This is a genomic window from Serratia sp. NA_112.1, assembly GCF_052691715.1.
This window is the reverse complement of record NZ_JBQZFO010000006.1, coordinates 115,343-228,269: the sequence shown is the minus strand read 5'-3', so window position 1 is coordinate 228,269 and position 112,927 is coordinate 115,343. Positions and strand designations below refer to the sequence as shown.

The window sequence follows — 112,927 nt, the reverse complement described above, 5'->3', positions numbered from 1 at the left end:
TCGTCCCATTTTTAGCATGGCCATCGGGATCACCACCCCCATCAGTGCGGCAACCAGCAGGTTGAGGATCATCGCCAGCGTCATTACTCCGCCCATCGCCCAGTCGCCATACAACAACCAGGTGACTATGCCCATGATACCGCCCCAGACCACGCCGTTGATGATGGCGACCCCCAGCTCCCTGAACATCAGGCGGGAGATATTGCCGACTTCGATTTGATGCAGTGCCAACGCGCGGACGATCATGGTGATGGTCTGGTTACCGGTGTTGCCGCCGATACCGGCGACGATCGGCATCAATGCCGCCAGCGCCACCAGTTGCGAAATAGTGTGTTCAAACAGGCCGATTACGCGTGAAGCGATAAATGCGGTACACAGGTTGATAGCCAGCCAGGCCCAGCGGGTTTTCACCGCTTTGCTGACCGGGGCAAACACGTCTTCTTCCGGGCTTAAGCCCCCCATGCGGCGCAGGTTGCTGTCACTTTCCTCGTTGACCACGTCGACGATTTCTTCAATGGTTAAACGCCCCATCAGCTTGCCTTTGGCATCGACCACCGGGGCGCTGATCAGGTCATAACGTTCGAACGCACTGGCCGCAGCCTCGGCTTTCTCTTCCGGCAGAAAACGGGTGGGATCGCTGTCCATCACCGCCTGTACCAGAGTTTCCGGGTCATTGAGCAGCACCGCAGTGAGCGGCAACTCACCGAGCAGGGTATTTTTACGATCGGTGACAAAGAGTTTATCGGTGGCCGCCGGTATGGTTTTGCGCAGGCGCAGGAAGCGATGCACCGCACCGAGGGTGACGTCCGGGCGCACCGTGACCAGTTCAAAATCCATCATCCAGCCGACGGTGTCTTTGCCGTAGTGGATCATCTCGCGTACCTGAGCGCGCTGCTCCGGCTCCATCGAGGTCAGCAGGCGGCCCATCAGGTTACGCGGCAGGTATTGCGCCAGATAGGCCTGTTCATCAACGTCCAGCGTTTTGATCGCTTTGAGCAGGTCTTTATCGCTCATTTCTTCGATCAGGCTGTCCCACACCGGTTCGGCGACTTCTACCAGTGCCTGGCCGCGCTTGGCGTTACCCACCAGCCGCCACAACGCCAGACGTTCGTCCTGCGGCAGCGCTTCGAGCAAGTCAGCCAAATCGGCGGCATGCATATCGTCCAACAGACCGGTAATTTCGGCGGTCTGGTTGAGCAGTTCGCTTTTGCTAAGGGCGTTTTCGTCCCCCGGTCGGCCGAGAATGCCGTCGACCAGATCTTTGTTATTTAACAGCAGAGAAAGAATGCGCTGGCGGTGCTCAGCGACTTTTTTAACATTATGCGTTGCGGCTGACATGATATTCCTTACTGGCACTCAGGGGTCCTTGCAGACAAGCTCTGAACAACAGAGAGCTTAGTGAATGCAGACGTCATTTTTATGAAATGGCAGCAGAAGCTGAGGAATAAGTAAGGGGCCTGGCATGCCAAAACATCGGCAGGCTGCTTAACTATTCGCAAGCTCTGCAGAGCAGCTTGGGTCTTTGAAGTCAGGGAGAAGTGCCCTGGTTTTCGCCGCCTGTTTCGGTGGTCGTTTGATAAGGGGCTAGCTTTTTTTCCTGATGATGGGGCACTGCGACCACCGCTGCATACAGCAGACGGCCAACCAAAATGATAAAGCTGACAAACAGCACTATTTTTGTCATCTGTCCGGTGGTTTTTTTACGCATATCTCACCCGGCATGCCGGTTTCCTGTATCATTCAACGGCGGTGAAAGCCGATAAATTGTAAACGGAATTTTAGCTATCGATGACAAATATTGTCCATTTATTTCCAGTTGGTACCGTCGATATTTCACTTATGTTTAGTAAGAGTTTTAGTTTATTTGTTAGATCATAGACTTAAGATAATACCAAAAATAGGCTTACACATTTTTACCTAACTTTTCCTTCTTGATTGATCGCAGTCAAACCCTTGCTGGCCCTGGCGTATAAAATCCCACCCCATTCTACTGTCGCATATGTTACTTTCACTTTGCCTCATGAATGGATAGAGGTACGTAAAGGAACCTACCTTATTACCTGAACGCGCGAATGGAATTGCGCTCTGATGGACTCGTTATTTTTATGGTTAAGCCAATATTCTGGAAGCATTTACGCGAGCGCTGGTGGGGTTATCCCCTCATCTGGAGCTTGTTGTTGATTCCGTTCGCCGGTTGGTTGTCACCGCGCATTATGCTGCCCGAGGCTAAAGTCTACCTGCTTTATCTGCCACTGGCCGCCTGCATTGCGTTGTTGATGGTTTACGACTGGCGGGCACTGCCGGGCATTACCCTGGCCATCATGTTTCGATACGCGAGCCGACTGGGGCTGGAGATCGGCATATTGGTCACCTTGCTGTACCTGTTTTGCCTGATCCTGTGCTGGTTGGGGTATCGCAACCAGACTCAGCGTCGTTGGTGTGCGGCTCCCGGCGTACCGACCTTGGTCAAAGCGAGGTTGATCTGGTTGGTGGTACTGCCGGCGTTGCTGTTTGTTTTAGGTCTGAAACTGATGGTCGGTCTGGCACAAGTGCCTGACGAACTGGGGATGATGCCTGGCGATAGTGACTATTTGTTGGCTTTGGTCAATTTTCAGGCGTTGCTGCTGGGCTGCCTGTCCGCTATGCCGCTGTTCTACTTTATGTTGCGTCTGTTGAACAAGCCCAGGTTCGCACTGACGCTGTGGCGACGTTTTGGCCGTGAAATGGCACCCACTGCCGATAAAAAAGAGTTGTCTCTGTGGTTGCTGGTGCTGATCAGCATGGTGGCCTTGCTGTCCTACTACGCTAAATACGCCAATCCCCTGTTGCTGGGGGGCTATGGCCTGATCTTATTGCTGCCGGTGATGCTGTATGGTGCGATGCGCTTTGGCTATCAATTTAACTGTATTATCTGGTCTTCTACGCTGCTGGTGCTGTTTTTCCATTATCCCGGTTATGCGCAACGCGACAATTTATTGCATAACCTGGCGGTCATCTCTTCGATGATGGTAGTGTTTACCCTGTGCATCTACTTGATGTCGGCGCTCAATACCCGCCAGCGATTAAGTCATGCCAGAGCGCAAAGCGCTGCGCTGCAGGATCCGGTGATTGGCTTGGCTAACCTGCGGGCCCTCAAGCGCGATCTGACTCAGTCATTACCTTCAACGCTGTGTTTCCTGCGCGTTAGCGAGCTGGATTTGCTGAGCCGCAACTACGGTATGCAATTGCGTATCCGTTTCAAACAGCAATTGGCGGCACTGCTGCATCAGGTACTGGCACCCGGCGAGGGCGTTTATCATCTGCCGGGTTATGATCTGTTGCTGCGGGTGGATGGCGAAGACAGTGAAGAAAAGGTTTTGCAGATTTACCGCGTGCTGGAGAAATTCCGTCTTGTATGGAATGGCTTGCCACTCCATCCCCCGTTGGGATTAGGCTACTGCAGCGTGGATGCCGATTTCGAACATCTCTACGTTTTGCTGGGGGAACTTAGCTCGTTGGCTGAAGTATCATTGACCAGCGGCAAACCGGAGAGTGTGCAAAACGGTGGCCAAGGGGTGCAGGAGGAGATCAAGCGCAAGGTTGCGCTACTTCATGGCGTACAGCATTCGCTGGATAACGATGGGTTCATTCTAATGGCGCAGCCGATCGTGGGCCTGCGTGGTGACCGATATCATGAAATTCTGCTGCGCATGCGCGACGCGTGCGGAGAGATCATATCGCCTAATGATTTCCTGCCGGTGGCACATGAATTCGGCCTAGCCTATCGGCTGGATCTGTGGGTATTGCGCAATACGCTGAAATTTATGGATCAGCACCGCGTCGAACTGCCCAGCGCGCGCTTTGCGGTTAATCTGTCACCTTCTTCGCTGTGTCGGCCGATGTTACGCCACGATGTTAACAGCCTGCTGGAGCAGTACCAGATAGAGCCATACCAACTAACGCTGGAAGTTACTGAATCGCACCTGTTGCAGGATACGGCCTACGCCGGGACCAACTTGAAGGCACTGCGTGAGATGGGGTGTCGTATTGCGCTGGATGATTTCGGGACCGGCTATGCCAGCTATGACCGGCTGAAGATGTTGCCGGTCGACATGTTGAAAATCGACGGCAGTTTCGTGCGTGACATGCTGACCAATCCGGTGGATTTCCAGGTGATTACGTCTATCTGCAAGGTTGCGCGCATGAAGCGGCTGACGATAGTGGCGGAATATGTGGAAAGCATGGAGCAGTTGGTCGCGCTGAAAGGGGTTGGCGTGGACTATATGCAGGGCTACTTCATCGGCAAGCCACAGCCTTTGCTGACGCTGTTACCGACACCGCGTTGAGTGTTGCCCCCCGACAGGCAGGGGGCGACAGACTCAGGCAGAGCGTTGCTCGTTTTGGGTATCTTCTTCTTCGCAAATCAGCTTCCAGCCGACGACGTCATTCCAGTAGGCCTGTTCACGTTCGAGATCCAGTTGCACCAGGTTGTTTAACGCCAGATAACCGGCCGGGAAACGCAGCGTCCAGTGATTATCGTCGGTACTCAGGCGCAGCGTCTCGGGGGTGGTGGTCGACTGACGCTGGTTGTTGAGCAGGGTGCTCAAACGCAGCAGTTGGATCAGCGGCAGGTAATGCTTTTTCTTGAACAGGTTCAGCCGCGGCAGTTCTTCCAGCTTGATCCCCTTGCGGTGGAAACGTACCAGCGCTGCCAGCAGCAACTGCTGCTCCTGATTAAAGCCAGGCAGGTTGGTGTTTTGCAGAATATAGGCCGAATGGCGATGCATGCCGCTGTGATTGATGCTCAAGCCCACCTCATGCAGCATGGCGGCCCATTTCAACAGCGCTTCCAACTGCGGATTTGCCAGCTTGGTGTTTTGCGCCATCCACTGGGCGTACAGCAGTTCGGTGGTTTCCAGCACCCGCTTGGCCTGCTCACGATCGATATTGTAGTGATCGGCCAGACTTTTGGCGGTACGGCTGCGGATATCCTGATGGCGGAAACGGCCCTCCATCTCGTACAGCACGCCTTCGCGTAGTGCACCGTCGGAAAGGCGCAGATCGCGGATTGCCAGTGCGTCGAACACGCCGCACAAGATGGCCAGACCCGGTACAAACACCGACTGACGGTCTTCCGACAGCCCCGGCAGGCTGAGCGAACTGAAGCTTTTAAACTGCAATACCTGTTCTGCCAGCATTTCCAGGCGTTCCAGGGTGATCAGGCCATCTTTTTCGCCCATCTCCACCAGCACTTCGTGCGCGGCCTTGATGGTGCCGGAGGCACCCAATGCGTATTGCCAGCCCTGAATACGATACTGCCAGGCCAGGGTTTCCAGCTTCTGTGCCGCTGCTAGGCGCGCACGTTTGAAATTGTTTTTGCTGATTTCACCGCCTGGGAAAAACTGCTGAGCAAAGCTGACGCAGCCCATGCGGCGGCTTTCCGCCAGCAGCGGCTCAAAGTCTTCACCGATCACCAGCTCAGTGGAACCTCCACCGATATCGATCACCAGCTTACGGCCTTTTTCCGGCTGGGTGTGTTCCACGCCCATGAAGATCAGACGCGCTTCTTCCTGCCCGGCGATGATTTCAATCGGGTAGGGGATCACTTTGGCTGCACGTTTGAGAAACACTTCCGCGTTAACGGCCTGACGCAGGGTGTGAGTACCGACGATGGTGACGTTATCCGCCGGGAAGCCCTGCAGCCGTTCGGCAAACAGCGCCAGGCAGGCCAGTCCACGTTCTATTGCCTCTTCACTGAGCACATTGTTGCTGTCCAATCCATCGGCGAGGTGGACCCGTTGTTTTAAACGGCCCAATACCTGTAAAGCGCCGTTAACGACGCGGGCAATCACCATATGGAAGCTGTTCGACCCGAGGTCGATGGCAGCAATTTCCTGCGGTTTGTTTGTTGCAGTGCTTTTTAGCGGCATAGTTGCTGGCCTACTGTCCTGGTTGTTCCAGAGCTTTTAAATACTCGTAAATGGCAACCTGAGAACGGACTTTACGGCGGTTGCCGCGCGGTACGTACTGGTTACTCAGTTCTTTATCGAGGTAACGTGCCTTGACCGTGTCGCTGAACAGGATTTCCAGAATATCCAGAACCCGTTGTTTCAGCGTTGGATCAAGCAGCGAGACCGCGACTTCGATGCGGTAATCTATGTTACGGGTCATCCAGTCGGCAGAGGACAGATAAACCAGTTTGTCACCTTTGTTTTCGAAAACGTAAACCCGGTCGTGTTCCAGATAGCGGTCGACGATGCTGATTACTTGAATATTGTCACTGATCCCCGGCAGGTTGGGAATCAAAGAACACATCCCTCGCACCAACAGGCGGATTTTTACACCGGCGCCGGATGCGGTATATAACCTATCTACTAGCCCTTTATCCACCAGATTGTTGATTTTCAGCATAATGCCGGCGGGAAGCCCGGCCTCGGCATTGGCAATTTCCCGGTCGATCAACTCATACAGCTTCAGACGCGAGTTCTGCGGCGACACCATCAGATTGTCGAAGGTAACCGGCCGGTACGGGTTTTCGATAAAGTTAAACACCCGACGCACTTCGTTGGTGATGCGTGAGTCGGCGGTTAGCAATGAATAGTCGGTATAAATACGCGCGGTTTTCTCGTTAAAGTTGCCGGTACCGATATGAGCATAGCGCACAATCTCGCCGCCTTCACGGCGTGAGATCAGGAACAGTTTGGCGTGGATTTTCAGGCCCGGAGCAGAGAAGATTACGTGCACGCCGGCTTCTGTCAGGCGCTTGGCCCAGTGGATGTTGGCCTCTTCATCAAAACGTGCCTGCAGCTCTACCACTACCGTGACTTTCTTGCCGTTGTGGGCGGCGTGGATCATCGATTCGATAATGCGCGAGTCTTTCGCCACGCGGTAAATATTGATTTTTATCGCCAGCACGCTGGGGTCAAACGACGCCTGACGCACCAGTTCCAGCACGTGTTCAAAGGTGTGGTACGGGTAGTAAAGCAGCACGTCCTGTTCGCGGATGGCGTCAAAACCGTTGCGGAACTTTTCGAACCAGGTATGGCGCAGGCGCGGCAGCGGCTTGTTGACCAGATTGGCCTTGCCGACGTTCGGGAAGCTGATAAAGTCTTTAAAGTTATGATAGCGGCCACCGGCGATCACCGAGTCGTAGTTGGAGATACCCAGCTTACCGCGCAGCAATTCCACCATTTCATTCGGCATGTCACGCTGATAAACAAAACGCACCGGTTCGGCGGTCAAGCGCTGCTTCAGGCTGGAGGACATCAGTTCCAGCAGGCTCGATTCCATCTCGGTGACCAGATCGTATTCCGCGTCGCGAGTCATTTTCATCGAATAGGCATTGAGCGCGTCGTAGTCGAAGAAGCCCTTGAAAATATCGTCCAGGCAGTAGCGCAGAATGTTGTCCAGCAGGATCATTGGTTTGCGACGGCGCGGGGCTTCCGGCGGCAGGTTGACGAAGCGCGGTACCTTATCGGACGGGATCTCCAGCAGCGCGTACTCGATATGAACTCCACGGATAATCTCCACCGCCAGATAGGTGTAATCGTCCTTCAGGAACTGCACCAGGTTGGTTTCGTGATTGATCAGGATGGGTGTGATGTGCTGGCGCAGATGCTGCTTGAAGTATTGTCGCAGCCAGATTTGCTGGTTCTCCGACACCTGACGTTCGTTGATCAGGAAGATCTGATTACGCGCCATTTCCAGCAGCAAATCGTTATACAGGCTGTCGAATTCTTGATCGGTTTTTAATACCTTGGCCTGGATCTTTTTCAGCAGATGGCGTGATGCGCCGCCAGAGCCTTGTTCTTCGCTGATCAGAATGCGTCGTTTGAGATCGGCAAAGCGGACCTTATAGAACTCGTCAAGGTTATTGGAGTAAATGCCCAGAAAACGCATGCGCTCAATCAGGGGATTGCTCTTATCTGCGGCTTCCTGCAATACGCGTTCATTAAAGGATAACCAGCTTAGTTCTTTTTCGATGTAGAGCTTTTCCTGACCCATTGCCACTCCAGTTCAATTTTAGAAAAGGATCCGGGACGCAGCCCGGATGCCGCTTCAGTGTCCTTCATCATTATTGCGAGAGATTGACAGGAAAGTCCAACATATCCATTACCCTGGCTCGAGGCATTTTAAGGCGTAAAAATATTTTCTGCGGCGTTGGCATCCTGTGCCATTACCAACTGGCATAAAATGGCGAATTTCATGCTTTCTTTTTATAGATGTGAAAGGGTTTATCATCATTTTTCAGCAATATATGTGATTAATAATGCTTATTTGTAGCCGAAAGTTCGCCGCACTCGGCGGGCAACTTTGTCATGCAAACGTCATAAAACTGACATAAGATGCCCGGTTATTCTATGGCGCAAGCCTGCTTACATCAGCGACAGCGAGAGACATGGCACAGACTACGGTAAACCAACATCCCCGGGATCGGCTGCGTGCACGCATCGACCGTAGCGTGCAGGCGGCCGTGACCGTTAGCGGGCTGCTGGTGCTGATGACGTTAATGCTGATCTTCGTTTACTTGCTGTTTGCGGTGCTGCCGCTGTTTAAACCGGCGGCGATGGGGCAGGCAAAGCCGTTACCGATTAGCGCCACCGCGCCTGCGCTGGCACTGGGCATGGATGTGCAGCAACGGATCGGCTATCGCATTGATACGCAGGGTCTAGGGCAGTTTTACTCCCTGACGCAGCAGGGCTCCGCCGGGGCCGGCTCACCGCTGACGCAGCAGCCATTGCTGACCAATCCGACGTTACTGACCCAGGCGGCTGGGGAACGTGACCTGTTTGCCTTGGCGCAGGCCGATGGTCGCTTTATCGTTACCAGTGTGGATTTTGCCGCCGCGAGCGCCTCTGCACCCCGGTGGCTGTTCCCACTGGGGCAACGACCATTGGCGCTGGATAAACAGGGGCGCCCCCTGACGTTGTTGGCACTGTCTGAAGCGCGGCACGGTCAGTATTTGCTGGCCGGGGTTACCGAAGACCGGCGTTTGGTGTTTGGCCGTTTTGGCGGCAACCAGGCGCCGCAACTGAGTGAAAGCTCGCTGGAGAGCGCGGTGCAGCAGTTGGTGCTGACGCCGGACGGCCGTCAGTTGTATCTGCTGTCGGGTAACCGACTGGCGCGCTATCAAATTAACGACACCCAGTTACAGCTTAAAGAAACGCGTATCCTTGGCAATCGCACTCCCTATCAACTGACGGCCTTGCCCGGCGGCAGCGCGTTATTGATCGAAGCGGCTGACGGTAGCCTGCGTGAGTGGTTTGATGTCAAAAAAGATCGGCGCTGGCAACTGACGCCGGTGCAGCATTTCGACCATCAGTCCGAACCACGGGATTTGCTGGTGGCCGAACCTTATCGTCGGGTGTTCGCTACCCTGAGACCCGACGGTGGCTTCTCGCTGTTTTCCAGCATTCAGCCGCAGCCATTGTTGAATGGCAGGTTGAGCACTGGCGTACAACAAATGGCGTTTGCTCCGCGTGGTGACGGCCTGTTGCTGGAAACGGCGCAGGGCTGGCAGCATTATCCAATCGATAACCCTTATCCCGACGTCACCTGGCGCTCACTGTGGCACAAGGTGTGGTATGAGAATTACCCCGAACCTGCCTATGTTTGGCAATCCACTTCTGGTGAGGACAGCTATCAGGCCAAGTTCAGCCTGATGCCGGTCATTTTTGGCACCTTTAAGGCGGCAGCCTATGCCATGCTGTTTGCCATTCCGCTGGCGTTGGCCGGGGCTATTTATACCGCCTATTTCATGTCGGCCGGACTGCGGCGGGTGATCAAGCCGGCTATTGAGGTAATGGGCGCGCTGCCAACTGTGGTGATTGGGCTGGTGGCCGGTATCTGGCTGGCGCCGGTGATTGAACATTATCTTTTGGCGGTGTTATCGCTGCCGCTGTTGTTGGCGGCGGTGGTGCTGGCCTGCGGCGCTCTGGTGAACAAGCTGGCCCCGCGCCGCTTGCCGCCGGGTATGGATCTGCTGATCCTGCTGCCGCTGATAATACTGACCGTCTGGCTGGCGTTCAACGTGGGGCCGTGGCTGGAGGTAAAACTGTTTGGTGAGCCGCTGCATTTCTGGCTGGGCGATGATTACGACCAGCGCAATGCACTGGTGGTGGGTGTGGCAATGGGCTTTGCACTGGTGCCGATCATCTTCTCACTGGCGGAAGACGCCTTGTTCAGCGTACCGGCTACTCTGAGCCAGGGATCGCTGGCGTTGGGTGCGACCCAGTGGCAAACCGTGATGCGGGTGGTGTTGCCTTCGGCCAGCGCCGGTATTTTTTCGGCGCTGATGATCGGCTTTGGCCGTGCTGTAGGTGAAACCATGATTGTACTGATGGCGACCGGCAACACGCCGGTGATTGACGGTAGCCTGTTCCAGGGCTTGCGCGCCCTGGCGGCCAATATCGCCATCGAAATGCCGGAGGGGGTGGCCGACAGCAGCCATTACCGGGTGCTGTTCCTGACCGCACTGGTGCTGTTTATTTTCACCTTTGTCTTCAACACGCTGGCGGAGGCTGTCCGTCTGCGTCTGCGTAAACGCTATACCCTGAATCAGGAGGCGCCATGAGGCTTTGGGCCAAGAGCGGTTCGCCGTGGATCTGGCTGACCGCCGGATCGGTGGCCGTCAGCCTGCTGGCGTTGATCGGCATTATGCTGTTGCTGGCCGGGCAGGGGATGCGCTATTTCTGGCCTAGCCCGGTTTACCTGTTTGAACTCAATCAGAGCGCAGCAGGACCGGTGACCATGATTGGCGAACTGTACCAACGGCAGAGCATTCCGCGCCGTCAATTGCAGGAGTCCGGCGTGGCCTTGCCGCCAGGAGATGCGCAGAGTTTTGAGCGCTATCTGATCAAAGTGGGCAATCGTGACAGTGAAGGGCAGGACTTCCGCACGCTGCTGGCCAGCGATATTCTGCGGCAGAGCACGCCGCGCGATCTGCTGGTGCTGGAGCGCAACAGCAACGGCACCGCTTATGGCTATTTGGCGGGGATGCTGGAAGACGGCCAGCCTTTGACCGGGCGCAATATCAACCAGGCACTGCAGCAGCGTTTGCCGCAGATTGCCGCGCTTTCGCGGCAGGCGCACGACATTCAATTTCGCGATATGGCGCGTATCAACCAACAGTTTGACGCGTTGCGGCTGCGGGAGAAAAGCCTGCTACATGGCGACAAGCTCGACGCCCGTGCTCAGGCCTCCATCAACGCTGAGAGGCTGGAGCTGCAACGTCAGTATCGGTTGCTGTCGGATCGACTGGAAGGTTTGAACCGCGATCGTCACCGTGATGCGCTGTTGCTGCGAGACATGCACGGGCAGGTTCATACCATTGCGCTCAGCCAGGTGCGTGATGCCTGGTATCCCAATGCAATGAACACCACCCAGAAGCTGGTGCACTGGGCCGAGCAGGTGAAGAAATTCCTCAGCGACAGCCCGCGTGAGGCCAATACCGAAGGCGGCGTGTTCCCGGCGATTTTCGGCACCGTGCTGATGGTGATCCTGATGTCGATGGTGGTGATGCCGTTTGGCGTAATCGCTGCCGTTTACTTGCACGAGTACGCCGGCAATAATCTGCTGACACGGCTGATCCGTATTGCGGTGGTGAATCTGGCTGGCGTACCGTCGATTGTCTACGGAGTGTTTGGTCTGGGCTTCTTTGTTTATATGATTGGCGGCACGCTCGATCAACTGTTCTTCCCTGAATCGTTGCCTAACCCGACTTTTGGCACGCCGGGCGTGTTGTGGGCGGCATTGACGCTGGCGCTGCTGACGCTGCCGGTAGTGATTGTCGCCACCGAAGAGGGGCTGTCGCGTATTCCTGCCTCTCTGCGTCAGGGGTCGTTGGCCTTGGGGGCCAGCCGGGCGGAAACGCTGTGGCGCATTGTGTTACCCATGGCAGCACCCGCGATGATGACTGGCTTGATCCTGGCGGTAGCGCGCGCCGCTGGAGAGACCGCGCCGCTGATGCTGGTGGGCGTGGTGAAATCCGTGCCGGTGCTGCCGGTAGATGATATTTTCCCGTATCTGCATCTGGAGCGGAAGTTTATGCACCTGAGCTTCCAGATTTACGATATGGCCTTCCAGAGCCCGAGCGTAGAAGCCGCCCGGCCACTGGTGTTTGCCACCGCCTTCCTGTTGGTGGCGATTGTGGTGGGATTGAATCTGGCGGCGATGGGGATCCGCCATTCGCTAAGGGAGCGGTACAAAGCATGGTCGCAGTAACAATAAAGCTCTTGCTGGAGAGTGCCCAATGGGTTTGATGACGCCAGGCAGTTTGCCCCGGCTGGATGTCCAGCATCTTGGTGATGAAGATACCGCGTTGGCGGTAAAGGATCTCAAGTTGTTTTATGGTGAGAAGCAGGTACTGCACGATATTTCACTGCGTATCCCGAAACACAGGGTGACGGCGCTGATCGGCCCCTCCGGCTGCGGTAAATCGACGCTGCTGCGCTGTTTCAACCGCATGAATGATTTGGTGGACAACTGCCGGATCGAAGGCGATTTGCAACTGAACGGTCAAAGCATTGGTGGCGCGCAAATCGACGTTGCGGCGTTAAGACGGCGGGTCGGCATGGTGTTCCAGCGTCCGAATCCCTTCCCGAAGTCAATCTATGAAAACGTGGTTTATGGCCTGCGGCTACAGGGCGTGCGCGATCGACGCATCCTTGATGAAGCGGTGGAGCGTTCGCTGCGTGCTGCGGCGTTGTGGCACGAGGTAAAAGACCGGCTGCGCGAGAACGCGTTTCGCCTTTCCAGCGGCCAGCAACAGAGATTGGTGATTGCGCGGGCGATCGCCATTGAACCGGAAGTGCTGCTGCTCGATGAACCGACCTCGGCACTGGATCCGATCTCCACGCTAACCATTGAAGAGCTGATTTCCGCGCTGAAGCAGCATTACAGCGTGGTGTTGGTGACGCACAACATGCAGCAGGCGGCACGCGTCTCGGATTACACGGCGTTTATTCACCAGGGCCGATTGGTGGAATACAACGACACCGACGACATCTTTACTTCACCGCGCCAGCGCCGCACCGAGGATTATATTACCGGGCGTTACGGTTGAACTATCCTGCGCAAATGAATAAGGGGCGTATTCCTTTTATTGTCAGCCCTAAACCACCTCCTGGGGAGGTGGTGATTGTCCCTGTGAGGCTCTAGCCTGAAGGAAGCCCATGCCAGAAAATTCCAGCTTACTCACCACAAGTAAGAAGGAAATCACTGACATGAACAGTTATAGAAGTTCAGCACATGTGTTCTGGCGTTGCAAATATCACTTGGTTTGGACGCCAAAGCATCGTTATAAAATCTTAACAGGGGCAGTAGGGAAAGAGCTTTACCGTTCAATTTACATACCGTGCAATATGAAAGATTGCGAGATATTGGAATTGAATGTGCAGTCAGATCACGTCCATCTGGTTGTGATGATGCCACCTAAACTCTCGCTCTCCACGTTAATGGGCGTCCTGAAAGGACGCAGCGCTATCCGTCTTTACAATAAATTCCCGCATATACGAAAGAAGCTGTGGGGGAATCACTTTTGGGCAAGGGGTTACTTTGCAGATACTGTTGGAGTGAACGAAGAAATTATCAGGCGTTATGTGAGGTATCAGGATAAGAAGGACCAAGAATACGAACAGCAAATGGAGTTGTTACAGGATTAAAACGGACAATGCTCCCTTCTAGGGAGCCCCATTTAAAGCCACCTCTTCAAGAGGTGGATTTTTGCTCACTTAACCAAAGGTTTATCGCTGGCCGGGGTTTTAAACTTCGCCAGATACTGCGGCTGGAAGATGCACATGCGCAGCACGGTGCGGTATTCGCCGTTGACGAAGAATTCGTCAATCAGTTCGCCTTCGACTTCGAAGCCCAGCTTGCTGTAGATGTGGATCGCCTTCGGGTTTTCTTTGTCGACGATCAGATACAGCTTGTACAGGTTCAGCACCGAGAAGCCGTAATCCATCGCCAGCTTGGCGGCGGTGCTGGCGTAGCCTTTGCCCTGATGGGCCGGATCGATGATGATCTGGAATTCTGCGCGGCGGTGGATGTGGTCGATCTCCACCAGTTCCACCAGCCCGACCTTGGCACCTTCGTGGGCGATGATAAAACGCCGTTCGCTCTGATCGTGAATGTGTTTGTCGTAGAGATCGGAAAGCTCGACAAAGGCTTCGTAAGGTTCTTCAAACCAATAGCGCATCACGCTGGCGTTGTTGTCCATCTGGTGGACGAACGCCAGATCATCCCGTTCCAATGGACGTAGCCTGACGCTGGTAGTGCTGGACATGTTTATTCCTCTATGTCGTGAAATTGCGCAAAGTATAACTTCAGGGCCGGCATTGCGGCGAAAAAAAACGGCGCCGTGAGAGGCGCCGTTTAGCGGGGGGGTTCAGGTTGCGCCATCAGTCGGCGGCGTGCCCCTGTTCGGGCAGGCGCTTGCCATCGAGCCAGGCCCCGTCATCACGCATCGCCAGCCGACCTTCGACGAACCAGTTCACCACCAGCGGATAAATCAGGTGTTCCTGTGTTTGCACTCGCTCAACCACCTCGTCTTCCTCGTCGCCGGGGAAGATCGGCACCTTGGCTTGCAAAATCACCGGGCCGCCGTCGAGCTGTTCGGTCACGAAGTGCACCGAGGTGCCGTGTTCGCTGTCACCGTTGTCGATGGCTTGCCGGTGGGTGTGCAACCCAGGGTATTTCGGCAGTAGGGAAGGGTGGATGTTCAGCATACGTCCGGCAAAGTGTTGCACGAATTGCGGGCTGAGAATGCGCATATAGCCGGCCAGCACCACCAAATCCGGTTGATACTGGTCAATGGCTTCTGCCAGTGCGACGTCAAACGCCGCGCGGTCGGCAAAGGCCTTGGCATCCAGCGCATGGGCGGCAATGCCTGCCGCTTCTGCGCGTTGCAGGCCGTAAGCCTGAGCCTTGTTGCTGAACACCGCCACAATCTCGGCGGCAATCCGGCCCTGCTGGCAGGCGTCAATCAGTGCCTGGAGATTGCTCCCCTGGCCGGAGACCAACACCACGATCTTTTTCATCAGTTGATGACCACTTGTTGTTCGTCGGAAGAAGCGGTCAGTTTACCGATTTTCCACGCTTTTTCACCGGCTGCGGTCAACAATGCGATGGCTTGCTCAACGGATTCTTCCGGCAGTGCGATCACCATGCCCACACCACAGTTAAAGGTGCGGTACATTTCGTGGCGGCTGACGTTACCGGCCTGCTGCAGCCAGTTGAAGACGGCCGGCCACTGCCAGCTGGATTCGTCGATCACCGCCTGCATGCCTTCCGGCAGTACGCGTGGGATGTTTTCCCAGAAGCCGCCGCCGGTCAGGTGAGCGATAGCGTGTACGTCGATTTTCTCGATCAGTTCCAGTATCGATTTCACGTAAATCTTGGTCGGCTCCAGCAGGTGGTCAGCCAGCGGTTTGCCTGAAAGTAAGGTGGTGGTTGGATCGGTGTTGCTGACTTCCAGGATTTTGCGCACCAGCGAGTAGCCGTTGGAGTGCGGGCCGGAAGCGCCCAGCGCGATCAATGCGTCACCGGACTGCACCTTGCTGCCGTCGATGATTTCGGATTTCTCGACCACGCCGACGCAAAAGCCGGCCACATCGTAATCTTCGCCGTGGTACATACCCGGCATTTCGGCGGTTTCACCGCCCACCAACGCACAACCGGACTGCTTGCAGCCTTCGGCGATGCCGGTGATGACGCTGGCCGCAGTGTCCACGTCCAGTTTGCCGGTGGCAAAGTAATCCAGGAAGAACAGCGGCTCAGCGCCCTGTACCACCAGGTCGTTCACACACATTGCAACCAGATCGATGCCGATGGTGTCGTGGCGTTTCAGGTCCATCGCCAGACGCAGCTTGGTGCCTACGCCGTCGGTACCGGAAACCAGGATCGGCTCGCGGTATTTCTGCGGCAACGCACACAGGGCGCCAAAACCGCCCAGACCACCCATCACTTCCGGGCGGCGGGTCTGTTTAACTACACCTTTGATGCGGTCTACCAATGCATTGCCAGCATCGATATCGACACCTGCGTCTTTATAGCTGAGAGAGGTTTTGTCGGTCACTGCGCGATCCCCACGACGGTTTGCGGTTTGAAAACTGTGCATCCGGCATTGATTCCGGACTAAGGCGCGGCAATTCTAACAGCGCAGGCAAACGTTTGCGAGTGGCTTGTGAACCAGCTCCGCTTTTTCGTCATCTATACTGTTATTCAATCTTTTGTTGATCCCGATAGGGCTATTGTGGGTGGCGCAGTCGGCAAAAGGAGGTATAATCCGGCGATTTTTTTGGCCGTTAACCACCTTAATAGGAGAAAAATGATGAAGATCGTTGAGGTGAAACACCCGCTGGTGAAACACAAGCTTGGCCTGATGCGTGAAAATGACATCAGCACCAAACGCTTCCGTGAGCTGGCCTCTGAAGTGGGTAGTTTGCTGACCTATGAAGCGACCGCCGATCTGGAGACGGAAAAAGTCACCATCGAAGGTTGGTGTGGGCCGGTTGAAATAGACCAGATTAAAGGGAAAAAAATTACCGTTGTGCCGATCCTGCGTGCAGGTCTGGGCATGATGGAAGGGGTGCTGGAGCACGTCCCGAGCGCGCGTATCAGCGTGGTTGGCGTTTACCGTGACGAAGAAACCCTGGAGCCGGTGCCGTATTTCCAAAAGTTGGTTTCCAACATCGAAGAGCGTCTGGCGCTGGTGGTTGACCCGATGCTGGCGACCGGTGGCTCGATGATCGCCACTATCGATCTGCTGAAGAAAGCCGGCTGCAACAGCATCAAGGTGCTGGTACTGGTCGCAGCACCGGAAGGTATCGCTGCGCTGGAGAAAGCGCATCCGGACGTCGAACTGTACACCGCCTCCATCGACCAATGTCTGAACGAGAAAGGGTACATCGTGCCAGGCTTGGGTGATGCCGGCGACAAGATATTTGGTACCAAGTAAGAAATTTAGCCGACTTATGAGTCGGCTTTTTTATGCTCTTTGTCTTCCAGGATACGGCGTTGTTAGTTTGCCGCCTGGCTGCAATTTGAAATCCATCGGGTAAAAATTAGAGGATAATCCCATGACACGTCGCGTCATCGGCGTCAGTGAACGCCCGCCGCTACTGCAGACCATTCCGCTCAGCTTCCAGCATCTGTTCGCCATGTTTGGCGCTACCGTGCTGGTGCCAATCCTGTTCAAGATCAATCCGGCGACGGTGTTGCTGTTTAACGGCATCGGCACGCTGCTGTATTTGTTTATCTGCAAGGGCAAGATACCGGCCTATCTCGGTTCCAGCTTTGCCTTTATCTCCCCGGTATTGTTGTTGCTGCCATTGGGTTATGAAGTGGCGTTGGGTGGTTTCATCATGTGCGGGGTGCTGTTCTGCCTGGTGGGGCTGCTGGTCAAAAAAGCCGGTACCGGCTGGCTGGACGTGATATTCCCACCGGCGGCGATGGGGGCGATTGTCGCGGTGATAGGTCTGGAACTGGCGGGTGTGGCGGCCAATATGGCGGGCCTGCTGCCAGCCGACGGCGTTAGCGCGGATACCACGACCATAACCATTTCGCTGGTGACGCTGGGCGTGACCATCCTGGGCTCCGTGCTGTTCCGCGGTTTTCTGGCGATTATCCCGATCCTGATTGGCGTGCTGGTGGGCTATGCGCTGTCGTTCTTTATGGGCGTGGTGGATTTAACTCCGATCCGTGAAGCGCACTGGTTTGCTCTGCCGACTTTCTACACGCCACGTTTTGAATGGTTTGCCATCTTTACCATCCTGCCCGCGGCGCTGGTAGTGATCGCCGAGCATGTCGGTCATCTGGTGGTGACGGCCAATATCGTGAAAAAAGACCTGCTGCGTGACCCTGGTTTGCACCGTTCCATGTTTGCCAACGGCATCTCGACGGTGATCTCCGGCTTCTTCGGATCAACGCCCAACACCACCTACGGTGAGAATATCGGCGTGATGGCCATCACCAAGGTTTACAGCACCTGGGTGATCGGTGGTGCGGCGGTTCTGGCGATCCTGCTTTCCTGCGTTGGCAAGTTGGCGGCGGCCATTCAGGCGGTGCCGGTGCCGGTTATGGGCGGTGTATCCCTGCTGTTGTATGGGGTGATTGGTGCGTCCGGTATTCGCGTGTTGATTGAATCCAAGGTGGATTACAACAAGGCACAGAACCTGATCCTGACTTCGGTGATCCTGATTATCGGTGTCAGCGGGGCTAAAGTTCATATCGGGGCCGCCGAGCTGAAAGGCATGGCGCTGGCGACCATTGTTGGTATCGGTCTTAGCCTGCTGTTTAAGGTGATCGGCCTGTACCGCAAGGAAGAGGTCGTGATAGAAGAGCCGGATGAACCCGCCGAACAGAAATAATGAATGAAAAACGGGCAGTCCATGGACTGCCCGTTAGGTTACTGACAAAGCAGGAAAAAGCGTGGTTTTTCCTGCTTTGTGGTGATCAGCCGAAAATCAATAAATTGATTTTCCTGATTTTTATTTATCGGCCTCTACTCGCTCTGGGCAGGAATGCGGTTTGTCATCAGTCTGACGGGCAGTCCATGGACTGCCCGTTTTGTTAATACGCAAGAAATTAGCTGCGGATTTTGCGGTAAACAAACAGCACCACGATGGCGCCAATTACGGCGACCACGAAGCTACCGAAGTTGAAACCGTCAACCTTGCCGTAGCCGAAGAAGGTGCTGATATAGCCCCCCACCACAGCGCCGACGATCCCTAATACGATGGTCAGAATAAAACCACCGCCGTCTTTGCCCGGCATAATCCACTTGGCTAAAATGCCGGCGATCAGGCCGAAGATAATCCAGGAAATAATCCCCATTTACCGCTCCTTTGTTGGCTATTTACTGATTACTATTGCTTTGCCGGCGGGGTATTGTTGGTCCCTGCTGCATCGACATCACTTTTTAATTCTTCCGCTTTATTCTCTGCGCTGTTTTTAATCGCTTCGGTTTTCGCTTGGGCTTGTTCTGTCAGGTCGTTGGCACCATTAATGGCGTCGTTCTTAATGGTTTTAGCCTGATCGACCAACTGCTGGCTTTGTTTGCTGGCATCTTCTTTGATGGCATCGGCCTTGGCTTTGGCATCATTGGTGATAGCATCGGCCTGCTTGCTGGCATCGTCTTTAATCGCCGAGGCCTTGTCTTTAAGCTGGTCCGCCTGAGTGGTAGCCTCTTTCTTGATGTCCTTGGCCACGGCTGCGGCTTTATCGGTCAGATCGTCCGCTTTTTTCTGGGCGGCGTCTTTCATTTGCTCTGCACTGTCTTTGGCTTTTTCAAGATTGGCGTCGACTTTGGATGAGTCATCACAACCGGCAAGCACTAGCCCAATGAGTGAGGCCAAAAGCACTTTATTCCGTACTTTCATCGTCAATATCCTTGTAGAAACCTTGTTTATGGTAACTGCATTTCGCCTTTCTATACTAGGATAAGTCTTGGATAAAATACAAATTTCACCCACTCTGTCCGGGCGGAATTTGGTTTTCTCAGGCGCCGTTGTTCACTATTGCGGCATAAAATCCAGCCGGTTCAACAGCACCCATTTTCTGTGGTAGACTGACCGCGTTTTCCTGCCAGTTTTGGTTGAGGTGCTTTTCTGAATACGCCGGCACAGCTTTCACTGCCACTTTATCTTCCCGATGATGAAACTTTTGCCAGTTTTTATCCGGGGGAGAACCCATCCCTATTGAGCGCGATCCAGTCTGCCGTTCGTCAGGAACATGGCAGCTATATTTATTTCTGGTCACGTGAGGGCGGTGGGCGCAGCCACCTGTTGCATGCGTCCTGCGCGGAGCTTTCGCTGCGTGGCGAGGCCGTAGGCTATGTGCCACTGGATAAGCGAGCCTATTTCGTTCCTGAAGTCCTGGACGGTATGGAGCAGCTGGCCTTGGTGTGTATCGATAATATCGAATGCATTGCCGGTGATGAAGAATGGGAAATGGCCATATTCAATCTCTACAACCGCATTCTGGAAACCGGCCGTACGCGCCTGTTTATTACCGGCGATCGTCCGCCACGCCAATTGAATCTCCATCTGCCTGATTTGGCTTCACGCCTGGACTGGGGGCAGATCTACAAATTACAGCCGCTGTCGGATGAAGAGAAACTGCTGGCTTTGCAACTACGCGGCAAGCTGCGTGGTTTTGAATTGCCGGAGGACGTGGGGCGTTTCCTGCTGAAGCGGTTGGATCGCGAAATGCGCACGCTGTTTATGACATTAGACCAACTCGATCACGCTTCGATCACCGCACAGCGCAAGCTGACTATCCCGTTTGTGAAAGAGATCTTGGGGCTGTAACCGGTTCATTTCTATCATTTGGGGCACCATAATCAGTGCCCACTATCACGTTTACAGAATTTCCAGCACCTGCTCTGGCGGCCGGCCGATACGTGCCTTGTTGCCGTTGACCACAATGGGGCGTTCGATCAGCTTCGGATTCGCCACCATCGCCGCTAACAACTGGGCCTCGCTCAGGCCTTCATCCGCCAGCTTCAATTCCTTGTACAGATCTTCTTTTTTGCGCATCAGCTCGCGCGCTGAGGTGAACCCCAACTCCTTCAGCAGTTTTTTCAACTGCTCCACCGACGGTGGTGTCTCCAGGTACAGCACCACTTCAGGGGTTACGCCATGCTGTTCCAGCAGTGTCAGGGTTTCGCGGCTCTTGGAGCAGCGCGGGTTGTGGTAAATAGTGACGTTTTTCAATTAACTCATCCTTTTCAAAATCAGCTACGCTGGTACTGGCGGAAACGCTCCTGCAATTGGCGCAACTGGTCGATGCGCGCATCATAACGCGCCTGTTTCAGACTGCCGAGTTTTTGCAATGAGCTGGCATTGCTGAGCAGACCTATGGCCTGATCGAGACGGCCGGTTAGCGCCAGGCTTTCAGCGCGGGCGGAAAGTTCTTCATCGCGCAACCCCTGCGCGGCGCTGGCCTGGGCCAGTAGATCCCAGGCATTGGGATCATCAGGGTGGGCGAAGGTATAACGGTTAAGAATTTTCGCTGCCTGAGCCGGCTGGTTGCCTTCAACATAGGCGTTAGCCAGGTTGAGCTGCAGCACCGGATTGTTGCTTTGGGCCGCATTTGCGGCCTGCAGACGGGCGATGGCCTGCGGCGCACGTTTCTGGCCGAGGTCGATGTCGGTCATCAGGTCGAGCAGCCAGACGTTTTTTGGATCTTGCGTCAGCAGCGGCTGAATGATGTTACGGGCGTCGTCATATTTTTTCGCCTCATAGAACAAAATGGCGCGGCCATACTTGGCGGCAGCCTGTTCACGGATATTGCCTTTGCTGTAGGTATCGAGCAGTTCTTCGCGCAGGCCGTAACCTTCGGAGCTGTACATCCCCAGAGAACGCACTTTGGCCATCAGGTAATCCTGGGTGGACTGCACCAGATGCTTGGGCATCTGGTTGGCGCGGTTGCGTGCGTCAGACAGGCGGCTGTCAGGCAATGGGTGGGTCAGCAGCATTTCCGGTGGTTTTGATGCGTAGCGCGACTGGTCAGACAGTTTTTGCAAGAAGTCAGGCATCGCCTCTGGATCAAATCCGGCACGTTGCAATACCTGAATGCCGATGCGGTCGGCTTCCTGCTCGTTTGACTGGGTAAAACTGATCATGCCCTGTTGGGTACCTGCCAGGGTACCGCTGAGCGCCGCCATGCCCATGGTAGGGTTCGCCATCGCCAACAGGATTGAACCGAGGGCGCCGACCCAGGTCAGCGGCGCGTTGCGTTGCTGGTCTTCCATCGCCCGCGCCAGGTGGCGTTGGGTCACGTGTGAGATTTCATGCGCCAGCACCGAAGCCAGCTGGCTTTCGTTGTCGGTTTCGCGGAACAGGGCGGAATGCAGCACTACGTTGCCGCCGAAGAAGGCGAAGGCGTTGATTTCGTCGTTACGTACCAGAGAGAAATGGAATGGCGTACGCACCGAATAAGCGCTTGCCACCAGCCGATTACCCAACTGGTTAATATATTGAGTCAGCAACGGGTCATTGATCAGCGGTGCGCTGGCGCGAAGCTGACGCACGTAGAAATCCCCCATCGCCATTTCCTGGCCAATGCTTAGGGTACCGCCCGCAGAGGTGCCCATATCCGGCAGTTGATCCTGGCTTTCCGCCAGTACCGGCGCCGTGGCGTTGAGCGTGCCAAGTAACAGTACTGCAATCGCTGTTTTGGTCAACCGGGTGGTCATAGTCAGGCGTTTCCCCTTAAAGAGTCATTTCTAAGACGTCAGCATCACCTAAGAGTTCTTGTTCCCTGCCGGACTCGCCAAAGCAATCAGTGCGAAAGTGTGTTGGCTCACAAAAATGCATGCGTTGCGGCGGCCAGTTGGCAGCTAACATCATAGTCAGCTGGATGCGACAATGAAACTTCTGTTCGGCAATATTCGACCAGAAATGCTTTATTTTTCATTTCTCAATATTGCCATTCGGGTCGTCAAGATAAAACAAAGACAATATTTGTCCGTGTTTTAATTGACAGGATAAACGTGGACTAATATAGTCTGTGTTATTGAATTCATAGGTGCACCTCAAACCCAATATGGCTTACATCACTACCAGCGTTGAATATGGCATCCACTGTCTGCTTTGGTTAGTCGGCGATAATCAGCGCGCGCTCAGCAGCCGTGAACTTGCCGAACTGCAGGGGATCTCACCGAGTTTCCTGGCCAAAATTTTCCCCAAGCTGGAGAAAGCGGGGATCGTCACTGCGAGCGAAGGCGTGCGCGGTGGCTATCGGCTGGCCCGCCCGGCGGATGAGATCACTTTCCTGGAGGTCATTGATGCCATTGAAGGGCACAAGCCATTGTTCGATTGCCAGGAGGTACGCGGCCGTTGCGCGGTTTTTGACGACAGCCCGCCAGACTGGGCGGTGTCCGGCAAGTGTGCGATCCATGCCGTGATGCTGCAGGCCGAAAAGGCCATGCGTGATGCACTGGCGGTACAAACTCTGGGGGCGGTCGCCACGCGTTTCGGGCGCAAGGCGCCAGAGGGATTCTTTGGTGAGGTCAACCTGTGGATGGATGAACGCATGAGCGAACGTACCACCCGCAGCGGCAAAGCGGCCCGCACCAAGCCTAAATAATTTCTCAGCAGTTTCTCTGATTCTTTTTTCCCGCCTGTGTGCCATAGGCGGTAGCCCTTCTGCACCCTTTTGACAGGTGGCGGAACGGCGCCACTCGCCCGGAAAATAGTACGGGCATCTGATTAAACCTGTAGGAAGGAGTTATTCCATGACACAAAAAATAGTGATCGCCGGTTCTGGTTTTGCTGGTTTTTGGGCTGCAGTTTCCGCCATGCGAGCGATAGCACTGGCTGGTAAGGAGGGGGAGATTGAAGTGACGATGGTTTCGCCGACACCGAATGTCACCATTCGCCCAAGGTTGTATGAAGCGGTGCTGGAGAACATGAGCCCGGATATTTCGGCGCAGCTTGCCGCTATTGGTGTTCACCATTTGGCCGGTTTGGTTGAGCAGATAAACAGTGAAAACCAGACGCTAGTGGTTGCCAGCGCTACGGGGCAGAAGCTCCGGTTGGATTATGACCGGCTGGTGTTGGCGACCGGCAGCCAGCTTTCTGTTCCTCCGGTTGCCGGCTTCGCCGAACACGGGTTCAATGTGGATACGCTGCAAAGCGCGCAGCGACTGGATGTTCATTTGAAGGCATTGGCAGCACAACCGGAAACGCCGGCGCGTAATACCGTGGTAGTGGTAGGCGGCGGGCTCACCGGGTTGGAAAGCGCGTCCGAAATGCCAATGCGCCTGCGTGCGATTCTGGGCAGTGAAGCGGACATCCGCGTGGTGATTGTCGATACTGCAGCAGAAGTAGGGGCGGGTATGGGGGCCGAACCTGGCATCGTGATCCGCCAGGCGTTGGAAGAATGTGGTGTTGAATCAAGGGCCGGGATGCGCGTTACGGCGATCGATGCCGACAGCGTTACTTTGTCGAATGGTGAGCGTATTGCCGCCAACACGGTGATATTGGCTGCCGGTGTACGGGCAAATCCATTGGTCGAGCAAATTCCGGGCGAGCGTGACGGCTCCGGACGCATTGTCGGCGACGCCTTCTTGCATGCTCCGGCGGCGAATGGCGTTTTCGTTACCGGCGATACGGTCAAGGCAGCGAGCGACGCGTTGGGTAACCATAACCTGATGACCTGCCAGCATGCGATGAGCCTGGGGCGCGTCGCCGGGCACAATGCCGCAGCGGAACTGGTGGGGCTGCCGCTGCACCCTTACAGTCAACCCAAGTACGTGACTTGCCTCGATCTCGGGGCCTGGGGAGCGCTCTACACCGAAGGTTGGGATCGCCAGGTGCTATTCACGCGCGCAGAGGGCAAAAAGATCAAACAGGAAATCAACACCCAGTGGATCTACCCACCGGCAGCGGATCGCGAGGCGCTGTTTGCCGTCGCCAATCCAGATTTTGTGATTGTCCCTTAAGCCTTAAGTATCCAACGGGAGCGGAAACGCTCCCGTTGTTATGTCCCCAGAGGTAAAAAGGAGCGCTCAGGCACCACGGTTTTCATTACCAGCGTGGAACTGAGGCGCTGAACGCCAGGCAGGGCGGAGAGCTTCTCGTCATACAGCTGCTGGAAAGCGGGCAGATCGCGGGAGATCACATGCAGCAGGTAATCGGGGTCACCGAACAGCCTTTGCGCCTGCACCACCTGAGGAATATCGATCATTGCATCCTCAAAGGTGGCTACGGCGTGGCGATCGCCTTCTCTCATGGTGACGAAAACCAATGCGGAAAAGTTAAACCCCAGGCTGGTGGGTTCAAGCTGGGCGCGATAGCCCCTGATCACCCCTGATTCTTCCAGAGCCTTCACCCGGCGGTGGCAGGGCGAAACGCTAAGACCGACACGTTCGGCCAGCTCGGTGACAGAAAGTCGCCCATCCGCTTGTAGTTCAGCAAGAATTTTGCGGTCTATCTTATCCATTTAGAAAAATTTCCCCGAATTTGTAGTTTTCAGGCAAGTAATTGGCAGCACATTTTAACGCCCTAAAGATATTCTTTCCAATAATTAAGTGGCCGGGGCCGATCGCACTTAACGCGGTTTGCAGGCCCCTATGATGAGGAAAGTCAGGTGAAAATACGTGCAGCAGAGCAACCTCGTCAGTGGAGCAATCTGTCATGACGCCGGCCATTTTTGCCGCCTTCTGGGCAGTTTCGATTCTGTTTGTCATCACGCCGGGCATGGATTGGGCATACGTGATATCGGCGGGCATACGCGGCAGGGTGGTAGTGCCGGCAGTCGCCGGATTATTGTTCGGGCATCTGCTGGCCATTGCGGTAGTGGCGGCCGGTGTCGGCGTGTTGGTTACCGGTAACCCGCTGATCCTGACGGTACTCACCGTCGTGGGGGCATCCTACCTGCTGTGGATCGGTATCAATCTGCTGTTAAATCCTCCGGTTCCCAATGCTGCGGAGAAACAGAGTTCAGATTCATGGATGCGCTGGGCGGGCAAAGGGGTTTGCATCAGTGGCATGAATCCAAAGGTCTTTCTGTTATTTCTGGCTCTGTTGCCGCAATTCACCGATCCGCATGCCCTGTGGTCGATTCCGACGCAGATCCTGGCCCTTGGCCTGCTGCATCTGGTCAGTTGTGGGCTGGTTTATCTGCTGGTGGGTTATGGCTCGCAGTCAGTATTGCAGACGCGCCCACAGGCGGCACGGGTGGTCAGCCGCATCTCCGGTGTCGCGATGACCCTCATCGCCGTTGTCTTGTTAGCTGAACAGGTGCTTAAATGAGGGCGAATATTTAGAACGATTCGACAGTGATAGCTGGATGGCAAATGGCCAGCATGGTACAACGATACGCTTGAACCCCGGTTCGTACCGGGGAGCAATAAGTTAAAAATATCCCACCACAGGAACCGCAATGCCTGCCAGTCAAACCTCTAGGAGCACTCTCTGATGCTGGAGATGTTATTACAGTGGTACCGTCGTCGTTTTACCGATCCGCAAGCCATCGCGCTGTTGGTGATCCTGGTTGCCGGCTTCCTCATCCTCTATTTTCTGCATGGCATTCTGACCCCGCTGTTGGTGGCGATAGTGCTGGCGTACCTGCTGGAGTGGCCGACCGCACGCCTGCAGCGTATCGGTTGTTCGCGTAGCTGGGCGGCGAGCATGGTGATGATCATGTTTGCCGGCATCGCGATGCTGTTGGTATTTGTGGTGGCACCCACCGCGTGGCAGCAGGGCATCAACCTGATGACCGATCTGCCGGGTATGCTTAATCAGTTTTATAACTTTGCCGCGACGCTGCCGAAGCGTTATCCGGCGCTGGTGGATGCTGGCATCATCGATATGATGGCGGAAAACCTGCGTGGACGCCTGTCGGGGATGGGCGAGTCGGTAGTGAAATTCTCCCTGGCTTCCCTGGTCGGGCTGCTGACGCTGGCGATTTATCTGATCCTGGTGCCGATGATGATGTTCTTCCTGCTAAAGGACAAAGAGCAAATGCTCAACGCGGTGCGCCGTGTGTTGCCGCGTAATCGCGGGCTGGCCGGGCAGGTGTGGATCGAGATGAATCAGCAGATCACCAACTATATTCGCGGCAAGGTACTGGAGATGGTGATCGTCGGCATAGCGACCTATCTGGTGTTCGTTGTGCTGGATATGCGCTATTCGCTGCTGCTGGCGGTGCTGGTCGGTGTCTCGGTGCTGATCCCCTATATCGGTGCGGTGCTGGTGACCATTCCGGTGGTGGTAGTGGCGATGTTTCAATGGGGTATCGGTGCCGACTTCTGGACGCTGATCGTCGCCTATCTGGTGGTGCAGGGGCTGGATGGCAATCTGCTGGTGCCGATTCTGTTCTCGGAGGCGGTTAATCTGCATCCGCTGGTGATTATTTTGTCGGTGATCATTTTCGGCGGATTGTGGGGTTTCTGGGGCGTGTTCTTTGCTATCCCGCTGGCGACCCTGGTGAAGGCTGTCATTCACGCCTGGCCGGACGAACTGCGGGTGGAAACGGAAGTGGAATAAGCGGGAAAACCGAAGCGCAGCAGGTCGCTGCGCTTCGGTTCAATTATTGCTGAAGATAGCTCAGAACGATGTCGTGATGATTGGTGGTCTTGAAATCATCAAACACTTTTTCAACCTTGCCTTTGCCGTCGAGCAGGAAGCTGATGCGGTGAATACCATCATAGGTTTTGCCCATAAAGGTTTTCTCACCCCAAACACCGAACTGCTGTGCTACCTGATGATCCTCATCAGATAACAACGTGAAGTTTAACAACTCTTTCTCGGCAAAACGCGACAGCTTCTCTGGTTTATCCGTGCTGATGCCCAGAACTTCGACACCTGCTTTTTTCAGTTCATCCATGTTATCCCGCAAACCGCAGGCCTGTACGGTACAGCCCGGCGTCATCGCCTTGGGATAAAAATAAACCAGTACTCGTTGTCCCTGGAAGTCGGCCAGATTAATTTCCTCACCGTCCTGGTCAGGTAAACTAAAGTTTGGCGCTGTGTCACCGGCTTTCAATGGGGTCATCACTACTCTCCATCTTTCTCATCATGCTGTGGATAGTTCACAACGCTAATACTGCCTTGTGCTTTCAATTCTGTACATAGGCGATGAAAGGCTTGCTCAATATTTGATGCATCGGCGTTGCCAGGGCTGTGTGCGGTGATCTGGATATGAAGCTGGGGGGGCAGGTCGCTTTCAGCCGGTTGGGTGCGCGACACCAGCTCGGCAATGTTCATCTGGCTGGAGTGGAACAGATCGGTAAAACGCTCAATGATATGCGGGGAATCTTTCACCTCCACCTGCACCCACACCGTAGCCGGCATCGGCGGCCTCTCGTGCGAGTTGGTGCGCTTCATCACAATCAGCAGTTCCAGCTCCGCCCCTTTTTGCGGCAGGGTAGATTCAATCAGGGTAATGGCGTTCCAGCTACCGGAAAGCAGCATGATGAACGTGAACTCCTCACCCAGCATGGCCAGACGGCTATCTTCGATATTGCATCCGCAACTGCTGACGTGGCGGGTGATGGCATTGACGATCCCTGGGCGGTCGGTACCGAGCGCGGTAATCACGAGATAGTGTTCATCTGGCTTAGGCAAAATGGAGCTTCCTGTCGTGCACAATGGGGTTACCATGGTAAACATAAAAAAAACCGCCTGCCAAGCGCTTACAACGCCGTTGTTTGCTTGCTTTTGGATAGGCAGCAAAAGTACCATGAGTGACTTGTTTGCGGAGGGGACGGTCAATGTTTACGGGAAGTATAGTTGCACTGGTTACGCCGATGGACGACACAGGTGCTGTCGATCGCGCGAGCCTAAAAAAATTGATTGATTATCATGTAGCCAGTGGAACTGCGGCCATCGTTTCCGTAGGGACTACCGGCGAGTCTGCAACGCTTGCCCATGACGAGCACGTTGACGTGGTATTGCAGACGCTGGAACTGGCCGCAGGCCGTATTCCGGTAATTGCCGGTACTGGCGCCAACGCCACCGCTGAAGCCATTTCGCTGACCCAGCGCTTCGAAAATAGCGGCGTAGTGGGTTGCCTGACGGTCACGCCTTACTACAATAAACCGACTCAGGAAGGGCTGTATCAGCACTTCAAGGCCATTGCCGAAAGCACCGCGCTGCCACAAATCCTCTATAACGTGCCTTCTCGCACCGGGTGTGACATGCTGCCGCCGACGATTGCGCGCTTGGCAAAAATCAAGAATATTGTTGCTGTTAAAGAGGCAACAGGGAACTTAAGTCGTGTAAGTCAGATCCAAGTGCTGGTTGATGATGAAGATTTCATTTTGCTGAGCGGCGATGACGCCAGCGGTCTGGATTTCATGCAACTGGGTGGCAAGGGTGTGATTTCCGTGACGGCCAATGTGGCTGCACGTGAAATGGCGCAACTTTGCGCGCTGGCAGCACAGGGCAACTTTGCTGAGGCACGCCGTTTAAATCAACGCTTGATGCCGTTGCATCAGGACTTGTTTGTAGAAGCAAACCCAATTCCGGTGAAATGGGCCTGTAAGGCATTGGGATTGATAGCAACCGATACGATGCGTCTGCCTATGACGCCGTTGACCGACGCTGCCCGTCCGATCGTTGAACGCGCGTTGAAAAGCGCCGGTTTGCTGTAACTCTAAGGGAAATTTGATGGTTTATTCATTGCAAAAGTCGACGGTAGCAAAAGTCGTAGGTATTTCGCTGGTTATGATGCTGGTCGGTTGTACCACCGACCAACGCTACAAACGCCAGGTTAGCGGCGATGAGTCTTACCTCGATGCGTCGGTGCTCAAGCCACTGAACGCACCCGCAGGTATGATCCTGCCGGTGCAAAGCGGTAATTATGATGTTCCGGCCACCACGCTGAAAGGCGGCGTCGGCAAGCAACTGGATATTCGTCCGCCGGTACAGCCACTGGCATTGCTGAGCGGCTCACGCGCGCAATATGCAGGCGACAGCGGTACGTTACTGTTGGAAAACAGCCCGCAGAACCAGAACCTGTGGTCACGCGTGGTCAGCATGATGCAAGCGAAGAACATAGCGATAGCCTCACGTCAGGACGCCGGTCAAACGCTGACCACCGACTGGGTGAAGTGGACCCGTCTGGATGAAGACAACCAGTACGAAGGCCGCTACCAGATCAGCGTACAGCAGCAGGGTTACCAGCAGGCGCTGGTGGTGAAAACCGTCGGCCTGCAGCAGCAGGGCAAAACCGATCCGGTGACCGACCCATCCGAAGTGCAGCGCTACAACGGTATGATGATGAACACCATCGTCGAAGGCCTGGACAAGCAGGACAACCTGGCGAGCAACCAGTCAGCCAACCGTTTCGGTGCGCTTGACGTGCAGAGCGGCGCGGATGATACCGGCCTGCCAATGTTGGTCGTGCGTGGTCCGTATACCGTGGTGTGGGATCGCCTGCCAGCGACATTGGAAAAACTGGGGATGAAAGTGGGTGACCGCAGCCGTCCGCAGGGCACCGTCGCCGTGACCTACAAATCCCTGAACAGCAGTGACTGGGATGCGTTGGGCGTCAAGGATCCTGAACTGAAAGAAGGCGATTACAAACTGCAGGTAGGTGATTTGAACAACCGTACCAGCCTGCAATTTATCGATCCTAAAGGGAAGCCATTGACCCAGTCGCAAAACGACGGCCTGGTTGCGGCATTCCAGTCAGCATTCAGTAAAACCAGCGTTAAATAATCGAAAAGGGGCTACGGCCCCTTTTAGGTTGCTGACAAAGCAGGAAAAAGCGTGGTTTTTCCTGCTTTGTGGTGAGCAGCCGAAAATCAATAAATTGATTTTCCTGATTTTTGTTTATCGGCCTCTACTCGCTCTGGGCAGGAATGAGGTTTGTCATCAGTCTGAAAGGGGCTACGGCCCCTTTTTTCTTTAATGGTTACGGTATCGTTTGCGTCGCAGATTTGGCACAATATACCCATCATTCTTGAAGCTACAGCTGTGTTGGCTGCGTGCACTCACCCCGGTCACTTACTTGAGTAAGTGACCGGGGACTCCTGCCCTTGCCGCCTTGCTGTAACTCCAATTATTTTGGGTATATCACGCCTGTGTGTTTAAGCGTTTTTAAAATTTTTTTTGGAGTAAGTGAGATGCAAAAAATAGCTGAGCTGTATCGCGGAAAGGCAAAAACCGTCTATACCACTGAAAATCCTGATCTGCTGGTGTTGGAATTCCGCAACGATACGTCAGCACTGGATGGTCAGCGCATTGAGCAGTTTGATCGCAAAGGCATGGTGAACAACAAGTTCAACCATTTCATCATGAGCAAACTGGAAGAGGCCGGCATCCCGACGCAAATGGAACGCCTGCTGTCAGACAATGAAGTGCTGGTGAAGAAGTTGGACATGGTGCCGGTAGAGTGTGTGATCCGCAACCGTGCCGCCGGTTCACTGGTGAAGCGTCTGGGCATTGAAGAAGGCCTGGTACTGAACCCACCGCTGTTTGACCTGTTCCTGAAAAACGATGAAATGCACGATCCCATGGTCAACGAATCCTATTGCGAAACCTTTGGTTGGGTGAGCAAAGAGCACCTGGCGCGCATGCGTGAGCTGAGCTACCAGGCCAACGACGTGTTGAGCAAGCTATTTGACGACGCAGGCCTGATCCTGGTCGACTTCAAGCTGGAGTTTGGCTTGTTCAACGGCGAAGTGGTACTGGGTGATGAATTCTCGCCGGATGGTAGCCGCCTGTGGGACAAAAACACCCTGGACAAGATGGACAAGGACCGCTTCCGCCAGAGCCTGGGTGGCCTGATCGAAGCCTACGAAGAAGTCGCTCGCCGCATCGGCGTCAAACTCGACTAAGCGTTTTCTCGCTATACGGGGTCTCTCCGGCCCCGTCTATTATCTTTACTTTCCCCGCCGTCTATTCCCGTTTGCCTGCATTTCCAGAAAAATTCTACATTTCCTTTGCCGCTGAGCATTTATAATGATCTACGTAACATGACAAAAACCTAATCTGGAGTTTACTTATGCGTTGGCAAGGGCGTCGGGAAAGTGACAATGTTGAGGATCGTCGCGGGCAGTCTTCAGGTCTGGGTGGCGGTGGCGGCGGTTTCCGCGTGCCTCGCGGCAAAGGCGGTATCGTTATTCTGGTGGTAGTGTTGGTGGCCGGCTATTACGGCGTCGATCTTTCACCGCTGTTGAACGGCGGGGATGTGAGCCCGCAAACTCAGCAACAGAGCGCCAGCATCAGTCCAAAAGACGATGAACTGGCCAAATTTACCTCGGTGGTGCTGGCTTCTACCGAAGATAACTGGAAAGAAGTTTTCCAGCGCATGGGTAAAACCTATCAGCCACCCAAGTTGGTGATGTATCGCGGCGTAACGCGTACCAGCTGCGGCACCGGTCAGGCGGCGATGGGGCCATTTTATTGCCCGGGCGACAAAACGGTATATATCGACCTGTCGTTCTATCAGGATATGAAAACCAAACTGGGTGCCGGCGGTGACTTCGCCCAGGCCTATGTGGTGGCGCACGAGGTAGGCCACCATGTGCAAAACCTGCTGGGCATTGAGCCTAAAGTGCGTCAAATGCAGCAGGGTGCCAGCCAGGTAGAAGTGAATCGTCTGTCGGTGAAAATGGAACTGCAGGCAGACTGCTTTGCCGGCGTTTGGGGCAAATATGCCGAGAAACAGCAAATGCTGGAAGAGGGCGACCTGCAGGCGGCATTAAACGCTGCGCAGGCGATCGGCGACGACCGTTTGCAGCAACAAGGTCAGGGGCGCGTGGTACCGGACAGCTTTACCCACGGGACCTCACAGCAGCGCTACACTTGGTTTAAGCAGGGCTTCGACAGCGGTGACCCTAACACCTGCAATACCTTCGCATCCCGTTAACATGCATGCCGGAGCCTGACTCCGGCATGATGTTGTTGATAAAGTGGGGAAAGCGTGGTTTTTCCTCACTTTGTGGCTATCAGCCGAAAATCAATAAATTGATTTTCCTGGGTTTTTAGTTTGTGAATACTGACATTCCAACTTTCCGTTGGGGGTGTCAGCGGTCTGGGCACTTTTTTAGCTCTGGGTCTGGATACTGATGTTACATGCAATGCAACAACTTATGCAGCAGCAGGGCATCAGACGCCTGCTGGTGCTCAGTGGCGAGCCGCAATGGTGCCGCCAGCAAGCACACTGGTTGGCGACAACCCTGCCGGGCGACTGGCCTTGGGTGGGGGAAAACCCGCCCAGTGGCATGCAGTCGCTGGCCAGTGGTGCGGTACGGACATTGCTGGGGCAGGAGCGATGGCATGCAGTGTATGACGCGACCGATGGTTTGGATGTTGAAGCGCTGGCCGCGCTGGCCGGTACGCTGCGAGCCGGCAGTTGGTTGTTGCTGTTAACGCCACCCTGGCAGTCCTGGCAGCAACAGCCGGATAGCGACAGCCTGCGCTGGAGCGATTGCCCCCAGCCGATCACTACCCCGAATTTCATTCACCATCTGCAGCAACACTTGGCAGCGGACAGCGAAGTCACGCTCTGGCGACAGGATGAACCGCTAACGTTGGCACCCTTGCCAGTACGCCCGCAGTGGCAAGCACCCAATGGCCAACCGACTTGCGAGCAGCAAGCGTTGTTGACGCAATTACTCGACGCCGAGCCAGGCGTTTGGGTGCTGACCGCCGCCCGTGGGCGCGGCAAGTCAACGCTGGCGGGGATGCTGGTGGCCAACACGCCGCTCACCTGCTGGCTCACCGGGCCCAGCCGAGCGGCTACCGAGGTTGCTGATGAATGGGCGCAGGGCCGCGCGCAATTCTGGGCACCGGACGCGCTGCTGGCCCATTGTCGCGAACATGATGTCAGCGACGTGGATTGGCTGTTGGTGGACGAGGCGGCGGCGATCCCCGGCCCGTTATTACAGCAGTTGGTTAACCATTTCCCCCGCATTCTGCTGACGACCACGGTACAGGGCTATGAAGGCACCGGCCGGGGTTTCTTGCTCAAGTTTTGCGCCGGGTTGCCTGAGTTTCAGCCGCTGGAGCTGCAGCAGCCCATGCGTTGGGCGCCGGGTGATGCGCTGGAGCGTGTCATTGATAACGCGCTGCTGTTCAACGAACTGCCGCCGTGGCAGGCGATGAATCAGCCCGTCAGTATCACTGGGGCGGAACAAAGGGCGCTGTGTGCCGATCCCCAACGATTAATGCGGTTTTACGCCCTGTTGAGCAGCGCCCACTACCGGACTTCACCGCTTGATTTGCGGCGCTTGATGGATGCACCGGGTATGCATTTTGGCCTGGCGCAGGTTGAAGAAGAGGTCGTTGGCGCGCTGTGGCTGGTAGAAGAAGGCGGCCTGAGTGTCGAACTGGCACATGAAGTCTGGGCCGGCAGGCGACGACCACGTGGCAACCTGGTGGCCCAATCGCTGGCAGCGCACGGTGGCCAGTGGTGGGCACCGACGCTGCGTTCGCGGCGCATTACCCGCATTGCGGTATTACCCGTTATGCGTCAGCAGGGCATCGCCCGCCGCCTGATTGAGCAGCAGCGTCAGCAGGCACAAGGGTTGGATTACCTTTCAGTCAGCTTTGGTTACACCGAGCCGCTGTGGCGCTTTTGGCAGTCCTGTGGTTTTGAGCTGGCACGCATCGGCAGCAAGATCGAGGCCAGCAGCGGTTGCTACAGCGTCATGGCCATTTTGCCCTTGAGCGAGCAGGGTGAGGCGCTGCGTCATGCGGCGCATAAGCATCTGGCGCGTGATTGGCGCTGGTTGCAGCCGCGCATCGATCTGCAACTGGAAATCATCGGTGACGACGGCGACACCCGGCTGGGTGAAGACGACTGGCGTGAACTGGCCGGTTTTGCCTTCGCTCACCGGCCGTTGGAGGCCAGTCTGGGGGCGCTGCAACGTTTACTGTTAGCCAGCCCTATGCCACTGCCCGCACTGCGGCTGCATCTGCAACAGCAAACGACGGCGGCAGGTTGCGTGGAACTACTTGGCTTCAGCGGCCAGAAAGCCTTGCTGCGTCGCTGGCGACAAGAGACGGGAATGGCGCTTGAACAGCTCGATGCGCAGCATTGCCTGCGCTGGCACAACTGGTCGCAATCGTTGGAATAAATTGAAGGTGTTGCTCAATAAAACCCGATTTTCCTGAATTCTCAGCGGCGTATAGTAGCTGACAGGAACCCGGGCAGCAGGCGCCGGGCAGAATTTGATCAACACGAGGAGTCACCGATGAAACATGAGCATTTTGTTGTACAGAGCCCGGCAACCCCGGCTGCGCAGCTGATCCTGCTGTTTCACGGTGTTGGCGATACCCCGGTGGCGATGGGCGAGATTGGCAGTTATTTCGCCAAAGACTTCCCGCAGGCGCAGGTAGTCAGCATTGGTGGCCCTTTTGCCTTCGGTAACGGTGGCGGTCGTCAGTGGTTTTCGGTGCAGGGCGTGACCGAAGAAAACCGTGCAGGGCGCATTGCTGAAGTGATGCCGAAGTTTATAGAAACCGTGCGTTACTGGCAGCAACAAAGTGGCGTGAATGATGCAGGTACCGCGCTGGTCGGTTTTTCCCAGGGCTCAATCATGGCGCTGGAAGCCTTGAAAGTTGAACCCAGACTGGCCGGCCGCATCGTGGCTTTCAGCGGGCGCTTTGCCGGTTTGCCTGATAAAGCGTTCGGTGACAGCGTGGTGCATTTGATCCACGGCGAGCAGGACGGGGTGATTGCGGTGCAACATGCCAGGGCGGCGGCGGAGCGGCTGCAGGCTATCGGCGTCGATTTCACGCTGGACGTGGAAGAAGACGTGGGGCATGCCATCAATCAGGGCATGATGAATGACGCTCTCGAGCGGCTGCATTACTACGTCCCGCAACGCTACTGGGACGAAGCGATGTTTGGCAAGCGCGGCGATTTGGTCGCCTTTAAATAAACTTCAGGGCGCTTAATGCGCCCTGAAATCATTTTTTCTTCGGCCAGTCGTCGTCGGCATCCCACTCGGCGTTGTTATCGCGGTGCGGTGGCAGCTCCGGCTTATCGGCCAGATAGCGTTTTACGTCAACGCGGCGTAGCTCTTTGATCCCACTGATAATCATCCCGACCAGAATCAGCAGGATAATCCACCAATAATCTGCTAACCATTCCATCTTCACTCCTTCCCTTCAGGGCGTATAAAACGCGAAAATATCGATGGCAAATGCTCTTCAAGCCATTGGGCACCGGCGACGTCCTTATTTTTCCAGACCCTAAGCAGCAGCTCTGGCGTCAGCAGATGCTCGGCTTCAAGCGCCAGCGGACGGTAACTCAGATGCCAGGGCTCTACCGCCACGCCGTCACCCTCTTCGGTGAACGGACGGTAAAAACCAAATTCGGCCATATGTTCCGTCATCCACTGATTGAGTGGATAAAAATAGCCGCCTTGCTCGTATTCCCAAGGCTCCAGTTGCAGCTTTTGCCCGGCAGGCAAGAGCGAAGGGTCGTAGACATCCAGGTCACTGCCCCAGTGATGGCGACTGGCGCCCGGCAAGGCCGACCAGCGCAGGATCGCTTCGCAACGTTCGCCAGTGGACAGCAGCGCGATGTCGATTGGCTGACTGTCTTTATCTAATACTGGGCGCTCGCCGCAGAATTTTCCATTCCAGATCGCCTGTTGCCGGCCAAAATCACGAAATGTGCTGGCGGGCTGCAGATCAAACCCGGCCTCCAGTGCCGCCTGCTGCATGGCGAGGAACGCAGCCACCGCGGCGGGCTGCAGCCGGTGGTTACCGCTCAGCGGTGCCAGATGCTCGGTTGAGCACCCGGTCAACATTTCTGGCGTGATCATGCGACCAATTGCTCCATGATGCGTTGGTACATACGGCTCAGCAGTTGCAAATCGGCCGCGTGCACGCATTCGTTGACCTTATGGATAGTCGCGTTGACTGGCCCCAGCTCAACCACCTGCGCCCCCATCTGGGCGATAAAGCGGCCGTCTGAGGTGCCCCCGGTGGTCAGCAACTGCGGCGTCAGCTCAGAGTAGTGTTCGACGGCGTTAACTACGGCATCCACCAGCGCACCACGTGCAGTCAGGAAAGGCTGGCCCGACAAACGCCATTCGATGCTGTAGTTCAACTGATGGCGCTCAAGCAGTTCTTCTACGCGCTGTTTGATCGTCGCATCGGTCGATTCGGTACTAAAGCGGAAGTTGAACTGAACGAACATCTCGCCAGGGATCACGTTGTTGCTGCCGGTACCGGCCTGCACGTTAGCAATCTGCATGCTGGTCGGCGGGAAGAATTCATTGCCGTGGTCCCACTCGATCGCCACCAGCTCATTGAGGGCCGGCATGGCGCGGTGCACCGGGTTCTCCGCCAGATGCGGATAGGCAACGTGGCCCTGAATGCCGTGGATGTGCAGGTTGGCGGTGATCGAGCCGCGACGCCCGTTCTTCACCACGTCGCCGACGCGTTCGGTACTGGACGGCTCGCCGACCAGGCAATAATCCAGGCGCTCGTTGCGCGCCATCAGCGCTTCCACCACTTTCACCGTGCCATGGGTCGCGCTGGCTTCTTCATCGGAGGTGATCAGGAATGCCAAACGGCCCTGATGATGCGGGTTGGCCGCGACGAAACGTTCGGCTGCCACGACCATTGCCGCCAGCGAGCCTTTCATGTCTGCCGCGCCACGGCCATACAGCATGCCGTCGCGGATGGTCGGCTCAAACGGCGGGTTGTCCCAGCGTTTTTCGTCGCCGGTCGGCACTACGTCGGTGTGGCCGGCAAACGCCAGGGTTTGGCCTTCGCCACGCCAGGCCCAGAAATTCAGGGTATCGCCGAAAGGCATCGGCTCAACGGTAAAACCAATGGCTTTCAGACGTTCGATCATCAGTGCCTGACAGCCTTCATCGTGCGGGCTGAGCGATGGGCGCCTGATCAATTGTTGAGCCAGTTCGATAACCGGGCAAATCATGCTGCCACCTCGGAAATAAATTGCTGGTAGCCTTCGGCACTGAAGCCGAGCAGGGCGTGCCCATTGCCGTCGTCCAGCAATGGGCGTTTGATGATTGCCGGCTGTGCCAGCATCAGCGCGATGGCGGCATCTGCATTATTGCAGGCGGTGCGCTGCGCTTCATCCAGCTTGCGCCAGGTGGTACCGCGGGTATTGAGCAGCGGTTCCCAACCGAGACGTTCGACAAAGCCGCGCAGTTGCTGTTCGTCCAGCCCGTCGGCGCGGTAGTCGTGAAATTGATAAGCCACACCCTGTTCTTCCAGCCAGCGGCGTGCTTTTTTGATGGTGTCACAATTTTTGATGCCGTAGAGCTTAAGCAAACTTTTTTGAGCATTGTCTTTCATAAAAAAATGTTACCTCTATATCAGGGTAAGTTCAGAGCAACAGGTATCCGGCGATGGCCTAAACTGTCAGGAATCACTGCTCATCAAGTATTTTGAAGATAATGCCCCAGTGCAGGATTTCGATCCAGACTACGAGCTAATTATCGATGAAGGGCGTTCAGCATTCAAAGCCGAACATTTGCATGAAAGTGCAGGGTTAGGACGATTTTTCAAGCGTGTTAATGATGGTGACATAGCGAAAGGCTCGGTACTCATCGTTGAAAGTCTCGATCGGTTCTCTCGCGAAAACCCTTTCAAGTGTGTGGAATACATTTCTCAATTAGATCGTGCTCAAATCGAACTGCATGGGAAATGGCGTGCTTACGGCAGAGTTCACGGGCGGATACCCCGGCTTCAGCCTCGCGGAGAATACTGATGATCTGTTCGTCGGAAAAACGCTTCTTCATGGGGATGTCCTCATGTGGTTTATGAAGACATTACTAACATCGCGGTGTGTTAATCAACGGGGGGGCAGGTCAGGTTGACTTTATCGTTTCGAAATTTTTTTACCGCTTTTTGTGCTTGATTAATGCCTATTGATTGTTGTAGTACTGGAATACCAGCAAGTAAAGTAAGGGAAATAAGCCTATGGATACGGTAGAAGAACTTCACGGAACGTACTTCTATGATGGCTCATCTAATCTCAGTGCGGGTGAGCTATTTTTTGGATCATGGTTGATGAAACCCTCGATCACTTTGGTATCACAGATATAGCAGCAGTAGCAGGGATTTACCTTGGCTCAAACAGTGTCACTGTTGCGGGTAAATTAGCTGGGGCAACCCCTGGAACCTCGGTAGCGTCTATCTACTCCAGGAGGTTATTCCGAGGGCGAATGATGCCAGTAAGATTACCAACATGGATAGGTTTCCCTCCTAACGTTAAAAGAGCCATGACTCAGAGATTGGGAACCTTCGTCGGTAGAAGCATACCATTAGTTGGCTGGGTAATTTTAGCGGCTGACGTGTCTATTATTTCCTTCAAAGCAGTGAACAAATACAACACAATCGCACATCCTTCTGACCGTCTGTGGTAGGCACTGAATGAACAATTCAGACAACATAGAACAAGAGGTCATGAACTGGTACAACAAAAACTGGAATGGGCGTGTTTTCCCATTGTTCAGGAAACCAGTTTTGACACTGGAAACGAGTCTCTCCACTGGTAAGTATCCATGGGCAGATGAAGATGCGATAGAAATACTTAATGATTACTTTACAAAATTCGAAGTAGACCGGAAAAATTTCACTTTTGGAAAGTACTGGCCCAATGAAGAAGCAGTTCTACCGTTGAATTTTTTACGTTCGAAAGATAATAAATGGGAATGGATTGAACCGGAACCATTAACCCTGAAAATGCTTGTTGAATCAGCCAAGGCTGGTCACTGGCTTTACGATTAAAAGGACTGGTAATCTCCCCATTTTTAACGGGGGTCATAAGTAGAATCGGTCATGCGTTGAATATGCGGCATTGGCGTAAAACCATTCAGTGCCATATTCGGGCGCTCGTGATTATAAAACCATTGCCACTGCGTGGCATAGTCCTGCAATTCGTTCAGCGATGAAAACAGGCGCTGCCCCAGCCAGTCATAACGTCCTGTCCGGTTATATCGTTCAATATAAGCATTCTGCTGAGGTTTGCCGGGCTGAATAAACCGAAGTGTTATATTCTGCCGGGACACCCATGACATCAGTATTTTGCCTGTATATTCTGGCCCGTTATCACACCGGATAGCCGTTGGCCTTCCCTTCCATTCAATGAGTTGTTCCAGTGTCCTGACTACCCGGCTTGCCGGCAGAGAAAAATCCACCTCAATGGCCAGAGCTTCACGATTAAAGTCATCGATGACATTCAGCAAACGGACGGAACGACCATCTGATAGCTGAGCATGCATAAAGTCCATCGACCAGCATTCATTTTTCGGGGGGATTACCCCTGATCCTGGGACCAATGTTTCATTTCTTCGCTGATAAAATAGTTGACCAGATCGCGATACATTTTTTCTATCACCTCTGGGCTTAAACCTTGCTCATCGGCCCAGACTCGTCTTTGCAGCAGCATGGCCTCAAAGCGCTCTTTGGCGCGTACCGCATCGGGGCTGGTCTTGAATTTGGCCGCAGCCTTTACGTAGGCGAAGCGTTGGGCGATCAGCTTTATGATGTTTTCGTCCATCATGTCTATTTCCGCGCGAATATCATTCATATCCGCACAGTCCTGCGGAGACAGCCGATTTTCAATGAGCAATGGGAGGTTCCTTTAAGGTTTTTTCAGCGGATATAGCCGTTTTGCTGCAGGCGCGCCAATGCCGTGCTATCGGCATAGACCATGCCGGTGGTCAGCTCACGGAAGTGGTATTTTTTGTAGAACTCCAGCTTGTCGGGCACCGAGTAGATAAACACTTTGCCGAGCGGGGCCAGATCCTGCATCACCCGATCCATCAATTGACGTCCCAATCCCCGGCCCTGAAAATCCGGATGCAGGGCTACGTCGGCAAGATAGGCAACCGAGGTCATGTCGCTAATGGCGTGGGCGGTGGCGATCAGCCGGCCATCCAGGTAGCCCCAGTAGCAAAATTGGCTGTGTTGATAAACGCGCTGCAATACCTGCGGATCGCGTTGGCCCAATCCGGCGGTTTCCAGTAGCTCGGCCAATTGCAGCCAGTCGACGCCGTAGCGGTTCGGGTCGGTCACTATTTCCATATCAGCCTCGCTTAGCCAATCCGAGCCAGATCGGCGGCGTATTGACGGATCGCACGCTGGTAGCTGCTGATGTCACTATGCGAGGAAGTTTCCGCCAGCAGTAACAGCAAATCTGCGACCGCCTGTTTGGTTTCGCCCAGGTTGTACAGCGTCATGGCGCGGAACAGCGTGAGCTCTTTAGCCTGCGGGAACTCGTTCAACCCGTCGTCGAAGGCGGCCAGTGATTGTTGGTACAGGCCGAGCGCCCGGTAGGTACTGCCCAGGCCAAGCCAGGCTTCCTGCCGCTGCGTCGCCGGCAAATTGTGCGCCAGCGCCGCGAGGTAGCAGGGAATGGCCTGTTGCTCAAATCCCTGTACGTCATACAGGCAAGCCAATTGGTAGTGTAGCCCGGCGGCTTCCGGTTGTTGCAGTAACTGTTGTTGCGCCAGTTCGGTCGCTTCCTGATAGCGGCCCAACTCTTTCAATTGTTCGATGGTCAGCGTAGGGGACATTACATGGCCTTGGGTGAGTAGGGTTTTTGTACCTTTTGCACGCTACTACGGAAGAATTCATCGCACAAGGGATAAGGCATTACAGAGGGAGGGTTGGCCCCGTGGTCCGGGGCCGTTTTACTGCGGGCGATCAGAACTCGTGTTTAAGCGTCAGCATGAAGTTACGCGGTTCGCCATAGTTACGGGTACTGTAGAAATTAACCTGCGAGTAGTATTTCTGGTCGAAAACGTTGTTCAGGTTGAGTTGCACCGAGGTCTGCGGCGTCAGCCTGTAACGTGCCATCGCGTCGACCAGAACGTAAGAACCTTGTTCGGCTTTACGATTGACCATTTCACCGTTATCGGCCCCACTTACGTTGGCGTAAACCTTGCTCTGCCAGCGTGCGCCGCCGCCCAGCGTCAGGTCGCGCAAAGTACCCGTCAGTTGGTAAGTGGTGAACAGATTGATGCGCGTGCGCGGCTGCTCGGTGTTGAGATCGACCTTATCCTTGTCCTTCAGTGAGAAGTGCGTGATGCCAAACTGCGCGTTCCAGCCGTGGGCCAGTTCGCCGTTCAGTTCGAACTCGATGCCCTTGCTGGTGGCACCCTGGCTCTCATGATAGGTCTGCTGCAGCCAGTCCAGATTGGCGGTGTCTTCGTCCAGCACGCCCAGCTTGTCCTGCGTGATGCGGAATGCCGACAGTGACAGATTGAGCCGGTCATTGAGCAACGCAGCTTTAATGCCCACTTCCTTATTCACCCCTTCGATCGGCGCCAGGTAGTGACCGCTGCTGTCGAGCAGGTTCTGATCCTTGAAGATGTCGGTGTAGCTGGCATAGGCAGAGACCTGATCGGTTAACTTGTAGACCGTGCCGACGAATGGCGTGACTTTGTTGGCTGTGGTGGTAGTGGTGTTTTTAAAGCTGTTGAAGCGGGCACCGAGCACCAGATCCAGCCGGTCGGTTAGCGAAAAGTCAGCGCTGCTGTAGAAGCCGATTTGCCGCGTACGGTAATCCATCTGTGGCATTTTGTCCGACCACTCGGGTTCGCCCAGGCCACCGTTCCAGTCCAGTAAGCTGCCGCTAAACAATGGTGAGGCGCTGGCGCTACGATAAGTGCTGTAACTGTGCTGCCAGGCGGAAGAACTGCCCACCACAAATTTGTGGTTGCGGCCCAGCAGGCTGAAATCACCGTTCAGTTTCAGATCTACCGCATGTTGATCGCGGTAACCCTCATAACGCCCGGCATAAGGGCTTGAAGGTTTCACCGTCCAGGTATCGGGATCGATCAGTCCGCCAAGGCTCATCGCCATTTTGGCATCGAAAGCCTGACGGCTATGAGTGTAGTTGGCCACGCTTTTCCAGCCGTTATCGAAATGGTGCTCCAGCGTCGCAAACTGGGTGCTGAGCGTGGTATCCCAGCTCGACCAGTCAGAGGCACCGCTGTAGTGGCGATCCCAATTGATCTCGCTGCCATCGCTGAACCAGCCGGTCGGCAGGGCACCGCCCCAGGTGGAGGCTTTAGGCCGGTTCTGTTGATAATCGGCCCCCAGCCGCAGCAGGGTATCGCGGGTCAGATCGGCTTCCAGCGTGCCATAGAGAGTGCTTTTGCGTTCCTGATGCCTGTCCATAAACGAGTGGCTGCGCTCGCCGGCGGCTGCGATGCGCACCCTGACGGTACCTTCGTCATTGAGCGGTGTGCCTACATCGACCGTGGTGCGGTAATGATCCCAGGAACCGGCGGAGAGTTCGACGCGGGCAAAAGGCGAAAGGCTGGAGGCTTTCTTTCTCACCAGGTTGATGGCAGCCCCCGGATTACCGACGCCGTTCAGCAAACCGGCGGCACCTCTGACGATTTCGACATGATCGAGGGTGATCGAGTCAATTTCTGACTCACCGCCGGAATAGCCGGAATCAAAGAAGGTGGGAACGCCGTCATATTGATAATTATCGACGCTAAAACCGCGGTAATTGAACGAAGAGCGTTCGCTATCGTAGTTACTCTCGCTGACGCCGGTGGACCAGCGCAGAATATCTTTCAACGAATAAGCGTTGATATCGTCAATCTGCTGACGAGTGATGACCGAAACCGACTGCGGCGTATTTTTGATGCTCAGCGGCAAGCCGGTCGCGGTGCTCATTTGGCTGGTGGTGTAAGAACCGGTGTTTTCGGTGCTGCCGTCATCGCTCAGTGGCGAAGCGACCACCTCCAGCGTTTCTTCTTTCTGTGGGCGGGGAGCCTGCTCGGTGCCCGCAGCCTGCGCTACCATGACCGGTAGGCACAGCAGTACCCCACCGGAAAGGCGAGTCATAAAACTAGCCATTGCCTGCCTCACAGTCCGCTAAGGTTAATCTTGAGCAGATAGTCCTGCTTTTTCTCCATCTCTTCCTTGGACTGCTTGATGCTGGCAAAGAGGGTATTGCCGTCCGCAGAAAGGGCCAGGCTGTTGGGCAGTGCGGTGGTGGTGATGCTGTTTTTGACCTGATAGCTGTTGCTGTCCACGATGCTGATGCGTTTGGCCTCGCGGTGCGTGATGTAGATTTCGCTGCGGGCCGGGTTGAACAGCACCGCCAGTGAGTTGATCACCTCAATCTGGTGCAGGATTTTGCCGCTGTTGATATCGACAACCAGCACTTTCGGCAGGTCAGGATCGGTGAGGAAGGCACGGCCGGTTTTGCTGTCCAGGCTGATGTTCAGGAAAAAGTGTTTCTTGGCGGGTTCCACGACCAGGCGCTTGAGGATTTTGTGGCTGCCGATATCAAGGGTAATGAGTTCACCGCCGCCATTAACGCAGTAGATATGGCCACGTTCGCTGTCCAGAGCAAGACCGGTGGGGTATTCGCCGACGTTGCTGATGGTGGCAATCTTTTCCCGTTTGGCGGTGTCGATCACCCATAGTACGCCTTGCTTCGCAGTGCCAGAGACATACAAACGCTGATTTTTCTTATCAAGCACCATTTCACGCGTTGGGGTGAACTGGTCCTCTTTCATGCTTTCGCTAAGCCCAATGGTGGCGAGTTCTTTACCGCTCCGGGTATCAATCAGGGTTACGGAACCGTCGACGGTATTACCGATGTACAGAACGTGGCGTTCTTCATCCAGCGCGGTGGCGAAGGCGCGGCGTTGGGTAACGATCTTCCCCTCAGTGGCCAGCGTAGCTGGGTTGATACGGTAGACAATCCCGCTGTTCTTGTCTTTGGCGAATGAGGGGGAAGAGGCGGCAAACAGGGTGTTGTTTTGGCCATCAAATGCCAGTTCATACAGGCCGTATCCCACCGGTTTGGTTTGGAAATAGCTTTCTGGTAGCTCAGCGGCCAGCGTTGAGCAAGACAGCAGCATGGCGGAGGTCAGGGTGCTGAAAGAGAAACCTTTGCCTGGAGTGAACAGGTGTAACTTCATATACATTCCTTTACATCAATTTACGTTTTGAGAATCGTAATGATATTGATATTAATTATCAATATCATTTTATAATCATATGAAGTTATTGATGCCGACCTTGGCTGAGCGGTTGGTTGCCAGGGGAATGGCCCACAGCGGCAGATTTAGATCTTTTAGGTGTGTTGTTTGATGGATTAATAACGGAAGGGAATAGTCGGGATTAACCATTGTTCAGATAAATACGAAAATGTGCACTATCCCCGGTTTTCGTGGGTGGCATCGTTCCCGAATCTCTTCACTTGCTCAAAAAACAGGCGTAGAATTCGCTTCGTCTATTAATTGAGGTTGTAAATTATTATGGTTGATCGTGAGTTGGGAAACTGGAAAGACTTCATCGAAGAGATGTTAGGTAACTGACACTGCGCTGGGGTTGATAACAAGGTTGGTTTATTTGTTCGTGATTAAAGCACCCTGGGAACGAGACGCTCGTTCGAGATAAAGCAGCATCGGTTTCCCGATGCTGCTTTTTTTTGCCTGCTATTGCGCGCTGTCTTGCGCTTTGGCGGTGGCTGCCGATTTGCCTGGGAAGCGGCGGCGTACCAGCACAAAGAACAGCGGTACGAAGTAAATTGCCAACAGGGTGGCGGAAATCATACCGCCCATCACCCCGGTACCCACCGCATGCTGGCTGCCTGAGCCGGCTCCACTGCTGATGGTCATCGGCAGTACGCCGAAGATAAAGGCTAGCGAGGTCATCAGGATCGGCCGCAGACGCATACGTGAGGCTTCCAGGGTGGCCGACATCAAATCCTGGCCTTTATGGTTTAGCTCGTTGGCGAACTCGACGATCAGTATGGCGTTTTTCGCCGACAGCCCGATGATGGTCAGCATCCCCACCTGGAAGTAAACGTCATTCTCCAGCCCGCGTAGCCAGGTTGCGGCAACGGCACCAATCAGGCCCAGCGGCACCACCAGCATCACCGAGAACGGAATCGACCAGCTCTCATACAGCGCCGCCAGACACAGGAACACCACCAACAGCGAAATAGCATACAGCGCCGGTGCCTGCGAGCCGGACAGGCGTTCCTGGTAGGACATGGCGGTCCATTCCAGACCGAAGCCGGTCGGTAACTGGCTGACAATCTTTTCCATTTCGGCCATGGCGGTACCGCTGCTAACGCCTTCTGCCGCTTCGCCCACAATTTCCAGCGCTGAACTGCCGTTATAGCGCTCCAGACGTGGAGAGCCATATTCCCAATGGGAGGTGGCAAAGGCGCTGAACGGCACCATGCCCCCCGCGCTGTTGCGCACGAACCATTTATCGATGTCGCCAGGCAGCATGCGGAACGGTGCGGCGGCCTGCACATAGACTTTTTTCACCCGACCGCGGTCAACGAAGTCGTTAACGTAGGTTGAGCCCCAGGCGGTCGACAGCGTGTTGTTGATGTCATCGATTGAAACACCCAGCGCCTGGGCTTTGCGTTGGTCAATATCAATCTGCAACTGCGGGCTGTCATCCAGGCCATTGTGGCGCACGCGGGACAGCAGCGGGTTAGCGGCGGCCAGCTGCAGCAGTTGATTGCGTGCTGCCATCAGTTGGTCGTGCCCCAGACCGGCATGGTCTTCGAGTTCCATATTGAAGCCGGAAGAATTGCCCAGGCCGGTAATCGCCGGTGGACTGCTGGCAATCACCCGCGCCTCGATAATCTGGTTAAATTCCTTGGTGGCGCGATCGATGATATCGAATGAGCTGTTGTCGCCGGAGGTACGCAAATCCCAGTCTTTCAAGCGAATAAACATGCGTGCCACGTTCTGCCCATTGCCGCCGGGACCGGCACCAATGGTGGAGAACACGGACAGCACGTCCTGTTTTTCTTTGGTCAGAAAATAGTGTTCAACTTTTTCCACCACTTTGGTGGTTTGCTGCAGGGTCGAACCCGGCGGTAACTGTACCTGGACGGTGAATACCCCGCGGTCTTCCTGCGGCAGGAAGGAGGTCGGCAACTTGATAAACAGTAATGCCATGCCGCCAAGCAGCAACAGGTAAATCACCAGATAACGGCTACTTGCGTGCAGCACCCGCGCCACACCGCGCTCGTAGCGGTCGGCGTTGCGGTTGAACATACGGTTGAACCAGCCGAAGAAGCCGCGCTTGCCGTGATGGTGACCTTTGGCAATCGGTTTGAGCAAGGTGGCGCACAGGGCTGGGGTCAGGATCATCGCCACCAGCACCGACAGCACCATGGCCGAAACGATGGTGATCGAGAACTGGCGGTAAATGGCACCGGTGGTACCGCCGAAGAACGCCATCGGGATAAACACCGCCGACAACACCATGGTGATGCCGACCAGCGCACTCTGGATCTGCCCCATGGATTTGCGTGTGGCATCCCTGGGTGACAGGCCTTCTTCGCTCATCACGCGTTCGACGTTTTCCACCACCACGATGGCGTCATCCACCAATAGCCCGATGGCTAGCACCATGGCGAACATGGTCAGGGTGTTAATACTGAATCCGCAGGCCGAAAGAATGGCGAAGGTGCCCATCAACACTACCGGCACGGCGATGGTCGGGATTAGGGTGGCGCGGAAGTTCTGCAGGAACAGGTACATTACCAGGAACACCAGCACAATGGCTTCCAGCAGGGTTTTTACCACGTCTTTGATTGAGGCCTTAACGAACGGGGTGGTTTCATAGGCGACCTTCGCCTCCAGCCCGTGTGGGAAATACTGCGACAGCTCGGCGATTTTATCCTTTACCAACCGATCGGTTTGCAACTCGTTGGCACCGGAGGCCAGCTTGATGTTCATGCCGGCGGCCTGCATGCCGTTATAGCGGCTGAGATAGTCATAGTTTTCGCCACCGAGTTCGATGGTGGCAACATCGCCAAGCGTGACTAATGAACCGTCCTGGTTGACTCGCAGGGTAATTTTTCGGAACTGCTCAGGCGTTTGCAACTGCGACTGCGCGTTGATGGTGGCGTTAAGCGCCTGTTTATCGACGGAGGGCGTACCGCCGAGCTGGCCGACCGCGACCTGGGCGTTCTGCGATTTGATCGCGCTAACAATGTCCTGGGTGGTGAGTTGGTAACTGTTAAGTTTGTTGGGATCGAGCCAGATACGCATCGCGTATTGCGAGCCATAAACGTCCATGCTCCCTACGCCGTTGATGCGGCTGAGCGGATCCTGCAGGTTGGAAACGATGTAATCGGCAATGTCCTGCTTGTCCATGCTGCCGTCGGTGGAGACAAAGGCCACCATCATCAGCGTGGTATCACCGGATTTCGATACCGTTACGCCCTGGGTCTGCACGGCCTGCGGCAGTCGTTTAATCGCCGCCTGCAGTTGGTTTTGTACCTGCTGCATCGCCTCGTTAGGATCGGTACCGGCCTCAAAGGTCAGCGTTACTGTGGCTCGCCCGGTATTGGTGCTCTGCGACGACATATACATCATGTTGTCCAGACCCGTCATGTTCTGTTCGATAATCTGGGTGACGGTGTTTTCCAGCGTCTGTGCCGAAGCACCTGGGTAGGTAGCGCTAATGCGAACGTTTGGCGGCGCCAGATTCGGATATTGTTCCACCGGTAAGGAAAAAATCGCCAAAGCGCCGGTCAGGCAAAGAATAATTGCCAGGACCCAGGCGAAAATCGGGCGATCAATAAAAAAATTGGCCATGCAGCGCGAACCTCGTTATGACTTGTTCTATCTTTAAGACGCATCGGAATTGCGTTTTCTCAGTAGCTGGGAAGGATTCCGGCACTTATGCACTTTACGCGTGAAGGGGAGGGGAAGCGTGGAGAAAAAAAGGAGATAATGTAAATAACGGTAGAAGAAACCCCTAATTACGCCGTCATTACCTTTAACGTTGCGATTAAGACAATTTAATGACAATCAAGGGCCTGAACACTCGGCGTTGTCAAAAAATAATCAGGGCTCACTTTAATGCAGGAGCAAGGCATGGAAATTAACCCGGTATTTGCCCGTCGTCTTTATCTGTGCTGGCTGATCAGCCACAGCGAACGGCCAAACGTCCCGCGTCTGATGGAGCTGACCGGCTGGCCGCGCCGAACCCTGCAAGACGTGTTGAAAGCCTTGCCCGGTCTGGGGGTAGAATTGCAGTTTATTCAGCAGGGCGTGCGCAATAACGACGGTTTCTATCAGTTGGAAAACTGGGGGCCGATCAACAAGGGCTGGGTTAATCAGCATCATCAGACGCTGCTCGCCGCCATCGAATAAAACCTCCCCGGCACGCCGGGGAAGGATTATTGACTCTTGTGCTCCAGGTACATCACCGTTGCCGCCACGCGTGAACGTACATCCAGTTTGCGCAACATATTGCGAATATGTACTTTCACTGTCTCTTCAGAAATGTGCAGTTGGGCCGCTACCTGCTTATTGGACAGGCCACGCGCCACTTCCTGCAGCACGTCCAGCTCGCGTTCGGTCAGTTCGGCAAAGGGATCGTGTTGTTCACGACGGGATGAGAGATAGTCCGCTACCGCGTCGCTAATCACGTTCTGGCCTTCCGCCGCCGCGCGAATATGCTCCAGCAATTGTTCCGGTTCACTGTCTTTCAGCAGGTAGCCGTCGGCACCGGCGTCGATCAACGCGTACACGTCGTTGCGTGAGTCCGATACCGTCAGTACGATAATACGGGCATCCACGCCTTCATTGCGCAGCGCTTTCAGCGTGTCCAGACCGGACAAACCTTTCATGTTCAGATCGAGCAGGATCACGTCCGGCGTGTGCTGCAGCGCGAGCGCAATGGCTTCGTTGCCACTGCTGGCTTCGGCCAGCACGCTAAACAGCGGATCCAGCCCCAGCAATTGTTTGATGCCGCGGCGCATCAGCGGGTGGTCGTCGACGATCATTACTCGGTAATTCTTGATCACCATGAAATATGCTCCCTGTAGCGAGTAAAGCCACTCAAACGTGCCGTGCAGCACGCTTCACAGTGGGACAGATTCTTATAAAATAGTGGCAATTGGTGCCACGAACATCCTGAAATAGACTGTTAGACTCAGCTAAACCGTAACGAAGGGTTAACAGCCTTGATTTTATGGCGGGAATGTCAGGCGGACTTCCGTGCCGTCCGGCTCACCCCGCTGGATGCGCAGCGTTCCTCCCAGTCGCGCAGCGCGCTCGCTCATGATGGTCAGACCATAGTGACCTTCAGGTTCATTCAGGCTGGCGATGCCGCAACCGTCGTCAGCGATGCTGATGCTGTTATCACCCTCGGCCGTCATTTCGCAGCGAATCACGATTTCCTGTGCTTCGGCATGTTTGATGGCGTTAAGCACCGCTTCGCGCACAATCTGTAGCGCATGCACCTGCTGTTGGGCATTGAGCGCCTGGGAAGAAAGCCGACAGTGTAACTGAATCCGTGCGCCGGTAAGAACCTTTAATGGCGCCAGCAACTGGTGCAGTGCGGTGTTCAAATCGGCCTCCTGAATGTTCAGGCGGAAGGTGGTCAGCAGTTCGCGCAGTTGGCGATAGGCGTCGGCCAGCGCCTGGTCAAAATCGGTAATAATCTCTTGTGCTTCAGGGGCGCTATCCGCCAGCGTATGCTTGAGCAGGGTTAGCTGAATACGCAAAAACGACAGCGCCTGTGCCAGAGAATCGTGCAGCTCGCGGGCGATGGTGGCACGTTCTTCCATCAGCAAAAATTGCATATGTTGTTTTTGTGCGCGGTTAAAATAGATCCCCCGGCTTAACATATTGGCCACGCTCTGCATCAGGTGCGGATGGGGTGGCTGTTCTTTTTGCTGCCAACTCAGTTCCTCCAGGGTTTTATCGCCCTGGACGATGGCTAGCGATTGCCACGCCAGCGTTGCCGAAGGGCTGCCGCTATGTAATTGCCATTCGCTGAGGCTGTCTGCCACCTTTAGCCGGATACAGTGCAAATCTTCGCTTTGGCGCACAATATGCAGGATTTGTTCGAATGCCTGCTGGTCTATCTGCCGCACGCTCAGCGCTTGCGAACAGGTATACAGGACTTCCAGCGTCTTGTTCGCCTGCTGCAGACGCTGGGTTTTCTCTCGCACTTTCTGCTCCAGCGATTGATATAATTTGGCCAGGTCGCCCGACATGGCGGTAAAGGCCTGCGACAAGACGCCCAGCTCATTCGGCAGGGCGATATCCAGCGGCGGATGGTTAAAGTCCCGCTGTTGCACGCGCTGGCTGGCATCCACCAGGTGCTTTAGCGGCGCTACCACCTGACGGCGCATAAAACGGATGCAAAACAGCACCAGGCCGATGATGGCGATAAAGCCCAGCACGCTGATGGCCGCCACAATGGTCAGTTTCAGCTCGGAATAACGTTGTAGCGCCAACACAAAATGGTCAATCTGGTTAACATAGCCGGCGATATTGGCCTGATAGTTAGCTGACTGTCCGGCCCGAATCTGCTGCGCCAGGGGCTGCCAGGCATGCTGCAGAGACAGATACTTTTCCCGCACCTCCGCAGGTACGTAAAAACGGTCCAACTTCTGCAACGCCGGGGCCTGCAGGGATTGCTGATACTGCAACAGATGCTGTTCCAGCTCCGGAGCCGGGCGAGTGAGATTGTAGGCCAGCCGGTAGCTCTGCATACGCAGCGAGCCAGCAATGTTGACCGCTTCGGCGTCGCGCAGGCTGTCAACCACGGTGGTCAGCGCCAGCCCGGTGGAGAGCACGGACAAAATCACAATGCAAAACAGCGCCTTGGCCAGGCTGCTGGTCACTGAACGTTTAACAAGCAATCATGCATCCTTTTCTTGCGGGCGATGAACATCGCCGGGTTTCATTCGAAAGCAAAATTATAAGTTTTGCAACTAAAATGCGTAGCGTTTTGCATTAAATTGGCCGCCACCCTCACAAGAGCTTAGCGTTATATAATCAAATAGATATCGATGGACGAAAATCCCAGGGCTAAAATTACGCCCCCGTCGGTAATTGATTGATCTGGCGCAAACTACCCCTGCATTTACCCCTTTAGGGTGATTATATACCCCCCGAACTCATCTTATCTTACCCCCGCGCTTATCAAGGTTTAAGCCCGTCGCCTTTTACATCATGCCGGCGACTGGCAATTTCTTAGCAACGACTACAATAACAATACAAAACAGGTTCTATTTATTACGCGCGGTGGCGTGTTTGCAATGTCGAGGAAAACAGCATGGCCGTATTGTCACGGCGTAACCTGCTTGGTGGACAATGGCGTCAACCAGTCGCGGCGATCCGCCCCCCGTGGTCGCTGCAAGAATCCCTTTTTATTACCGGTTGCACTCGCTGCCAGGCCTGCGTTCGCGCCTGCGAAACCGGAGTGCTGATTAGCGGCAGCGGCGGTTTTCCCGAAATTGATTTTCAACGAGCGGAATGCACTTTCTGCGAGCGCTGCGTGCAGGCCTGCGAAGAGCCGCTATTTCGCCCGTTGGCAGAAACCCCCTGGCGACAACATGCGGTATTCGGAACCAACTGCCTGGCGCAGCGGGGCGTGGAATGCCGCAGTTGCCAGGATAGCTGCGAGACTCAGGCGATCCGCTTTCGGCCCCGTCTGGGCGAAATGGCTCAACCCGTGCTGGAGGTCGCGGCCTGCACGGGCTGTGGCGCCTGCGTCGCCGGTTGCCCGGCCGGTGCTGTCACCCTAACCCAGAGCGAAAATAATGATGAATAACGAATGGCACGTTAGCGGGCTGGTGGTGCAGGCTCGGCCAGAGAAATTTCCACGGCTGGTTGCCGATTTGCTGGCGATAGCGGACACGGAAATTCCGGCTCAGGACCAGCCGAACGGCAAGCTGGTGGTGGTAATGCAGGCAGCTTGTTCCCATCAGCTGCTGGAGAAAATTGAGTCGGTACGCAATTTGGATGGCGTGCTGGCGGTATCGCTGGTTTATCACCAGCAGGACACTCAAGGTGAGGTAACGCCATGAAACTCAGTCGTCGAGACTTCATGAAAGCAAACGCCGCGGTCGCCGCTGCGGCAGCCGCCGGGCTGACTATTCCTACGGTGGCGCAGGCGGTGGCAGGCAGCGCCGACTCTATCAAATGGGACAAAGCACCCTGCCGTTTCTGCGGCACAGGTTGTGGCGTGCTGGTCGGTACCCAGAACGGCCGCATTATTGCCTCACAGGGCGATCCGGAAGCGGCGGTCAACCGTGGGTTGAGCTGCATCAAAGGCTATTTCCTGCCAAAGATCATGTACGGCAAAGATCGTCTGACTCAGCCACTGCTGCGCATGAAGGACGGTCAGTACCACAAGGAAGGCGAGTTCACACCGGTCAGTTGGCAGCAAGCTTTCGACATTATGGCCGAAAAGTTCAAGCAGGCCTTGAAAGAGAAAGGCCCGGAGGCCGTTGGCATGTTCGGTTCCGGTCAGTGGACGGTGTGGGAAGGCTATGCCGCCGCCAAATTGCTCAAAGCCGGTCTGCGCTCCAATAACCTGGATCCGAACGCCCGTCACTGTATGGCGTCAGCGGTCGTGGGCTTTATGCGCACCTTCGGCATGGATGAGCCTATGGGCTGCTATGACGATATCGAGCAGGCTGATGCCTTTGTGCTGTGGGGCTCCAACATGGCGGAGATGCACCCGATCCTGTGGTCGCGCATCACCGACCGTCGCCTGAGCAATGAGAAGGTCAACGTATCGGTGTTGTCGACCTTTGAACACCGCAGCTTCGAACTGGCGGACAACGGCATGGTATTCACGCCGCAGACCGATCTGGCGATCATGAACTACATCGCCAATTACATCATTCAAAACAACGCGGTGGATCAGGACTTCCTGAATCGGCACGTCAACTTCCGCCGTGGGGCGACGGATATCGGTTACGGCCTGCGTCCAACCGATCCGCTGGAAAAAGCGGCTAAAAATCCGGGCAGCGACGCTTCGGATCCGATGAGCTTCGAGGAATACAAAACCTTCGTAGCGGACTACACGCTGGAAAAAACGGCCAAAATGAGCGGCGTGCCGGAAGACCAATTGGAAGCGCTGGCAAAACTGTATGCCGATCCGAACATCAAGGTGGTGTCGTACTGGACCATGGGCTTTAACCAGCATACGCGCGGCGTGTGGGCCAATAACCTGTGCTACAACCTGCATCTGTTGACCGGCAAAATCTCCAAACCGGGCTGTGGGCCATTCTCACTGACCGGCCAGCCTTCCGCCTGTGGCACCGCCCGTGAAGTGGGCACCTTTGCCCACCGTCTGCCGGCCGACATGGTGGTCACCAACGAAAAACATCGGCAGACGGCTGAGCAGAAGTGGCAACTGCCGGCCGGCACCATTCCAGCCAAAGTCGGGTTGCATGCGGTAGCGCAGGATCGCGCGCTGAAAGACGGTACGCTGAACGCTTACTGGGTGATGTGTAACAACAACATGCAGGCCGGGCCGAACATCAATGAAGACCGGATGCCGGGGTGGCGCGATGCGCGCAACTTTGTGGTGGTATCTGATCCTTACCCGACTGTCAGCGCCCTGGCTGCCGACCTGATCCTGCCGACCGCCATGTGGGTGGAGAAAGAGGGGGCTTACGGTAATGCGGAGCGTCGCACTCAGTTCTGGCGTCAGCAGGTGAAAGCGCCGGGTGAGGCCAAATCCGATCTGTGGCAACTGGTGGAGTTCTCCAAACGCTTTACGGTGGAAGAAGTGTGGCCGGCCGAACTGCTGGCGCAGAAACCGGAATATCGCGGCAAAACGCTGTACGACGTGCTATTTGCCAATGGTGAGGTTAACAAATACCCGCTGACGGAGATCCCGGCGGATCAGCTTAACGATGAGGCACGCGACTTCGGCTTCTATCTGCAAAAAGGGCTGTTTGAAGAATATGCCGGTTTTGGTCGCGGTCATGGCCACGATCTGGCACCGTTCGATAGCTACCATCAGGCTCGCGGTCTGCGCTGGCCGGTGGTGGAGGGCAAAGAGACGCTATGGCGCTATCGCGAAGGGACTGACCCCTACGTTAAAGCTGGGGAAGAAGTGCGTTTCTATGGCAAACCGGACGGCAAGGCGGTGATCTTCGCGCTGCCGTTCGAACCGGCGGCGGAAAGCCCGGACAAAGACTATGACCTTTGGTTATCCACCGGACGGGTGCTGGAACATTGGCATACCGGTTCGATGACCCGCCGGGTACCCGAGCTGCACCGTGCCTTCCCGCAGGCGGTGGTGTTTATCCATCCGCTGGATGCCAAAAGCCGCAACCTGCGCCGTGGCGAAAAGGTCAGGGTGCTGTCGCGCCGTGGCGAATTGATCAGCACGGTCGAAACCCGCGGCCGTAACCGTCCGCCAAGGGGACTGGTATATATGCCGTTCTTTGATGCGGCGCAGCTGGTCAACAACCTGACGCTGGACGCCACTGATCCGCTTTCCAAAGAGGTCGACTTCAAGAAATGCGCGGTGAAGGTGGAGAAGGTGTGAGGGTGACGAATTGTGCGATGAACACCTTATTTAATGACCCGGGAGCCAAATAAAAATGAAAAGCCCTGTTGTGAAAAAGACGCTTGCCCTGTGGGTGACCTTGTTGTCGCTGGCCTTTGCCGGCCTGGCGTTTGCTGCCAGCGATGTCGAGCTCAGTAAGTCTCCGGAAGTGTCTGCAACTGCCAGCGGGCCGATCTCGATGCCAAAGCAGCAGGAGCGGATGGCGCTGAACTACGTTAATCAGCCGCCAATGATCCCGCATAGCGTGGATGGCTATCAGATCAGCAAGAACACCAACCGCTGCCTGCAGTGCCACGGTGTGGAACATTACCGCACCACCGGTGCGCCACGTATCAGCCCGACGCATTTTATGGACCGGGACGGCAAGGTGCTGAGCGAAGTCGCGCCACGTCGCTATTTCTGTCTGCAGTGTCACGTACCGCAAACCGACGCGGCGCCGATTGTCGGCAATGATTTCCAGCCCATGCCGGGCTTTGGGCATTAAGCGGGGGAGCTATGAGCGAAGACAAACACACCACCACTGAAAAAAAGCCCGGCCGCCTGCTGCGGTTATGGCGCTGGTGGCGCAGGCCAAGCCGCTTGGCGCTGGGAACGCTGCTGTTGCTCGGCTTTGGCGCCGGCATCATTTTCTGGGGGGGTTTTAATACCGGCATGGAGGCAGCGAATACCGAACAGTTCTGTATCGGCTGCCATGAAATGCGCGAAAACGTCTATGAGGAATACATGGGCACGGTGCATTACAACAACCGCAGTGGCGTGCGCGCCACCTGTCCGGATTGCCACGTACCTCATGAGTGGGGGCCGAAAATGCTGCGTAAGATTAAGGCCAGCAAGGAGTTGTACGCCAAAGCATTCGGGCTGATCGATACGCCACAGAAATTTGACCAGCATCGGTTGGCGATGGCGAGCAACGAATGGGCCCGTATGAAGGCCAATGATTCGCAAGAGTGCCGCAACTGCCATAACTTTGAATATATGGACTTTAGCGCGCAAAAAACCGTGGCGGCGAAGATGCACGACAAGGCGATAACCGAAGGCAAAACCTGTATCGATTGCCATAAGGGGATCGCCCATAAGCTGCCGGATATGCGCGACGTACCCAACGGCTTCTAAATACTTTTGATGGTAAAAACCCCGTGGTTCTGTAAGAGCTACGGGGTTTTTTGTTGCAAATAGGTTGTCACTTCGACGCTTAATCGCGGTATCATTTTTGCGTTTCAGCTAACGGAAAAGAAGAAGGGTTCATGTCAGCGAAAATTGAGAATGTGAAAAAAGAGCTGTTGTCGGATAACTGGTATGTACTGCACAAATATACTTTTGATCTCAAGCGCAAGGATGGCGGTTCCGTTCAGCAGATGCGCGAAGTCTACGATCGCGGTAACGGTGCGACCATTCTGTTGTATAACCGCGCCAAGGGCACGGTGGTGCTGACCAATCAATTCCGCATGCCGACCTATGTTAACGGCAATGAGAGTGGCATGCTGCTGGAGGCCTGTGCTGGCCTGTTGGATGCGGATTCACCGGAACAATGTGCGCGACGTGAAGCGGTGGAAGAAACCGGTTTTCAGGTCGGTGAGGTGAAGAAGGTTTTCGAAGCCTATATGTCGCCGGGCGGCGTGACCGAAATTATTTATTTCTTTATTGCCGAATACCATGACGACGAACGTCATGCGGCCGGCGGCGGTATCGAAGACGAAGATATTGAAGTGGTGGAATTGCCCTTCACCGAGGCGGTAGCGATGATCGCCGACGGGCGCATGAAAGACGGCAAGACCATTATGCTGCTGCAGTACCTGCAAATTCACCGCATTATGGAATAAAAAAGCCCGGCATCGCTGCATGCCGGGCTGATGAGTGCAATATATTCAGTCACCCTCTCTAGGGGGAGAGGGGCGGGGTTAGGGGCTTTAGTCTCTGTTTTGCCTGTGTCCCCTCACCCTAAACCCTCTCCCAAAGGAGAGGGAACTATTTCAGCAGTGCCTGCGCCTTGGCCACCACGTTCTCCACGGTGAAACCAAACTCCTTGAACAGCTGCTCTGCCGGGGCAGATTCACCAAAGGTGGTCATACCCACGATGGCGCCGTTCAGGCCGACATACTTGTACCAGTAGTCCGCGATACCCGCTTCTACCGCCACACGGGCACTCACCGCTGCCGGCAGCACGGATTCACGGTACGCCGCATCCTGCTTGTCGAACGCGTCGGTGGACGGCATGGAGACCACGCGCACCTTACGGCCGGCCGCAGTCAGCTGGTCTGCCGCTTCCACGGTGATACCCACTTCCGAACCGGTGGCAATCAGGATCACGTCCGGTGTCCCGGCGCAGTCCTTCAGCACATAACCGCCACGGTAGACGTTGGCCAATTGCTCTGCGGTACGCGGCTGCTGGGTCAGGTTCTGACGCGAGAAAATCAGCGTGGTCGGGCCGTCGTTGCGCTCGATGCCGTACTGCCAGGCTACCGCTGATTCCACCTGGTCACACGGACGCCAGGTACTCATGTTCGGGGTCACGCGCAGGCTGGCCATCTGCTCAACCGGCTGGTGCGTCGGGCCGTCTTCGCCCAGACCGATGGAGTCATGGGTGTAAACGAACAGGTTGCGGATTTTCATCAGCGCCGCCATGCGCACCGCGTTACGGGCGTATTCCACGAACATCAGGAAGGTCGCCGAGTACGGCAGGAAGCCGCCGTGCAGCGCGATACCGTTGGTGATGGCGGTCATGCCGAACTCGCGCACGCCGTAGTGGATGTAGTTACCCGCCAGGTCTTCGTTGAGTGGCTTGGAGCCGGACCACATGGTCAGGTTGCTTGGCGCCAGGTCAGCGGAGCCGCCGAGGAATTCCGGCAGCACCTTGCCGAAGGCTTCCAGCGCGTTCTGCGAGGCCTTGCGGCTGGCGATGTTGGCCGGGTTGGCCTGCAACTGCTCGACGAAGGCTTTGGCGTCGGCTTTCCAGTTGGCCGGCAGTTCACCGTTCACACGGCGTTTGAACTCGGCAGCCAGCTCCGGGAAGGCCTTGGCGTAGGCGGCGAACTTGTCGTTCCAGGCCGCTTCTTTGGCCTTGCCGACTTCTTTGGCATCCCACTGGGCATAGATATCCTGCGGGATGTCGAAGGCGGCGTATTTCCAGCCCAGGGCTTCGCGAGTGGCGGCCACTTCGGCGGCGCCCAGCGCTGCACCGTGCACATCGTGGGTACCGGCCTTGTTCGGGGAGCCGAAACCAATCACGGTTTTGCACATCAGCAGGGACGGCTTGTCGGTGACCTTGCGGGCTTCTTCAATGGCGGCCTTGATGGCATCCGGGTTGTGGCCGTCAACGTGACGCACCACGTGCCAGCCGTAGGCTTCAAAGCGCTCGGCGGTGTTGTCGGTGAACCAGCCTTCGACGTGACCGTCGATGGAGATGCCGTTGTCATCGTAGAACGCAGTCAGTTTGCCGAGTTTGAGGGTACCGGCCAGCGAACAGACTTCGTGGGAGATACCTTCCATCATGCAGCCGTCGCCCATAAAGGCGTAGGTGTGGTGGTCGACGATGTCATGACCCGGGCGGTTGAACTGCGCGCCCAGGGTGCGTTCGGCAATGGCGAAACCGACGGCGTTGGCGATGCCCTGACCCAGTGGGCCGGTGGTGGTTTCCACGCCTGGGGTGTAGCCGTATTCCGGGTGGCCTGGGGTTTTGGAATGCAGCTGGCGGAAGTTTTCCAGCTCGCTCATCGGCAGGTCGTAGCCGGTGAGGTGCAACAGGCTGTAAATCAGCATGGAGCCATGGCCGTTGGAGAGGACGAAGCGGTCACGGTCAGCCCAGTGCGGGTTGGTCGGGTTGTGGTTCAGGTAGTCACGCCACAGGACTTCGGCGATGTCCGCCATGCCCATAGGTGCACCCGGGTGGCCGGAATTTGCTTTTTGTACGGCGTCCATGCTGAGTGCGCGGATGGCGTTGGCAAGCTCTTTACGAGAGGACATGTTTTACTCCAGGTCGGATTAAAAAATCAGTCAAGTTTTCTATTTTCTCAGACTCAGCATTAAAACGGCAATCCCTAATGCCAAATGAGAGCGAGTTCACAACTTATTAGCACAATTGGTCGGTTTTTCGGAATAACACTATTTTCCTGATTGCCAGCGTACACTAGTCTCAGGCAGCAAGATTACCCTAAATTAAAATGGCACTCCCCCCTTGTTACTATCACAGGAAGATGGCGTTATGAAAATCCGTACCTCTTTGATTGCATTAAGCATTGCCACCTTGGTAAGCGGCTGTCAAAACCTGAATACCGATACCCTGATACAGTCTGGCGCACAGGCGTTTCAGGCAGCGACGTTGAGCAATAACGACGTAAGAACCCTGAGTGATAAATCCTGCGCAGAGATGGACAGCAAGGCACAAATCGCGCCGGCTGACAGCACCTATACCAAACGTTTGAACAAAATCGCCGCGGCGCTGGGCGATAATATCAACGGCACACCGGCCAACTACAAGGTTTACGTCACCAAGGACGTGAATGCCTGGGCGATGGCCAACGGCTGTATCCGCGTTTACAGCGGCCTGATGGACATGATGACCGACAATGAAGTGGAAGGCGTGTTGGGCCATGAAATGGGCCACGTGGCGCTGGGCCATACGCGTAAAGCCATGCAGGTGGCTTACGGCACCGTGGCGTTGCGTACCGCAGCGGCCTCGACCGGTGGCATCATAGGTTCGCTGTCACAGTCGCAACTGGCGGACATGGGCGAGAAACTGGTGAATGCCCAGTTCTCGCAAAAGCAGGAAAGCGAAGCGGATGACTACTCGTTCGATCTGCTGAAGCAACGCGGTATCGATCCGAACGGCCTGGTCACCAGCTTTGAAAAACTGGCCAAAATGGAAGCCGGCCGTCAAAGCAGCATGTTCGACGACCACCCGGCCTCCGAAGCGCGTGCGCAGCACATTCGCGACCGCATCGCGGCGGGCAAATAACCCTTATTGCCTTACAGAGCAACGGCACCCCAAAGTGGGTTTCCCACTGATTAAGGTGCCGTTCAATCCGTCACGGCTCAGTACAGGGTCTTTTGCGGCGGTCCGGCGAAGGTTAGCGGCCCGATGCTGTTCATGTCCACTTCCACCACCGACGGCCCCGGATAGTTAATCGCCTCCGCCAAGACGCCACTGAACTGCGCCGCCTTGTCGACCTTCCAGGCTTTCAGCCCCATAGCTTCGGCCACCAAGGTGAACGCCGGGGTGTGCAGTTCGTTATAGTACTGACGGCCGGCAAAGTATTTATCCTGAATGCCGCGCATCACACCGTAGCCACCGTCGTTCATAATCAGCAAAGTAATATTGGCCTGCTCCTGTGCCATGGTCGCCAGCTCGCCCAAGCCTAACGCCAACCCGCCATCGCCCACCAGCCCGACCACCTTGCGCTGCGGGTTAGCGATCGCGGTACCAATCGCCATCGGCAAGCCCATGCCAATCGCCCCGGCCAGCGAGTGAATGTTACACAGCGGCGAAATCGCGCGGAACAAACGGCTGCCCCAAACGCTGCCGGAGACGGTGATATCACGTACCAGCAGCCCATCCTGCGGCAGCGCGGCGGCAATGGCGTCGTTTAATTTGGCATATTCCCCCGACTGCTCACGCAGCGCGCTTTCCGCCTGCTGCACCGCACTTGCGATTTCGCTATCCCACTCGGCATTGACCTTCTCACCTGGATTCAGGCGGGCAGCCAATGCGTTAAGCAAGGCACCACAGTCGCCATTAATTTGTTCATCTGCCAAATAGTTACGGTTGGCCGCCGCCGGATCAATATCAATCTGCACCAATGGGCGTGGCAGCGGCAGCGTCCAGGTACGGGTTTCATTGCTGCGCAGGCGTGAACCGGCCACCAACGTCAGATCGCACTGCGTCAGGATAGCCTCAATGCTTGGCGAATTATGGAACGCACGCAGGCTGCGCGGATGGTTATCAGGCAGAATGCCTCGCCCGTGGGTGCTGGAGATCACCACCACACCGGCATCCGCCAGTTTGCGCACCGCCTCACCGCAGGCCAGCGCACCGCCACCCAACCATAACAACGGACGTTTGGCCTGTTTCAACCGCTGATATAGCCGTTCAACCGCGTCGTTACTGGCTGGCGGCAGCGGCGCAGGCATCACTGGCTGGCTCAGCACCGCACTGGAAACCAGGCTGCTTTGAATATCGATCGGGATCTCTACCGCCACCGGGCCGCAAGGCACCGTCTGCGCGTCGAGAATGGCCCGCTGGATCACGGCCACCGCCTGTTCCGCAGAGTTAACCCGATACGCGCGTTTGGAGCAAGCGCGCAGGAAACCCAATTGATCGCGGGTTTCATGAATGAACCCGGCGTCGGCATCCAGATAGGCTTTTTCCACCTGACCGGTAATATGCAGCAGCGGCGTGTTGGCGTTCATCGCCTCGATCATTGCGCCGACCGCATTGCCGGCGCCCGCACCGGTACTGGTCAAGGCCACGCCCAGACCGGAGAAACGGCCGTGGGCATCGGCCATGGTTACGGCCCCGGCCTCACCACGCGCCGGCACAAAGCGAATGTTGCCGCGCTGCCCGACCGCATCGGCAATCGGCAGATTATGAATCGAAATGATGCCGTACATCGCCGACACCTCGTACTGTTCCAGAGTCCGGGCTATCGCCTCGCCAACCGTTATTTTCTCGCTCATCATCAGCCTTCTTATATGTTCGTTGTAGGGGTATGCACCGTCGCTCAAAACTAATCGCTCCAGCGATTCGCCTGATGGCTAAGCGCCAGATACAGACTTTTTTGCTGCATGTAGGCTTTGATGCCGTGCAGGCCCTTTTCGCGGCCCAGACCGCTCTCTTTAAAACCGCCGAAAGGCGTCGAAATAGAGAATGTTTTGTAGGTATTGATCCACACCGTGCCGGTTTCCAATTGCTCCGCCAGCGCCATAGCCCGTGGGAAATCACGGCTCCAGATGCCGGCCGCCAGCCCGTATACCGAATCATTGGCCTGTTCAATCAACTGCCGCTCGTCGTCGAACGGCAGCGCCACCAGCACCGGGCCAAAAATCTCTTCCTGACAGGCGCGGGCGCTATTGCTCAACCCTTCAATAATCGTCGGCAGGTAATAACTGCCACCGGCCAGTTGCGGATCGGCCGGGGCTTCACCGCCAATCACTATCCGCCCTCCTTCCTGCTGCGCCAGCGCCACGTAATCCGCCACGCTTTGGCGGTGCTTTTGGTTAATCAGCGGGCCGAGATGCACACCCGGCGTCAGTGGATTACCCACCCGCAGCCCGGCCGCCAGTTCACTCAGGCGCGCCAGCAGTGGTTGATACAACGAACGGTGCACAAACAGCCGCGAACCGGCGATGCAGGCCTGGCCGGCGGAGCTGAAAATGCCATAACAGATGCCACGCGCCGCCTGTTCCAAATCCGCATCTTCCAGCACGATGGTCGGTGACTTGCCGCCCAGTTCCAGCGAGGTCGGGATCAGCTTTTCGGCGGCAATATGCGCCAAGTGGCGACCGGTATTGGTGCCGCCGGTAAAGGAGATCTTTTTGACCAACGGGTGGCGGGCCAGCGCTTCGCCAATCACCGAGCCTTTACCCGGCAGCACGCTGAGCAGCCCGGCAGGCAGCCCTGCCTGTTCAAACAGCTCCGCCAGCTTTAGCGCCATCAGCGGTGTGGCTTCGGCCGGTTTGAGGATCACCGCGTTGCCCGCCGCCAGCGCCGGGGCCACCTTTTGCATTTCACTGGCAATCGGCGAGTTCCACGGCGTAATCGCCGCGATCACTCCCAGCGGTTGGTACTGGCTCAGCGTCATCACCTCGGCGCTGCGCTGGGTCGGCAGTTCGCCCTCCAGCACCTCGCAGGCGGCAGCAAAGTAGCGGGCCGTCGCCGCCGCACTGGCCACCAGCCCACGAGTTTCCGCCAGCGGTTTACCATTGTCGCGGGTCTGCAACTGCGCCAATTCTTCCTGCTGCGCCATAATCAGATTACTGACGCGGTACAAAATATTGGCACGCTGATGCGGCACCAGCCCACGCCACTCGGGCGTGCGCCAGGCGCGTTCCGCCGCGGCTACCGCATCATTGACGTCTTCAACACTGGCGGCACGCAACTGCGCATTGACGCTGCCATCGGCCGGAAACACTGAGGTCATCTCGTCGCCACGCCCTTCGCACCAGCGCCCAGCTACAAAAATCTTTAACTTTTCCATGCTCGCTCCTGCCGTTCAGGCAATAAAGCCACCGTCGACCAGACGGCGGCAGGCTTGTACCGCGCTCAGCGCCGCCAGGGTTGATGTTTTGGGATTGCTCGCCAGCGGGTTGCCGCTCAGTTCAATCTGAAACTCACCGAAATTGCCGCACACCTGCAGCCGGTGGGTGTTGCGCCGGGTGGCCGGATCGACCAGCAGCCGCACCCGGGTGGCGTCCATCCCCAAGCCGTTGAGCGCGATGGTCGCAGCCACGTTGGCATTGGCCGGGAACAGCCTTGCCGCCTCACGCGCCGAGCCTTCAAAGAACACCTGTGCCTCGCTCACGGCATCAAGATCAATCAATTGCTCTGCCATGCTGCCGCGCCAGCTCGCCGGGCTTTTACAGGCCTGATAGGTGACGCTGTCCAGCCCGCCTTCACGCGCCGACGCCAGTCCATCCATCCCTGCTACCGCTCCGGACAGGACGATCAACTGGCCCTGATACTGGCGGCAGGCCTGCTGTAACCGCTGTTGCAGCGCCGCATCCGCCAGAGCACCGGTGGAGATCACCGCCAATGGCCAGCCACGCGTCACCACGGCTTCACCAAATTCCGCCACCGCCTGCTGGCTGGCACACTCCAGCACCAGGTCCGGTTGCTCCGTACACTGATCCGGATGGGTTAGCGCCTGCACCTGCCCCCCAAAAGTACTGTCGATTGCCGCATGATGAGCCGCACGCGCCAGGATCCAGCCCACGCTCACCCCTTCCGGCAGGCGGGAAAGCACTTCTCTGGCCATTGCGCCGTAGCCAATCATCATGATCTTCTTCATCTGTTCGGCCTCTGCGGTTATAGATGGCGGTTAAAACCACCGGAGACGTCGAGCGCCGCCCCGGTAGTAAAGGATGCCAGGGGGGAAGCCAGGAACAACAGCGCCCGCGCCGGCTCCTGTGGCTTACCGAGGCGTTTCATTGGGATGCCGCGACGTTCGGCAATCGCCGCCGTCCACTGCTCCCAGCTTTGATCTTTATCGCTGCGCTCGTCGAAACGGCGTCGCCACTGGCCGGATTCCACCATGCCCAGCAGGATCGAGTTGACGCGAATGCCCTTGTCCACCAGCTCTTTCGACAGCGTCAGCGTCATGTTGAGCAGTGCGGCGCGCGCCGCCGAGGTGGCGATCATGTGCTCTTCCGGCTGCAAAGCCAGCAGTGAGTTCACGCAGGTAATTGAAGCGATATCCGAACGCTCCAGCGCTGGTAAAAAAGCCTGCACCGGGTTGATCACGCCGAACAGTTTTAGCTCCGCCTCATGCAGCCAGGCCGCACGCGGGGTGTGCTCAAAATGCGCCACAAATCCCTGACCGGCGTTGTTGATCAACAGATCCACCCCGCCGAAGTGCGCCGTGACCTGAGCGGCAAACTGCGTTACCTGCGCCTCGTCCAGCACGTCGCAGCACAACGCCAGGATCTGCGCCTGTGGAAACTCATTACGCAGGCTGGCTTCGGCACCGGCCAGTTTGTCCGGGTTGCGACCGCAAAAGGCCACTTTCGCCCCTTCCGCCAACAGCAGGCGCAGGGTCTCAAAACCGATGCCCGACGAACCGCCGGTGACCACTGCGACCCGTTGCTCAAGCTGAAAATTCATGGTTGGATTGCTCCCGTAAAGTCCTGCAGAAAACGGTTAAATTGCTCCGGTGCATCGAGATAGCTGGCGTGCCCTGCGCCCTCAATCAGCCGCAGAGGCCCGTCCTGCTGTTGCGCCAGTATTGCCGCCGCTTCCGGCGGTGTGATCCGGTCGCAGTCGCCACACCACACCTGTAGCGGGCCACGATAGCGCGCCAGATGGCGGCCGATATCGTCGTTGGCCAGCATCCAGGCGGCACTGAGAAAACCTTCCGGATCCAGCTGCTGCATGCCATTGCGTACCCAGGCGATATCCTGCGGATCCGCGCCATCACGCAGCAACGCAGCCGCCCGCTGTTCGCCGTAGCCCTGCGGCCCCAGCTTTTCAATCATCTGTTTGCGCTGGCCGTAAACCTGCTGACGTTTTTCTTCCGGCGAAGTGGCATAACCCTGAGCCGGATCCGCCAGCACCAGCCCGCATAGCCCGTCGGGATGTTCAGCAGCATAGGCGCTGCCGATCAACGCACCGAGCGAATGGCCGACAATTAGCGGTTGCTCCAGCCCAAGTTCTGCCACCAGCGCCGCCAGCGCAGCTGCGTAAGCGGTGGCGGCCGGCGGGTTCACCATCAGCGGCAGACTGCCACCGTAGCCCGGAGCATCCCAGGCCAGCAGGCGGTGACCGTCGATCAGGTCAGGATCGTTAAACTGCTTGACCCACGAGGCCGAACCGGAGCTGATGCCGTGCAGCAACACCACCGGGCGGCCGTGCCCCGCTTCGCGCCAGCTCAGGGTGAAATCCCCGCAGCGCGCCTGCTGACGTTGCACCAGGCCGTTCATCAGTTGCGTTTCACTTTGGATAAAGGGTGATCTGCCGGGTAGGTCGGCGTTTCCGGTTTGGCGGTACCGAGCATCACGCACATCAACGCCTCTTCCTCACCGTGGTTGAACAACCCACGATAAACACCGGCCGGAACCGAGATCAGATCGCGCTCTTTCAGCTTGGTTTCGTAGTACTCCGTGCCATCCTGGATCATCAGCGTGATGCTGCCCTTGAGCATAAAGAACACCTCTTCCACATCGTCATGCAGATGCAGCGGGCCTTCGCATTTCGACGGCAGCACCATGGTGGAAAAGGTAAAGTTGCCCGCTGGAATGGTATTGGTGTCGTTCACCACCCCGGTGGCACCGGTGCCGATATAACGCATCTGCGCACGGCGGTATTTCGGGTCGTAGTCCGCCTGGAATTTCAACGCATTCCAGTCATATTTACGGCCTTCAAAGCGGGCGATACGTGATTCCACCCAATTCTCTATCGACTGATCCTGCGGCTTGACGGCAGCTTGTTTCTCAACCTGAGACATGTTGGTACTCCTCTGTGAATCAATGGGATATCAATATTTCTTCAGCAACGGCAGCAGAATGATGCAGCCGGTAAAGGCCATCACCACCAGGAACAGCAAGCCGTTATCCATGTTGCCGGTGGCGGCGATCAGCGCCCCCATCAGCACCGGTGCCAGCGCACCGGCAAAATTGCCCAATCCGTTAAAAATACCGCCGGCTGTGGCGCTAACCTTGCTGCTGGTGGCCTTCGCCAGCAGGGCAAAGATGTTCGGCGCACCGGCTCCCCACATAAAGGTGCTGAAAGCCATGGCGGCGATCACGCTGTAGGTCCCCTGCATATGCAGCACCGCGGCCAAGCCCAGCCCGGCACCGCACAGCGAGATAAAGCAGGCCAGCGCACGACGATCCAGTTTGTCCGACAGCCAGGCTCCGAGCACTTCGCCGAGCAGCATGGCGATAAACGGCAGCGATGACAGGTACCCGGCGTGTTCCAGGTGAATGCCTTTGCCCTTGATCAGGTAGCTGGGCAGCCAGCCGTTCATGCCCCACAAGTAGGTCAGGAAAGCGATATTGAACAGGCAGATCATCCAGAAATGCGGGTTACGCAGCAGTTCGCGGCGATGCTGTTTGCGTTCGGTGACCGCCGGGGGGGATACGGTAGCGGCAGCCGGGCGCGACACGTTCAGATGACGCATGCCGAACAGCACCAACAACATCACCGGCAACGTCAGGAAAGCCATAAAGAAGAAGGTGGCCTGCCAGTCAAAGGTGTTGAGGATATACAGCGTGACCGGGAAGCCGAGCGCCGCCCCCAGCGGGGTGCCGAGTAGCCACAGCATGGTGGCACGCGCCTGCAGCCGCTGCGGAAAGGCCTGGCGAATAATGGCGTAGGCCATCGGCAGCAGTGGGCCTTCGGCAATGCCGAGTAAAATGCGCAGCGTCATCATGGTGTGATACGAACGGGCCAGGCCCATCAGCACCATCAATACGCCCCACACCACCATCATGCCGATCAGCACTTTTACCGGGTTCAGCCGGTCACCAATGCCGCTGAGCAGCATCGAAGAAATACCGTACGAGAACAAAAATGCACTCATCAGCAAGCCCAGTCGCGCCGGGTCAAAACTGATGCCCAGCGCCTGCTGGAATTCGCTATCGGAAAACAGGGCCGCGATGCTGATCTTGTCGAAAAAGGCCAACAGTACGCAGGCAAACAGCGCTATCGGCACCGACCAGCGCACCCGCTGCTGCGGATTTTCGGCAACGGCTTCCCCCACCCGTCCAGCGCGGGCGTCAATTTCTTGCGTAGTCATGAAACGCTCCCGATTCCCCCTTCGTGTTTCACGCTACAGCGTTGTTGGCTATGGGCATTCACCCCAGTCACTTACTTGAGTAAGCTCCCGGAATTCATGCCCTTGCCGCCTAGCCGTAACATGAAACTCATTGGGGAGTTATTATTTCAACGCCATCAAAGAAAACTCTGCGTCCGCCAACTGCTGCGGCTCCAACACGCGCCCACTGGCCAGCCAGCGCTTGCCCAGCTTGATGGTGCGTGCATCGTTAAACGCCACCATCTGCACCAACTGCCGGTCGGCATTCAGTGTGAAGAACACCTGTGACTGCGGCGTGCGCCGCACTACGTGATGCACGCCGCCGGTCGGTATGCCGAGGATCTGAATATTGGCGTCGTATTGATCCGACCAAAGCCAGGCCACGTCATCGTAAGGTGAGGCGAAGGCATCCAGCATCGCGCAGGCGGTGCTGATCGCCTGATTCTGCGCATAGGCCCAGGATTGCAGGCACAGCCCCAGAGTCGGGTGGCGCGCTACGTCGCCGGCGGCGAAGATCGCCGGGTGGCTGGTGCGCCCCTGGCCATCAACCACGATACCGGCGTCAACCTTCAGCCCGGCGCTATGCGCCAGTTCCAGATTCAACTCCACGCCGATCCCCACCACCACCAGATCAAATTCCTGAGGCTCGCTGCTGTCGCTGCCGATCCAGGCGCTGCCGTAACGATCTTCCAGTTGGATGTCACCGCAGCCGCAATGCACCGTTACGCCCTGCTGCTGATGCAGTTCGAGCAACGCCTGGGAAACGTCCGCACCGACGCTGCGCATACACAATGCAGGCTGGCGCTCAAACACCGTTACCTCAGCCCCGAGGCGCCGTGCCGAAGCAGCGATCTCCAGGCCGATCCAACCGCCGCCGACGATGGCCAAATTACGACAACCCTGTAACGCCTGGCGCAGTCGGCTTGCATCGTCCCAGGAGCGCAGCGTCATAACGCGCGGATGACTGGCCCAACGGGCGTCCGGCAGACGCGGTCGCCCACCAGTGGCGATCAGCAGTTGCTCAAATTGCAGCTGTCGGCCGTCGCTGAGAGTGACCATTTGTTTTTGTGCATCAATAGTTTCGGCACGCAGTGGGCGGCACCAGTTGATATTCAACCCGGCCACCACCTGCTCACTGAACAGTCGGCTGAGCGGCGCATTGCCGTCCAGTAACGCCGCCTTGGAAAGTGGCGGACGTTCATAAAAGTCATAGGGCTCGTCGCTAACCACCGTCAGCTTGCCGGTGTAGCCGCGGTCACGCAGCGTTTTCGCTGCCCAGCCCCCGGCCTGGCCGCCGCCGATGATCAGGATGCCCGCCGCTTCTGGCTGGCTCATAACGCCTCCGGCTTTTTATGCTGGCGACGTGTATCGTGGTCAATACCGCCTTCCACGGCCCACTCGGTGAACGACACCAGTGAGTGCTCCAGCTCGCGTGGCTGCCAGTTTTCGGTCAGGTAATCGTCGTTGGTGTAGTACTCAAACGCCCCGCCGGTCGGGCTGTTGACGTACCAGAAATAGGCCGAGGAAATCGGGTGGCGGCCAGGGCCGATAAAGGTACTCCAGTTCTCTTTGTTCATGGCGATCCCGCCGCCGATCACCTCGTGGATGTCGCGTACGGTAAAGGCCACGTGATTCAGGCCGCGCGGACGATTAGGCAGTTTCAGCAAGAACAGGTTGTGGTGGCCACCGCGCACCTGAGTACGCAGGAATACCGCACGGTCGATATAGCGGTCCGATACCTGGAACCCCAGCACTTCACGGTAGAAGCGCTCGGTCGCGGCCAGATCCTCGACGAAAAACACCACGTGACCGATATTGATTGGCTGCGCCTGGGCATACACCGGGCTTGGCTGATCGATACGACGCACGTCGCCCCACTGGTTGATCGGCGATACCGGTAAATCAACTTCCCGCTGCTGACTAACGCTAAAACGCACCGTCATACCGTTCGGATCAAGGCACTCAAGTTCTTCCCCGACCTGGCGGAAACCCGGCATCTGCGCCAGCAATGGCTGCAACGCCGCCAATTCGGCTGGGCTGCCAACGCCCCAGGTCATGCGACGCAGGGTCGAACCGCCCTCAAAGGCCGCTGGTAATGCTTCGCTCTGCAACGGATGCAGCACCACGCGCGCCCCGCTCAGGGTAGTGAATTCCCGCGGGGTTTCGCCCCAATGCTGTTGTGCCGTCTGCAGGCCGAAGTCCTGCATGAATTTTTCGCAGGTTGGCAGATCTTCGACGCCAAATTCCAGTTTTTCGATTCCGATTACGCTCATTAATTGTGCCTCACGTTCTCGCTGAATGCGTTTTTCAGGCATGATCGAACCCCGACCCATGATTGCCATGAGTCTTATCCCTGCCTGGGTCATTGGTAGGGGACGGCTCTATTCGTCCCGATTAATGCGGACGCAGCTTGCGGCGCCCCTTTGAAAATCAGTTAACCGACGTTAGCCTGTGGCGGTGCGCCCAGGAAGCCGGAGATTTTCACCGCGGCGTCCCGCACCTCCATGCGTAACCGCTCGCGATCCGCTTTTGGGATCTCATCGGACGGCACCATAATGCTGATCACGGCCTCCACCCGCTGCTCGCGGTTGAAGATCGGGTAGACGATGGAAGAGATGCCGTGGCGGAAAAACGACTCGCCGATCACATAGCCGCGCGCCTTGTCCTGCTGCACCATCTGCCACAGCGTTTCGCGATCCGCCGGGGTGCCTGGGCCATTCCCCGGCAGTTGTTCCTGCGGATACAGCAGTTCGAACTCTTCGCGGGTGGCGCTGGTCAGCAACATACGGCCCAGCGAAGTTTGGTGTACCGGCAGACGGGTGCCGACGCTGACCTGGTTGATTTGCGAACCGGCGGCGCTGACACGGGCGATGTAGATCACATCGCGTCCATCACGAATCGCCAGATGACTGCTGCACTGACTGCGATCGCGCAGCTGTTCTATTACCGGCTGACCGGCCTGCGCCACATCCAGCGAGGCAATATATTCAAAGCCCAGGCGCAACACCTTGATGCCCAGAGAAAAAGTGTTGGTGCGTGGATTGCGCTCCAGAAAACCCAGATGCTCCAGCGTTTGCACCACGCGATAGGCGGTAGCTTTTGGCATATCGACCAGGCGATGTAATTGGGCAAAGGTCATTTCCTTGTGCTGCTCGCCAAACGCCAGCAACAGTTGCAATCCGCGATCCAGTCCTGGGATCAGATATTTACACCCTTGGTCGTCTGCCATGTCCGTTTCCTTATAGGGTCATGCCTTAAATAATTGGAGCTGTATCACAACAAAGCCACGGCTTTGTTGAACGGCGCTTGCGCTGGCCCCAACGGGGCGAGGCTTTGCCGAGTAACGCGACAAGCGAGTAATTCCCGATGAGCTTACATTAAGTAAGTGATTCGGGTGCGCAAACGCAGTCAACACAGATACAGCTTCAAGTATGACAGGCATAATTAGTTAAAGACGAAACCGCCGTTAACCGGCAACAGCTGACCGGTCACGAAGTTCGCCAGCGGTGACAGCAGGTAAAGCACCGTACCGTTGACGTCGTCAGGATGCTGCGCCCCGGCCAATGCCCGGCCCTGCTCGTACAGTTGATGACGCTCGGCAGGCACGTATTCCGTGGCCTCCACTCGTGTCAGGCCCGGTGCGATGGCATTAACGCAAATCCCCTGTGGGCCCAGCTCACGCGCCATCGAGCGGGTCATCGAGATAATCGCCCCTTTGCTGGCCACATAGGCCATTAAGCGCGGGGCGCCCCACAGCGCGGTATCCGAAGCCACGTTAACGATCTTGGCATGCGGGGTTTGTGCCAGCAGCGGAACCGCTGCCTGACTCACCAGCCAGGTGCCGCGCACGTTGACCTGCATCACCCGATCCCACAGATCGATATCGTATTCCATCATGGTTTTGCCACCGACGCCGGTAGCCAACGCCGCGTTGTTCACCAAGCCGTCAACGGCCCCGCCTTCAGCAATGGCATTAAACGCGGCGCTGATCGAGGCAGGATCGGTCAGATCGATCACCTGGCTTTCGACCAAAGCACCTTGCTCGCGCAGGCCGGCGGCGGCGTCCGCCAGTTCATCCGCCAGAATATCGCACATCACTATTTTGGCACCGGCGGCGGCAATAGCGGCGGCGAAACTACGCCCCAGCCCGCGTGCAGCGCCGGTCACCACAATACGTTTCCCCGTCAACAGGCCGTTCACTGCGCCGCCTCCAGTTCACTGAGCCGCGCCAGCTGTTTCTGCGCCTCTTTTTGCATCATCCGGCGCAGGCGAGATAGCCCGACATCATGCTGATACAGATATTCACGGCCACGCGCGTTCGGTGCCATGTTTTCCAGTACGATGCGATCCTGCTCCAGGACGTCCCAGTGCAAGGATTCCAGGCGATTGCGGTACATAAAGCGCCACATATCACGCTGCCAGTCTTTCACCTTACGGATCCGCCAGAAGAACACCCGGCAATGATCCTTGTCTTCCGGTACTACCATGCCGATGATCCAGAAGTGGCCGCCCGGTCCAAAGCGCTTTTTGTACGGAATCGACAGGCGCATCCAGTAAGCTCCGCTGCTGCCGAACTCTACCCAGTCAAAGTTCACGCCGATCTGGCCATTCTTCTTAAAGATGAAACCGCTGTCGGTCGGCTCCAGCGCCATGTCCGCCTTGCGATCCCCTTCCGCCATTGAGTGCGACGAGGAATGCAGGTAGGTACCGTGCATCGGGTCCATTACGTTTTCCAACGCGTACTGGTAATTACACTCCCAACTGGCGGTGCACAGGAAATTGCTGTAGGCGGCTTCGTCCGCCAGCTCCTGCGGGAAGGTCAGTTCGGCCGGTTCTTCATCTGCGGTCACGCCAAAATAGAGGAACACCGCGCCGTAGGCCTCTTTGGCCGGATAAGAACGCAGACATTTTTGCCCCACCAGCGGGCAACGATCGACCGCAGGCACGTCTTTAACCGTACCGTCACCGCCTACTTCAACGCCGTGATACCAGCAGGCGATACGATCGCCCAGGTTCCAGCCCATGGAAAGCCGCGCTCCGCGATGCGGACAACGATCTTCCAGCGCGTGGATCGCACCTTCACCGTCGCGCCACACCACGATCTGCTGTTCCAGACGCGTAATGCCGACCGGATTATTGCCAATTTCCCAACTGGCCAGCACCGGATACCACATGCCGCGCAGCCCCTGATCGAGATAGTCCTGTAAGGCTTGTGCGGAGGATGTTGTGTTTGCTGTCATTGTCTTCTCCCGGGTGTGGATCAGAAACCGTTAACGTGAAGGAATTCGCGGAACGCCGTCTCATTCCACGGCTGGCCGTTACGATCGAACAGGCGACGCTGATTAAGCGCGCTGACGATCTGCCCCAGCTCTTCCGCGCCCTGATCGAAGATCTCTTCCAACGCCGTTACCAGCGCAGTTTCAAAACCGTCCGGCACCCGGGCACGGTTCTGCCAGATGACGTTTTGGAATTGCCCTGGTTGGTGAATTTGACCGTTGCCGCCTTCGCGCGCCGGGATCACCTGTTGGGTGTCCGGCAGCCAGGGATTGAAATCGGTGATGTGCTGCATGATTACTCCTCCGCAATAAAGGTGATTTGGATTTGATTGTCGATCACCCGGGTGGCATAGGTTTGCAGATCGCGGCCGCCTGGCTCACGCAGGCACTGGCCGGTCCGCACGTCGAACAATGCTTCGTGCAACGGACACTCGACCTTACCGTCATCAACAAACCCCTGGCTGAGCAAGGCATAAGCATGTGGGCAAACGTCTTCCAGCGCGTAATAGTTGCCGTCGATCAGATACACCCCGACCTCTTTCCCTTCCACGTTGGCGGAGAAAGGAAAATCTTCTTTCACCTGAGACACTTCACACACTTTCTTCCAGCTCATTGTTTCTGTCCCCTATCTGATTGTTTCATATATGAAACTCAGTTTCTTATTTAATACGCTCACTATAAGTCTGGTGAAACTTTCGTCAAGAGAGCAAAGCGGCAATTGTTAATGGAAAGTTGTTTAAAAATGACAAATGCGGGGAGGATCACGAAAAAATGCACCGATATGAAAAACTGATGAACATTGTGCTTTTCATCACAAATTCATGGCTAAAAACAGGTTGATCTGGCTGACGTAATAAGAGTAAAAGTTCTCTCTCACTGAAAAATCACCCTTTTAAATAACAATAATTTTACATTCAGATGACTTAAACCTGCTTTTCAGCACTGTGAAATCAGCAGGTTAGTTCTCTGCTGCCTGAATTCGTTAACCACCCGCCAAAGGAACGCAGATGGAGCGTATTGTGCAACAACGTCAACGCTGGTTTGGGGTCATGGCCCTGCTGTTTTTGATCGTCATCGCCTATGCCGATCGGGTCAATATCGCGGTGATGCTGGTTAACCCCGACTTCCTGCAACACTTCCAGCTCGAGGATAACCGCGCGCATCAGGGTATGTTGATGACGGTGTTTTTACTCGGCTACGGGCTTTCCGCCATGCTGCTGACGCCGTTCCTGGAAACGCTGATGGGTTATCGCCGTGCGCTAACGCTGAGCATTGTGCTGTGGGCGTTGCTCACCGCCGCCTCGCCGCTGGCGGGGTCGCTGCTGCTGTTATTTGCGGTGCGCGCATTGTTGGGTGTCAGTGAGGGGCCGTTGTTCTCGCTGAAAACCATGTATATCGGCGATCACTTCGCCGCTGATGAACGCGGCAAGCCCAATGCGGTCAGCACTCTGGGCGTTTCGCTGGGACTGGTGATTGGCTTTCCGCTGGTGAGCTTTCTGATGGCACACTTCGGCTGGGCGGTCTCTTTCTATCTGCTTGCACTGATCAACCTACTGCTGGGGCTGGCTTTGGTACGGCTGTTTATCCACCCCGCCGCATTGCCGTCGCGCGCCGTTGATCCAAGACCGATCCTGCAACGCGTCTGGGATACTTTTGCCCTCGCCTGGCGCACCCCGATGCTCGGCTGGATCATGCTTATCGAGATCGCTACCCTCAGCTACCTGTGGGGATCCAGCTCCTGGCTACCGGCCTACCTGACCGACGAGAAAGGTTTTTCCATCAAACAGATGGGGTGGATGGCCTCCTTGCCGTTTATCGTCAGCATTGCCTCTAAATATCTCGGCGGCGTACTGCTCGATCGCATCCGCCCTTATCAGGCTCCACTGATTTTCGCCTTTGGCGGTGCAGCGACGGCGCTGTGCATCTATGGCGTGATGCATAGCGAACAGATCGGCTGGATAGTCTTTTTCCTGCTGGCGGCCAATGCCTGTTGGGGCGCTCAGGGAGCCGCGATCCCGACACTGTTGCAACATTATGCGCAGCCACAGGCAGTCGGCAGCGCCTATGGGCTGATTAACGGCATCGGAAATATGTTCTCGGCGTTTGTACCTATGATTATGGGCATGGTGATGGCCAGCCAGGGCAAGGTGTCTGCGGGATTTACGGTGCTGATCCTGTCACAGGGGGTGACATTATTGGCAGGTGGCGTGTTGTTCAGCAAATTGCTGGTGACGCGTGAGGCAAAGCGGGCGTAAAAGGGTCGGGGCAGATAATGCGCCCCGACTCATATTCATGTTACTGCGGCTCAACGCCCTTTCTTTTTACGGCCAGGCTGAGCGAAGCGCTTACGTGCAGGAGCAGCTCCGCCAGACTTTTCGGCACTTTTCGACGTTCTGCCAGGCTTTTTCACCGCCGGTTTGGCTTTTTTCGCCGGCTTGGCTTCTGAGGAAGAGCCTTCGATCGATTTAAACAGCTCGACCAACTCATCATCGGTTAAGTCGCGCCATTCACCCGGTGGTAACCCAGTCATGCTCACATTCATAATGCGAGTACGTTCCAGCTTGGTCACCTCATAACCGAAATGCTCGCACATGCGGCGGATCTGGCGGTTAAGCCCCTGCACCAGCACGATGCGAAACACAAAGGGTGCTTCTTTCTTCACCTTGCACTTTTTGGTCACCGTACCCAGCATCGGCACGCCGGCCCCTAGGCCACGAATGAAGTCGTCGGTTACCGGTTTGTTGACCGTGACCAGATACTCTTTCTCGTGATCGTTGCCCGCCCGCAGGATCTTGTTCACCAGATCGCCGTGGTTGGTAAGGAAGATCAGGCCCTGCGAATCTTTATCCAGTCGCCCGATCGGGAAGATACGGGTGCTGTGATTCACGAAATCGACAATATTGTCTTTCTCGCCTTCTTCCGTAGTGCTGACAATACCGACTGGCTTGTTCAACGCAATAAAGATCAGATTGTCTTCATTGCGCGGCTCAATCAGCTGACCGTTGACCTTGACGACGTCGCCTGGAAACACCTGATCGCCAAGCGTCACGCGCTTGCCATTGATAAAAACATTGCCTTGTTCGATGTAACGATCGGCATCGCGGCGCGAGCAGATACCGCTCTCGCTTATATATTTGTTGAGACGTGTGGAAGGTTTGGTCAGCATATTTTCTCCATACCCGTCGTCTTTCAAGCCACAGCGTTGTTACCTGCTTACAAGACCCATCCCTGGGCCTTGCCCCTTCGGGGCCGCTGATCGCGCGTTCAAATCTGTTCCCGACAGATTTGTCACCCACCCCAGTCACTTACAAAAGTAAGCTCCTGGGGATGAGCGAGCTGGGTGCCTAGCTGTGACTTGAAATCCATAGGGTATATAGATACCGGTTATGTGTATTTTTCTATGGTACCGTGCTTACAGCCCATAACCGCCTGTTAATACTATTAGGAACTTATTTGGTTTTTTTGGCTGCCTGCAGATACAGCATCTCCAGGCCCAGGGTCGCCGCGGCCAGCGCGGTGATCTCAGACTGGTCATAGGCCGGGGCCACTTCCACCACGTCCATGCCGACGATGTTCAGCGACTGCATGCCACGTACCAGTTTCAGCGCACGATCGGAGGTCAGGCCGCCGATCACCGGCGTGCCGGTGCCCGGGGCGAACGCCGGATCCAGACAGTCGATATCGAAGGTCAGGTAGACCGGCATATCGCCGACGATCTGCTTGATCTGGGTCAGCAGATCGTCCGCGCTGCGATCGTTAACCTGCGCAGCATCCAATACAGTGAAGCCGTTGTCGTGATCGTATTCGGTACGAATACCGATCTGCACCGAGTGCTTTGGATCGATCAGGCCTTCGTTCGGCGCATGGAAGAACATGGTGCCGTGGTCGTATTGGCTGCCGTTAGCGTAGGTGTCGGTATGGGCATCGAAGTGCACCAGCGCCATTTTGCCGAAATGTTTGGCGTGCGCGCGCAGCAGCGGCAAGGTAACAAAGTGGTCACCGCCGAATGAGAGCATGCGCTTGCCGGCCGCCAGCAGTTTTTCCGCGTGCGCCTGCAGGTTGTCGCTCATGCTCTGAGCGTCGCCAAAGTTGAACACAATATCACCGCAGTCGACCACGTTCAGATGATCGCGCAGGTCAAAGTTCCACGGCCAGCGGTTGCCTTCCCAGGCCAGGTTGGTAGAAACCTGACGGATCGCCGCAGGGCCATGACGGCCACCGGCGCGGCCGGAGGTTGCCATGTCAAATGGAATGCCGGTGATGACCCACTCTGCATCGCTGTCGTAAGGCATAAAGTTCAGCGGAAAGCGCAGGAAACCAAAGGCGTTGGACACTAAAGAATTATCGGGCTGATGGCCTAAGGTACTCATAGTAAACCCTCATATTTCAACGTTTCGCCTGTTGAAAAATCACACAGGCGTTGGCAAAAAAAAATCCCTCCCGCGTCGTTAGCCCGACGAGAAAGGGATCCATTCGAAATCTGTTTCAGTACTGCTGATGCAGCAGATTATCGCCGCATTTCGTTCGCGCTTCAAGAGCGCGCATCATCATATCGGCTGCTCGTCGTTAGCCAGTATATACCCTGAATCCTACCGTCGTGTGACCGTTGCCCATACGGGTGCCTGACACTGTGATTTGGCATCAAGGTATAAAAAAGGCCGGACATCCGTTGGATGCCCGGCCTTTCAGAAGCGCTCTACTTATTCATCTTCTAAATAAGTATAACCGTATAAACCGGCCTCAAACTCTTCCAGGAACTGCGCCTGCAGTCCGCTGTCCAGATCGGTTTCTTTCACCTGATCGCGGAATTTGGCCAGCAGCGCGGTAGGATCGAGCTGCACGTATTCCAGCATGTCAGCAACGGTATCGCCTTCATCGGACAACTCAGTTTCTACCGAGCCGTCAGGGAAGACAAACACGTCAACCGAGGCGGTATCACCGAACAGGTTGTGCATGTTGCCCAGAATTTCCTGATAGGCACCGACCATAAAGAAGCCCAGCGCCGGCGGGTTTTCCGGATCGTACGGTGGCATTGGCATGGTGGTCGCCACGCCGTCACCGTCGATGTAGTGATCGATGGTGCCGTCAGAATCACAGGTGATGTCCAGCAGCACTGCGCGGCCTTCCGGCGGCTTGTCCAACCCTTCCAGCGGCAGCACCGGGAACAGCTGATCGATACCCCAGGCGTCCGGCATTGACTGGAACAGCGAGAAGTTGACGTAGAACTTGTCCGCCATACGCTCTTGCAATTCGTCGATGATAGGACGGTGGGCGCGATTGCTTGGATCCAACTGCTGCTGGATTTTATTGCAGATGTTCAGGTACAGCTGCTCGGCCCAGGCGCGTTTGGTCAGATCCAGCATGCCGTGAGCGTACTGAGTGTGAACGTCATGCAGGTCCATCTGGCTGTCGTGCAGCCATTCGCGCAGCGAGCGACGGTTTTCCGGCTCGTTCAATTCCTGCCAGGTTTCCCACATGCTTTCCAACGCGCGCGGCGCGTCTTCTGCCGGCGGCAATGGCTCACTGAATTCATTGCGCTCAACGCCGATCACGTTAGAGACCAGAACCGTATGGTGCGCGGTAACCGCACGGCCGGATTCGGTGATCACCGTTGGGTGCGGCAAACCGTGTTCATTACAGGCGTCGCCGATACCCCAGATCACGTTATTGGCGTATTCGTTCAGGCCATAGTTCACCGAGCAGTCAGACTGCGAACGGGTGCCTTCATAATCCACGCCCAGACCGCCGCCCACGTCGAAGCACTGGATGTTAACGCCCAGTTTGTGCAGTTCAACGTAGAAACGCGCAGACTCGCGCACGCCGGTAGCGATATCGCGGATATTGGCCAATTGCGACCCCAGGTGGAAGTGCAGCAGTTGCAGGCTGTCGAGACGACCCGCTTCGCGCAGGGTTTCCACCAGCTTCAGCACCTGAATGGCTGCCAGACCGAACTTGGATTTTTCGCCACCGCTCGACTGCCATTTACCGGAACCTTGTGACGCCAGACGCGCACGCACGCCTAAACGCGGTACCACGTTCAGACGTTCGGCTTCTTCCAGCACCATGTTGATCTCGGACATCTTCTCGATCACCAGGTACACCTTGTGCCCCAGTTTTTCGCCGATCAGCGCCAGACGGATGTATTCGCGGTCTTTATAACCATTACAGACGATCACCGAACGGGTCATGCCGGCATGTGCCAGCACCGCCATCAACTCGGCTTTGGAGCCGGCTTCCAGCCCCAGCGGTTCGCCGGAATTGACCAGCGATTCAATCACGCGGCGATGTTGGTTTACTTTGATTGGGTAAACCAGGAAATAACCGCCTTCATAACCGAAAGATTCACGCGCGCGTTTGAACGCGGCATTGATCGAACGCAGGCGATGCTGCAGGATCTGCGGGAAACAGAACAGCGCCGGTAAACGCAAGCCATCTTTTTGGCGTTGTTTTACCAAATTGGCCAGGTCGACACGTGCCTGCGGGACGTCCGGATCCGGGCACACGCTGATGTGGCCCAGTTCATTGACGTCATAATAGTTGTTGCCCCAGTAGGCGACGTTATAAGTGCGCAGCATCTTGCTGGCATCACGGTCATTCATAGCAACCTCCTGTATGGAGCGCAAAGATATAGATTCGCCCGTTGCTGACGGACGGTGAATCAATAGATCATCAGACATTACTCGCCTCACATCCCGTACTGACGATACAGTCAGCCACTATCGCAGCTACAACCCGCGAGAACAACCCAACAAACCGCCCTTGCGACAGCGAATAAAACTGCCGTTCGCGGTCAACGATCGGTTTATTACTCATATAATTGTAAGACACCCTGTTCAAACCTCGTGAATCGGGTCAAGAAACATCCCACAGGAAGGCTGCAGGCTACCCTTGTTCAGTTCTTCAGACGACCGTTAACCGGCCCGAGAATCCTGAGTAGCGCCCAGGTGTTTATCACACCTGAAAGGTGGTGTAGTGACAAGGCGGGAGATAGCAGAAGAATAGGCGCCAGAACGGGACTGCTGCTCTGAGCCGACAATCGGTAGACAACGGATCATTAATCCAACCACCTCCACGCACGCCGCCCACAATGAACGACCGAGCCTCTATTAATAGTGTAAGAACGTGACCGTTCTATGAAGCGGCGACGCCAAAAGCGGCGTCTGCGGCTGACCATCCGGCCACTAACGGGAGCGTCACAGAAATTTACAACTTCTTGCCCCACGCTGTGCATCAAATGAGCCGCGCGCGCAGTTTATACCGATAACACGGGGAAAATGCAAAATGAAAATTTGCCGGAAACTGTTTCAAGCGATGAAAATGGCGTCTCCGGCTTTGCGCAAAAGAGCGAAATGGCAAAAAAATACTGGCAATCCGGCCAAGGCCTGACCTAAAATAGACGTCCAGATGTTAATCCATCTATACTGATTAACGAAGAAACTGCTTAACGGCTTTGCCTGAGGGGCGTTGCAGGATGCATCTCGCGCCATCAGCGGAAGACCCTTCGCTTTGATGCCCGGAGCTCCAGCGCTGTGCAGTAATTTCTAACCCGTCTTATGCAAGGTAACGAACACAATGGCTAAACATCTTTTCACGTCTGAATCCGTCTCTGAAGGACATCCTGACAAAATCGCCGACCAGATCTCCGATGCCGTTCTCGACGCCATCCTGGAACAGGATCCTAAAGCACGCGTAGCCTGCGAAACCTACGTGAAAACCGGCATGGTACTGGTCGGCGGTGAAATCACCACCAGCGCCTGGGTTGATATCGAAGAAATCACCCGTAAAACCGTGCGTGAAATTGGTTATGTTCATTCAGATATGGGTTTCGACGCCAACTCTTGTGCCGTACTGAGCGCCATCGGTAAGCAATCTCCGGATATCAATCAGGGTGTTGACCGTACCGATCCGCTGGAACAGGGTGCCGGCGATCAGGGCCTGATGTTTGGCTATGCCACCAACGAAACCGAAGTGCTGATGCCTGCACCGGTGACCTACGCACACCGTCTGGTGCAGCGCCAGGCCGAAGTGCGCAAGAACGGCACTCTGCCGTGGTTGCGTCCGGATGCAAAAAGCCAGGTCACCTTCCAGTACGACGACGGTAAAATCGTTGGTATCGACGCGGTAGTGCTGTCCACTCAACATTCCGAAGATATTTCTCTCAAAGACCTGCAAGAAGCAGTGATGGAAGAAATCATCAAACCGGTTCTGCCTACCGAATGGTTGAGCGCCGCCACCAAATACCACATCAACCCAACCGGCCGTTTCGTTATCGGTGGCCCAATGGGCGACTGCGGTCTGACCGGACGTAAAATCATCGTTGATACCTACGGCGGCATGGCTCGTCACGGTGGCGGTGCCTTCTCCGGTAAGGATCCATCCAAGGTTGACCGTTCAGCAGCCTACGCTGCGCGCTACGTAGCAAAAAACATCGTTGCTGCCGGCCTGGCTGACCGCTGTGAGATCCAGGTTTCCTACGCTATCGGCGTAGCAGAACCGACCTCCATCATGGTGGAAACCTTCGGTACCGAGAAGATCCCGACCGAACAACTGACTCTGCTGGTGCGCGAGTTCTTCGATCTGCGCCCATACGGCCTGATCCAGATGATGGATCTGCTGCAACCGATCTACCGCGAAACCGCTGCCTATGGCCACTTCGGTCGTGAGCACTTCCCTTGGGAAGCTACCGACAAGGCAGCCCTGCTGCGCGATGCCGCCGGCCTGAAATAAACCCGGGTATCGGAAGTGAAAACGGCGAGCCTGGTGCTCGCCGTTTTTGTTTTTATGGGATGGGTGCTCATGGATCAACGCACAAACAACCAATAGGCGGGAGCAACGCCCCCGCCGTTGGGTTGCCTTACCCTTTGGATTCGTAAGCCAGAATGGCTGCAACTTCCGTGTCGCCCAGCTTGATGCGCAATTCGCACAGCGAACCGCGGGTTAGCCACATAAGCGCAATCAGCGTCATGCAGATAATCATCAGCCTTGGAACTATCCGTCCCTGCTGCATTTTTGACCTCCTTTTCCTTGCCTCTCGGCAGGTAAGAAGCTAACCTAACGTTCTCTGGCGTTAGAGTTGGCCTCGGGTTGATGTATATCGACACGGGGCTTTTCTCTTTCTATCCCTTGCGTATGCTCAGGACGAAAGATCCAGAGCACCCGCCCGCAGTATATTCACCCATCCCCTGATTTCGGCGTCCCTTTCTGCACCAAATTCCGTTTCTGCGCAGCGTTGCGCAAAGCGCTGCAACAGTCTGTAAATACAAAAAAACAAGGCCCAGCAATGCTGAGCCTTTGAGGGCAAAAACGGGAGTCGCCAGGTCGTTTACGAGGTTTGTTTGCGCAACAGGTAAACGAAATACGGCGCGCCGATAAAGGTCGCCAGCAGCCCGGCGGGAATTTGGTACGGGAACATCACCATGCGTCCGCACCAGTCGGCAAACACCATCAACAGCCCCCCCAGCAGCGCGGCAATCACCATCTGCGGTAACGCACGGCGGAAACCCAACATCCGTGCCATATGCGGTGCCATCAGGCCGATAAAGCTCAGCGGCCCCACGGTCAACGTTGCCATGGCGGTCAGCGTGGCGGCCAGCAGCAGAATGCTCAGGCGCACTGGCGTCAGGGCAATGCCCACCGAACGGGCAGTAGCACTGCCGAGCGGCAGGATGCTGAGCCAACGACGACACAACGGCGCCAACGCAATCAGCGCAACCGCAATGACCGCCGTTCGCACCGCCTGCTCCGGCGTCACCGAATAGGTGGAACCGGAAATCCAGGTCAGCAGGCCCCCCGTGCGCGGATCGCCACTGGCCAACAGCAGGAAAATGGTGGTGGTAAACGCCGTGCTGAGCGCGATACCGGCCAGCAACATACGCTCGGTGGAGAACCCTCCGCGCCCGGCGGCAATCATGATCACCAACAGGGTCCCGGCGGCCCCCAGGCTCCCGGCTGGCAGCAACCAGACAAAGGCATCACCCGGTACCACCAGCAGCATCATCACCACGCCGAAGGCGGCCCCCGAGCTAATGCCCAGGACTTCCGGGCTGGCCATCGGGTTACCGGTCAGTTTTTGGATTAGGGTCCCCGCCACCGCCAGCATCATGCCCGCGGCCAGTGCCGACAACACCCGAGGCCAGCGCCACGGCAGCAATGACTCCAGCTGGGCACCTTGGCTCCAGTGCCAACCGGCGGCGTTTTGGCCAAGCATCAGCGCAACGGCAATACCGGCCAACAGCACCGTTCCTGCCAGCGTCACCCAAACCAGCAGATGGCCACGTTCGGCCGGTACCTTATCGCCCAGATTCATCGGCGGCGGTGTCGAAGCACTGCGCAGACGCGGTAGCAACCACAACAACAGTGGTGCGCCAAACAGCGCGGTAGCTGCACCGGTCGGGACTTCTCGCCATACCTGCGTCAGCCAGATCATCACCTGATCGGTTAACCATAACAGCAGAGCACCCAGTAGCGGGGCCAACATCATGCGGTGTGCCAACCGACGCGCCCCCAGCATTTTCGCCATCAGCGGAGCAAACAGGCCGATAAAACCAATCACCCCAACGGCATTCACCAACATGGCACTGAAAATAATTGCCACTGCCAGCGCGCAGAAACGCGCCATCGACAGCCCGAGCCCAAGATTGCGTGCCACACCATCGTCCAGGCCCAGCAGCGTCAGTGGGCGCAGCAGCAGCACCGCCAACAGCCCGGCCGCCAGCAGACGCGGCAGAATAAACTGTACGTTGCTCCAGTCTTGTTGATTTAGCGCTCCGGTACTCCACAGGAACACCCCTTGCAACTGATCGTAATTGAACAACGCCAGCAGACTGTTGACCGCACCACAGTACAACCCCAACACCAGCCCGGCCAGGATCAGCGTCACCGGCGACATGCGTTTGCCCCAGGCCACGCCGAACACCAGCCCACCGACTACTACCGCCCCCACCATGGCGGCCAATTGGCGAGTCAGCTCGCCGCCCGGCAACATCCACAGCGTAGCAACAGTCAACCCAAGCTGGGCACCGGCGGACACCCCGAGCGTCGCCGGTTCTGCCAGCGGATTGCGTAAAACCTGCTGGAACAGCACGCCAACCAATCCCAGCCCGGCACCGGCCAGCAGGGAGACCGACAGCCGCGGCAACAGGCTATAGTGGAACAGCATTTGCTGGACATCATCGATATTCGGCGTAGTCAACGCCTGCCCCCACCCTGCCCATGGCAGCTGTTGCAGCAGGTTGTAGAGAGTCAGGCCGCCCGCCGCCGTCAACAGCAGCAGTACCAGGGTCAGCGGGAATGCACGGATGCGCGCGCTCATGAATAACTCTCCTGCGCCTGCTCCAGCAGATGACAAAATCGCATCGAAGACAGCGTCGCCCCGTAGAACCACACCGCCGGTACCTGGCGCAGTTGATTCTGCCGCACGAAGGGTAATGCCTGCCAAAGCGGGGTGGAACTGACTTTCTTCAACATTTCCTGATTACCGTGGTCGAGATAAATCGCCCGCGCACTTTTCACCATCGCCAGACGTTCAATCCCTACCACGGCCGTGCCCCAAAAGTTGGTTTCCCCTTCCCAGGCATTGATTATTCCAAGCTGACTCATCACTTCCTGGAACAGGCTTTTCTGGCCAATGACCAGTGCATGGCGAGTGTCGATCAGTGAAAACATCAGCAATGGCTGTGTCGTATATGAATGCAGGCGCTGACGTGCATCCTGAATAAAGCGGTCAAACTCGGCCAAATGCTGCACCGCCCGGGTTTCCAGCCCCAGACGCTGCGCCAGAGCTTGCAGTGACTGTTTGGCTACCGTCAGCGGCTTGCCGCTGCCGTCGTTGAAGCTAAAGCTCATAGAGGGAGCGATAGGCTCCAGCTTTTGCGGTGTGGGGCCATAGCCTTTCGACAGCAATATCAGCGATGGCTGAAGCTGCTGTAACAGTTCGAGGTTAGGTTCAGTGCGCTGGCCGACATCAATCACCGAGGCCGGCAACTTTGGCTCTTCCACCCACAGGTTGTAGTTATGGATATCAGCGACGGCCAAGGGTGTGACCCCCAGAGCCAACAGCAGCTCAATCGGCAGCCATTCCAGCGCCACAATGCGAGCAAGGTCAGGCGGCGTGGCTGCAGCTTGCCCCGGTAAAGAAAACAGCAAGGGTGACAGTGCCATGGCCGTCAACAGACGACGGCGAACGGCATCGTGGTGAAAATCGGAGGAATCAGGCATCAGTAGACAAAGCTCACCGGCGCACCGCCGCTTGGATGTGGCAGCGTTCCCATAGGAATACCGTAAATTTGTTCCAGCACCTCGCCCTGCATCAGATCCAGCGGGCTACCCTGTGCAATCATCTCACCGCCGCGTAAGGCCACCAGATGGTCGCAGTAGCGCGCCGCCATATTGATATCGTGCAGCACCGCAATCACCGTCAGGCCACGTTGATGGCTCAGTTGCTGGATCAGCGCCAGCACCTCAACCTGATGAGCGATATCCAGGGCCGAGGTGGGTTCATCCAACAGCAGACAGCGGCTGTCCTGCGCCACCATCATCGCCAGCCAGGCGCGTTGACGCTCCCCACCGGACAAACTGTCCACCAGACGGTTGGCGAAGGGCTTCAGGCCCACCAGCGCAATCGCCTCTTCCACCTGCTGACGATCGTTAGCGCCAAAACGGCCCAACGCGCCATGCCATGGATAGCGGCCAATTGCCACCAGTTCACGCACCGTCATGCCTTCTGCAGCGGGCAGTTGCTGGGGCAGATAGGCGACCTGACGCGCAAAGGCCTTGCTGTCCCACTGGCCCAATGGCTGCTGGTTGAGCAACGCACTGCCGGTGGTGGGGCTTTGATGGCGGCCAAGGATTTTTAGCAGCGTGGACTTGCCGGAGCCGTTATGGCCGATCAGCCCACAGACTTTCCCCACGGGAAAGGTCAGCGACAAGGGTTGCAGCAGCACGCGGCCGGGAACGGCAAAGCTGGCGCTGTTCAGTGTAAAAGTGGCGTCGTGCTTGGGGTGTTTATCCTGCATAGGTCCTACTTTGTCCGGGGCGACATCACGCCGCCCCGGTGATCCGGTTAGAAGCGGAAGGTTGCGGTGGCGACCACCTGACGTTCTGCGCCCCAATAGCAGCCATAGGTAGCGAAGCAGCTGGAGACGTATTCCTTATCAAACAGGTTGTTCACGTTGATGCCAATCGAGGAACCCGGCAGATTGAAACGCGCCAGGTCGTATTTTATCGCGGCATCAACCACCGTATAGTCTTTCACTTTAAAGGTATTAGCTTCATCACCATAGCTGGAACCGACATAGCGGACACCAGACCCCAGAGTCAGGCCACTGATGGCGGTTTCATGGAAGGTGTAATCCGCCCACAGTGAAGCCATATGTTTTGGAATCGCAGCCGGGGTATTGCCCTGAAGCGTAGTGTCTTTGGAATACTCGGCATCCGTGTAGGTATAAGAACCCAGCAGGTTAACGTTGGCCGACAGCGCAGCTTTGGCTTCCAGCTCGACACCACGAGAGCGAATCTCACCGCCCTGCACGCTGGCAAATGGATGATCTGGATTAGGGTCAGCCACCTTGTTGTTGGTTTTGGTCAGCTGATAGATCGCCATACTGGCAGTAATAGGGCGATCCTTCGGTGCATACTTCACGCCGGCTTCATACTGTTTGCCCTTGGAGGCGGCGAAGGTGTTACCACTGAAGTCCGTACCTGAAGTCGGCTCAAAGGATTCACTGTAGCTGACATAAGGCGCAATACCGTTTTCAAAGACATAGTTCAAACCCGCGCGGCCGGTGAACTCGTTGTCCTTCTGTTTTGATACCAAATTCTGGTTCAAACGGTTGGTGCTGTTGGTATCGCTCCAGTCATAGCGCCCCCCCATGGTCAGCACCCATTGATTCCACTCGACCTGATCCTGTACGTAAAGCCCGGTTTGCTCCTGACGATTGACCTGACTCGCACCACCGGTAATGGTGTAACTTTGGTTGCCGTACTGGGGTGCCACAACATTCAGCGGGGAAGCGGTGCCGTACTGATAGACGACGTCGTTACGCATGCGCATGTAGTCTACCCCCATCAGCAAGGTATGATTAACCAGGCCAGTGGCGAATTTTGCCTGGGCCTGGGTGTCCACCGCAAAGCTCGACAAATGCTCTTTCGAGTTCATCACTCCACGCGTCAGCTCTGCCGGGTTAGTCGTGCTGATGCCCTGGCCATAAATGGAACGGTAATCAAGGTCCATTTTTGAGTAACGCAGATTTTGGCGCACCGTCCACACGTCGTCAAAACCATGCTCGAAGGCATAACCGACCATCTGTTGCTTGCGCGAGATGTTGTTATAACCCGGCTCACCGTCGTTGAAACTGGTTGGCAACTTGCCGTTGATGCCATTTTGCACCGTGCCCTCTTTCGGCAGCCAGCCATAGAAGCCCAGGTCAGGATCATCCTGGAAGCTGCTGAGGAAAGTCAGAGAAGTGCGATCGTCCGGCCGCCAACTGAAAGAAGGTGCGATAGCATAGCGCTTGCTCTTTTCACCCACCTGCTGCTGATCTTCATCACGCGCCAGACCTGTCAAACGGTAAGAGTAAACACCGTCATCATCCACTGCGCCGCCAAAGTCGAAACCGGTCTGGAACAGGTTGTCGGTACCCATTTTAAACTGAACTTCACGAAGGGTTTCAGTCGTTGGGCGTTTGCTGACCAGGGCGACGACGCCACCCGGATTGCTCTTGCCATAGAGTACCGAAGAAGGGCCACGCAGTACTTCGGCACGCTCAAGGAAGTAAGGATCGACCTGGTAAATGGAGTAGTTGTCGTCCTGCAGTTTCAGGCCGTCGAGGTACATATTGGTACCTACCGAACTGAATCCGCGAATATTTACGGCATCGTAGGCGGTGGAGGCACCACGGTTGCCCACCATCACACCCGGCGAATAAGCCAGCGCACCTTTCACCGTCTCCGGCTGGCGCATATCCATCTCTTCACGCGTCACCACAGAAATTGACTGCGGGGTCTTTTCAATCGGCGTATCTGTTTTACTACCGGTGGCGCTGTGTTTGGCCACATAAGTGCCGACCGGCCCCCAGGCACTTTCCTGCTGTGGTTGGCTACTGCCCACAACGGTAAGGGTCTCTTCCCTGGTGTCTGCGGAAAATGCCGGCATTGCCAGCGTACCAAGTGCAGCAGCGATAGTTATCGCTAACCCACTGACATGAGTTCGGCCCTGCTTGGCCGCGGAAGATGGAAGAGGCTTGGTCGGCATAGGTGGTTTCTCTGGTAAATTATTTGATGACGAATGTAAACGATAATAATTATTATAAGCGCCGCATTTTATGCAGAAGCCAAATTAAACTGCAAGTCGAATTCAGCCGGTAAATTGGTGTGCGATTAACCGCTTAGCCCCATTAACTGAATGGAAATGAATTGCACAGAGAAATAAAAAAAGCCCGCAACAGAAAGTTACGGGCTTAATAACAAAGAAAAACTTTTCGCCTAAGCGCTTTACATGATTGACCGCTTACTGGCCAAACATGTCCTTGATCCAACCGGCAACACCGTCAGCATCTTTTTGCTCACCCGCAGCCTGTTGCTGCTGTTGCTGTTGCTGCTGAGCCGCCTGACTTGCCTGACACAGCCCTTGCGGATTGTCGGTCCACACCGGGATGGTGCGCCCGCCACCGCCACAGACAAAGTTACCGCCTGAATCGATGCCCATCTGGTTGATACCTTCCGGTGGCTGCAGCATCAGCGGCAGCGGCGTCTGGTTTTCCAGATAGCGGCGATACAGGGTCAGCGCACCGTTGGCACCGGTCAGCTTGGCTGGGCCGTTGTTATCACGGCCCACCCAGGCGATAGCCACTTCTTTGCCATCAATACCGGCAAACCAGCTGTCGCGCAGATCGTTGGTGGTACCGGTTTTCGCCGCCAGATTGTAATTGGGGAATTTCACTGACAATGAGCGGGAAGTCCCGCGCGCGACACCCTGTTGCATGGCGTACAAAGTCAGATAAGCCGCCTGCGCCGGCACCACCCGTTCCGCCTGCGGGAAGCTCTGGTACAGCACTGAACCGTCTTCGGCGATCACCGAGCGCACCGCTGACAGTGGGGCACGATTACCGCCACCGGCGATGGTCTGGTATTCCTGCGCCACTTCCATTGGCGTCAGGCCAATAGCACCGAGCAGCATGGAAGGTACCGGATTGATTTCCGCTTTCGGAATGCCCAGACGTTGCAGTGTGGCACTGATTTGATCCAGCCCAACCGCCATGCCCAAATTCACCGTCGGAACGTTGAGCGAGAAGGCCAACCCGTCCACCAGCATCACCTGCCCACGGAATTTGCGGTCATAGTTGTTTGGCTGCCAGACGGTGCCGTTCGACAATTTCAGCGTCAATGGCTGATCCGCCAGCCAGGTGTTGAGGCGGTATTTGTCCGGCTCGGAAAGTGCAGCCAGGTAAGTCGGTGGCTTGGCCAGTGAACCGACCAAACGACGTGCCTGCATCGCACGGTTAAACCCGGCGAACTGCGGGTTGGCACCGCCGACCATCGCGCGGACTTCACCGCTGAAACGATCGACAATCACCATCGCCGCTTCCAGATCCTGAACGTGACGAGCCGCCCTCAATGCCGGAATACCGTCTTCAACCGCTTTTTCCGCCGCATCCTGTGAAACCGGATCCAGCGTGGTGAAGATTTTCACACCGGAGAGATCGTTAACCTTGTCGCCCAGCTTGGCTTGCAGTTCCTGACGCACCATCTGCATAAACGCCGGCTGTGGTGTGATCACACCACCTTTCGGCTGCACGCCCAACGGCCGGGCGCTGAGCATGTTATACAGTTCCGCATCGATAACGCCCTGGTTCTGCAACAGTTTCAGTACCAGGTTACGACGCTCCAATGCCAGTTTCGGGTTACGCCAAGGGTTATACAGCGACGCCCCTTTGACCATGCCCACCAGCAGCGCCTGCTGATCCAGGCTCAGTTCATCCACCGGGCGGCCGAAGTAATACAAGCTGGCCAGCGGGAAACCGCGGATCTGGTCGTTGCCACTCTGACCGAGGTAAACCTCGTTCAGATACAGCTCAAGGATACGATCCTTGCTGTAACGGTAATCCACCAGCAACGCCATATAGGCTTCGTTGGCCTTACGCCACAGCGAACGCTCGTTGGTCAGGAACAGGTTTTTTACCAGCTGCTGCGTCAAGGTACTGCCGCCCTGCACCGCACGCCCGGCGGTCAGGTTAGCCAGCACGGCACGGCCGATGGAGTACGGGCTGATGCCGTCATGTTCATAGAAGTGACGGTCTTCGGTGGCGATCAACGTATCCACCAGCAGATCCGGGAAACCGGCGCGCGGGACAAACAGACGTTGTTCACCGTTCGGTGACTGCAACATGGTGATCAGGCGCGGATCGAGGCGGAAGAACCCGAAACTGCGCTGGTTTTCCATGTTCTCGATTTTCGCCAGACGGTTGTTCTGGAAATCCAGGCGGGCGTGGATCTGCCCCTCTTTACCGTCCGGAAAATCAAAGGGACGACGCAGCATCTCAATGCTGTTGGCCTGTACGGTAAATTCCCCCGGACGAGTCATACGGCTGACCTGTCGGTATTGCATGCCCTCCAGCAGATCGACCATTTCCTTTTTGCTGTACGGCATACCCGGTTCCAGGTTGACCATGCGGCCATACACCGCCGCCGGTAACTGCCAGACCTTGCCGTCAATGCGGCTGCGGATCTGCGAATCCAAATAAACGCCGTAGATTGCCAACAGCACGGCAACCACCAGAATCAGTTTGATCAGCAAGCCGAGCCAACGGCGTTTTTTACGCGGCGGAGTCGCTTTTACCTTACGCGGCATGCGTTCTTCCTCGTCTTCATAATCATCATCTTCATCCTGGTACTCGTCTTCCTCGTAATCATCGTAATCGTCATCTCGACGACGGCGCGGCGGCTTGCGCGACGCGGTGCGTTTTGGTTGTTTCCCTTTGCGCCCGATGGGCTCGCGGTCATCCCCAGCCATTGCTGTTAATCTCCAGACTTGGCGGCACTGCCGGCCATTATAAGTCGCTTAATCTGTCGTGGCGTGAGGCCGCTGAACAGAAGAAACATCTGAATTCGTCCCCTAAATAATTGGCGTTGCATCAAGGCGGCAAGAGAGCTTATCCCGATGAGCTTACTCTGGTAAGTGATTCGGGTAAGTGAGTGCAGCCAACACAGATGCGGCGTCAAGTATAACGGGGATTACTGATACTTTTTCGTGCGCCGCGTCGGTGCGGTATTTGCCGGGTCGTCCGGCCACACGTGCTTCGGGTAACGCCCTTTCATCTCTTTTTGCACTTCCCGGTAAGCGCCCTGCCAGAACGCCGCCAGATCGCCGGTGATTTGCAACGGCCGGTGCGCTGGTGAGAGTAACTCAAGCACCACCGGGATGCGACCTTCGGCCAGCATCGGGCTACGTTGTTCACCAAACACTTCCTGTAAACGCACCGCCAGCGCCGGGGGTTTGCCGGCATCATAGCGGATCGGCAGTCTGCTGCCGGTCGGCACAGTGTAATGAGTGGGTAACGCATTATCCAGTCGCTGCTTTTGCTGCCAATTCAGTAACCGCGACAGTGCCTCGGCGATATTCACCTGTTTCAGCCCGCGCATGTCGCGTACGCCACTCAGTGACGGCAGCAGCCACTGCTCCAGTGATGCCAACAACGACTCATCGTCAACCGGCGGCCAGTCAGCCTCCGGCAGCCAGTTCTGTGCGCACTGCAGGCGCAGGCGCAACTGTTCGGCGGCGGTGTCCCAGTTGAGCACCTCTACCCCCTGGACACGCACCCAATTGAGCAAGGCCAGTTGCAACTCTTCGGCAGCCGGCTTAGCCAACGGCTGCGCACGCAGCGTCAGGCGACCAATCTGCTGGCGTTTCCAGGCGCGCAGCGTGCCTTTTTCCTCATCCCAATCCACGGCAGTTTGCTGGGAAACCATCGCTGGCAACTGTGCCGCCAGCGCCTCGATATCCACCGGCAGCGCCAGCAGGATACGAGCATCAGGGCTGTTATGCCCCTGGAGCAGACTGGGTACGATCAGCCATGGCGCACGCGATAATGCCTCGTCCTGATTCATCGCCGCGCCCATGCCGTTGGCCAGCAGGTAACGGCCATCCTGACCGCGCCGTTGAGCGATGCGGTCAGTGAAGGCTAACGCCAGCAGGCGCGGCGCCAACTCGACATCAACCTGCCCGGCCTTCACCGGCAAACGTCGAGCAAGTTGGGTGGCACGACGTTGCCAGTTCGGCTGTGGGCGACTGAGCCAGTAGCCGATATCCATTTGTCCACTACGCGGTGGCTCTTCCAGTAACGCCGCCAGCGTGGCGGCGGTTGCCAGCCCATCGGCTCCGAGATCCGCGCCGTGGGTCAGCATTGCCGCCAGCCGTGGCTCACAGCCCAGTTTGGCCATCTGCCGACCGCGCGAGGTGAGTTTATCGCCGTCATCGATGGCTCCCAGCCGCTGCAACAGCCTGCGGGCTGCCGCCAGCGCCGTTTCCGGTGGCCTGTCGAGCCAGGTCAGTTGCCCGACGTCATGACAGCCCCATTGCAGCAACTCCAGCCAAAAACCGGCCAGATCGCTTTGCAGAATTTCCGGCTCGGCGTGCTCTGCAGCCCGTTCTGCCTGCTCTTTGGCAAACAGATGCCAGCAGATACCCGGCTCCAGACGCCCGGCACGGCCGGCACGCTGTATCATTGACGCCTGACTGATACGCTGTGTGATCAGCCGCGTAAGACCGTTACGCACGTCATAACGCGCCAGTCGCTCCAGGCCGCTGTCGACCACCAGCCGGATACCTTCGATGGTCAGGCTGGTTTCGGCGATGTTGGTCGCCAGCACCACTTTACGTCGCCCGGCGGGGGCCGGTTGGATCGCTTTTTGCTGCTGTGCCAACGGCAAGGCACCGTATAGCGGGCATAGCTCGGTATCGGCCGCCACCTCACCGTTCAACCGCTCCAGCACCCGGTTGATTTCCGCTACGCCCGGCAGAAACAGCAACAGCGATCCCGTCTGTTCCGACAGCAGGCGTTTTACCGCCGCAGCCACGCCGCCCTCCAGCCGCTGATGGCTGGCCAACGGCTGATACTGGCGTTCAACCGGGAAACTGCGGCCTTCAGATACCACCACAGGGGCCTGCGGCAGCAACTGCGACAGCCGGGCGTTATCCAGCGTCGCCGACATGATCAACAGCTTTAGATCGTCACGCAGCCCCTGCTGTACGTCCAACAGCAGCGCCAATGCCAGATCGGCCTGCAGGCTACGTTCATGGAATTCGTCGAGGATCACCAGCGAGACGTCCTGCAGTTCGGCATCCTGCTGCAGCATGCGGGTAAGAATACCTTCGGTAACCACCTCTAACCGAGTATTGGGCCCGCTTTTGCTTTCGGCGCGCATGCGGTAACCCACCGTCTGGCCTGGCTCTTCTCCCAGTTGCTGAGCCAACCTGTAAGCCACGTTTTTCGCCGCCAATCGCCGCGGTTCGAGCATGATAATTCGCCCTGGCAACCCGGCCCTGGCCAGGAGCTGCAATGGCAGCCAGGTGGATTTACCGGCACCGGTCGGCGCATGCAGCAAGACCTGCGGGGCGGATTGCAGCGCAGTGAGTAATTGATCAAGAACCGCGCTGACGGGCAGTGAAGACACAGAACTCTCCGTAGTGGTTAACATTGGACGGCGCACATTGTAGCATTAGACTCCGCCTTTCATTACTTGCCGGGAACCTATGTCCAGCTCGCGCCGCCTGTTTTTCGCCCTGACCTTGCCTGATGCGCTGCAGCAACAGGTGATCCGCTGGCGCGCCGAAGCCTTCGCGCCGGAAGTCGGCCGGCCGGTCGTGGCAGCCAATTTGCATCTGACGCTGGCCTTTCTTGGCGACGTTTCGGCGCAAAAAGAATCCGCGTTGAAAAAGCTGGCGGCCCGTATCAGCCAGCCCGGTTTCAGCATGGTGCTCGATGACCTCGGCCACTGGCCGCGTCCCGGGGTGGTTTGGCTCGGCACCCGCCGTGCGCCGCGCGGCCTGTTGCAGTTGGCGGAGCTGTTGCGATCGCAAGCGGCCCGCAGCGGCTGCTATCAAAGCCCGATGCCGTTTCATCCGCATATCACCCTGCTACGCAGTGCCATGCAGCCGGTCGCCGTGCCGCCCGCTACGCCGGGCTGGAACTTCAGCGCTAACGAATTCGCCCTGTACCAGTCAGTGTTTGAAAACGGCCGCACGCGTTATCAGATACTTGAGCAATGGTCTTTAGCCCATCAGGAAATGCCATGATTTTTTCGCCACCGTTGCGCCACGCCACGCTGATTAAACGTTACAAACGCTTTCTGGCGGACGTCGTCACCCCGGAAGGGGAAACCTTCACCCTGCACTGCGCCAATACCGGTGCGATGACTGGCTGCGCCACGCCTGGCGATACCGTCTGGTATTCCACGTCGGATAACCCCAAACGTAAATATGCCCACAGCTGGGAGCTGACGCATACCCAACAGGGGGACTGGATCTGCGTGAACACCCTGCGTGCCAACACCTTGGTACGTGAGGCGATCGAACAGAATCTAATCAATGAATTATCCGGTTACAGTAAAATCAGCAGCGAAGTAAAATATGGCGGTGAGAACAGCCGTATCGATTTGTTATTACAGGCAGAAGATCGCGCTAACTGCTATATTGAAGTTAAGTCAGTCACATTACTGCAACAACAACGTGGTTACTTCCCTGATGCGGTAACGCTCAGAGGACAGAAGCACTTACGTGAGTTGCTAAGCGTGGTTGAAAGCGGGCAACGGGCGGTATTGTTCTTTGCTGTGTTACATAGCGGTATTGAGCAGGTCGCACCGGCACATCATATAGATGAGCGTTATGCGACACTGTTGGCACAGGTTCGGCAGTTGGGTGTAGAAGTGGTTTGCTATGGGGCTAAATTATCACCTGACGGTATATATCTCTGCGATAAGTTACCGTTTTTTATCGATTAGCACTGACCGGGCACCGATTATTCGACAGCCGGTTAACGCGTCGCCAAATACGCCTTCCTTCACACCAATGTCAAGCAGGCGACAGGAATAATTGCCAACCTACTTCCCATCTGTTATTTATAGCGGCCTGTTTTTCCCCCACATTGGGGATTCGATAGTGCGTGTGTATGTAGGAGAAGCAACATGCAAGAAGGGCAAACCCGTAAAACCTCGTCCTTGAGCATTCTCGCCATCGCTGGGGTGGAGCCGTACCAAGAGAAGCCGGGCGAAGAGTACATGAACGACGCCCAGTTGTCGCATTTCAAGCGCATTCTTGAAGCATGGCGCAACCAGCTCAGGGATGAAGTGGATCGTACTGTATCTCATATGCAGGAAGAGGCAGCTAACTTCCCTGATCCGGCCGACCGTGCCACTCAGGAAGAAGAGTTCAGTCTTGAACTGCGTAACCGCGACCGCGAGCGCAAACTGATTAAAAAGATCGAGAAAACGCTGAAGAAAGTAGAAGACGAAGATTTCGGCTACTGCGAATCCTGTGGCGTGGAGATCGGCATTCGTCGCCTTGAAGCGCGTCCGACTGCTGATTTGTGCATCGACTGCAAGACTCTGGCCGAAATCCGCGAAAAGCAGATGGCAGGCTAATACAGTTGTTACCGCTGCGGCGCGCGTTCTGCGTGCGCCGCACAGAGAAAAGGGAAAGTTTCCCCTCTGATATGCAAGAAAGACAATATGTGGGGCGCTTTGCCCCATCGCCTTCCGGAGATCTGCATTTCGGCTCGCTGATTGCCGCTCTGGGAAGTTACCTCCAGGCTCGTGCCCAACGCGGGCAGTGGCTGGTTCGCATTGAAGATATCGATCCCCCGCGCGAAGTCGCCGGTGCGGCCGCTCGTATCTTATCCGCTCTGGAACATTATGGTCTCCTCTGGGACGGCCAGGTCATCTATCAATCCCAACGTCATGAAGCTTACCGCGCTACTTTGGATCTACTGCATCAGCAGGGACTCAGCTATTGCTGCAACTGCACCCGCAGCCGCATCCAGCAGCTAGGCGGTCTGTATGACGGCCACTGTCGTCATTTGAATCTTGGCCCGCAGAGCGCCGCCATTCGCTTGCGTCAGTCCGCCCCAGTTTACGCCTTCAATGACCGCCTGCAGGGCGAGTTGCAGGCCGACCCGGCACTGGCTCGAGAAGACTTTATCATCCGCCGGCGCGATGGGCTGTTCGCCTATAATCTGGCGGTGGTGGTGGACGACCATTTTCAGGGCATTACCGAAATCGTGCGGGGTGCCGACCTGATCGAACCCACGGTGCGCCAGATAGCGCTGTACCACCAGTTGCAGGCGCCGGTGCCCGCCTATGTGCATCTGCCGCTGGCGCTGGGCGTTAACGGCAGCAAACTGTCGAAGCAAAACCATGCGCCTGCCCTCCCCGACGGCGATCCACGGCCGACACTGGTAGCCGCGCTGAAATTTCTGCGCCAACCGCTACCGGAAAGCTGGCAAGATCTTGACCTGTCATTATTATTGAGCTGGGCAGTCGCTCACTGGAAGCTGGACGATGTGCCGCGCCGGGATGCCATTTCCCTGGACGAAAACACATCGGCATTCTCAAAAGAGCCATGGTGAGCTATGATTAGCCGCTATTTTTTGTTAGCGCCATTTTTATCAGACACTATCGAGGTGTACCATTTTTACCCGAGTAGCCAATTTCTGCCGTAAGGTGCTAATCCGCGATGACAAGCAGCCGCGCGATGATGCGCCGGTCAGCGATAAAAACGTAGTCCGCGAAGAAAGCGTGGTGGCTCAGCAGCCGGCCGCGCCGCAGCGACGTTCCGTCGATCGCGGCAGAGAAAGCCCTGCCCGCCGGCCGGCACCGCGTAAACGCCCACCTTTTCCTACCGCCGAGGGAACCGGCTCAATGACCGTGATCCCCCGCGACCAACACTCCATCTCACGTAAAGACATCAGTGAGAATGCGCTGAAGGTGCTGTATCGTCTGAACAAATCCGGCTTCGAAGCCTATTTGGTCGGTGGCGGCGTACGCGACCTGCTGCTGGGCAAAAAACCGAAAGATTTCGACATCACCACCAACGCGACGCCGGAACAAGTGCGCAAGCTGTTCCGCAACTGCCGTCTGGTTGGCCGCCGCTTCCGCCTGGCCCACGTGATGTTCGGGCCGGAAATCATTGAGGTTGCCACCTTCCGTGGTCACCACGAGCAGCAAACGCCGGAATCTGACAAAAATTCTTCCCAGCAGGCCCAAAACGGCATGCTGCTGCGCGACAACATCTTCGGCTCGATCGAAGAAGATGCCCAGCGCCGCGACTTCACCATCAACAGCCTGTATTACGGCGTAGCGGACTTCACCCTGCGTGATTACGTCGATGGCCTGCGCGATCTCAAACAGGGCGTGATCCGCCTGATTGGCGATCCGGAAACCCGCTACCGTGAAGACCCGGTGCGCATGCTGCGCGCGGTGCGTTTCGCCGCCAAGCTGGAGATGCGTATCAGCGAAGAAACTGCCGAGCCGATACCGCGTTTGGCGTCCTTGCTGCATGAGATCCCGCCAGCGCGTCTGTTTGAGGAATCACTCAAGCTGCTGCAGGCAGGCTACGGTTATCCGACCTATCTGAAGCTCTGTGAATACCAGCTGTTCCAACCGCTGTTCCCGCAGATTGCACGTCACTTCACGCCGAGCCAGGACACGCCAATGGAGCGTATTCTGGCGCAGGTGCTGAAGAACACCGATTACCGTCTGCAAAACAACATGCGCGTCAATCCGGCGTTCCTGTTTGCTGCTATGCTTTGGTATCCGCTGCTGGAACATGCGCAGAAACTGGCGCAGGAAAGTGGGCTGGCGTATTACGACGCCTTCGCGCTGGCGATGAATGATGTGTTGGACGAGCAGTGTCGTTCGCTGGCCATCCCGAAACGCATCACCACACTGGTTCGCGATATCTGGCAGTTGCAGCTGCGTCTGTCCCGTCGTCAGGGCAAGCGCGCGCACAAGCTGATGGAACATCCGAAATTCCGCGCCGCTTACGATTTGCTGGCGCTGCGTGCCGAAGTAGAAGAAAACCAGGAGATGCTGCGTCTGACCGAATGGTGGGGCGAGTTCCAGGAAGCTACACCGGCACGACAGAAAACCATGTTGAGTACTTTGGGTGACGACCCGGCACCGCGCCGTGCGCGTCAGCGGCGCCCTCGCCGCCGGACGCCGCGTAAAGAAGGAGAATAATGATCCGCGTTTATATCGCGTTGGGCAGCAACCTGGCGCACCCGCTACAGCAGGTGAAAGCCGCACTGGAAGCGCTGGAGCATCTCCCGCGCACCCGGTTGATCGTTTGTTCTTCGTTTTACCGCACCAAGCCGCTAGGGCCGCAAAACCAGCCGGACTTTCTCAATGCGGTGGTGGCCCTGGATACCTTGCTGCCCGCCGAACAGTTACTCGATCACACCCAGGCGATAGAACGCAATCAGGGCCGCGTGCGCAAAGATGAGCGCTGGGGCCCACGCACCCTCGATCTGGACATCATGCTGTATGGCGAACAGGTGATTCATACCGATCGCCTGACGGTGCCGCACTACGGTCTGAAAGAGCGTGAGTTCATGCTCTATCCCTTGGCAGAAATCGCTCCTGAGTTAATCTTCCCGGACGGTGAGTCGCTGGCCAGCTGCCTGAAGCGCGTACCCAAAAACGGCATGGAGCTCTGGCACCAACCCAGGCCAAAAGCCTGAGTCGGCGCAGGACCTACAAAGTGCCCGACAGCGCTACCTGAGCAACAAAGCCCCCTTCAGGCCGATTGGCGAAGCTAACCCGCAGTCCGTGCAAAGTGGCGATGCGTTGCACAATTGACAACCCCAAGCCACTACCGGTCTGTTCCTGACCCGGTGGACGATAAAAACGCTCCCCCAACCGCTTCAGATGTTCCGTCGTCACTCCCGGGCCATTATCCTCGATCGTCAGCAGGCGTTCTGTCAGCCTCACCGTGACAGTACCGCCCGCCGGGGTGTAACGCACCGCATTATCCACCAGATTGCGCACCAGCAGCGACAGCAGCAACGCTTGCCCCTGTATCAGCGCCGGAGTGCCCTGCTGTTCGTAACGCAACGTGACACCGGCCGCATGTGCATGACGATCCTGCTCGGCCAACGTCATCGGCACCAGTTGGCCCCAGTCGGCAGCTTCCAGCTCGGCGAGGTCTGACAGGGAGTCCAGCCGCGACAGCGTCAGCAGTTGATCCACCAGTCGGGTGGCGCGATCGATACCCACCGTCAGATTACCCAGCGCATGCTCGCGCATCTGCTCGTCATCACCGGCCAGTTGTACCACTTCCGTTTGCACCCGCAACGCCGCCAACGGGCTGCGCAGTTCGTGGGCGGCGTCAGAAGTAAAACGTCGCTCACGTACCAATAGCGCATTGATTCGGCTAAACAGAGCATTAAGCGCATCGACCAGTGGCCGGACTTCGGTCGGTACCTGGCCGGCATCCAGCGGCGTGGCATCGTCCGGTGCGCGCTTACGCAGCCCGGCAGCGACGGTGCGTAATGGCCGTAGCTCGCGCCCGACCATCAGCGCAATCAGCAGCATCAGCATCGGCAGCGTCACCAGCCAGGGCACCAGTTGCCCGGTCACCATACCCAATGCCATATCGTGGCGATAATCCCACTCCTGCCCCACCACAATGCGATAACGTCCATCTGGACTGGTCAGCCACAGCAGCCGCCAACTGTCGTCATCGCCCTTGCGTTCTCCGTCGGTGAAACCGTCACGGTCGCCGTCAAAACGGAAATCCGCACCGTTCTCCCCGTCGTTGAGCAGCATCTTGCCGTTGCGGTCGAAAATGGCGAATGCCAGCGCATCATCATCCTGCTCGCCACGCTTGCCGTGGCGCACCAGTTTTTTGGTTTTCGGCAGGCTGCGCACGCTCTCGTCTGCCAATAGATCGCCCAGGTTGGCGGTTGCCAGCCGTTTGGCAAACAGCATCTGCTGGGTATCGAAGACTTCATTGATGGTATTACGGCTCATCTTCCACGCCACCAGGCTGGCAGCGCACCAGGTCAATAACGCCAGCAGGCTGAAAATCAGGATCAATCTCAACCGCAGACTCAGATGTTTCACGCGTTGTCCCCCAGCGTATAACCCACGCCGTGAATGGTACGGATAAAACCGTTACCCAGCTTGCGCCGCAGATGATGGATATGCACCTCCACCGCGTTGCTGCTGACTTCGTCGTCCCAGTTGTACAGTTTTTCCTGGATCAGTGGTCGCGCCAATACCCGTCCCCTGTTATGCAAAAACAGCTCCAGCACCGCCAATTCACGCGGGGTCAGCGTGACCTGCTCACCGTTGCAGCTCACGCTACGGGTGGCGGTATCGAACACCACATTGCCATGGACCAGTTGCGGCATCAGTTGGCCGTGACGACGGCGGATCAATGCCTGCAGGCGCGCGGCAACCTCCGCCAGGGCAAAAGGTTTGCACAGGTAATCATCGGCACCGCTTTGCAGGCCGCTGACCCGTTGCTCCAGTGCATCACGCGCGGTCAGGATCAGCACCGGCACGTCATGGCCAGCCTGCCGCCACTGACGCAACAGATCCAGGCCATCGAGGCCCGGCAGGCTCAGGTCGAGGATCACCGCATCGTAAGGCGCGCTTTCCAGCGCATTTTTGCCGACCAGTCCATCGGTAAACCAGTCCAGATTAAAGCCGAGTTTGGTCAGCCCGGCCTTGATCCCGTCGCCGATTAACTTGTCATCTTCTATCAGCAGAATTCGCATGTGCGTCCTTTTTTAGTCATTGCCGCCCATTACACCACAAGGTTCTTAAGAACCGCTTAAGCATTATGATCTGCGCTACCCACCCCGTTAGGGTTACAGTAGAATGACTGCACTTTTTTGTAGCCAGGGCCCTGCGTACGCCGCGCGGCTCTATTCAGGAGACGTAGTGATGAAACCCACCACCGTGACCCATTTGCGCCAGTGGAAGCAGGAACAGCGCAAGTTTGCTTCCCTCACTGCCTACGATGCCAGCTTTGCCAAACTGTTTGAAGAGCAAGGCGTTAAAGTGCTGCTGGTGGGCGATTCACTGGGCATGACGCTGCAGGGCCACGACTCCACCCTACCGGTCACCGTCGCCGATATCGCCTATCATACCCGTGCCGTACGCCGGGGTGCTCCGACTTGTCTGTTGTTGGCCGACCTGCCCTTTATGAGCTATGCCACCCCACAGTTGGCCTGCGCCAATGCTGCCGAGCTGATGCAGGCCGGTGCCAATATGGTGAAACTGGAAGGCGGCAGTTGGCTGTGTGAAACGGTGAAAACTCTCACCGAACGCGCAGTGCCGGTCTGCGGCCATCTCGGTCTGACGCCGCAGTCAGTCAACGTATTCGGTGGCTACAAGGTGCAAGGCCGCGATGAACTTGCCGCCAAGCAACTGCTGGAAGATGCAAAAAATCTGGAGCTGGCCGGCATCCAACTACTGGTGCTGGAGTGCGTCCCAACCGAACTGGCACGCAAGGTCACTGAAGCCATGACCATTCCGGTGATCGGCATTGGTGCCGGTAACGTCACTGATGGGCAGATCCTGGTGATGCACGACGCCTTCGGTATTACCGGTGGCCACACGCCAAAATTCGCTAAAAACTTCCTGGCACAGAGCGGCGATATCCGCTCGGCGGTGCAACAATATATTCAGGACGTAGAGCAAGGCATTTACCCCGCTGAAGAGCACTCTTTCAACTAAAGTGTCCGCGTTAGGAGTTATGGAATGGTAATTATCGAAACCCTGCCGCTGTTGCGTCAGCAGATCCGCCGCTGGCGTCAGGATGGGAAACGCATCGCGCTGGTGCCGACCATGGGTAACCTGCACGAAGGTCATATGCAGCTTATTGATGAAGCCCGCGCGCGTGCCGATGTCGTGGTCGTCAGTATTTTCGTCAATCCGATGCAATTCGAACGCCCTGAAGATCTTGCCAGTTACCCACGCACCCTGCAGGAAGACAGCGAAAAACTAACCCGCCGCGGTGTCGAACTGGTGTTCGCACCCGCGCCGGCTGATGTCTATCCGCAGGGGCTGGAACAGCAAACCTATGTCGACGTACCGGGTATTTCCACCATGCTGGAAGGCGCCAGCCGTCCGGGCCACTACCGCGGCGTCGCCACCATTGTCAGCAAGCTGTTCAATCTGGTGCAGCCGGATCTGGCCTGTTTTGGCGAGAAGGACTATCAGCAACTGGCGCTGATCCGCAAGATGGTGGCGGATATGGGCTACGACATCGACATTGTTGGCGTACCGACAGTACGCGCCAAAGATGGTCTGGCGCTCAGTTCGCGCAACGGTTACCTGACCGCCGAAGAGCGGAAAATCGCGCCGCAGCTCAGCAAAATCATGAACGCGCTGGCCGAACAGCTCAGCAATGGTGAACGCCACGTTGACGAACTGCTGGAACAAACCGCAAAGCACCTGCGCAGCGCCGGTTTCACCCCAGACGAGTTGTTTATCCGTGACGCCGACAGCCTGCAACCGCTGGGCGTTGAAAGCCAACGTGCAGTGGTGTTAATGGCCGCCTGGTTGGGTAAAGCGCGGTTGATCGACAACCAGCAGGTTGACCTGACGCTGTAGGTCATTTTTCGTGCAATCGTCACCATTACAACCAGCCCGACAGTAGACAATTTCGGGCTTATCGGTGACGATACATCTCGGTATGGATGTTTAACCCAATCGCCTCTCTATATTAGGTAAAGCTATGATACGTACTATGCTGCAAGGCAAGCTGCATCGGGTGAAAGTGACTCAGGCCGACTTGCACTATGAAGGCTCCTGCGCCATCGATCAGGACTTTCTGGAAGCCGCAGGCATTCTGGAATATGAAGCTATCGATATTTATAACGTTGATAACGGCCAGCGTTTCTCAACCTATGCCATCGCCGCCGAACGCGGTTCGCGCATTATTTCGGTCAATGGTGCGGCAGCACGCTGCGCCTGCGTGGGCGACAAACTGATCATCTGCTCTTACGTACAGATGAGCGATGCAGATGCCCGCCAGCACCGCCCAAAAGTTGGTTACTTCGAGGGTGACAACCACCTGCAGCGCAAGGCGAAAGCCGTGCCGGTTCAGGTCGCGTAAAAGTAAAAACGGGCGCTGTCGGCGCCCGTTCCTTTCTGATTATTGCACCACCAGCGTTCCTGGCTTGTTGGCTATTCTGTCCGCCATGGTCTGAATCGAGTCGGTGCGCAGAATATACAGCCGTTTCAGCGTATAGGGGTTATCCCCCGGTTTCACTTTGCCCTGCACCGTGGTCACCGCCAGATGAAAACCGGCGTCTTTCGCAGCCTGTATCGCCCGCTGATTGTAGCCGCCAAATGGGTAGGAGACATACAGCACATACGGATTAAATTGCGACAGCGCGCGGCGTGAGTGCTCAAAATCGAATTCAATATTGTGTAGCGAACGGCTCAGCAGGATCGGTTGACGATTACCGTCGGTACGATGCAGGAAATGGGTATGCGACTGCACGTCGAACACGTCCTGAATCTGCTTCAACTCGGAAATGCTCATAAACTGCAGCGAGTCTGGGTTCCACTTCTGTGGATGGCGCTTGATGCGTGAAGAAATAATAAACGCCGTGGCGCGCAAGCCGTAGTTCTTCAATACCGGGTAAGCATAGCGATAGACCGACTTCAGGCCGTCATCAAATGTCAGCACCACCGCCCTGCCCGGCAGATTGATCTGGTTTTTCAGGTAGGCTTCCAACTGATACAGGGAAATGGTGTCGTAGCCCGCCTGCTTCAGATAGGTCATCTGGTTACTGAACGCCACGTCAGAGGTGGTCGTCGAGGTATGGCGGAAGCGCTTGTTCTCTTCATTTTTCAGCAAATGATGATAGGTCAGTATCGGTATACCGGTGTCAATCTCGCAGTCCAGCTCGCTGATATAACCCAGGCGATCGCCAATGTTGACCTCATACCAGGTGTTGTTGAGCCGATCTTTCAGCTTGCCGATGATTGGGTAGCGCAGGTTCTGTTCCAGTATGCCAAACACATCGCTGGTGTTATCCGCATCGGTATAGACGTTGATCGCCTTCTGCGTGATCAGGTTCTGGTTAGTCAGCGGTTTATTCAACTCCCCCAGAGAGTCTTTCACCTTGCGTGATTTTTTAAGCTCTCGCACGTCGTCTTTATCAATAAAACCCGTGCCATGGCCGAATTTGAACTCGTAATATTCCGCATCCGCCGGGAACACCTGGATCAGTTGCCCCTGCTTCACTTCACCGACAGGAATAACATGCTCGCCAATCAGCGAATAAACTTCACTGTCGCGTTGCGCTTCCATATATTCGGATTTAACGGCACTGTCTTCCGACAACAAATTTGCCAGGCTTGCCGGGGCGACCAGTGACATCAGGATGCCGATCAGCCCAGCCGCTACCTTGTGTTGAGAGCGCATGATTATGTTCGCGTAATAACAAAATGGAGAAAATGTGGAGCGCCAGCATAGCACGATTTGAATGGCGGGGATAAAGGGGTTATTTGAGCAATTCTATAGATTTACAGGCGGCTTGCTTCAGGTCAAGAAAAGCGTCCCCGTACGCGATGCCCGGGGACGCGGGTCAATCAGGTACGCAGACCGCGACCGCGCTCAATCAGGTACCAGGACAGCAGGTAGAACACCGCAATGAACGCCACCAGCACCGTCATGGTCAGCGTCAACGGCACGTCGCTGATGCCCAGGAAGCCATAGCGGAATCCGCTGATCATGTAGACAATCGGGTTCAGTTTGGACACCGCCTGCCAGAACGGCGGCAGCAGCGTCAGTGAGTAAAACACCCCGCCCAGGTAGGTCAGCGGCGTCAGCACGAAGGTCGGGATCAGGCTGATATCATCAAAGGTCGTGGCAAACACCGCGTTGATCAGCCCCGCCAGCGAGAACAAAATCGCCGTCAGCAGCAGCGTGGCGACAATCACCCACCAGGCATGTACCTGCAAAGGCACGAAGAACAGCGAAATCACGGTCACCAGCACGCCGACGCAAATACCGCGCGCTACGCCACCACCGACGTAACCGGCAATCACCACGTGCGTCGGTACCGGCGCCACCAGCAACTCTTCGATATTGCGCTGGAATTTGGCGCTGAAGAACGATGACGCGACGTTGGCGTATGAGTTGGTGATCACCGCCATCATAATCAGGCCGGGAACAATAAACTGCATGTAATCAAAACCGTGCATCTCACCGATGCGTGAACCAATCAGGTTGCCGAAGATGATGAAATACAGCGTCATGGTGATCACCGGCGGCACCAGCGTCTGGATCCAGATGCGGGCAAAACGGTTGATCTCTTTGGCCCAGATGCTCTGCAAGGCCACCCAATACAAACGCATCATGCTTTTTCTCCATTACCGTTAACCAGGGTGACAAACAGCTCTTCCAGCCGGTTAGCCTTGTTACGCATGCTCAGTACCTGAACGCCCTGCGCACTGAGCTGGGCAAACAGGCCATTCAGACCCTGTTCGCGCATCACTTCCACTTCCAGCGTTGAGGTATCCGTCAGGCGATGGCGGTAACCGTCCAGCTTCGGCAACGGGCTTTTCGCCGCCAGATCGAGGATGAAGGTTTCAGACTTCAGCTTGGCCAACAGGCCTTTCATCGAGGTGTTCTCCACCAGCTCACCGTTCTGGATAATGCCGATATTGCGGCACAGCATTTCTGCCTCTTCCAGATAGTGAGTGGTAAGAATAATGGTGGTGCCCTGAGCATTAAGCTCTTTCAGGAAGCCCCACATCGAGCGGCGCAACTCGATATCTACCCCAGCGGTCGGTTCGTCGAGGATCAGCAATTTTGGCTGATGCATCAATGCACGAGCGATCATCAGTCGGCGCTTCATCCCACCAGATAACATGCGGGCGCGTTCGTCGCGCTTGCCCCACAGATCCAACTGGGTCAGGTATTTTTCCGCCCGCACCAATGCCTCACGACGGGTAACGCCATAGTAGCCGGCCTGATTGACCACAATCTGCATCACGGTTTCGAACGGGTTAAAGTTGAATTCCTGCGGCACCAGCCCGAGTTGGCGCTTGGCGTTGACGATGTCTTTATCGATGTCGTAGCCGAACACCCGCACGCTGCCGGACGTCTTATTGACCAGCGAACTGATAATGCCGATGGTAGTGGATTTTCCAGCGCCGTTCGGCCCCAGCAAGGCGTAGAAATCCCCTGCCTCGACGTTCAGATCGATCCCGCGCAATGCCTTGACGCCACCGGCGTAAGTCTTGGTCAACTGCGCTATTTCCAGTGCATAATTCATAAGCTAAAAAGTACCTTGTGACGATGAGTATGCTGCTGCGTCTTGTAATGAAGGTGATGTTATCATCAGCAGCGTTTTCACTGAGGCAAATCCGTGCGGAAAATCCAGGTTCCATCCCGCCTTACTGTATAAAAAGTGGCTGAATATCCTCTCGCATAACTGTTCCGATATCCAAATTGTGACGCTTGTCTTATATTACCCCAACGCAATCTGCTCGTTACAGGCCTATAACTTCCATGAACGAAATCGAAAAGCTTATCGCTAATAACCATACCTGGTCAGCTAATATCAGCAAGGAAGACCCGGACTTTTTTGAACGTTTAGCCCAGGCGCAAAAGCCTCGCTTTTTATGGATAGGTTGTTCAGACAGCCGCGTTCCCGCGGAAAGACTGACCGGGCTGGAGCCGGGTGAACTCTTTGTTCACCGTAACGTGGCCAACCTGGTAATTCACACCGATTTAAACTGCCTGTCGGTGGTGCAGTACGCCGTCGATGTACTGGAAGTTGAGCATATCATTATCTGCGGCCACCTGGGCTGCGGTGGTGTAGAAGCCGCGGTTGAGAATCCGGAACTGGGGCTGATCAACAACTGGCTGCTGCACATCCGTGACCTGTGGTACAAGCACAGCTCACTGCTGGGCGAACTGGAGCCGGAAAAACGCCTCGACGTACTCTGTGAAATCAACGTGATTGAGCAGGTCTACAACCTGGGCCATTCCACAATCATGCAATCAGCATGGAAACGCGGCCAAAAAGTGATGATTCACGGTTGGGTGTACGGCATTCAGGACGGGCGCTTGCGCGATCTTGAAGTGGTCGCCACCAGCCGCGAGAGCCTGGAGATGGGCTATCGCAAGGCGATGGCCACCTTGCAGCAGGATAAGGGGATTTAATCCTGTCAGAGGCGCGGTTTACCGCGCCTACCGCATATTACTCGTCCAGCAGTACCACTTTACCCACGTACGGCAAATGGCGATAACGCTGAGCATAGTCGATGCCGTAACCCACCACAAACTCGTCCGGGATCGGGAAGCCCACGTACTCAACCGGCACTTCGACTTCACGTCGTTCAGGCTTATCCAGCAGGGTACAAATCGCCAGCGATTTCGGCCCGCGCAACGCCAGAATTTCGCGCACTTTATTCAGCGTATTGCCTGAGTCAATGATGTCTTCGACGATCAGGACGTCTTTGCCACGGATGTCTTCATCCAAATCCTTGAGAATTTTTACGTCACGGGTGGTGGACATACCGCTGCCGTAGCTGGAGGCGGTCATAAAGTCGACCTCATGCGGCACCTCAATGGTGCGACATAGATCGGCCATGAACATAAAGGAGCCGCGCAGCAGCCCGACCAGCACCATATCACTGCCGCTATCGCGGTAATCTTCGGTAATCTGGCGGCCAAGTTCGGCGATACGGGTCTTAACTTCCTGCTCGGAAATCATTACTTCTACAGTGTGTTTCATAGGTTTCAGGTCAGTTGCCGGAAGAAGGGCGCAGAGTTTAGCATAGCCTGCAGCCGCTGGCGACGCGAGTCCGCCGCCTGGTTATTCTACCGGAACTGCGTATCGACTAAGTTTAGGGTATAGCTCGAGGGTATTCCTAACGGGCATGAAGCACACTTAGTACCTCGATATACTCCGCCAATACGCGATAAATCACGATGTAATTTGGGTGTACCACTATTTCACGAGTTCCTGCTACGCGGCCAGATCGAAACAAATAAGGATGTTCAGTTACTGGAATTACCGACTCTTCTATACGCTGCATCAGCGACTCAGCGGCAACTGGATTTTGTTCCGCGATAAAAGCGAGCAGGGTATATAACCCCGTTTTTGCCTCGTCAGTCCATTTGACGGTCAGCATCAGGCTGATTTTCTTTTGGCTTTAGCTTCTTCGATAATGTTGCGGGCCCCTGCCATGACTTCATCATGAGGAATCAAAGGCGCACGACTATTGATTGCTGCCTCAACCTGGCTGCGAAACCAACGGTCATAGCTGTCAGCCTGCTCTTGAGTTTCAAACTCTGAGACAATAGGGTCCAATTTTGTCGGCATAATGCCCCCCTCCTTAGCTGAAATTTTAAACAGCATAGCCACTTCCTATGGCCAAACCAAGCGCTGGCGACGCGAGTGCGCCGCCAGTTTTTTCCAGCGTGGGTTGAATCAGTCGGTTACGGTAAAGCCCAGCATCATGCCGGTATCTTCATGTTCCAACAGGTGGCAGTGGGCCATATAGGCATGATCGCTATTGGCCGGGTGATCAAAGCGTACCAATACTTCACTGCGCCAACCTTCGACCCGCACGGTGTCTTTCCAGCCGCTGCGGTGAGCTGCCGGAGGTTTGCCGTTTTCCGACAGGATGCGGAACTGGGTGCCGTGAATATGGAACGGATGCAGCATCATGTCGCCCTCACCCGAAATGGTCCATTTTTCGTATTTGCCGCGCTTGGCTTCAAACATCGGCTTGGTCATGTCGAAGGCCTTGCCGTTGATCATGTTGCCGTGACTGAAGTCGAACGGTTTGGCACCATGATCCATCCCTTTCATATTGCCGTGGTCCATCCCCTTCATACTACCATGGTCCATCCCCTTCATACTGCCATGGTCCATCCCCTTCATACTGCCATGGTCCATGCCTTTCATGCCGGCCATATCACCATTGTCTTTAGGCATGCTGCCGTGATCCATGCTCATGCCGGCCATGGCCTGATGACCGTAACGATCCATCAATGCCTGCATACCCAGCTTATCCAACTGCGGGTTCATCATCAGTTGCAACCAGCGTTCCTGGATCCCGCTTACCGCCGGTATTGCAGGCAATTTGACCAGGCTGTCCGGCATGCTCTTGATACCCTGCGCCAGCGAAGGCTGAATATGTAATACCGGCAGCGGCTGGTCGAACGGGGCCAGCGTCATGCCCATCTGTTTAACCGGCAGCGTAACAATATCGAAGGGTTTACCGTCGGAGGCATCCACCAGCACTTCAAAGCGTTCGCCCATCAGCATCGGCAGTTCGGTCAGCTTGACCGGCTCGGCCAAAAAACCACCGTCGCTGGCAATCACGTAGAGCGGACGATTATCGCTGGTTGCCAGATTCAGTGAACGCGCGTTACAACCGTTGAGGAAACGCAAACGCAGCCAACCGCGCGGTGCCACATGCCGTGGGTACTGGGCGCCGTTGGTGAACATACGGTCACCAAACCAGCCTACTGCGGCACTCATTACGTCCAGTTGGTATTCAATCTGTGCATCTTTACCCAGCCGCTTGTCCTGCAGGATCACCGGAATATCATCCTGCCCCCAGGTTTTCGGTAGCGGCAACTTACTGCTCTCATCGTCTTCCAGCAGTACCAACCCCGCCAGGCCCATCATCACTTGCTGACCGGTCTTGCCGTGAGTGTGCGGATGGAACCAGCAGGTGGCGGCGGGCTGTTCAACTGTGAATTGCACCCTGCGCGTGGTGCCTGGCTGAATTAGTGCCTGCGGGCCGCCATCAACGTCACCGGGGATTTCCAGGCCGTGCCAGTGAACGGTACTGGCCTCCGGCAAGCCATTGCGAATATCCACCGTCACCGGCTTGCCGCGCTGCAATCGCACCGCAGGCCCCAATAACGCACCATTAACTCCCCAGGTTTGGGTAGCCCTACCCGGCAGCCAGTTCATTTCTCCAGTTTGCAGCGCTAGCGCAATGTTCCCTTGAGCGTCCGGCATCAGCAGCGGCGGGATCGGCAACGCTGGCAGCTCAGCGGCCCACAGGCCCCGGCTCCACATGGGTAAAGCACTTGCCGCGCCCAGCGCAGCGGTCAGTTTGATAAAATCACGGCGTAACATCGCTGACTCCCTTTTTCAGTGTTCGACACTTAATGCGGCACAAGCTGCACCGCAACTTGAAAGAGTATGGGTATAGATTGATCTGTTCACAGCCTAAACCCTCCCCTTAGCGGAAGGTCAAGCCTTTGCTGCCGGTTATGTTACCTACAGGTAATAAAATTTGGTGCCTTTACAGGCAAGTGTGATAACGTCTGTGGACAATAAAAAGGTCTATTTTCATGATGAAAAAAACAACGTTACTGGTGCTGTTGCTCACCATGCTGGGGTTCTCCAACGCCAGTCTGGCGCTGAATGAGTCTGAAGCGGAAGATCTGGCCGATCTGACGGCGGTCTTTATTTATTTGAAAAACGACTGCGGCTACAACGACTTGCCCAATGCCCAAATCAAGCGCGCCATCGTTTATTTTGCTCAGCAAAACCGTTGGGATCTGACCAACTATAATAGTTTTAATATGAATGCGCTGGGTGAAGACAGCTATCGCGATCTCAGTGGGATCGCCATCCCTACCCCCAATAAATGCAAATCCCTGGCACGCGACTCGCTGAGCCTGCTGGCATACGCCAACTAATCCTCCCGCCTTGCGCTACCTCTGTTTGAAATTCAGCCGTGCATCACCAGGCAGAGTTAGCTATGATGTTGCGCCAATTTTTCATGGCTGTTATTACGGAGTCCCCGCACATGACCCAGAAAGAAATTTGGTATGAAACGCTGCATGCCAACTTCGGCCAGTACTTCTCGGTAGAGAACGTACTGTATCGTGAGAAGACCGAGCATCAGGATTTGGTGATTTTTGAAAACCCGGTTCTGGGGCGCGTGATGGCGCTCGACGGCGTGGTACAAACCACCGAGCGCGATGAGTTTATCTATCACGAAATGATGACCCACATCCCGCTGCTGGCTCACGGCCAGGCGAAGAAGGTGCTGATCATCGGTGGTGGCGACGGCGCCATGCTGCGCGAAGTCAGACGCCATCAGGGCGTAGAGCAGATCACCATGGTTGAAATCGACGCCGGTGTGGTCGAGTTCTGCCGCCAATATCTGCCCAACCACAATGCCGGTGCTTACGACGACCCACGCTTCAAGCTGGTGATCGACGACGGCGTCAACTTTGTTAATCAGACCGATGAAAAATTCGATGTGATTATCTCTGACTGTACCGATCCCATCGGCCCCGGCGAAAGCCTGTTCACCTCAGCTTTCTACGAAGGCTGCGCACGCTGCCTGAACGAGGGCGGCATTTTTGTTGCGCAGAACGGCGTGTGCTTCCTGCAGCAAGACGAAGCGGTCAATAGCCACACCAGGCTGAGCCAGTACTTCAATGACGTCAGCTTCTATCAGGCGGCAATTCCGACCTATTACGGTGGCATCATGACCTTCGCCTGGGCGAGTCAGGATCCGACTCTGCGTCAGCTTGATCTGACAACGCTGCAACATCGCTTTCATCAAAGCGGCTTAAACTGTCGTTATTACAACCCGGCAATTCACGCGGGCAGCTTTGCTCTGCCGCAGTATTTGCTCAACGCACTATGCCCAAAATAATTGGAGTTGCATCAAGGCGGCCAGTGAGCGAACCCCGAGGAGCTTACTCCTGTAAGTGATTCGGGTGAACGAGCACAGCCAACGCAGAGGCAGCTTCAAGTATGCCGGGAATGAACGTTACACGTTAAGCGAGAAGATAAGGAGGTGAACCAAATTGCAAAAGCTAAAACTGCACGGCTTTAACAACCTGACCAAGAGCCTGAGTTTTTGTATTTACGATATTTGTTACGCCAAAACTGCGGATGACCGCGCTGGCTATATCGCCTACATTGACGAACAATACAACGCCAATCGCCTGACCGAGATCCTGAGCGAGACCTGCTCGATCATTGGCGCCAATATTCTGAATATCGCCCGCCAGGACTATGAGCCTCAGGGAGCCAGCGTCACCATTCTGGTCAGTGAAGAACCGATGGATCCGAACGATGTCGATACCTCGGAGCACCCAGGCCCACTGTCAAAAACGGTGGTTGCGCACCTGGACAAGAGCCACATCTGCGTTCACACCTATCCGGAGAGCCATCCGGAAGGCGGTTTGTGCACTTTCCGCGCCGATATCGAAGTATCGACCTGCGGCGTAATCTCACCGCTGAAAGCGCTGAATTACCTGATCCATCAGTTGGAATCCGACATCGTTACCATGGACTACCGCGTGCGCGGTTTTACCCGCGACGTGAATGGCGTGAAGCATTACATCGATCATGAGATCAATTCGATCCAGAACTTTATGTCTGATGATATGAAGGCGCTGTACCACATGATGGACGTGAATGTTTATCAGGAGAACATCTTCCATACCAAGATGTTGCTGAAGGATTTCGATCTGAAGCACTACCTGTTTAATGCCAAACCGGATGCGCTGAGTGCCGCCGAACGTAAAAAGATTACCGATCTGCTGTGGAAAGAGATGCAGGAAATCTATTACGGACGGAACATCCCACACCTGTAATCGCTGGCGGGCGCTTTATGCAGCGCCCCTGGAGATTCAATACATTGCGCTGAGCGTTATACCAAATGCAGGCCACCGGGTAGATCGGTCAGTTGACGTTGAACGGTGGCAGGCAACGCCTTATCGGTAACGATATCCGTCAGGTTGCCAAGTGGGGTCACACAGAATAACGAGTAAGCCTCGTACTTGCTGCTGTCTGCCAGCAACACCCGCTGGCGTGCATTGGCCATCAGATCCTGCTTCAGACCCACCTTCTCTTCGGTTGGGGTAGTAATGCCTTTCTCAATACTCCACGAGTTACAGCTGACAAACGCAATATCCGGGTAGATCCCACGCAACAGTCTACGCCCGTGATCGCCGACACAGGACTGGCTGCTGTCATCAATCCGGCCACCGATGATGGTCACTTCGATCTGTTTAAAACCAGAGAGGAACAGGGCGATATGCAGATCGGCGGTGATCACCCGCAGCGGGAGGTGAGTCAAGTGCCGCGCCAGTTCCAGCATGGTGGTGCCTGCATCCAGCACTACCGCATCTCCAGCTTTAACCATCGTTGCAGCATACTGGGCGATCGCCCGCTTCTCCTGCGGATTACGCAGCTGCTTTTCATTGGTGGTGGGCTGTGCGGGGATAAAGCGGTTGAGGGCCACACCGCCATGGCTGCGGTTGATGATCCCCTGCTCATCCAGCTTGATCAAATCGCGCCGGATGGTGGCAGGAGAAGCATCGATAGCGCTGACCAATTGCTCAACCGTGACCAGATTATGGGCTTTGAGGTATTCCAGAATCTGGTCCTGGCGAGTTTTTGGCTTCATGACGTCCGCGCTATCACGCCAACTGAGTGGCTAA

General features: G+C 56.1%; 106 protein-coding genes and 4 pseudogenes (2 of these 110 cut by a window edge). 45 read left to right on the top strand and 65 right to left on the bottom strand.

The window, feature by feature from the left end:
• A protein-coding gene (mgtE, locus tag ACUTQ5_RS14635; RefSeq protein ID WP_445651846.1) for a magnesium transporter crosses the window boundary here: on the bottom strand, positions 1-1,338 show its 5' portion. 96 nt of this gene lie to the left of the window's left edge; only the first 1,338 of its 1,434 coding nucleotides appear in the window; it begins with the start codon at positions 1,336-1,338; its stop codon lies beyond the left edge, outside the window.
• Between the two features lie 190 nt (positions 1,339-1,528).
• Entirely contained in the window at positions 1,529-1,708 is a 180-nt protein-coding gene (locus tag ACUTQ5_RS14630; protein WP_445651845.1) for a YfgG family protein, read from the bottom strand.
• A gap of 397 nt (positions 1,709-2,105) precedes the next feature.
• On the opposite strand from ACUTQ5_RS14630, the gene ACUTQ5_RS14625 reads away from it, so the two are divergent.
• Complete coding sequence (locus ACUTQ5_RS14625; protein ID WP_445651844.1) at positions 2,106-4,325, top strand: EAL domain-containing protein; 2,220 nt, start codon at positions 2,106-2,108, stop codon at positions 4,323-4,325.
• Positions 4,326-4,358: 33 nt separating this feature from the next.
• Here ACUTQ5_RS14625 and ppx read toward each other — a convergent pair whose 3' ends face one another.
• Both ppx and ppk1 read right to left on the bottom strand, forming a co-directional pair.
• Positions 4,359-5,909 carry an exopolyphosphatase gene (gene ppx, locus ACUTQ5_RS14620; protein ID WP_153859435.1) on the bottom strand — a complete coding sequence of 517 codons (1,551 nt, stop codon included), beginning with the start codon at positions 5,907-5,909 and terminating at the stop codon, positions 4,359-4,361.
• A 10-nt stretch (positions 5,910-5,919) separates the two neighbouring features.
• Positions 5,920-7,983: a polyphosphate kinase 1 gene (gene ppk1, locus ACUTQ5_RS14615; RefSeq protein WP_445651843.1), complete on the bottom strand. Its 2,064-nt coding sequence runs from the start codon at positions 7,981-7,983 to the stop codon at positions 5,920-5,922.
• A 394-nt stretch (positions 7,984-8,377) separates the two neighbouring features.
• On the opposite strand from ppk1, the gene ACUTQ5_RS14610 reads away from it, so the two are divergent.
• The 4 genes from ACUTQ5_RS14610 (at position 8,378) to tnpA (ending at position 13,640) form a co-directional block, all read left to right on the top strand.
• Positions 8,378-10,552, top strand: coding sequence for an ABC transporter permease subunit (locus tag ACUTQ5_RS14610; protein WP_445651842.1), 2,175 nt, complete (start codon positions 8,378-8,380; stop codon positions 10,550-10,552).
• Entirely contained in the window at positions 10,549-12,201 is a 1,653-nt protein-coding gene (gene pstA, locus ACUTQ5_RS14605; RefSeq protein ID WP_445651841.1) for a phosphate ABC transporter permease PstA, read from the top strand. The genes ACUTQ5_RS14610 and pstA overlap by 4 nt, the downstream gene beginning before the upstream one ends.
• A gap of 28 nt (positions 12,202-12,229) precedes the next feature.
• The gene (gene pstB, locus ACUTQ5_RS14600) at positions 12,230-13,042 is read left to right on the top strand and encodes a phosphate ABC transporter ATP-binding protein PstB (protein ID WP_445651840.1); all 813 of its coding nucleotides are present in this window, start codon (positions 12,230-12,232) and stop codon (positions 13,040-13,042) included.
• Between the two features lie 160 nt (positions 13,043-13,202).
• Positions 13,203-13,640 (top strand): IS200/IS605 family transposase, encoded by a 438-nt coding sequence (gene tnpA, locus ACUTQ5_RS14595; RefSeq protein WP_445651879.1) that lies wholly within the window; start codon positions 13,203-13,205, stop codon positions 13,638-13,640.
• A gap of 65 nt (positions 13,641-13,705) precedes the next feature.
• Here the strand turns inward: tnpA and speG are convergent, their stop codons facing one another.
• From speG to purM, 3 genes are all read right to left on the bottom strand, one after another.
• Positions 13,706-14,260 (bottom strand): spermidine N1-acetyltransferase, encoded by a 555-nt coding sequence (gene speG / locus ACUTQ5_RS14590; RefSeq protein WP_062789534.1) that lies wholly within the window; start codon positions 14,258-14,260, stop codon positions 13,706-13,708.
• A gap of 115 nt (positions 14,261-14,375) precedes the next feature.
• Positions 14,376-15,014: a phosphoribosylglycinamide formyltransferase gene (purN, locus tag ACUTQ5_RS14585; protein WP_445651839.1), complete on the bottom strand. Its 639-nt coding sequence runs from the start codon at positions 15,012-15,014 to the stop codon at positions 14,376-14,378.
• Entirely contained in the window at positions 15,014-16,051 is a 1,038-nt protein-coding gene (gene purM / locus ACUTQ5_RS14580) for a phosphoribosylformylglycinamidine cyclo-ligase (protein ID WP_445651878.1), read from the bottom strand. The genes purN and purM overlap by 1 nt, the downstream gene beginning before the upstream one ends.
• A gap of 255 nt (positions 16,052-16,306) precedes the next feature.
• On the opposite strand from purM, the gene upp reads away from it, so the two are divergent.
• Both upp and uraA read left to right on the top strand, forming a co-directional pair.
• The gene (gene upp / locus ACUTQ5_RS14575; protein ID WP_006316899.1) at positions 16,307-16,933 is read left to right on the top strand and encodes a uracil phosphoribosyltransferase; all 627 of its coding nucleotides are present in this window, start codon (positions 16,307-16,309) and stop codon (positions 16,931-16,933) included.
• A 121-nt stretch (positions 16,934-17,054) separates the two neighbouring features.
• On the top strand, positions 17,055-18,344 hold the full coding sequence (gene uraA / locus ACUTQ5_RS14570; protein ID WP_445651838.1) for a uracil permease: 1,290 nt from the start codon (positions 17,055-17,057) through the stop codon (positions 18,342-18,344).
• A 217-nt stretch (positions 18,345-18,561) separates the two neighbouring features.
• On the opposite strand, the gene ACUTQ5_RS14565 is transcribed toward uraA, so the two are convergent.
• The 3 genes from ACUTQ5_RS14565 to ACUTQ5_RS14555 all read right to left on the bottom strand — a co-directional run bounded on the left by ACUTQ5_RS14565 (position 18,562) and on the right by ACUTQ5_RS14555 (position 19,668).
• On the bottom strand, positions 18,562-18,810 hold the full coding sequence (locus tag ACUTQ5_RS14565; RefSeq protein ID WP_004951888.1) for a GlsB/YeaQ/YmgE family stress response membrane protein: 249 nt from the start codon (positions 18,808-18,810) through the stop codon (positions 18,562-18,564).
• 32 nt (positions 18,811-18,842) lie between these two features.
• Positions 18,843-19,355, bottom strand: a complete 513-nt coding sequence (locus tag ACUTQ5_RS14560; RefSeq protein WP_445651837.1) for an E3 ubiquitin--protein ligase — start codon at positions 19,353-19,355, stop codon at positions 18,843-18,845.
• 118 nt (positions 19,356-19,473) lie between these two features.
• Positions 19,474-19,668 carry a hypothetical protein gene (locus tag ACUTQ5_RS14555; protein WP_261093122.1) on the bottom strand — a complete coding sequence of 65 codons (195 nt, stop codon included), beginning with the start codon at positions 19,666-19,668 and terminating at the stop codon, positions 19,474-19,476.
• Here ACUTQ5_RS14555 and hda point away from each other — a divergent pair.
• Positions 19,584-20,285: a DnaA inactivator Hda gene (hda, locus tag ACUTQ5_RS14550; protein ID WP_026142482.1), complete on the top strand. Its 702-nt coding sequence runs from the start codon at positions 19,584-19,586 to the stop codon at positions 20,283-20,285. The genes ACUTQ5_RS14555 and hda overlap by 85 nt on opposite strands.
• 51 nt (positions 20,286-20,336) lie before the next feature.
• Here the strand turns inward: hda and arsC are convergent, their stop codons facing one another.
• Complete coding sequence (gene arsC, locus ACUTQ5_RS14545; protein ID WP_445651836.1) at positions 20,337-20,690, bottom strand: arsenate reductase (glutaredoxin); 354 nt, start codon at positions 20,688-20,690, stop codon at positions 20,337-20,339.
• Positions 20,691-20,710: 20 nt separating this feature from the next.
• Positions 20,711-22,174 carry a beta-barrel assembly-enhancing protease gene (locus ACUTQ5_RS14540; protein ID WP_445651835.1) on the bottom strand — a complete coding sequence of 488 codons (1,464 nt, stop codon included), beginning with the start codon at positions 22,172-22,174 and terminating at the stop codon, positions 20,711-20,713.
• Positions 22,175-22,524: 350 nt separating this feature from the next.
• On the opposite strand from ACUTQ5_RS14540, the gene ACUTQ5_RS14535 reads away from it, so the two are divergent.
• A complete protein-coding gene (locus tag ACUTQ5_RS14535; protein ID WP_445651834.1) occupies positions 22,525-23,067 on the top strand; it encodes an RrF2 family transcriptional regulator in 543 nt (180 codons plus the stop codon).
• A 148-nt stretch (positions 23,068-23,215) separates the two neighbouring features.
• Positions 23,216-24,424, top strand: a complete 1,209-nt coding sequence (locus ACUTQ5_RS14530) for an NAD(P)/FAD-dependent oxidoreductase (RefSeq protein WP_445651833.1) — start codon at positions 23,216-23,218, stop codon at positions 24,422-24,424.
• 38 nt (positions 24,425-24,462) lie between these two features.
• Here ACUTQ5_RS14530 and ACUTQ5_RS14525 read toward each other — a convergent pair whose 3' ends face one another.
• Positions 24,463-24,924 (bottom strand): Lrp/AsnC family transcriptional regulator, encoded by a 462-nt coding sequence (locus ACUTQ5_RS14525; protein ID WP_445651832.1) that lies wholly within the window; start codon positions 24,922-24,924, stop codon positions 24,463-24,465.
• Between the two features lie 194 nt (positions 24,925-25,118).
• Between ACUTQ5_RS14525 and ACUTQ5_RS14520 the strand changes: the two genes are divergently transcribed.
• Positions 25,119-25,736, top strand: a complete 618-nt coding sequence (locus ACUTQ5_RS14520; RefSeq protein ID WP_445651831.1) for a LysE family translocator — start codon at positions 25,119-25,121, stop codon at positions 25,734-25,736.
• Positions 25,737-25,901: 165 nt separating this feature from the next.
• Positions 25,902-26,972 carry an AI-2E family transporter gene (locus ACUTQ5_RS14515; RefSeq protein ID WP_445651830.1) on the top strand — a complete coding sequence of 357 codons (1,071 nt, stop codon included), beginning with the start codon at positions 25,902-25,904 and terminating at the stop codon, positions 26,970-26,972.
• A 43-nt stretch (positions 26,973-27,015) separates the two neighbouring features.
• Here ACUTQ5_RS14515 and bcp read toward each other — a convergent pair whose 3' ends face one another.
• Both bcp and ACUTQ5_RS14505 read right to left on the bottom strand, forming a co-directional pair.
• Positions 27,016-27,480 (bottom strand): thioredoxin-dependent thiol peroxidase, encoded by a 465-nt coding sequence (gene bcp / locus ACUTQ5_RS14510; protein ID WP_012146223.1) that lies wholly within the window; start codon positions 27,478-27,480, stop codon positions 27,016-27,018.
• A 2-nt stretch (positions 27,481-27,482) separates the two neighbouring features.
• Positions 27,483-28,088 carry a glycine cleavage system transcriptional repressor gene (locus ACUTQ5_RS14505; protein WP_206194290.1) on the bottom strand — a complete coding sequence of 202 codons (606 nt, stop codon included), beginning with the start codon at positions 28,086-28,088 and terminating at the stop codon, positions 27,483-27,485.
• Between the two features lie 110 nt (positions 28,089-28,198).
• On the opposite strand from ACUTQ5_RS14505, the gene dapA reads away from it, so the two are divergent.
• From dapA to ypfH, 6 genes are all read left to right on the top strand, one after another.
• A complete protein-coding gene (gene dapA, locus ACUTQ5_RS14500) occupies positions 28,199-29,080 on the top strand; it encodes a 4-hydroxy-tetrahydrodipicolinate synthase (RefSeq protein WP_445651829.1) in 882 nt (293 codons plus the stop codon).
• A gap of 16 nt (positions 29,081-29,096) precedes the next feature.
• A complete protein-coding gene (gene bamC / locus ACUTQ5_RS14495; protein ID WP_445651828.1) occupies positions 29,097-30,149 on the top strand; it encodes an outer membrane protein assembly factor BamC in 1,053 nt (350 codons plus the stop codon).
• Between the two features lie 407 nt (positions 30,150-30,556).
• Positions 30,557-31,270, top strand: coding sequence for a phosphoribosylaminoimidazolesuccinocarboxamide synthase (gene purC / locus ACUTQ5_RS14490; protein ID WP_261431845.1), 714 nt, complete (start codon positions 30,557-30,559; stop codon positions 31,268-31,270).
• A gap of 167 nt (positions 31,271-31,437) precedes the next feature.
• Positions 31,438-32,304, top strand: a complete 867-nt coding sequence (gene ypfJ, locus ACUTQ5_RS14485; protein WP_445651827.1) for a KPN_02809 family neutral zinc metallopeptidase — start codon at positions 31,438-31,440, stop codon at positions 32,302-32,304.
• A gap of 199 nt (positions 32,305-32,503) precedes the next feature.
• A complete protein-coding gene (locus tag ACUTQ5_RS14480) occupies positions 32,504-34,516 on the top strand; it encodes a tRNA(Met) cytidine acetyltransferase TmcA (RefSeq protein ID WP_445651826.1) in 2,013 nt (670 codons plus the stop codon).
• A gap of 117 nt (positions 34,517-34,633) precedes the next feature.
• Positions 34,634-35,323: an esterase gene (gene ypfH, locus ACUTQ5_RS14475; RefSeq protein ID WP_261153121.1), complete on the top strand. Its 690-nt coding sequence runs from the start codon at positions 34,634-34,636 to the stop codon at positions 35,321-35,323.
• A gap of 28 nt (positions 35,324-35,351) precedes the next feature.
• Here the strand turns inward: ypfH and ACUTQ5_RS14470 are convergent, their stop codons facing one another.
• The 4 genes from ACUTQ5_RS14470 to ACUTQ5_RS14455 are packed head-to-tail and all read right to left on the bottom strand — an operon-like array spanning position 35,352 to position 37,721.
• Positions 35,352-35,537, bottom strand: coding sequence for a YpfN family protein (locus ACUTQ5_RS14470; protein WP_135317516.1), 186 nt, complete (start codon positions 35,535-35,537; stop codon positions 35,352-35,354).
• A 2-nt stretch (positions 35,538-35,539) separates the two neighbouring features.
• Positions 35,540-36,214, bottom strand: a complete 675-nt coding sequence (locus ACUTQ5_RS14465; RefSeq protein WP_445651825.1) for a M15 family metallopeptidase — start codon at positions 36,212-36,214, stop codon at positions 35,540-35,542.
• The gene (gene dapE, locus ACUTQ5_RS14460; RefSeq protein WP_445651824.1) at positions 36,211-37,338 is read right to left on the bottom strand and encodes a succinyl-diaminopimelate desuccinylase; all 1,128 of its coding nucleotides are present in this window, start codon (positions 37,336-37,338) and stop codon (positions 36,211-36,213) included. Before dapE ends, ACUTQ5_RS14465 begins: the two co-directional genes overlap by 4 nt.
• Positions 37,335-37,721: an ArsC family reductase gene (locus ACUTQ5_RS14455; RefSeq protein WP_445651823.1), complete on the bottom strand. Its 387-nt coding sequence runs from the start codon at positions 37,719-37,721 to the stop codon at positions 37,335-37,337. Before ACUTQ5_RS14455 ends, dapE begins: the two co-directional genes overlap by 4 nt.
• Between ACUTQ5_RS14455 and ACUTQ5_RS14450 the strand changes: the two are divergent.
• Positions 37,711-38,007, top strand: a pseudogene (locus ACUTQ5_RS14450) (recombinase family protein); the annotation flags it as partial. The gene ACUTQ5_RS14455 and the pseudogene ACUTQ5_RS14450 overlap by 11 nt on opposite strands.
• A 55-nt stretch (positions 38,008-38,062) precedes the next feature.
• On the opposite strand, the pseudogene ACUTQ5_RS14445 reads toward ACUTQ5_RS14450, so the two are convergent.
• Positions 38,063-38,167, bottom strand: a pseudogene (locus tag ACUTQ5_RS14445) (transposase); the annotation flags it as partial.
• Positions 38,168-38,348: 181 nt separating this feature from the next.
• Here ACUTQ5_RS14445 and ACUTQ5_RS14440 point away from each other — a divergent pair.
• Together ACUTQ5_RS14440 and ACUTQ5_RS14435 are read left to right on the top strand one after the other, a co-directional pair.
• Positions 38,349-38,794, top strand: a pseudogene (locus ACUTQ5_RS14440) (STM2901 family protein).
• Between the two features lie 7 nt (positions 38,795-38,801).
• On the top strand, positions 38,802-39,158 hold the full coding sequence (locus ACUTQ5_RS14435) for a DUF1493 family protein (protein ID WP_445651822.1): 357 nt from the start codon (positions 38,802-38,804) through the stop codon (positions 39,156-39,158).
• A 23-nt stretch (positions 39,159-39,181) separates the two neighbouring features.
• Here ACUTQ5_RS14435 and ACUTQ5_RS14430 read toward each other — a convergent pair.
• The 6 genes and pseudogenes from ACUTQ5_RS14430 to yncE all read right to left on the bottom strand — a co-directional run.
• A pseudogene (locus ACUTQ5_RS14430) lies at positions 39,182-39,676 on the bottom strand (integrase core domain-containing protein); the annotation flags it as partial.
• Positions 39,677-39,687: 11 nt separating this feature from the next.
• Positions 39,688-40,002, bottom strand: a complete 315-nt coding sequence (locus ACUTQ5_RS14425) for an isochorismate lyase (RefSeq protein ID WP_445651821.1) — start codon at positions 40,000-40,002, stop codon at positions 39,688-39,690.
• A gap of 23 nt (positions 40,003-40,025) precedes the next feature.
• Positions 40,026-40,457 carry a GNAT family N-acetyltransferase gene (locus ACUTQ5_RS14420; protein ID WP_445651820.1) on the bottom strand — a complete coding sequence of 144 codons (432 nt, stop codon included), beginning with the start codon at positions 40,455-40,457 and terminating at the stop codon, positions 40,026-40,028.
• An 11-nt stretch (positions 40,458-40,468) separates the two neighbouring features.
• Positions 40,469-40,948: a tetratricopeptide repeat protein gene (locus ACUTQ5_RS14415; RefSeq protein ID WP_445651819.1), complete on the bottom strand. Its 480-nt coding sequence runs from the start codon at positions 40,946-40,948 to the stop codon at positions 40,469-40,471.
• Positions 40,949-41,078: 130 nt separating this feature from the next.
• On the bottom strand, positions 41,079-43,250 hold the full coding sequence (locus ACUTQ5_RS14410) for a TonB-dependent siderophore receptor (protein ID WP_445651818.1): 2,172 nt from the start codon (positions 43,248-43,250) through the stop codon (positions 41,079-41,081).
• An 8-nt stretch (positions 43,251-43,258) separates the two neighbouring features.
• On the bottom strand, positions 43,259-44,326 hold the full coding sequence (gene yncE, locus ACUTQ5_RS14405) for a 7-bladed beta-propeller protein YncE (protein ID WP_445651817.1): 1,068 nt from the start codon (positions 44,324-44,326) through the stop codon (positions 43,259-43,261).
• Positions 44,327-44,665: 339 nt separating this feature from the next.
• On the opposite strand from yncE, the gene ypfM reads away from it, so the two are divergent.
• Positions 44,666-44,725: a protein YpfM gene (gene ypfM / locus ACUTQ5_RS14400; RefSeq protein ID WP_112349006.1), complete on the top strand. Its 60-nt coding sequence runs from the start codon at positions 44,666-44,668 to the stop codon at positions 44,723-44,725.
• Positions 44,726-44,845: 120 nt separating this feature from the next.
• Here ypfM and acrD read toward each other — a convergent pair whose 3' ends face one another.
• Positions 44,846-47,983 carry a multidrug efflux RND transporter permease AcrD gene (gene acrD, locus ACUTQ5_RS14395; protein WP_445651816.1) on the bottom strand — a complete coding sequence of 1,046 codons (3,138 nt, stop codon included), beginning with the start codon at positions 47,981-47,983 and terminating at the stop codon, positions 44,846-44,848.
• Between the two features lie 282 nt (positions 47,984-48,265).
• On the opposite strand from acrD, the gene ACUTQ5_RS14390 reads away from it, so the two are divergent.
• Complete coding sequence (locus tag ACUTQ5_RS14390; protein WP_261093096.1) at positions 48,266-48,544, top strand: winged helix-turn-helix domain-containing protein; 279 nt, start codon at positions 48,266-48,268, stop codon at positions 48,542-48,544.
• Positions 48,545-48,570: 26 nt separating this feature from the next.
• On the opposite strand, the gene narL is transcribed toward ACUTQ5_RS14390, so the two are convergent.
• Together narL and narQ are read right to left on the bottom strand one after the other, a co-directional pair.
• Positions 48,571-49,203 (bottom strand): two-component system response regulator NarL, encoded by a 633-nt coding sequence (gene narL, locus ACUTQ5_RS14385; protein ID WP_445651815.1) that lies wholly within the window; start codon positions 49,201-49,203, stop codon positions 48,571-48,573.
• Positions 49,204-49,365: 162 nt separating this feature from the next.
• Positions 49,366-51,048: a nitrate/nitrite two-component system sensor histidine kinase NarQ gene (gene narQ, locus ACUTQ5_RS14380; RefSeq protein ID WP_445651814.1), complete on the bottom strand. Its 1,683-nt coding sequence runs from the start codon at positions 51,046-51,048 to the stop codon at positions 49,366-49,368.
• Positions 51,049-51,464: 416 nt separating this feature from the next.
• Between narQ and napF the strand changes: the two genes are divergently transcribed.
• The 6 genes from napF to nudK all read left to right on the top strand — a co-directional run bounded on the left by napF (position 51,465) and on the right by nudK (position 56,542).
• Positions 51,465-51,962 carry a ferredoxin-type protein NapF gene (gene napF / locus ACUTQ5_RS14375; protein WP_445651813.1) on the top strand — a complete coding sequence of 166 codons (498 nt, stop codon included), beginning with the start codon at positions 51,465-51,467 and terminating at the stop codon, positions 51,960-51,962.
• Positions 51,952-52,218, top strand: coding sequence for a chaperone NapD (gene napD, locus ACUTQ5_RS14370; RefSeq protein ID WP_445651812.1), 267 nt, complete (start codon positions 51,952-51,954; stop codon positions 52,216-52,218). The genes napF and napD overlap by 11 nt, the downstream gene beginning before the upstream one ends.
• Entirely contained in the window at positions 52,215-54,701 is a 2,487-nt protein-coding gene (gene napA / locus ACUTQ5_RS14365) for a nitrate reductase catalytic subunit NapA (RefSeq protein ID WP_445651811.1), read from the top strand. Before napD ends, napA begins: the two co-directional genes overlap by 4 nt.
• A 55-nt stretch (positions 54,702-54,756) precedes the next feature.
• Positions 54,757-55,206, top strand: coding sequence for a nitrate reductase cytochrome c-type subunit (gene napB / locus ACUTQ5_RS14360; protein WP_445651810.1), 450 nt, complete (start codon positions 54,757-54,759; stop codon positions 55,204-55,206).
• Positions 55,207-55,217: 11 nt separating this feature from the next.
• Complete coding sequence (napC, locus tag ACUTQ5_RS14355; protein ID WP_135317500.1) at positions 55,218-55,835, top strand: cytochrome c-type protein NapC; 618 nt, start codon at positions 55,218-55,220, stop codon at positions 55,833-55,835.
• A gap of 131 nt (positions 55,836-55,966) precedes the next feature.
• A complete protein-coding gene (nudK, locus tag ACUTQ5_RS14350) occupies positions 55,967-56,542 on the top strand; it encodes a GDP-mannose pyrophosphatase NudK (protein WP_135317499.1) in 576 nt (191 codons plus the stop codon).
• A gap of 145 nt (positions 56,543-56,687) precedes the next feature.
• Here the strand turns inward: nudK and tkt are convergent, their stop codons facing one another.
• Positions 56,688-58,682, bottom strand: coding sequence for a transketolase (gene tkt, locus ACUTQ5_RS14345; RefSeq protein ID WP_445651809.1), 1,995 nt, complete (start codon positions 58,680-58,682; stop codon positions 56,688-56,690).
• 238 nt (positions 58,683-58,920) lie between these two features.
• Between tkt and ACUTQ5_RS14340 the strand changes: the two genes are divergently transcribed.
• Positions 58,921-59,673: a M48 family metallopeptidase gene (locus tag ACUTQ5_RS14340; RefSeq protein WP_445651808.1), complete on the top strand. Its 753-nt coding sequence runs from the start codon at positions 58,921-58,923 to the stop codon at positions 59,671-59,673.
• A gap of 77 nt (positions 59,674-59,750) precedes the next feature.
• On the opposite strand, the gene ACUTQ5_RS14335 is transcribed toward ACUTQ5_RS14340, so the two are convergent.
• From ACUTQ5_RS14335 to ACUTQ5_RS14270, 14 genes are all read right to left on the bottom strand, one after another.
• The gene (locus ACUTQ5_RS14335) at positions 59,751-61,391 is read right to left on the bottom strand and encodes a thiamine pyrophosphate-binding protein (protein WP_445651877.1); all 1,641 of its coding nucleotides are present in this window, start codon (positions 61,389-61,391) and stop codon (positions 59,751-59,753) included.
• Between the two features lie 50 nt (positions 61,392-61,441).
• Positions 61,442-62,911: an aldehyde dehydrogenase gene (locus ACUTQ5_RS14330; protein WP_445651807.1), complete on the bottom strand. Its 1,470-nt coding sequence runs from the start codon at positions 62,909-62,911 to the stop codon at positions 61,442-61,444.
• 15 nt (positions 62,912-62,926) lie between these two features.
• Positions 62,927-63,721 carry an aspartate dehydrogenase gene (locus tag ACUTQ5_RS14325; protein WP_445651806.1) on the bottom strand — a complete coding sequence of 265 codons (795 nt, stop codon included), beginning with the start codon at positions 63,719-63,721 and terminating at the stop codon, positions 62,927-62,929.
• Between the two features lie 17 nt (positions 63,722-63,738).
• Complete coding sequence (locus tag ACUTQ5_RS14320; protein ID WP_174354642.1) at positions 63,739-64,533, bottom strand: SDR family oxidoreductase; 795 nt, start codon at positions 64,531-64,533, stop codon at positions 63,739-63,741.
• Positions 64,530-65,348, bottom strand: a complete 819-nt coding sequence (locus ACUTQ5_RS14315; protein WP_445651805.1) for an alpha/beta fold hydrolase — start codon at positions 65,346-65,348, stop codon at positions 64,530-64,532. The genes ACUTQ5_RS14320 and ACUTQ5_RS14315 overlap by 4 nt, the downstream gene beginning before the upstream one ends.
• Complete coding sequence (locus tag ACUTQ5_RS14310; RefSeq protein ID WP_085119009.1) at positions 65,348-65,872, bottom strand: cupin domain-containing protein; 525 nt, start codon at positions 65,870-65,872, stop codon at positions 65,348-65,350. The genes ACUTQ5_RS14315 and ACUTQ5_RS14310 overlap by 1 nt, the downstream gene beginning before the upstream one ends.
• Positions 65,873-65,902: 30 nt before the next feature.
• Positions 65,903-67,165, bottom strand: a complete 1,263-nt coding sequence (locus tag ACUTQ5_RS14305; RefSeq protein ID WP_445651804.1) for an MFS transporter — start codon at positions 67,163-67,165, stop codon at positions 65,903-65,905.
• Between the two features lie 141 nt (positions 67,166-67,306).
• Complete coding sequence (locus ACUTQ5_RS14300; RefSeq protein ID WP_445651803.1) at positions 67,307-68,518, bottom strand: NAD(P)/FAD-dependent oxidoreductase; 1,212 nt, start codon at positions 68,516-68,518, stop codon at positions 67,307-67,309.
• On the bottom strand, positions 68,515-69,456 hold the full coding sequence (locus ACUTQ5_RS14295) for a VOC family protein (RefSeq protein ID WP_445651802.1): 942 nt from the start codon (positions 69,454-69,456) through the stop codon (positions 68,515-68,517). Before ACUTQ5_RS14295 ends, ACUTQ5_RS14300 begins: the two co-directional genes overlap by 4 nt.
• Positions 69,457-69,617: 161 nt before the next feature.
• Positions 69,618-70,412: an IclR family transcriptional regulator gene (locus tag ACUTQ5_RS14290; RefSeq protein ID WP_318427363.1), complete on the bottom strand. Its 795-nt coding sequence runs from the start codon at positions 70,410-70,412 to the stop codon at positions 69,618-69,620.
• A gap of 215 nt (positions 70,413-70,627) precedes the next feature.
• Positions 70,628-71,383: an SDR family oxidoreductase gene (locus ACUTQ5_RS14285; RefSeq protein ID WP_445651801.1), complete on the bottom strand. Its 756-nt coding sequence runs from the start codon at positions 71,381-71,383 to the stop codon at positions 70,628-70,630.
• Positions 71,380-72,423, bottom strand: coding sequence for a Rieske 2Fe-2S domain-containing protein (locus ACUTQ5_RS14280; protein WP_445651800.1), 1,044 nt, complete (start codon positions 72,421-72,423; stop codon positions 71,380-71,382). The genes ACUTQ5_RS14285 and ACUTQ5_RS14280 overlap by 4 nt, the downstream gene beginning before the upstream one ends.
• 20 nt (positions 72,424-72,443) lie before the next feature.
• A complete protein-coding gene (locus ACUTQ5_RS14275; RefSeq protein WP_261277269.1) occupies positions 72,444-72,752 on the bottom strand; it encodes a recombinase-like helix-turn-helix domain-containing protein in 309 nt (102 codons plus the stop codon).
• Positions 72,753-72,754: 2 nt separating this feature from the next.
• Positions 72,755-73,072 (bottom strand): non-heme iron oxygenase ferredoxin subunit, encoded by a 318-nt coding sequence (locus ACUTQ5_RS14270; protein ID WP_012146671.1) that lies wholly within the window; start codon positions 73,070-73,072, stop codon positions 72,755-72,757.
• 394 nt (positions 73,073-73,466) lie between these two features.
• Between ACUTQ5_RS14270 and ACUTQ5_RS14265 the strand changes: the two genes are divergently transcribed.
• On the top strand, positions 73,467-74,714 hold the full coding sequence (locus ACUTQ5_RS14265) for an MFS transporter (protein WP_445651799.1): 1,248 nt from the start codon (positions 73,467-73,469) through the stop codon (positions 74,712-74,714).
• Positions 74,715-74,764: 50 nt separating this feature from the next.
• On the opposite strand, the gene rluF is transcribed toward ACUTQ5_RS14265, so the two are convergent.
• The 3 genes from rluF to speA form a co-directional block, all read right to left on the bottom strand.
• On the bottom strand, positions 74,765-75,625 hold the full coding sequence (gene rluF / locus ACUTQ5_RS14260) for a 23S rRNA pseudouridine(2604) synthase RluF (protein ID WP_445651798.1): 861 nt from the start codon (positions 75,623-75,625) through the stop codon (positions 74,765-74,767).
• 283 nt (positions 75,626-75,908) lie between these two features.
• Positions 75,909-76,829, bottom strand: a complete 921-nt coding sequence (speB, locus tag ACUTQ5_RS14255) for an agmatinase (RefSeq protein WP_445651797.1) — start codon at positions 76,827-76,829, stop codon at positions 75,909-75,911.
• Positions 76,830-77,159: 330 nt separating this feature from the next.
• Positions 77,160-79,136, bottom strand: coding sequence for a biosynthetic arginine decarboxylase (gene speA, locus ACUTQ5_RS14250; RefSeq protein WP_445651796.1), 1,977 nt, complete (start codon positions 79,134-79,136; stop codon positions 77,160-77,162).
• Between the two features lie 895 nt (positions 79,137-80,031).
• On the opposite strand from speA, the gene metK reads away from it, so the two are divergent.
• Positions 80,032-81,186, top strand: a complete 1,155-nt coding sequence (gene metK, locus ACUTQ5_RS14245; protein ID WP_174354629.1) for a methionine adenosyltransferase — start codon at positions 80,032-80,034, stop codon at positions 81,184-81,186.
• Positions 81,187-81,313: 127 nt separating this feature from the next.
• Here metK and ACUTQ5_RS14240 read toward each other — a convergent pair whose 3' ends face one another.
• The 7 genes from ACUTQ5_RS14240 to hrpB form a co-directional block, all read right to left on the bottom strand.
• Positions 81,314-81,466, bottom strand: coding sequence for a Hok/Gef family protein (locus ACUTQ5_RS14240; protein ID WP_445651795.1), 153 nt, complete (start codon positions 81,464-81,466; stop codon positions 81,314-81,316).
• A 315-nt stretch (positions 81,467-81,781) separates the two neighbouring features.
• Positions 81,782-83,770 carry a Fe(3+)-hydroxamate ABC transporter permease FhuB gene (gene fhuB, locus ACUTQ5_RS14235; RefSeq protein WP_445651794.1) on the bottom strand — a complete coding sequence of 663 codons (1,989 nt, stop codon included), beginning with the start codon at positions 83,768-83,770 and terminating at the stop codon, positions 81,782-81,784.
• Positions 83,767-84,675, bottom strand: coding sequence for a Fe(3+)-hydroxamate ABC transporter substrate-binding protein FhuD (gene fhuD / locus ACUTQ5_RS14230; RefSeq protein ID WP_445651793.1), 909 nt, complete (start codon positions 84,673-84,675; stop codon positions 83,767-83,769). Before fhuD ends, fhuB begins: the two co-directional genes overlap by 4 nt.
• Entirely contained in the window at positions 84,675-85,472 is a 798-nt protein-coding gene (gene fhuC / locus ACUTQ5_RS14225) for a Fe3+-hydroxamate ABC transporter ATP-binding protein FhuC (RefSeq protein ID WP_445651792.1), read from the bottom strand. Before fhuC ends, fhuD begins: the two co-directional genes overlap by 1 nt.
• 47 nt (positions 85,473-85,519) lie before the next feature.
• On the bottom strand, positions 85,520-87,709 hold the full coding sequence (gene fhuA, locus ACUTQ5_RS14220; RefSeq protein ID WP_445651791.1) for a ferrichrome porin FhuA: 2,190 nt from the start codon (positions 87,707-87,709) through the stop codon (positions 85,520-85,522).
• 255 nt (positions 87,710-87,964) lie between these two features.
• Positions 87,965-90,466 (bottom strand): bifunctional glycosyl transferase/transpeptidase, encoded by a 2,502-nt coding sequence (gene mrcB / locus ACUTQ5_RS14215; RefSeq protein ID WP_445651790.1) that lies wholly within the window; start codon positions 90,464-90,466, stop codon positions 87,965-87,967.
• A 221-nt stretch (positions 90,467-90,687) separates the two neighbouring features.
• Positions 90,688-93,126, bottom strand: coding sequence for an ATP-dependent helicase HrpB (hrpB, locus tag ACUTQ5_RS14210; RefSeq protein ID WP_445651789.1), 2,439 nt, complete (start codon positions 93,124-93,126; stop codon positions 90,688-90,690).
• A 79-nt stretch (positions 93,127-93,205) separates the two neighbouring features.
• On the opposite strand from hrpB, the gene thpR reads away from it, so the two are divergent.
• From thpR to folK, 6 genes are all read left to right on the top strand, one after another.
• A complete protein-coding gene (gene thpR, locus ACUTQ5_RS14205) occupies positions 93,206-93,748 on the top strand; it encodes an RNA 2',3'-cyclic phosphodiesterase (protein ID WP_445651788.1) in 543 nt (180 codons plus the stop codon).
• On the top strand, positions 93,745-94,452 hold the full coding sequence (gene sfsA / locus ACUTQ5_RS14200; protein WP_261092541.1) for a DNA/RNA nuclease SfsA: 708 nt from the start codon (positions 93,745-93,747) through the stop codon (positions 94,450-94,452). Before thpR ends, sfsA begins: the two co-directional genes overlap by 4 nt.
• A gap of 183 nt (positions 94,453-94,635) precedes the next feature.
• Positions 94,636-95,091, top strand: a complete 456-nt coding sequence (dksA, locus tag ACUTQ5_RS14195; protein ID WP_012146687.1) for an RNA polymerase-binding protein DksA — start codon at positions 94,636-94,638, stop codon at positions 95,089-95,091.
• Positions 95,092-95,162: 71 nt separating this feature from the next.
• Positions 95,163-96,074, top strand: a complete 912-nt coding sequence (gene gluQRS / locus ACUTQ5_RS14190; protein WP_445651787.1) for a tRNA glutamyl-Q(34) synthetase GluQRS — start codon at positions 95,163-95,165, stop codon at positions 96,072-96,074.
• A 61-nt stretch (positions 96,075-96,135) separates the two neighbouring features.
• Positions 96,136-97,686, top strand: a complete 1,551-nt coding sequence (gene pcnB / locus ACUTQ5_RS14185; RefSeq protein ID WP_445651876.1) for a polynucleotide adenylyltransferase PcnB — start codon at positions 96,136-96,138, stop codon at positions 97,684-97,686.
• Positions 97,686-98,186, top strand: a complete 501-nt coding sequence (gene folK, locus ACUTQ5_RS14180) for a 2-amino-4-hydroxy-6-hydroxymethyldihydropteridine diphosphokinase (protein WP_261110744.1) — start codon at positions 97,686-97,688, stop codon at positions 98,184-98,186. The genes pcnB and folK overlap by 1 nt, the downstream gene beginning before the upstream one ends.
• A 13-nt stretch (positions 98,187-98,199) precedes the next feature.
• Here folK and qseC read toward each other — a convergent pair whose 3' ends face one another.
• On the bottom strand, positions 98,200-99,570 hold the full coding sequence (qseC, locus tag ACUTQ5_RS14175) for a quorum sensing histidine kinase QseC (protein ID WP_445651786.1): 1,371 nt from the start codon (positions 99,568-99,570) through the stop codon (positions 98,200-98,202).
• Positions 99,567-100,229: a quorum sensing response regulator transcription factor QseB gene (qseB, locus tag ACUTQ5_RS14170; RefSeq protein WP_445651785.1), complete on the bottom strand. Its 663-nt coding sequence runs from the start codon at positions 100,227-100,229 to the stop codon at positions 99,567-99,569. The genes qseC and qseB overlap by 4 nt, the downstream gene beginning before the upstream one ends.
• Before the next feature lie 169 nt (positions 100,230-100,398).
• Between qseB and panB the strand changes: the two genes are divergently transcribed.
• The 3 genes from panB (at position 100,399) to panD (ending at position 102,577) form a co-directional block, all read left to right on the top strand.
• Positions 100,399-101,193, top strand: coding sequence for a 3-methyl-2-oxobutanoate hydroxymethyltransferase (gene panB, locus ACUTQ5_RS14165; RefSeq protein WP_445651784.1), 795 nt, complete (start codon positions 100,399-100,401; stop codon positions 101,191-101,193).
• A gap of 24 nt (positions 101,194-101,217) precedes the next feature.
• On the top strand, positions 101,218-102,072 hold the full coding sequence (gene panC / locus ACUTQ5_RS14160; RefSeq protein WP_445651783.1) for a pantoate--beta-alanine ligase: 855 nt from the start codon (positions 101,218-101,220) through the stop codon (positions 102,070-102,072).
• A 124-nt stretch (positions 102,073-102,196) separates the two neighbouring features.
• Positions 102,197-102,577: an aspartate 1-decarboxylase gene (gene panD / locus ACUTQ5_RS14155; RefSeq protein WP_012146695.1), complete on the top strand. Its 381-nt coding sequence runs from the start codon at positions 102,197-102,199 to the stop codon at positions 102,575-102,577.
• Positions 102,578-102,616: 39 nt separating this feature from the next.
• Here the strand turns inward: panD and ACUTQ5_RS14150 are convergent, their stop codons facing one another.
• From ACUTQ5_RS14150 to ACUTQ5_RS14140, 3 genes are all read right to left on the bottom strand, one after another.
• A complete protein-coding gene (locus tag ACUTQ5_RS14150; protein ID WP_445651782.1) occupies positions 102,617-103,897 on the bottom strand; it encodes a polysaccharide deacetylase family protein in 1,281 nt (426 codons plus the stop codon).
• A gap of 167 nt (positions 103,898-104,064) precedes the next feature.
• Entirely contained in the window at positions 104,065-104,835 is a 771-nt protein-coding gene (locus tag ACUTQ5_RS14145; protein ID WP_012146697.1) for an ABC transporter permease, read from the bottom strand.
• Positions 104,832-105,755: an ABC transporter ATP-binding protein gene (locus tag ACUTQ5_RS14140; RefSeq protein ID WP_012146698.1), complete on the bottom strand. Its 924-nt coding sequence runs from the start codon at positions 105,753-105,755 to the stop codon at positions 104,832-104,834. Before ACUTQ5_RS14140 ends, ACUTQ5_RS14145 begins: the two co-directional genes overlap by 4 nt.
• Positions 105,756-105,991: 236 nt before the next feature.
• Here ACUTQ5_RS14140 and can point away from each other — a divergent pair, with 236 nt between their 5' ends.
• Complete coding sequence (gene can, locus ACUTQ5_RS14135) at positions 105,992-106,648, top strand: carbonate dehydratase (protein ID WP_261092549.1); 657 nt, start codon at positions 105,992-105,994, stop codon at positions 106,646-106,648.
• Between the two features lie 37 nt (positions 106,649-106,685).
• On the opposite strand, the gene hpt is transcribed toward can, so the two are convergent.
• The 4 genes from hpt to cueO all read right to left on the bottom strand — a co-directional run bounded on the left by hpt (position 106,686) and on the right by cueO (position 109,589).
• On the bottom strand, positions 106,686-107,222 hold the full coding sequence (gene hpt / locus ACUTQ5_RS14130; RefSeq protein WP_012146700.1) for a hypoxanthine phosphoribosyltransferase: 537 nt from the start codon (positions 107,220-107,222) through the stop codon (positions 106,686-106,688).
• A 136-nt stretch (positions 107,223-107,358) separates the two neighbouring features.
• Positions 107,359-107,622, bottom strand: a complete 264-nt coding sequence (locus ACUTQ5_RS14125) for a type II toxin-antitoxin system RelE/ParE family toxin (protein WP_445651781.1) — start codon at positions 107,620-107,622, stop codon at positions 107,359-107,361.
• Positions 107,622-107,813 carry a type II toxin-antitoxin system RelB family antitoxin gene (relB, locus tag ACUTQ5_RS14120; protein WP_445651875.1) on the bottom strand — a complete coding sequence of 64 codons (192 nt, stop codon included), beginning with the start codon at positions 107,811-107,813 and terminating at the stop codon, positions 107,622-107,624. The genes ACUTQ5_RS14125 and relB overlap by 1 nt, the downstream gene beginning before the upstream one ends.
• A 108-nt stretch (positions 107,814-107,921) precedes the next feature.
• Positions 107,922-109,589 carry a multicopper oxidase CueO gene (gene cueO / locus ACUTQ5_RS14115; RefSeq protein ID WP_445651780.1) on the bottom strand — a complete coding sequence of 556 codons (1,668 nt, stop codon included), beginning with the start codon at positions 109,587-109,589 and terminating at the stop codon, positions 107,922-107,924.
• Between the two features lie 221 nt (positions 109,590-109,810).
• Between cueO and ACUTQ5_RS14110 the strand changes: the two genes are divergently transcribed.
• The 3 genes from ACUTQ5_RS14110 to speD all read left to right on the top strand — a co-directional run bounded on the left by ACUTQ5_RS14110 (position 109,811) and on the right by speD (position 112,078).
• On the top strand, positions 109,811-110,158 hold the full coding sequence (locus ACUTQ5_RS14110) for a YacC family pilotin-like protein (protein ID WP_445651874.1): 348 nt from the start codon (positions 109,811-109,813) through the stop codon (positions 110,156-110,158).
• A gap of 110 nt (positions 110,159-110,268) precedes the next feature.
• Entirely contained in the window at positions 110,269-111,129 is an 861-nt protein-coding gene (gene speE, locus ACUTQ5_RS14105) for a polyamine aminopropyltransferase (protein WP_445651779.1), read from the top strand.
• 154 nt (positions 111,130-111,283) lie between these two features.
• On the top strand, positions 111,284-112,078 hold the full coding sequence (gene speD, locus ACUTQ5_RS14100; RefSeq protein WP_445651778.1) for an adenosylmethionine decarboxylase: 795 nt from the start codon (positions 111,284-111,286) through the stop codon (positions 112,076-112,078).
• Between the two features lie 56 nt (positions 112,079-112,134).
• On the opposite strand, the gene ACUTQ5_RS14095 is transcribed toward speD, so the two are convergent.
• Positions 112,135-112,893 carry a DeoR/GlpR family DNA-binding transcription regulator gene (locus ACUTQ5_RS14095; RefSeq protein WP_445651777.1) on the bottom strand — a complete coding sequence of 253 codons (759 nt, stop codon included), beginning with the start codon at positions 112,891-112,893 and terminating at the stop codon, positions 112,135-112,137.
• A 13-nt stretch (positions 112,894-112,906) separates the two neighbouring features.
• On the bottom strand, positions 112,907-112,927 hold the end of the coding sequence (locus tag ACUTQ5_RS14090) for a D-threonate 4-phosphate dehydrogenase (protein WP_445651776.1). Its footprint extends 993 nt past the window's final position; only the last 21 of its 1,014 coding nucleotides appear in the window; the start codon falls outside the window, past its right edge — the gene reads right to left on this strand; its stop codon occupies positions 112,907-112,909.

Excerpts from the sequence above, each read along its gene's own strand:
- ACUTQ5_RS14630 (WP_445651845.1), bottom strand. The coding sequence starts at position 1,708 with ATGCGTAAAAAAACCACCGGACAGATGACAAAAATAGTGCTGTTTGTC.
- ACUTQ5_RS14625 (WP_445651844.1), top strand. The coding sequence starts at position 2,106 with ATGGTTAAGCCAATATTCTGGAAGCATTTACGCGAGCGCTGGTGGGGT.
- ppx (WP_153859435.1), bottom strand. The coding sequence starts at position 5,909 with ATGCCGCTAAAAAGCACTGCAACAAACAAACCGCAGGAAATTGCTGCC.
- ppk1 (WP_445651843.1), bottom strand. The coding sequence starts at position 7,983 with ATGGGTCAGGAAAAGCTCTACATCGAAAAAGAACTAAGCTGGTTATCC.
- ACUTQ5_RS14610 (WP_445651842.1), top strand. The coding sequence starts at position 8,378 with ATGGCACAGACTACGGTAAACCAACATCCCCGGGATCGGCTGCGTGCA.
- pstA (WP_445651841.1), top strand. The coding sequence starts at position 10,549 with ATGAGGCTTTGGGCCAAGAGCGGTTCGCCGTGGATCTGGCTGACCGCC.
- pstB (WP_445651840.1), top strand. The coding sequence starts at position 12,230 with ATGGGTTTGATGACGCCAGGCAGTTTGCCCCGGCTGGATGTCCAGCAT.
- tnpA (WP_445651879.1), top strand. The coding sequence starts at position 13,203 with ATGAACAGTTATAGAAGTTCAGCACATGTGTTCTGGCGTTGCAAATAT.
- speG (WP_062789534.1), bottom strand. The coding sequence starts at position 14,260 with ATGTCCAGCACTACCAGCGTCAGGCTACGTCCATTGGAACGGGATGAT.
- purN (WP_445651839.1), bottom strand. The coding sequence starts at position 15,014 with ATGAAAAAGATCGTGGTGTTGGTCTCCGGCCAGGGGAGCAATCTCCAG.
- upp (WP_006316899.1), top strand. The coding sequence starts at position 16,307 with ATGAAGATCGTTGAGGTGAAACACCCGCTGGTGAAACACAAGCTTGGC.
- uraA (WP_445651838.1), top strand. The coding sequence starts at position 17,055 with ATGACACGTCGCGTCATCGGCGTCAGTGAACGCCCGCCGCTACTGCAG.
- ACUTQ5_RS14565 (WP_004951888.1), bottom strand. The coding sequence starts at position 18,810 with ATGGGGATTATTTCCTGGATTATCTTCGGCCTGATCGCCGGCATTTTA.
- ACUTQ5_RS14560 (WP_445651837.1), bottom strand. The coding sequence starts at position 19,355 with ATGAAAGTACGGAATAAAGTGCTTTTGGCCTCACTCATTGGGCTAGTG.
- ACUTQ5_RS14555 (WP_261093122.1), bottom strand. The coding sequence starts at position 19,668 with ATGGGTTCTCCCCCGGATAAAAACTGGCAAAAGTTTCATCATCGGGAA.
- ACUTQ5_RS14540 (WP_445651835.1), bottom strand. The coding sequence starts at position 22,174 with ATGACCACCCGGTTGACCAAAACAGCGATTGCAGTACTGTTACTTGGC.
- ACUTQ5_RS14535 (WP_445651834.1), top strand. The coding sequence starts at position 22,525 with ATGGCTTACATCACTACCAGCGTTGAATATGGCATCCACTGTCTGCTT.
- ACUTQ5_RS14530 (WP_445651833.1), top strand. The coding sequence starts at position 23,216 with ATGACACAAAAAATAGTGATCGCCGGTTCTGGTTTTGCTGGTTTTTGG.
- ACUTQ5_RS14525 (WP_445651832.1), bottom strand. The coding sequence starts at position 24,924 with ATGGATAAGATAGACCGCAAAATTCTTGCTGAACTACAAGCGGATGGG.
- ACUTQ5_RS14520 (WP_445651831.1), top strand. The coding sequence starts at position 25,119 with ATGACGCCGGCCATTTTTGCCGCCTTCTGGGCAGTTTCGATTCTGTTT.
- ACUTQ5_RS14515 (WP_445651830.1), top strand. The coding sequence starts at position 25,902 with ATGCTGGAGATGTTATTACAGTGGTACCGTCGTCGTTTTACCGATCCG.
- bcp (WP_012146223.1), bottom strand. The coding sequence starts at position 27,480 with ATGACCCCATTGAAAGCCGGTGACACAGCGCCAAACTTTAGTTTACCT.
- ACUTQ5_RS14505 (WP_206194290.1), bottom strand. The coding sequence starts at position 28,088 with ATGGTAACCCCATTGTGCACGACAGGAAGCTCCATTTTGCCTAAGCCA.
- dapA (WP_445651829.1), top strand. The coding sequence starts at position 28,199 with ATGTTTACGGGAAGTATAGTTGCACTGGTTACGCCGATGGACGACACA.
- bamC (WP_445651828.1), top strand. The coding sequence starts at position 29,097 with ATGGTTTATTCATTGCAAAAGTCGACGGTAGCAAAAGTCGTAGGTATT.
- purC (WP_261431845.1), top strand. The coding sequence starts at position 30,557 with ATGCAAAAAATAGCTGAGCTGTATCGCGGAAAGGCAAAAACCGTCTAT.
- ypfJ (WP_445651827.1), top strand. The coding sequence starts at position 31,438 with ATGCGTTGGCAAGGGCGTCGGGAAAGTGACAATGTTGAGGATCGTCGC.
- ACUTQ5_RS14480 (WP_445651826.1), top strand. The coding sequence starts at position 32,504 with ATGTTACATGCAATGCAACAACTTATGCAGCAGCAGGGCATCAGACGC.
- ypfH (WP_261153121.1), top strand. The coding sequence starts at position 34,634 with ATGAAACATGAGCATTTTGTTGTACAGAGCCCGGCAACCCCGGCTGCG.
- ACUTQ5_RS14470 (WP_135317516.1), bottom strand. The coding sequence starts at position 35,537 with ATGGAATGGTTAGCAGATTATTGGTGGATTATCCTGCTGATTCTGGTC.
- ACUTQ5_RS14465 (WP_445651825.1), bottom strand. The coding sequence starts at position 36,214 with ATGATCACGCCAGAAATGTTGACCGGGTGCTCAACCGAGCATCTGGCA.
- dapE (WP_445651824.1), bottom strand. The coding sequence starts at position 37,338 with ATGATTTGCCCGGTTATCGAACTGGCTCAACAATTGATCAGGCGCCCA.
- ACUTQ5_RS14455 (WP_445651823.1), bottom strand. The coding sequence starts at position 37,721 with ATGAAAGACAATGCTCAAAAAAGTTTGCTTAAGCTCTACGGCATCAAA.
- ACUTQ5_RS14435 (WP_445651822.1), top strand. The coding sequence starts at position 38,802 with ATGAACAATTCAGACAACATAGAACAAGAGGTCATGAACTGGTACAAC.
- ACUTQ5_RS14420 (WP_445651820.1), bottom strand. The coding sequence starts at position 40,457 with ATGGAAATAGTGACCGACCCGAACCGCTACGGCGTCGACTGGCTGCAA.
- ACUTQ5_RS14415 (WP_445651819.1), bottom strand. The coding sequence starts at position 40,948 with ATGTCCCCTACGCTGACCATCGAACAATTGAAAGAGTTGGGCCGCTAT.
- ACUTQ5_RS14410 (WP_445651818.1), bottom strand. The coding sequence starts at position 43,250 with ATGGCTAGTTTTATGACTCGCCTTTCCGGTGGGGTACTGCTGTGCCTA.
- yncE (WP_445651817.1), bottom strand. The coding sequence starts at position 44,326 with ATGAAGTTACACCTGTTCACTCCAGGCAAAGGTTTCTCTTTCAGCACC.
- acrD (WP_445651816.1), bottom strand. The coding sequence starts at position 47,983 with ATGGCCAATTTTTTTATTGATCGCCCGATTTTCGCCTGGGTCCTGGCA.
- ACUTQ5_RS14390 (WP_261093096.1), top strand. The coding sequence starts at position 48,266 with ATGGAAATTAACCCGGTATTTGCCCGTCGTCTTTATCTGTGCTGGCTG.
- narL (WP_445651815.1), bottom strand. The coding sequence starts at position 49,203 with ATGGTGATCAAGAATTACCGAGTAATGATCGTCGACGACCACCCGCTG.
- napF (WP_445651813.1), top strand. The coding sequence starts at position 51,465 with ATGGCCGTATTGTCACGGCGTAACCTGCTTGGTGGACAATGGCGTCAA.
- napD (WP_445651812.1), top strand. The coding sequence starts at position 51,952 with ATGATGAATAACGAATGGCACGTTAGCGGGCTGGTGGTGCAGGCTCGG.
- napA (WP_445651811.1), top strand. The coding sequence starts at position 52,215 with ATGAAACTCAGTCGTCGAGACTTCATGAAAGCAAACGCCGCGGTCGCC.
- napB (WP_445651810.1), top strand. The coding sequence starts at position 54,757 with ATGAAAAGCCCTGTTGTGAAAAAGACGCTTGCCCTGTGGGTGACCTTG.
- napC (WP_135317500.1), top strand. The coding sequence starts at position 55,218 with ATGAGCGAAGACAAACACACCACCACTGAAAAAAAGCCCGGCCGCCTG.
- nudK (WP_135317499.1), top strand. The coding sequence starts at position 55,967 with ATGTCAGCGAAAATTGAGAATGTGAAAAAAGAGCTGTTGTCGGATAAC.
- tkt (WP_445651809.1), bottom strand. The coding sequence starts at position 58,682 with ATGTCCTCTCGTAAAGAGCTTGCCAACGCCATCCGCGCACTCAGCATG.
- ACUTQ5_RS14340 (WP_445651808.1), top strand. The coding sequence starts at position 58,921 with ATGAAAATCCGTACCTCTTTGATTGCATTAAGCATTGCCACCTTGGTA.
- ACUTQ5_RS14335 (WP_445651877.1), bottom strand. The coding sequence starts at position 61,391 with ATGAGCGAGAAAATAACGGTTGGCGAGGCGATAGCCCGGACTCTGGAA.
- ACUTQ5_RS14330 (WP_445651807.1), bottom strand. The coding sequence starts at position 62,911 with ATGGAAAAGTTAAAGATTTTTGTAGCTGGGCGCTGGTGCGAAGGGCGT.
- ACUTQ5_RS14325 (WP_445651806.1), bottom strand. The coding sequence starts at position 63,721 with ATGAAGAAGATCATGATGATTGGCTACGGCGCAATGGCCAGAGAAGTG.
- ACUTQ5_RS14320 (WP_174354642.1), bottom strand. The coding sequence starts at position 64,533 with ATGAATTTTCAGCTTGAGCAACGGGTCGCAGTGGTCACCGGCGGTTCG.
- ACUTQ5_RS14315 (WP_445651805.1), bottom strand. The coding sequence starts at position 65,348 with ATGAACGGCCTGGTGCAACGTCAGCAGGCGCGCTGCGGGGATTTCACC.
- ACUTQ5_RS14310 (WP_085119009.1), bottom strand. The coding sequence starts at position 65,872 with ATGTCTCAGGTTGAGAAACAAGCTGCCGTCAAGCCGCAGGATCAGTCG.
- ACUTQ5_RS14305 (WP_445651804.1), bottom strand. The coding sequence starts at position 67,165 with ATGACTACGCAAGAAATTGACGCCCGCGCTGGACGGGTGGGGGAAGCC.
- ACUTQ5_RS14300 (WP_445651803.1), bottom strand. The coding sequence starts at position 68,518 with ATGAGCCAGCCAGAAGCGGCGGGCATCCTGATCATCGGCGGCGGCCAG.
- ACUTQ5_RS14295 (WP_445651802.1), bottom strand. The coding sequence starts at position 69,456 with ATGAGCGTAATCGGAATCGAAAAACTGGAATTTGGCGTCGAAGATCTG.
- ACUTQ5_RS14290 (WP_318427363.1), bottom strand. The coding sequence starts at position 70,412 with ATGGCAGACGACCAAGGGTGTAAATATCTGATCCCAGGACTGGATCGC.
- ACUTQ5_RS14280 (WP_445651800.1), bottom strand. The coding sequence starts at position 72,423 with ATGACAGCAAACACAACATCCTCCGCACAAGCCTTACAGGACTATCTC.
- ACUTQ5_RS14275 (WP_261277269.1), bottom strand. The coding sequence starts at position 72,752 with ATGCAGCACATCACCGATTTCAATCCCTGGCTGCCGGACACCCAACAG.
- ACUTQ5_RS14270 (WP_012146671.1), bottom strand. The coding sequence starts at position 73,072 with ATGAGCTGGAAGAAAGTGTGTGAAGTGTCTCAGGTGAAAGAAGATTTT.
- ACUTQ5_RS14265 (WP_445651799.1), top strand. The coding sequence starts at position 73,467 with ATGGAGCGTATTGTGCAACAACGTCAACGCTGGTTTGGGGTCATGGCC.
- rluF (WP_445651798.1), bottom strand. The coding sequence starts at position 75,625 with ATGCTGACCAAACCTTCCACACGTCTCAACAAATATATAAGCGAGAGC.
- speB (WP_445651797.1), bottom strand. The coding sequence starts at position 76,829 with ATGAGTACCTTAGGCCATCAGCCCGATAATTCTTTAGTGTCCAACGCC.
- speA (WP_445651796.1), bottom strand. The coding sequence starts at position 79,136 with ATGTCTGATGATCTATTGATTCACCGTCCGTCAGCAACGGGCGAATCT.
- metK (WP_174354629.1), top strand. The coding sequence starts at position 80,032 with ATGGCTAAACATCTTTTCACGTCTGAATCCGTCTCTGAAGGACATCCT.
- ACUTQ5_RS14240 (WP_445651795.1), bottom strand. The coding sequence starts at position 81,466 with ATGCAGCAGGGACGGATAGTTCCAAGGCTGATGATTATCTGCATGACG.
- fhuB (WP_445651794.1), bottom strand. The coding sequence starts at position 83,770 with ATGAGCGCGCGCATCCGTGCATTCCCGCTGACCCTGGTACTGCTGCTG.
- fhuD (WP_445651793.1), bottom strand. The coding sequence starts at position 84,675 with ATGCCTGATTCCTCCGATTTTCACCACGATGCCGTTCGCCGTCGTCTG.
- fhuC (WP_445651792.1), bottom strand. The coding sequence starts at position 85,472 with ATGCAGGATAAACACCCCAAGCACGACGCCACTTTTACACTGAACAGC.
- fhuA (WP_445651791.1), bottom strand. The coding sequence starts at position 87,709 with ATGCCGACCAAGCCTCTTCCATCTTCCGCGGCCAAGCAGGGCCGAACT.
- mrcB (WP_445651790.1), bottom strand. The coding sequence starts at position 90,466 with ATGGCTGGGGATGACCGCGAGCCCATCGGGCGCAAAGGGAAACAACCA.
- thpR (WP_445651788.1), top strand. The coding sequence starts at position 93,206 with ATGTCCAGCTCGCGCCGCCTGTTTTTCGCCCTGACCTTGCCTGATGCG.
- sfsA (WP_261092541.1), top strand. The coding sequence starts at position 93,745 with ATGATTTTTTCGCCACCGTTGCGCCACGCCACGCTGATTAAACGTTAC.
- dksA (WP_012146687.1), top strand. The coding sequence starts at position 94,636 with ATGCAAGAAGGGCAAACCCGTAAAACCTCGTCCTTGAGCATTCTCGCC.
- gluQRS (WP_445651787.1), top strand. The coding sequence starts at position 95,163 with ATGCAAGAAAGACAATATGTGGGGCGCTTTGCCCCATCGCCTTCCGGA.
- folK (WP_261110744.1), top strand. The coding sequence starts at position 97,686 with ATGATCCGCGTTTATATCGCGTTGGGCAGCAACCTGGCGCACCCGCTA.
- qseB (WP_445651785.1), bottom strand. The coding sequence starts at position 100,229 with ATGCGAATTCTGCTGATAGAAGATGACAAGTTAATCGGCGACGGGATC.
- panB (WP_445651784.1), top strand. The coding sequence starts at position 100,399 with ATGAAACCCACCACCGTGACCCATTTGCGCCAGTGGAAGCAGGAACAG.
- panC (WP_445651783.1), top strand. The coding sequence starts at position 101,218 with ATGGTAATTATCGAAACCCTGCCGCTGTTGCGTCAGCAGATCCGCCGC.
- panD (WP_012146695.1), top strand. The coding sequence starts at position 102,197 with ATGATACGTACTATGCTGCAAGGCAAGCTGCATCGGGTGAAAGTGACT.
- ACUTQ5_RS14150 (WP_445651782.1), bottom strand. The coding sequence starts at position 103,897 with ATGCGCTCTCAACACAAGGTAGCGGCTGGGCTGATCGGCATCCTGATG.
- ACUTQ5_RS14145 (WP_012146697.1), bottom strand. The coding sequence starts at position 104,835 with ATGATGCGTTTGTATTGGGTGGCCTTGCAGAGCATCTGGGCCAAAGAG.
- ACUTQ5_RS14140 (WP_012146698.1), bottom strand. The coding sequence starts at position 105,755 with ATGAATTATGCACTGGAAATAGCGCAGTTGACCAAGACTTACGCCGGT.
- can (WP_261092549.1), top strand. The coding sequence starts at position 105,992 with ATGAACGAAATCGAAAAGCTTATCGCTAATAACCATACCTGGTCAGCT.
- hpt (WP_012146700.1), bottom strand. The coding sequence starts at position 107,222 with ATGAAACACACTGTAGAAGTAATGATTTCCGAGCAGGAAGTTAAGACC.
- ACUTQ5_RS14125 (WP_445651781.1), bottom strand. The coding sequence starts at position 107,622 with ATGCTGACCGTCAAATGGACTGACGAGGCAAAAACGGGGTTATATACC.
- relB (WP_445651875.1), bottom strand. The coding sequence starts at position 107,813 with ATGCCGACAAAATTGGACCCTATTGTCTCAGAGTTTGAAACTCAAGAG.
- cueO (WP_445651780.1), bottom strand. The coding sequence starts at position 109,589 with ATGTTACGCCGTGATTTTATCAAACTGACCGCTGCGCTGGGCGCGGCA.
- ACUTQ5_RS14110 (WP_445651874.1), top strand. The coding sequence starts at position 109,811 with ATGAAAAAAACAACGTTACTGGTGCTGTTGCTCACCATGCTGGGGTTC.
- speE (WP_445651779.1), top strand. The coding sequence starts at position 110,269 with ATGACCCAGAAAGAAATTTGGTATGAAACGCTGCATGCCAACTTCGGC.
- ACUTQ5_RS14095 (WP_445651777.1), bottom strand. The coding sequence starts at position 112,893 with ATGAAGCCAAAAACTCGCCAGGACCAGATTCTGGAATACCTCAAAGCC.